General features: G+C 49.2%; 108 protein-coding genes and 1 pseudogene (1 of these 109 only partly in view). 60 read left to right on the top strand and 49 right to left on the bottom strand.

Annotation, left to right across the window (positions count from 1 at the left end; translation table 11 throughout):
- The 4 genes and pseudogenes from LVQ76_RS13295 to gorA all read right to left on the bottom strand — a co-directional run.
- Positions 1-112: the start of a hypothetical protein gene (locus LVQ76_RS13295; protein ID WP_064514702.1), read on the bottom strand. The gene continues 221 nt to the left of window position 1, outside the view; only the first 112 of its 333 coding nucleotides appear in the window; the start codon lies at positions 110-112; its stop codon lies off the left edge, out of view.
- A gap of 79 nt (positions 113-191) precedes the next feature.
- Entirely contained in the window at positions 192-455 is a 264-nt protein-coding gene (locus tag LVQ76_RS13290) for a hypothetical protein (RefSeq protein WP_232904952.1), read from the bottom strand.
- Positions 456-773: 318 nt separating this feature from the next.
- A pseudogene (locus tag LVQ76_RS13285) lies at positions 774-1,070 on the bottom strand (DUF4440 domain-containing protein); the annotation flags it as partial.
- Between the two features lie 117 nt (positions 1,071-1,187).
- Positions 1,188-2,540, bottom strand: a complete 1,353-nt coding sequence (gorA, locus tag LVQ76_RS13280; RefSeq protein ID WP_232921832.1) for a glutathione-disulfide reductase — start codon at positions 2,538-2,540, stop codon at positions 1,188-1,190.
- A 241-nt stretch (positions 2,541-2,781) separates the two neighbouring features.
- Between gorA and LVQ76_RS13275 the strand changes: the two genes are divergently transcribed.
- A complete protein-coding gene (locus tag LVQ76_RS13275) occupies positions 2,782-3,486 on the top strand; it encodes a bactofilin family protein (RefSeq protein ID WP_232921831.1) in 705 nt (234 codons plus the stop codon).
- Between the two features lie 8 nt (positions 3,487-3,494).
- Here the strand turns inward: LVQ76_RS13275 and LVQ76_RS13270 are convergent, their stop codons facing one another.
- On the bottom strand, positions 3,495-4,337 hold the full coding sequence (locus tag LVQ76_RS13270; protein ID WP_232863933.1) for a 23S rRNA (adenine(2030)-N(6))-methyltransferase RlmJ: 843 nt from the start codon (positions 4,335-4,337) through the stop codon (positions 3,495-3,497).
- 303 nt (positions 4,338-4,640) lie between these two features.
- Here LVQ76_RS13270 and prlC point away from each other — a divergent pair, with 303 nt between their 5' ends.
- Both prlC and rsmJ read left to right on the top strand, forming a co-directional pair.
- Positions 4,641-6,683 carry an oligopeptidase A gene (gene prlC / locus LVQ76_RS13265; protein ID WP_232921830.1) on the top strand — a complete coding sequence of 681 codons (2,043 nt, stop codon included), beginning with the start codon at positions 4,641-4,643 and terminating at the stop codon, positions 6,681-6,683.
- Between the two features lie 8 nt (positions 6,684-6,691).
- Entirely contained in the window at positions 6,692-7,450 is a 759-nt protein-coding gene (gene rsmJ / locus LVQ76_RS13260; RefSeq protein WP_232921829.1) for a 16S rRNA (guanine(1516)-N(2))-methyltransferase RsmJ, read from the top strand.
- Between the two features lie 97 nt (positions 7,451-7,547).
- On the opposite strand, the gene uspA is transcribed toward rsmJ, so the two are convergent.
- Positions 7,548-7,985 carry a universal stress protein UspA gene (uspA, locus tag LVQ76_RS13255; RefSeq protein ID WP_034460563.1) on the bottom strand — a complete coding sequence of 146 codons (438 nt, stop codon included), beginning with the start codon at positions 7,983-7,985 and terminating at the stop codon, positions 7,548-7,550.
- A 490-nt stretch (positions 7,986-8,475) separates the two neighbouring features.
- On the opposite strand from uspA, the gene uspB reads away from it, so the two are divergent.
- Positions 8,476-8,811: a universal stress protein UspB gene (gene uspB, locus LVQ76_RS13250; protein WP_064561398.1), complete on the top strand. Its 336-nt coding sequence runs from the start codon at positions 8,476-8,478 to the stop codon at positions 8,809-8,811.
- Between the two features lie 74 nt (positions 8,812-8,885).
- Here the strand turns inward: uspB and pitA are convergent, their stop codons facing one another.
- A complete protein-coding gene (pitA, locus tag LVQ76_RS13245) occupies positions 8,886-10,388 on the bottom strand; it encodes an inorganic phosphate transporter PitA (RefSeq protein WP_232863930.1) in 1,503 nt (500 codons plus the stop codon).
- A 229-nt stretch (positions 10,389-10,617) separates the two neighbouring features.
- On the opposite strand from pitA, the gene LVQ76_RS13240 reads away from it, so the two are divergent.
- Positions 10,618-11,814, top strand: a complete 1,197-nt coding sequence (locus tag LVQ76_RS13240) for a BaiN/RdsA family NAD(P)/FAD-dependent oxidoreductase (protein WP_232921828.1) — start codon at positions 10,618-10,620, stop codon at positions 11,812-11,814.
- 104 nt (positions 11,815-11,918) lie between these two features.
- Here the strand turns inward: LVQ76_RS13240 and LVQ76_RS13235 are convergent, their stop codons facing one another.
- The 5 genes from LVQ76_RS13235 to LVQ76_RS13215 all read right to left on the bottom strand — a co-directional run bounded on the left by LVQ76_RS13235 (position 11,919) and on the right by LVQ76_RS13215 (position 18,880).
- Positions 11,919-13,253 carry a hypothetical protein gene (locus tag LVQ76_RS13235; RefSeq protein WP_232921827.1) on the bottom strand — a complete coding sequence of 445 codons (1,335 nt, stop codon included), beginning with the start codon at positions 13,251-13,253 and terminating at the stop codon, positions 11,919-11,921.
- Between the two features lie 25 nt (positions 13,254-13,278).
- Complete coding sequence (locus tag LVQ76_RS13230; RefSeq protein WP_232921826.1) at positions 13,279-14,514, bottom strand: hypothetical protein; 1,236 nt, start codon at positions 14,512-14,514, stop codon at positions 13,279-13,281.
- 368 nt (positions 14,515-14,882) lie between these two features.
- The gene (locus tag LVQ76_RS13225) at positions 14,883-17,453 is read right to left on the bottom strand and encodes a fimbria/pilus outer membrane usher protein (RefSeq protein WP_232921825.1); all 2,571 of its coding nucleotides are present in this window, start codon (positions 17,451-17,453) and stop codon (positions 14,883-14,885) included.
- A gap of 62 nt (positions 17,454-17,515) precedes the next feature.
- A complete protein-coding gene (locus LVQ76_RS13220) occupies positions 17,516-18,250 on the bottom strand; it encodes a fimbrial biogenesis chaperone (protein WP_232921824.1) in 735 nt (244 codons plus the stop codon).
- Positions 18,251-18,304: 54 nt separating this feature from the next.
- A complete protein-coding gene (locus LVQ76_RS13215) occupies positions 18,305-18,880 on the bottom strand; it encodes a fimbrial protein (protein WP_232863924.1) in 576 nt (191 codons plus the stop codon).
- A 445-nt stretch (positions 18,881-19,325) separates the two neighbouring features.
- On the opposite strand from LVQ76_RS13215, the gene LVQ76_RS13210 reads away from it, so the two are divergent.
- Positions 19,326-20,237 carry a LysR family transcriptional regulator gene (locus LVQ76_RS13210; RefSeq protein WP_232863923.1) on the top strand — a complete coding sequence of 304 codons (912 nt, stop codon included), beginning with the start codon at positions 19,326-19,328 and terminating at the stop codon, positions 20,235-20,237.
- Positions 20,238-20,444: 207 nt separating this feature from the next.
- Here LVQ76_RS13210 and LVQ76_RS13205 read toward each other — a convergent pair whose 3' ends face one another.
- A complete protein-coding gene (locus LVQ76_RS13205; RefSeq protein ID WP_232921823.1) occupies positions 20,445-20,954 on the bottom strand; it encodes a hypothetical protein in 510 nt (169 codons plus the stop codon).
- Between the two features lie 8 nt (positions 20,955-20,962).
- Positions 20,963-21,637, bottom strand: a complete 675-nt coding sequence (locus LVQ76_RS13200) for a helix-turn-helix transcriptional regulator (protein ID WP_232921822.1) — start codon at positions 21,635-21,637, stop codon at positions 20,963-20,965.
- A gap of 657 nt (positions 21,638-22,294) precedes the next feature.
- Here LVQ76_RS13200 and LVQ76_RS13195 point away from each other — a divergent pair.
- Together LVQ76_RS13195 and LVQ76_RS13190 are read left to right on the top strand one after the other, a co-directional pair.
- Positions 22,295-22,798 (top strand): hypothetical protein, encoded by a 504-nt coding sequence (locus tag LVQ76_RS13195; RefSeq protein ID WP_232863920.1) that lies wholly within the window; start codon positions 22,295-22,297, stop codon positions 22,796-22,798.
- A gap of 471 nt (positions 22,799-23,269) precedes the next feature.
- Positions 23,270-24,514, top strand: a complete 1,245-nt coding sequence (locus LVQ76_RS13190) for an MFS transporter (RefSeq protein ID WP_232863919.1) — start codon at positions 23,270-23,272, stop codon at positions 24,512-24,514.
- Between the two features lie 3 nt (positions 24,515-24,517).
- On the opposite strand, the gene LVQ76_RS13185 is transcribed toward LVQ76_RS13190, so the two are convergent.
- Both LVQ76_RS13185 and LVQ76_RS13180 read right to left on the bottom strand, forming a co-directional pair.
- Positions 24,518-25,366: a helix-turn-helix domain-containing protein gene (locus tag LVQ76_RS13185; protein ID WP_232921821.1), complete on the bottom strand. Its 849-nt coding sequence runs from the start codon at positions 25,364-25,366 to the stop codon at positions 24,518-24,520.
- Between the two features lie 105 nt (positions 25,367-25,471).
- Positions 25,472-26,107 (bottom strand): LuxR C-terminal-related transcriptional regulator, encoded by a 636-nt coding sequence (locus LVQ76_RS13180; protein WP_232921820.1) that lies wholly within the window; start codon positions 26,105-26,107, stop codon positions 25,472-25,474.
- Positions 26,108-26,501: 394 nt separating this feature from the next.
- Here LVQ76_RS13180 and LVQ76_RS13175 point away from each other — a divergent pair, with 394 nt between their 5' ends.
- From LVQ76_RS13175 to LVQ76_RS13155, 5 genes are all read left to right on the top strand, one after another.
- Positions 26,502-27,077, top strand: coding sequence for a fimbrial protein (locus LVQ76_RS13175; RefSeq protein WP_232921819.1), 576 nt, complete (start codon positions 26,502-26,504; stop codon positions 27,075-27,077).
- 54 nt (positions 27,078-27,131) lie between these two features.
- Positions 27,132-27,839, top strand: a complete 708-nt coding sequence (locus tag LVQ76_RS13170; protein WP_151993818.1) for a fimbrial biogenesis chaperone — start codon at positions 27,132-27,134, stop codon at positions 27,837-27,839.
- 15 nt (positions 27,840-27,854) lie between these two features.
- A complete protein-coding gene (locus LVQ76_RS13165; RefSeq protein WP_232921818.1) occupies positions 27,855-30,308 on the top strand; it encodes a fimbria/pilus outer membrane usher protein in 2,454 nt (817 codons plus the stop codon).
- A complete protein-coding gene (locus tag LVQ76_RS13160) occupies positions 30,299-31,252 on the top strand; it encodes a fimbrial protein (protein ID WP_232921817.1) in 954 nt (317 codons plus the stop codon). The genes LVQ76_RS13165 and LVQ76_RS13160 overlap by 10 nt, the downstream gene beginning before the upstream one ends.
- A 103-nt stretch (positions 31,253-31,355) precedes the next feature.
- On the top strand, positions 31,356-31,619 hold the full coding sequence (locus LVQ76_RS13155; protein ID WP_232904938.1) for a hypothetical protein: 264 nt from the start codon (positions 31,356-31,358) through the stop codon (positions 31,617-31,619).
- A 44-nt stretch (positions 31,620-31,663) separates the two neighbouring features.
- Here the strand turns inward: LVQ76_RS13155 and LVQ76_RS13150 are convergent, their stop codons facing one another.
- Together LVQ76_RS13150 and LVQ76_RS13145 are read right to left on the bottom strand one after the other, a co-directional pair.
- A complete protein-coding gene (locus tag LVQ76_RS13150) occupies positions 31,664-33,055 on the bottom strand; it encodes a M24 family metallopeptidase (protein WP_232921816.1) in 1,392 nt (463 codons plus the stop codon).
- A 63-nt stretch (positions 33,056-33,118) separates the two neighbouring features.
- Positions 33,119-34,168, bottom strand: a complete 1,050-nt coding sequence (locus LVQ76_RS13145) for an AI-2E family transporter (protein ID WP_151993814.1) — start codon at positions 34,166-34,168, stop codon at positions 33,119-33,121.
- A gap of 142 nt (positions 34,169-34,310) precedes the next feature.
- Here LVQ76_RS13145 and LVQ76_RS13140 point away from each other — a divergent pair, with 142 nt between their 5' ends.
- On the top strand, positions 34,311-35,537 hold the full coding sequence (locus LVQ76_RS13140; protein ID WP_232921815.1) for an MFS transporter: 1,227 nt from the start codon (positions 34,311-34,313) through the stop codon (positions 35,535-35,537).
- Here the strand turns inward: LVQ76_RS13140 and LVQ76_RS13135 are convergent, their stop codons facing one another.
- Positions 35,538-36,095 carry a DcrB family lipoprotein gene (locus LVQ76_RS13135; protein WP_134185860.1) on the bottom strand — a complete coding sequence of 186 codons (558 nt, stop codon included), beginning with the start codon at positions 36,093-36,095 and terminating at the stop codon, positions 35,538-35,540.
- Between the two features lie 72 nt (positions 36,096-36,167).
- The gene (locus LVQ76_RS13130; RefSeq protein WP_151993812.1) at positions 36,168-36,833 is read right to left on the bottom strand and encodes a 7-cyano-7-deazaguanine/7-aminomethyl-7-deazaguanine transporter; all 666 of its coding nucleotides are present in this window, start codon (positions 36,831-36,833) and stop codon (positions 36,168-36,170) included.
- Positions 36,834-37,008: 175 nt separating this feature from the next.
- Here LVQ76_RS13130 and tusA point away from each other — a divergent pair, with 175 nt between their 5' ends.
- From tusA to LVQ76_RS13110, 4 genes are all read left to right on the top strand, one after another.
- Positions 37,009-37,254, top strand: coding sequence for a sulfurtransferase TusA (gene tusA / locus LVQ76_RS13125; protein WP_064514924.1), 246 nt, complete (start codon positions 37,009-37,011; stop codon positions 37,252-37,254).
- Positions 37,255-37,452: 198 nt separating this feature from the next.
- Positions 37,453-38,436, top strand: coding sequence for a TRAP transporter substrate-binding protein (locus tag LVQ76_RS13120; RefSeq protein WP_232863908.1), 984 nt, complete (start codon positions 37,453-37,455; stop codon positions 38,434-38,436).
- 34 nt (positions 38,437-38,470) lie between these two features.
- Positions 38,471-38,980: a TRAP transporter small permease gene (locus tag LVQ76_RS13115; RefSeq protein WP_151993810.1), complete on the top strand. Its 510-nt coding sequence runs from the start codon at positions 38,471-38,473 to the stop codon at positions 38,978-38,980.
- 14 nt (positions 38,981-38,994) lie between these two features.
- Positions 38,995-40,284 carry a TRAP transporter large permease gene (locus LVQ76_RS13110; protein ID WP_154151010.1) on the top strand — a complete coding sequence of 430 codons (1,290 nt, stop codon included), beginning with the start codon at positions 38,995-38,997 and terminating at the stop codon, positions 40,282-40,284.
- Positions 40,285-40,321: 37 nt separating this feature from the next.
- Here LVQ76_RS13110 and LVQ76_RS13105 read toward each other — a convergent pair whose 3' ends face one another.
- The 4 genes from LVQ76_RS13105 to LVQ76_RS13090 form a co-directional block, all read right to left on the bottom strand.
- Positions 40,322-40,732, bottom strand: a complete 411-nt coding sequence (locus LVQ76_RS13105; RefSeq protein ID WP_232863907.1) for a helix-turn-helix domain-containing protein — start codon at positions 40,730-40,732, stop codon at positions 40,322-40,324.
- Positions 40,729-41,040 carry a type II toxin-antitoxin system HigB family toxin gene (locus LVQ76_RS13100; RefSeq protein WP_232904935.1) on the bottom strand — a complete coding sequence of 104 codons (312 nt, stop codon included), beginning with the start codon at positions 41,038-41,040 and terminating at the stop codon, positions 40,729-40,731. The genes LVQ76_RS13105 and LVQ76_RS13100 overlap by 4 nt, the downstream gene beginning before the upstream one ends.
- Before the next feature lie 143 nt (positions 41,041-41,183).
- Positions 41,184-43,391, bottom strand: coding sequence for a Zn(II)/Cd(II)/Pb(II) translocating P-type ATPase ZntA (gene zntA, locus LVQ76_RS13095; protein ID WP_232921814.1), 2,208 nt, complete (start codon positions 43,389-43,391; stop codon positions 41,184-41,186).
- A gap of 106 nt (positions 43,392-43,497) precedes the next feature.
- Positions 43,498-44,124, bottom strand: a complete 627-nt coding sequence (locus LVQ76_RS13090) for a lysoplasmalogenase (protein ID WP_064514650.1) — start codon at positions 44,122-44,124, stop codon at positions 43,498-43,500.
- A 136-nt stretch (positions 44,125-44,260) separates the two neighbouring features.
- Here LVQ76_RS13090 and LVQ76_RS13085 point away from each other — a divergent pair, with 136 nt between their 5' ends.
- A complete protein-coding gene (locus tag LVQ76_RS13085) occupies positions 44,261-44,617 on the top strand; it encodes a DUF2500 domain-containing protein (protein ID WP_232921813.1) in 357 nt (118 codons plus the stop codon).
- Positions 44,618-44,755: 138 nt separating this feature from the next.
- On the opposite strand, the gene LVQ76_RS13080 is transcribed toward LVQ76_RS13085, so the two are convergent.
- Both LVQ76_RS13080 and rsmD read right to left on the bottom strand, forming a co-directional pair.
- The gene (locus LVQ76_RS13080) at positions 44,756-45,025 is read right to left on the bottom strand and encodes a DUF1145 family protein (protein WP_064561314.1); all 270 of its coding nucleotides are present in this window, start codon (positions 45,023-45,025) and stop codon (positions 44,756-44,758) included.
- Entirely contained in the window at positions 45,019-45,612 is a 594-nt protein-coding gene (gene rsmD, locus LVQ76_RS13075; RefSeq protein ID WP_232921812.1) for a 16S rRNA (guanine(966)-N(2))-methyltransferase, read from the bottom strand. Before rsmD ends, LVQ76_RS13080 begins: the two co-directional genes overlap by 7 nt.
- 160 nt (positions 45,613-45,772) lie before the next feature.
- Between rsmD and ftsY the strand changes: the two genes are divergently transcribed.
- From ftsY to LVQ76_RS13050, 5 genes are all read left to right on the top strand, one after another.
- Positions 45,773-47,422: a signal recognition particle-docking protein FtsY gene (gene ftsY / locus LVQ76_RS13070; protein ID WP_232921811.1), complete on the top strand. Its 1,650-nt coding sequence runs from the start codon at positions 45,773-45,775 to the stop codon at positions 47,420-47,422.
- A 2-nt stretch (positions 47,423-47,424) separates the two neighbouring features.
- Positions 47,425-48,093, top strand: coding sequence for a cell division ATP-binding protein FtsE (gene ftsE, locus LVQ76_RS13065; RefSeq protein WP_154151018.1), 669 nt, complete (start codon positions 47,425-47,427; stop codon positions 48,091-48,093).
- A complete protein-coding gene (gene ftsX / locus LVQ76_RS13060) occupies positions 48,086-49,141 on the top strand; it encodes a permease-like cell division protein FtsX (protein ID WP_120066129.1) in 1,056 nt (351 codons plus the stop codon). Before ftsE ends, ftsX begins: the two co-directional genes overlap by 8 nt.
- Positions 49,142-49,397: 256 nt before the next feature.
- The gene (rpoH, locus tag LVQ76_RS13055) at positions 49,398-50,252 is read left to right on the top strand and encodes an RNA polymerase sigma factor RpoH (protein ID WP_034460519.1); all 855 of its coding nucleotides are present in this window, start codon (positions 49,398-49,400) and stop codon (positions 50,250-50,252) included.
- Between the two features lie 345 nt (positions 50,253-50,597).
- Positions 50,598-51,701, top strand: a complete 1,104-nt coding sequence (locus LVQ76_RS13050; RefSeq protein WP_232921810.1) for a branched-chain amino acid ABC transporter substrate-binding protein — start codon at positions 50,598-50,600, stop codon at positions 51,699-51,701.
- A gap of 152 nt (positions 51,702-51,853) precedes the next feature.
- Here LVQ76_RS13050 and panM read toward each other — a convergent pair whose 3' ends face one another.
- Positions 51,854-52,234, bottom strand: a complete 381-nt coding sequence (gene panM / locus LVQ76_RS13045) for an aspartate 1-decarboxylase autocleavage activator PanM (protein ID WP_232921809.1) — start codon at positions 52,232-52,234, stop codon at positions 51,854-51,856.
- Positions 52,235-52,650: 416 nt separating this feature from the next.
- Between panM and livK the strand changes: the two genes are divergently transcribed.
- From livK to ugpQ, 11 genes are all read left to right on the top strand, one after another.
- Complete coding sequence (gene livK, locus LVQ76_RS13040) at positions 52,651-53,760, top strand: high-affinity branched-chain amino acid ABC transporter substrate-binding protein LivK (RefSeq protein WP_232863900.1); 1,110 nt, start codon at positions 52,651-52,653, stop codon at positions 53,758-53,760.
- 69 nt (positions 53,761-53,829) lie between these two features.
- Positions 53,830-54,756 carry a high-affinity branched-chain amino acid ABC transporter permease LivH gene (gene livH / locus LVQ76_RS13035; RefSeq protein ID WP_064514637.1) on the top strand — a complete coding sequence of 309 codons (927 nt, stop codon included), beginning with the start codon at positions 53,830-53,832 and terminating at the stop codon, positions 54,754-54,756.
- Entirely contained in the window at positions 54,753-56,039 is a 1,287-nt protein-coding gene (locus LVQ76_RS13030) for a high-affinity branched-chain amino acid ABC transporter permease LivM (protein ID WP_034499526.1), read from the top strand. Before livH ends, LVQ76_RS13030 begins: the two co-directional genes overlap by 4 nt.
- Positions 56,036-56,803 (top strand): high-affinity branched-chain amino acid ABC transporter ATP-binding protein LivG, encoded by a 768-nt coding sequence (livG, locus tag LVQ76_RS13025; protein ID WP_034460506.1) that lies wholly within the window; start codon positions 56,036-56,038, stop codon positions 56,801-56,803. Before LVQ76_RS13030 ends, livG begins: the two co-directional genes overlap by 4 nt.
- 1 nt (position 56,804) lies before the next feature.
- Positions 56,805-57,518 carry a high-affinity branched-chain amino acid ABC transporter ATP-binding protein LivF gene (gene livF / locus LVQ76_RS13020; RefSeq protein WP_034460504.1) on the top strand — a complete coding sequence of 238 codons (714 nt, stop codon included), beginning with the start codon at positions 56,805-56,807 and terminating at the stop codon, positions 57,516-57,518.
- A 122-nt stretch (positions 57,519-57,640) separates the two neighbouring features.
- Entirely contained in the window at positions 57,641-57,916 is a 276-nt protein-coding gene (locus tag LVQ76_RS13015; protein ID WP_232904929.1) for a hypothetical protein, read from the top strand.
- A 164-nt stretch (positions 57,917-58,080) separates the two neighbouring features.
- On the top strand, positions 58,081-59,400 hold the full coding sequence (ugpB, locus tag LVQ76_RS13010) for a sn-glycerol-3-phosphate ABC transporter substrate-binding protein UgpB (protein WP_232921808.1): 1,320 nt from the start codon (positions 58,081-58,083) through the stop codon (positions 59,398-59,400).
- A 106-nt stretch (positions 59,401-59,506) separates the two neighbouring features.
- The gene (ugpA, locus tag LVQ76_RS13005) at positions 59,507-60,394 is read left to right on the top strand and encodes a sn-glycerol-3-phosphate ABC transporter permease UgpA (protein ID WP_232921807.1); all 888 of its coding nucleotides are present in this window, start codon (positions 59,507-59,509) and stop codon (positions 60,392-60,394) included.
- On the top strand, positions 60,391-61,236 hold the full coding sequence (ugpE, locus tag LVQ76_RS13000; RefSeq protein WP_232921806.1) for a sn-glycerol-3-phosphate ABC transporter permease UgpE: 846 nt from the start codon (positions 60,391-60,393) through the stop codon (positions 61,234-61,236). The genes ugpA and ugpE overlap by 4 nt, the downstream gene beginning before the upstream one ends.
- Before the next feature lie 3 nt (positions 61,237-61,239).
- Positions 61,240-62,310 (top strand): sn-glycerol-3-phosphate import ATP-binding protein UgpC, encoded by a 1,071-nt coding sequence (locus LVQ76_RS12995; RefSeq protein ID WP_232904923.1) that lies wholly within the window; start codon positions 61,240-61,242, stop codon positions 62,308-62,310.
- Positions 62,307-63,047, top strand: a complete 741-nt coding sequence (gene ugpQ / locus LVQ76_RS12990; protein WP_232921805.1) for a glycerophosphodiester phosphodiesterase — start codon at positions 62,307-62,309, stop codon at positions 63,045-63,047. The genes LVQ76_RS12995 and ugpQ overlap by 4 nt, the downstream gene beginning before the upstream one ends.
- A gap of 91 nt (positions 63,048-63,138) precedes the next feature.
- Here the strand turns inward: ugpQ and LVQ76_RS12985 are convergent, their stop codons facing one another.
- Positions 63,139-63,588: a DUF2756 family protein gene (locus tag LVQ76_RS12985; protein WP_151993792.1), complete on the bottom strand. Its 450-nt coding sequence runs from the start codon at positions 63,586-63,588 to the stop codon at positions 63,139-63,141.
- Positions 63,589-63,712: 124 nt separating this feature from the next.
- Here LVQ76_RS12985 and ggt point away from each other — a divergent pair, with 124 nt between their 5' ends.
- Complete coding sequence (gene ggt, locus LVQ76_RS12980) at positions 63,713-65,467, top strand: gamma-glutamyltransferase (RefSeq protein WP_232863895.1); 1,755 nt, start codon at positions 63,713-63,715, stop codon at positions 65,465-65,467.
- Between the two features lie 42 nt (positions 65,468-65,509).
- On the opposite strand, the gene yhhY is transcribed toward ggt, so the two are convergent.
- Positions 65,510-66,007: an N-acetyltransferase gene (yhhY, locus tag LVQ76_RS12975; RefSeq protein ID WP_232863894.1), complete on the bottom strand. Its 498-nt coding sequence runs from the start codon at positions 66,005-66,007 to the stop codon at positions 65,510-65,512.
- Positions 66,008-66,441: 434 nt separating this feature from the next.
- On the opposite strand from yhhY, the gene LVQ76_RS12970 reads away from it, so the two are divergent.
- The 5 genes from LVQ76_RS12970 (at position 66,442) to gntU (ending at position 71,574) form a co-directional block, all read left to right on the top strand.
- Complete coding sequence (locus tag LVQ76_RS12970; RefSeq protein ID WP_232921804.1) at positions 66,442-67,479, top strand: oxidoreductase; 1,038 nt, start codon at positions 66,442-66,444, stop codon at positions 67,477-67,479.
- Between the two features lie 123 nt (positions 67,480-67,602).
- Complete coding sequence (locus LVQ76_RS12965; protein WP_232863892.1) at positions 67,603-68,298, top strand: pirin family protein; 696 nt, start codon at positions 67,603-67,605, stop codon at positions 68,296-68,298.
- A 227-nt stretch (positions 68,299-68,525) separates the two neighbouring features.
- A complete protein-coding gene (gene gntR / locus LVQ76_RS12960) occupies positions 68,526-69,521 on the top strand; it encodes a gluconate operon transcriptional repressor GntR (RefSeq protein WP_232863891.1) in 996 nt (331 codons plus the stop codon).
- A gap of 182 nt (positions 69,522-69,703) precedes the next feature.
- Complete coding sequence (gene gntK, locus LVQ76_RS12955; RefSeq protein WP_232921803.1) at positions 69,704-70,237, top strand: gluconokinase; 534 nt, start codon at positions 69,704-69,706, stop codon at positions 70,235-70,237.
- Positions 70,234-71,574, top strand: coding sequence for a gluconate transporter (gntU, locus tag LVQ76_RS12950; RefSeq protein WP_232921802.1), 1,341 nt, complete (start codon positions 70,234-70,236; stop codon positions 71,572-71,574). The genes gntK and gntU overlap by 4 nt, the downstream gene beginning before the upstream one ends.
- 77 nt (positions 71,575-71,651) lie before the next feature.
- Here gntU and xylB read toward each other — a convergent pair whose 3' ends face one another.
- Together xylB and xylA are read right to left on the bottom strand one after the other, a co-directional pair.
- A complete protein-coding gene (xylB, locus tag LVQ76_RS12945; RefSeq protein WP_232921801.1) occupies positions 71,652-73,106 on the bottom strand; it encodes a xylulokinase in 1,455 nt (484 codons plus the stop codon).
- Positions 73,107-73,284: 178 nt separating this feature from the next.
- A complete protein-coding gene (gene xylA, locus LVQ76_RS12940) occupies positions 73,285-74,607 on the bottom strand; it encodes a xylose isomerase (RefSeq protein ID WP_151993784.1) in 1,323 nt (440 codons plus the stop codon).
- A gap of 367 nt (positions 74,608-74,974) precedes the next feature.
- Between xylA and xylF the strand changes: the two genes are divergently transcribed.
- From xylF to xylR, 4 genes are all read left to right on the top strand, one after another.
- Positions 74,975-75,967 (top strand): D-xylose ABC transporter substrate-binding protein, encoded by a 993-nt coding sequence (gene xylF / locus LVQ76_RS12935; protein WP_232863889.1) that lies wholly within the window; start codon positions 74,975-74,977, stop codon positions 75,965-75,967.
- A gap of 58 nt (positions 75,968-76,025) precedes the next feature.
- The gene (locus LVQ76_RS12930; RefSeq protein ID WP_232863888.1) at positions 76,026-77,558 is read left to right on the top strand and encodes a xylose ABC transporter ATP-binding protein; all 1,533 of its coding nucleotides are present in this window, start codon (positions 76,026-76,028) and stop codon (positions 77,556-77,558) included.
- Positions 77,545-78,726 carry a xylose ABC transporter permease XylH gene (xylH, locus tag LVQ76_RS12925; protein ID WP_232921800.1) on the top strand — a complete coding sequence of 394 codons (1,182 nt, stop codon included), beginning with the start codon at positions 77,545-77,547 and terminating at the stop codon, positions 78,724-78,726. Before LVQ76_RS12930 ends, xylH begins: the two co-directional genes overlap by 14 nt.
- A gap of 172 nt (positions 78,727-78,898) precedes the next feature.
- A complete protein-coding gene (gene xylR, locus LVQ76_RS12920; protein ID WP_064514595.1) occupies positions 78,899-80,077 on the top strand; it encodes a D-xylose utilization transcriptional activator XylR in 1,179 nt (392 codons plus the stop codon).
- A 77-nt stretch (positions 80,078-80,154) separates the two neighbouring features.
- Here the strand turns inward: xylR and LVQ76_RS12915 are convergent, their stop codons facing one another.
- Complete coding sequence (locus tag LVQ76_RS12915; RefSeq protein WP_034460478.1) at positions 80,155-80,988, bottom strand: protein bax; 834 nt, start codon at positions 80,986-80,988, stop codon at positions 80,155-80,157.
- A gap of 314 nt (positions 80,989-81,302) precedes the next feature.
- Between LVQ76_RS12915 and LVQ76_RS12910 the strand changes: the two genes are divergently transcribed.
- Together LVQ76_RS12910 and avtA are read left to right on the top strand one after the other, a co-directional pair.
- On the top strand, positions 81,303-83,321 hold the full coding sequence (locus tag LVQ76_RS12910) for an alpha-amylase (RefSeq protein WP_232921799.1): 2,019 nt from the start codon (positions 81,303-81,305) through the stop codon (positions 83,319-83,321).
- A 190-nt stretch (positions 83,322-83,511) separates the two neighbouring features.
- A complete protein-coding gene (gene avtA / locus LVQ76_RS12905; protein WP_232921798.1) occupies positions 83,512-84,768 on the top strand; it encodes a valine--pyruvate transaminase in 1,257 nt (418 codons plus the stop codon).
- 99 nt (positions 84,769-84,867) lie between these two features.
- Here the strand turns inward: avtA and LVQ76_RS12900 are convergent, their stop codons facing one another.
- From LVQ76_RS12900 to hydN, 4 genes are all read right to left on the bottom strand, one after another.
- Positions 84,868-85,890, bottom strand: coding sequence for a HoxN/HupN/NixA family nickel/cobalt transporter (locus LVQ76_RS12900; protein ID WP_151993777.1), 1,023 nt, complete (start codon positions 85,888-85,890; stop codon positions 84,868-84,870).
- A gap of 4 nt (positions 85,891-85,894) precedes the next feature.
- Positions 85,895-88,114, bottom strand: coding sequence for a carbamoyltransferase HypF (hypF, locus tag LVQ76_RS12895; RefSeq protein WP_232921840.1), 2,220 nt, complete (start codon positions 88,112-88,114; stop codon positions 85,895-85,897).
- A 116-nt stretch (positions 88,115-88,230) separates the two neighbouring features.
- A complete protein-coding gene (gene fdhF / locus LVQ76_RS12890; protein ID WP_232921797.1) occupies positions 88,231-90,381 on the bottom strand; it encodes a formate dehydrogenase subunit alpha in 2,151 nt (716 codons plus the stop codon).
- Positions 90,382-90,416: 35 nt separating this feature from the next.
- The gene (gene hydN, locus LVQ76_RS12885; protein WP_064514584.1) at positions 90,417-90,962 is read right to left on the bottom strand and encodes an electron transport protein HydN; all 546 of its coding nucleotides are present in this window, start codon (positions 90,960-90,962) and stop codon (positions 90,417-90,419) included.
- A gap of 331 nt (positions 90,963-91,293) precedes the next feature.
- Between hydN and LVQ76_RS12880 the strand changes: the two genes are divergently transcribed.
- Complete coding sequence (locus LVQ76_RS12880; RefSeq protein WP_502258293.1) at positions 91,294-91,536, top strand: type II toxin-antitoxin system RelE/ParE family toxin; 243 nt, start codon at positions 91,294-91,296, stop codon at positions 91,534-91,536.
- Entirely contained in the window at positions 91,533-91,817 is a 285-nt protein-coding gene (locus LVQ76_RS12875) for a helix-turn-helix domain-containing protein (protein WP_232904898.1), read from the top strand. Before LVQ76_RS12880 ends, LVQ76_RS12875 begins: the two co-directional genes overlap by 4 nt.
- A gap of 80 nt (positions 91,818-91,897) precedes the next feature.
- Here the strand turns inward: LVQ76_RS12875 and hycI are convergent, their stop codons facing one another.
- The 9 genes from hycI to hycA form a co-directional block, all read right to left on the bottom strand.
- Positions 91,898-92,371: a hydrogenase maturation peptidase HycI gene (gene hycI / locus LVQ76_RS12870; RefSeq protein WP_151993772.1), complete on the bottom strand. Its 474-nt coding sequence runs from the start codon at positions 92,369-92,371 to the stop codon at positions 91,898-91,900.
- On the bottom strand, positions 92,364-92,774 hold the full coding sequence (locus tag LVQ76_RS12865) for a formate hydrogenlyase maturation HycH family protein (protein WP_120065022.1): 411 nt from the start codon (positions 92,772-92,774) through the stop codon (positions 92,364-92,366). The genes hycI and LVQ76_RS12865 overlap by 8 nt, the downstream gene beginning before the upstream one ends.
- Entirely contained in the window at positions 92,774-93,538 is a 765-nt protein-coding gene (locus tag LVQ76_RS12860; RefSeq protein ID WP_232863882.1) for an NADH-quinone oxidoreductase subunit B family protein, read from the bottom strand. The genes LVQ76_RS12865 and LVQ76_RS12860 overlap by 1 nt, the downstream gene beginning before the upstream one ends.
- Positions 93,535-94,080 (bottom strand): formate hydrogenlyase complex iron-sulfur subunit, encoded by a 546-nt coding sequence (locus LVQ76_RS12855; RefSeq protein WP_232863881.1) that lies wholly within the window; start codon positions 94,078-94,080, stop codon positions 93,535-93,537. The genes LVQ76_RS12860 and LVQ76_RS12855 overlap by 4 nt, the downstream gene beginning before the upstream one ends.
- Before the next feature lie 11 nt (positions 94,081-94,091).
- Positions 94,092-95,801, bottom strand: a complete 1,710-nt coding sequence (locus LVQ76_RS12850; RefSeq protein ID WP_034460465.1) for a hydrogenase large subunit — start codon at positions 95,799-95,801, stop codon at positions 94,092-94,094.
- Between the two features lie 17 nt (positions 95,802-95,818).
- Positions 95,819-96,745 carry a respiratory chain complex I subunit 1 family protein gene (locus LVQ76_RS12845; protein WP_232863880.1) on the bottom strand — a complete coding sequence of 309 codons (927 nt, stop codon included), beginning with the start codon at positions 96,743-96,745 and terminating at the stop codon, positions 95,819-95,821.
- A 10-nt stretch (positions 96,746-96,755) separates the two neighbouring features.
- Positions 96,756-98,564 (bottom strand): formate hydrogenlyase subunit 3, encoded by a 1,809-nt coding sequence (gene hycC / locus LVQ76_RS12840; RefSeq protein ID WP_232921796.1) that lies wholly within the window; start codon positions 98,562-98,564, stop codon positions 96,756-96,758.
- A complete protein-coding gene (locus tag LVQ76_RS12835; protein ID WP_232863878.1) occupies positions 98,561-99,166 on the bottom strand; it encodes a 4Fe-4S dicluster domain-containing protein in 606 nt (201 codons plus the stop codon). Before LVQ76_RS12835 ends, hycC begins: the two co-directional genes overlap by 4 nt.
- A gap of 87 nt (positions 99,167-99,253) precedes the next feature.
- On the bottom strand, positions 99,254-99,709 hold the full coding sequence (gene hycA / locus LVQ76_RS12830) for a formate hydrogenlyase regulator HycA (protein ID WP_232863877.1): 456 nt from the start codon (positions 99,707-99,709) through the stop codon (positions 99,254-99,256).
- 801 nt (positions 99,710-100,510) lie between these two features.
- On the opposite strand from hycA, the gene hypA reads away from it, so the two are divergent.
- The 7 genes from hypA (at position 100,511) to yajD (ending at position 106,698) form a co-directional block, all read left to right on the top strand.
- Complete coding sequence (gene hypA, locus LVQ76_RS12825) at positions 100,511-100,870, top strand: hydrogenase maturation nickel metallochaperone HypA (RefSeq protein ID WP_034460458.1); 360 nt, start codon at positions 100,511-100,513, stop codon at positions 100,868-100,870.
- The gene (hypB, locus tag LVQ76_RS12820; RefSeq protein WP_232863876.1) at positions 100,863-101,726 is read left to right on the top strand and encodes a hydrogenase nickel incorporation protein HypB; all 864 of its coding nucleotides are present in this window, start codon (positions 100,863-100,865) and stop codon (positions 101,724-101,726) included. Before hypA ends, hypB begins: the two co-directional genes overlap by 8 nt.
- Positions 101,717-101,977, top strand: a complete 261-nt coding sequence (locus LVQ76_RS12815; RefSeq protein ID WP_034460456.1) for a HypC/HybG/HupF family hydrogenase formation chaperone — start codon at positions 101,717-101,719, stop codon at positions 101,975-101,977. Before hypB ends, LVQ76_RS12815 begins: the two co-directional genes overlap by 10 nt.
- Positions 101,977-103,098: a hydrogenase formation protein HypD gene (gene hypD / locus LVQ76_RS12810; RefSeq protein ID WP_232864025.1), complete on the top strand. Its 1,122-nt coding sequence runs from the start codon at positions 101,977-101,979 to the stop codon at positions 103,096-103,098. Before LVQ76_RS12815 ends, hypD begins: the two co-directional genes overlap by 1 nt.
- Positions 103,095-104,105: a hydrogenase expression/formation protein HypE gene (gene hypE / locus LVQ76_RS12805; protein ID WP_232863875.1), complete on the top strand. Its 1,011-nt coding sequence runs from the start codon at positions 103,095-103,097 to the stop codon at positions 104,103-104,105. Before hypD ends, hypE begins: the two co-directional genes overlap by 4 nt.
- Positions 104,106-104,221: 116 nt before the next feature.
- Complete coding sequence (gene flhA, locus LVQ76_RS12800) at positions 104,222-106,306, top strand: formate hydrogenlyase transcriptional activator FlhA (protein ID WP_232863874.1); 2,085 nt, start codon at positions 104,222-104,224, stop codon at positions 106,304-106,306.
- A 44-nt stretch (positions 106,307-106,350) separates the two neighbouring features.
- On the top strand, positions 106,351-106,698 hold the full coding sequence (yajD, locus tag LVQ76_RS12795) for an HNH nuclease YajD (protein WP_034460453.1): 348 nt from the start codon (positions 106,351-106,353) through the stop codon (positions 106,696-106,698).
- Positions 106,699-106,741: 43 nt separating this feature from the next.
- Here the strand turns inward: yajD and LVQ76_RS12790 are convergent, their stop codons facing one another.
- The gene (locus LVQ76_RS12790) at positions 106,742-107,206 is read right to left on the bottom strand and encodes an NUDIX hydrolase (RefSeq protein WP_232904967.1); all 465 of its coding nucleotides are present in this window, start codon (positions 107,204-107,206) and stop codon (positions 106,742-106,744) included.
- 455 nt (positions 107,207-107,661) lie between these two features.
- Here LVQ76_RS12790 and wecA point away from each other — a divergent pair, with 455 nt between their 5' ends.
- Positions 107,662-108,762, top strand: a complete 1,101-nt coding sequence (gene wecA / locus LVQ76_RS12785; protein ID WP_232921795.1) for a UDP-N-acetylglucosamine--undecaprenyl-phosphate N-acetylglucosaminephosphotransferase — start codon at positions 107,662-107,664, stop codon at positions 108,760-108,762.
- 133 nt (positions 108,763-108,895) lie between these two features.
- Here wecA and LVQ76_RS12780 read toward each other — a convergent pair whose 3' ends face one another.
- Both LVQ76_RS12780 and LVQ76_RS12775 read right to left on the bottom strand, forming a co-directional pair.
- Positions 108,896-110,035 carry an HlyD family secretion protein gene (locus tag LVQ76_RS12780; RefSeq protein WP_232921794.1) on the bottom strand — a complete coding sequence of 380 codons (1,140 nt, stop codon included), beginning with the start codon at positions 110,033-110,035 and terminating at the stop codon, positions 108,896-108,898.
- A 20-nt stretch (positions 110,036-110,055) separates the two neighbouring features.
- Positions 110,056-110,400 carry a DUF3302 domain-containing protein gene (locus LVQ76_RS12775; protein ID WP_232904888.1) on the bottom strand — a complete coding sequence of 115 codons (345 nt, stop codon included), beginning with the start codon at positions 110,398-110,400 and terminating at the stop codon, positions 110,056-110,058.
- Between the two features lie 258 nt (positions 110,401-110,658).
- Between LVQ76_RS12775 and LVQ76_RS12770 the strand changes: the two genes are divergently transcribed.
- Together LVQ76_RS12770 and ompA are read left to right on the top strand one after the other, a co-directional pair.
- Entirely contained in the window at positions 110,659-111,288 is a 630-nt protein-coding gene (locus LVQ76_RS12770) for a helix-turn-helix domain-containing protein (RefSeq protein WP_151993757.1), read from the top strand.
- Positions 111,289-111,512: 224 nt separating this feature from the next.
- Entirely contained in the window at positions 111,513-112,559 is a 1,047-nt protein-coding gene (gene ompA, locus LVQ76_RS12765) for a porin OmpA (RefSeq protein ID WP_232863870.1), read from the top strand.
- 179 nt (positions 112,560-112,738) lie between these two features.
- Here ompA and LVQ76_RS12760 read toward each other — a convergent pair whose 3' ends face one another.
- Complete coding sequence (locus tag LVQ76_RS12760; protein ID WP_064514544.1) at positions 112,739-113,608, bottom strand: ROK family protein; 870 nt, start codon at positions 113,606-113,608, stop codon at positions 112,739-112,741.
- Positions 113,609-113,796: 188 nt separating this feature from the next.
- Here LVQ76_RS12760 and exaC point away from each other — a divergent pair, with 188 nt between their 5' ends.
- Positions 113,797-115,335, top strand: coding sequence for an acetaldehyde dehydrogenase ExaC (exaC, locus tag LVQ76_RS12755; protein WP_034460449.1), 1,539 nt, complete (start codon positions 113,797-113,799; stop codon positions 115,333-115,335).
- Positions 115,336-115,343 lie beyond the last annotated feature (8 nt).

The raw sequence follows: 115,343 nt of genomic DNA, 5'->3' as shown, positions 1-115,343 counted from the left end.
CTGCACCTATTGCAGCGCCTGCTAATGCACCGCCAGATGTTTTATCAATAGCAAACACATTGCCTGAAAATGCGAAGGTTAAAAGTAATAAACCTGGGATATATTTTTTCAAAAGCGAGTCCTCCTGGACATAAAAATACGCAATGTTTTGCGCCTGGTAATTATTCTATTCTGAATGGTTAATGGTCTGCTTAATATTTAATATCGCGAGCTTCTTCACGACCATCCTGTTTATTCTGACGTTTGTCCTGGCGGCAATCGTGATTGCTTTTATCATTACTGGTAACGCATTCACGCTTCTCGTGGCGAGAGCCCTCACGAGTATCCTGGCGAGTGTCGCGCGCTTCGCGGCGTTGCTGGCCTTGTTGAGTGGCATTGGCATTGCTGATAGAAAAAGTCGACAGCAGAATTACACCTGCCAGAACACCTGATAGCGTCGATGATTTATTATTCATGAGATAAATCCTAGAAATAAACAATGTGCGAGATGAATATCTCAATTCAAACGGTCATAAGATTTATAGTATAGATGTGCCAGTTACGTCTAAATGTAAGCAAATAAATTAAATTATATTTTTCTTTGCACTTCCTTTAATTTCAACTCACATATATATGAAAATTAATGAGTTAGTATTTTTGATTATTAGAGCTTTATTTCTTTTCTTTGTTGCAAATTCTTTTCATCTTTCATTATTTTAGAATGTTCACGCAAAGAAAAAGCCCCCGCATGGCGGAGGCTTCAACTGAAATACTGGCGGACTATCTACCCGTTTTTATGCTTCTGGCATCGCAGAAGAGTGGTGGGTAGAGATTTTCCACTCTTTACCATCCCACGCGTAAGTGAAGGTATAACGCGCTGAGACTTTGGATTTATCAGCGAAGGTGAAGGTGTAAGTCCCGACATCTACCGCTTTATTACAACCCAGGCGCACGGTGCGTGAGTCAATTTTGCCAAACGGCTTCTTCTCTAAGAAGTGTTCGAAATAATCAACTCGCTCGGCGTCAGTCAGGCGGACTTTATTGGAAACAGTCGGCAGCAATACTGCATCGCTCAGATAATTATTTGCTACTTATGACCTGAAACCGCAATAGATAAATTTTTAAGTTAATAGCGTTGTCGGAAAAAGCACATAAAAAAACTGACCTGTGACAGTCAGTTTTTTAAGATTCGATGACTTCGAGATTAGCTATCTCATAGTAACGAATTCTTCAGATCCGGTTGGGTGAATCGCTACGGTGTTATCAAAGTCTTTCTTGGTTGCGCCCATCTTCAGTGCCACCGCAAAGCCTTGCAGCATTTCGTCCATGCCGTAACCGATGCCGTGAATACCGACAATCTTCTCATCCGGGCCTGCGCACACCAGTTTCATACGGCATGGCTGGCGGTGCGAAGTCACAGCGGTATACATCGCGGTGAAGGAAGATTTATACACTTTCACGTTATCGTCGCCGTACTGCTCACGCGCTTGTGGCTCGGTTAAGCCGACCGTGCCGATTGGCGGGTGGCTAAACACTACGGTTGGCACGTTGCTGTAATCCAGATGCTCGTCTGGCTTGTTGTTAAACAGGCGCTCAGACAGGCGACGACCCGCTGCAACCGCGACAGGTGTCAGTTCTACAGCACCGGTGTTATCGCCCACGGCATAAATGCCTGGCACACTGGTGTTCTGGAATTTATCGACTTCAATGTAGCCTTTGGCGTTGGTTTTCACGCCGGTTGCCACCAGGTTGAAGTTGTCGGTTTCAGGCTGGCGACCAATCGCCCAAATCAGGCAATCTACCGTTTCAGAACGACCATCTTCCAGTTGCAGCGTCAGGCTGCCATCGGCGTTTTTCACCACGGCTTTTGGCACTGCCTGGGTGTGCAGAGTTGGGCCTTCGGTGTTAATCACTTCCAGCAGCGTTTCCACAATCAGTGGGTCGAAAGTACGCAGCGGCGCGTGCTGGCGCACGAACAGATGCGTTTCAGAACCCAGTGCGTTAACTACGCCTGCGATTTCGACCGCGATATAACCTGCGCCCACAACTGCAATGCGTTTTGGCAAAGCAGGCAGTGCGAAGAAGCCATCTGAATCAATACCGTACTCAGCGCCTGGAATTGACGGGCGGCTTGGGCGGCCACCGGTGGCAATCAGGATGTGGTCTGCGGTGATGGTTTCGCCATTCACTTCAACCGTGTGCGCGTCGACAAACTTGGCAAAGCCACGAATAACGTCAACGTTGTTTTTACCCAGCACATTGTCATAAGAGGTGTGGATACGGTCGATATACGCGGTACGACTGGCAATCAGTTTGTCCCAGTCGAATTTATTCAGCGTGGTGTCAAAACCGTAATCCGGGCCGTAGTTGTGGATAGCTTCTGCGATTTGTGCCGCATGCCACATTACTTTTTTCGGTACGCAACCCACGTTAACGCAGGTGCCGCCTAACTCTTTCGCTTCAATCAGCGCGCACTTCTTCCCATACATCGCCGCACGGTTAATGGAGGCGATACCGCCGCTGCCGCCGCCAATGGCGAGGTAGTCATAATGTTTGGTCATATACAGGATTCCATGAGTGAGTAAATGATTTGCAGGATTGTAACCCTTTGCTTATCAAACCCGCAAAGGCTGCTTCTATGATTGCGATAGGGCAGGACTATACCGCGAACCAGGAAGAATCAGAATATTGCTGCTTCCCGTTGGATGCATAAATATGTATAAAACTTGCTCAGAATAGTTGCTGGTACGTCAAGGATGACGATGTTTTATTTCTGCTCTTCACTAATTCCCCCCTTCGATCATGACATCTGATCGAACCAAACAAAATACGCCTCTCTGGTTTGTCTGGCTTGCCTGGATAAGCGGTCTGGCCTGCTATGCCTTTGGCTGGAAACATGAGTTTCCTTTTATTGCATCTGGGCTTCTTTTGGCTTTTGTCATCTATTTGGTAATCAATAAAAAAGGATTTGTTATGTTCAGGAAAAAAACGCAAAAAATGGCTGATGAGATTGAAGTTTCCGCACTAAATCCAGCGGTAGATTCTCCAGTTGATGAAAATGAGAGCTCTGTAGGGAGACAAACTTCACGTCGCTGCACTGTGATTGCACAGAACACTTTGTTTACCGGAAATATTGATATCGAAGGTGATATTCATGTTTACGGCAAAGTGCAGGGAAATATTACTCTTAAAGACGGCGTCCTCTACGTGATGCGTGAGGGGTTTATTGAGGGAGAATTTACGTCACCGGCCATTGTTATTAACGGCCATGTATCAGGAACCTGTGTCGGCGAGTCTATAGAAATTCATGAACACGGTGAAATGGAAGGGATAGTTCGCGGCGTGGCGTTTTCGATTCGTCCGGGCGGGTGTTTTGTTGGGAAGTCTGAACGCCTGGCGGCGAAGAAAGAGCCTGAGTCGGAACGTGTGGTTGAGATTAAAAAGATCCAATCAGACCAAACAGAAGAGAAAACCACAGAAGAAGCTGCAGTTCTCTCTATCGTTTAATCAGCAATTTACTCAGGCACAACCCAGCTCAGCGTGGTCGAACCGTTGCCCGATGGAACCAGCGTTTTATGCAGCCACGGCAGTACATTAGCCATTTGCTGTTCCAGCTTCCACGGTGGGTTGATAACAATCATACCAGAAGCAGTCATACCACGGCGGTCACTGTCAGGAAGTACCGCCAGCTCAATTTGCAAAATACGGCGAATGCCGGTTTCTTCTAGCTCGCGCAACATACGTTTGATCTGCTGACGCATGACGACTGGATACCACAGTGCATAAGTGCCCGTTGCAAAACGTTTGTAGCCATCGTTAATACCAGTAACAACAGCCTGGTAGTCGGTTTTAATTTCATACGGCGGGTCGATAAGAATCAAACCACGGCGTGAAACCGGTGGCAGTTTTGATTTCAACTGGGTGTAACCGTCAGCACGTTCAACGCGCGCGCGGTTGTCTTTCTGGAATTCAGAGCGCAGCAGCGGGAAATCAGACGGATGCAGTTCGGTCAGTTGCAGGCTGTCTTGCTCGCGCAAAAGGTGGCGTGCAATCAGCGGAGAACCCGGGTAGTAACGCAGTTGGCCGCTATGGTTATAAGCTTTCACCGCGTTGATATACGGCTCAAGTTCCGCTGGCAAATCATCGTGTTGCCAGATCCGAGCGATCCCTTCGAGATATTCACCCGTGCGCTCAGCATGCTCGCTGCTCAGTTTGTATCGGCCTGCGCCTGCATGAGTATCCAGATACAGAAAAGGTTTCTCCTTCTCTTTTAAGGATTCAATAATCAGACTTTGAACGGTGTGTTTCAGTACGTCGGCGTGGTTGCCGGCGTGAAAGCTGTGGCGATAACTGAGCATGGCTTGAGGGGTTTCCAAAGACAAAAGAAGAACAACTATTCTGCACAGTATACAGCCTTATGCTCACCGCCTGGCATTGAAATTAGCTAAACTAAGCCTCATGTTAAGAAGATTGCTTTATACCCGTCATACTTCAGGCTGTGGGGGTGTTGGCTGCGCAAGCTCACCCCAGTCACTTACTCAAGTAAGCTTCTGGGGATTCTCTTCCTTGCCGCCTACCCACAGCTTGAATTATTTAGGGTATAAAAATTTCCTATGGTGCGCGAGCCGCGCTCCACTTCTCAGATATCAGGAACCGCGCTTATGACCAATCCATTGTTGACGCCTTTCGACCTGCCGCCGTTTTCCTCTCTCAAACCTGAACATATCGTCCCTGCCGTGCAGCAAGCGCTGGATGAATGCCGTGCGAAAGTGGAAAGCGTGGTGGCACAGGGCGGGCCTTATAACTGGGATAATCTTTGCCAGCCGCTGGCTGAAGTGGACGACCGTCTGGGCCGCATTTTCTCACCTGTCAGCCATCTGAATTCGGTACAAAACAGCCCGGAGCTGCGTGAAGCCTATGAGCAGACGCTGCCGCTGCTGTCTGAATACAGCACTTGGGTTGGGCAGAACGAAGGGCTGTATCAGGCGTATCGCGATCTGCGCGATGGCGCGTTTTATGCCGATCTCAGCGTTGCTGAGAAAAAGGCCGTGGATAACGCGCTGCGTGATTTCGAGCTCTCTGGCATCGGCTTGCCGGAAGAAAAACAGAAGCGTTATGGCGAAATCGCTGCACGCTTGTCTGAACTGGGTTCGACCTACAGCAACAACGTGCTGGATGCGACTCAGGGTTGGACAAAACTGATTACAGACGAATCACAGCTTTCTGGTATGCCGGAAAGCGCATTGGCAGCAGCACGTGCTCAGGCTGAAGCTAAAGAGCAAGATGGCTGGCTGCTGACGCTGGATATTCCGAGCTATTTGCCAGTACTCACTTACTGTGACAACCGCGAACTGCGTGAAGAGATGTATCGCGCTTATGCCACTCGCGCGTCTGACCAAGGCCCGAACGCAGGCAAGTGGGATAACACCCCGGTGATGGAAGAGATTCTGGCACTGCGCCACGAACTGGCGGAACTGCTGGGTTTTGGCAACTATGCGGAAAAATCTCTCGCCACCAAAATGGCTGAAAACCCGCAGCAGGTTCTGGAGTTCTTAACCGATCTGGCTAAACGTGCGCGCCCACAGGGCGAAGCTGAACTGGCGCAACTGCGTGCATTCACCCAAAAAGAATTTAACGTCACCGAGCTGGAACCGTGGGACATCACCTATTACAGCGAAAAACAGAAACAGCATCTGTACAGCATCAGCGATGAGCAACTGCGCCCGTACTTCCCGGAAGACCGCGCGGTAAACGGCCTGTTTGAAGTGGTGAAACGCATTTACGGTATAACCGCGAAAGAGCGCAAAGATATCGACGTCTGGCATTCGGATGTGCGTTTCTTCGAGCTGTATGACGAGAAAGGCGAGTTGCGCGGTAGCTTCTATCTCGACCTGTACGCCCGTGAAAACAAGCGTGGTGGGGCATGGATGGACGACTGCGTAGGCCAGATGCGTAAAGCCGACGGTTCGCTGCAAAAACCAGTCGCCTACCTGACATGTAACTTTAACCGCCCGGTAAATGGCAAACCTGCACTGTTTACTCATGACGAAGTGATCACCCTGTTCCATGAGTTCGGCCACGGTTTGCACCACATGCTGACTAAAGTCGAAACCGCGGGCGTTTCTGGCATCAACGGCGTGCCGTGGGATGCGGTCGAACTGCCAAGCCAGTTTATGGAAAACTGGTGCTGGGAGCCGGACGCGCTGGCGTTTATCTCCGGCCATTTCGAAACGGGCGAACCGCTGCCAAAAGAGCTGCTGGATAAAATGCTGGCGGCAAAAAACTACCAGGCAGCGCTGTTTATTCTGCGTCAGCTCGAGTTCGGCCTGTTCGACTTCCGTTTACATGCTGAATTCAACCCAGAGCAAGGCGCGAAAGTGCTGGAAACTCTGTTTGAAATCAAGAAGCTGGTCGCGGTTGTGCCGTCGCCGAAATGGGGCCGTTTCCCACACGCCTTCAGCCATATCTTTGCAGGTGGTTATGCGGCGGGTTACTACAGCTATTTGTGGGCCGATGTGCTGGCAGCCGATGCGTTCTCGCGCTTTGAAGAAGAAGGTATTTTCAACCGCGAAACTGGCCAGTCGTTCCTCGATAACATCCTGACCCGTGGCGGTTCTGAAGAGCCAATGGAGCTGTTCAAACGCTTCCGTGGCCGTGAGCCTCAGCTCGATGCGATGCTGGCTCATTACGGTATCAAGGGCTAATTCATTCTGTGAAAATCTGTTTATTAACTGAATCAGGCGCCGACTCCGGCGCCTTATCACTTTTGAGCGAACGCTGGGGTCTTGAGCACGACGAAGATTCCCTGATGGCGCTGGTATTAACGCCTGACCATCTGGAGTTGCGTAAGCGTGATGAGCCAAAACTCGGCGGTATTTTTGTTGATTTTGTTTCGGGCGCGATGGCGCATCGCCGTAAGTTTGGCGGCGGGCGTGGCGAAGCTGTGGCAAAAGCGGTTGGCATCAAAAGCGGCTATTTGCCGAGTGTCGTCGATGCCACGGCCGGGCTTGGGCGCGATGCGTTCGTGCTGGCGTCTGTAGGATGCCGGGTGCGAATGTTAGAGCGTAACCCGGTGGTTGCGGCATTGCTCGATGACGGCTTGCGCCGTGGTTACCAGGATGCGGAAATTGGCGGCTGGTTGCAGGAACGTTTGCAGCTGATTCACGCGTCTAGCCTGACGGCGTTAAGCGATATTACGCCGCGCCCGGAAGTGGTCTATCTCGACCCGATGTTCCCACATAAGCAGAAAAGCGCGCTGGTGAAGAAGGAAATGCGTGTGTTTCAGTCGCTGGTGGGGCCGGACGAAGATGCCGATGGTTTGCTGTTGCCTGCGCAAAAACTGGCAATAAAACGCGTGGTAGTTAAGCGCCCGGACTACGCGCCACCGCTCGGCGGCGTGGAAACGCATAACGCCGTGGTCACCAAAGGCCACCGTTTTGATATTTATTCGGGTACGGCAATCGTGGTGTAAAACGTAGGGCGGATAAGCTTACGCCATCCGCCGCTATGCCAGAACTGGCGGATGACGCTTTCGCTTATCCGCCCTACGGTTTAGTAACCGCTACCTTCTAGTCTTCGTCTTCGTCGCGCAATGGAACAATCAACATATCAACGTGAACGGTGTTGATAAGCTGACGTGCGGAAGACATCAGTTTGCTCCAGAAATCCTGGTGATGACCGCAAACAACCAAATCCATGTCGTATTTCTTAATGGCATCAACCAGAACCTGGCCCAGGTCGCCGCTGCCGCTCAGGGTTTCCGTAATCGGATAACCTGCGCCAGTAGACAGTTCGCTTAATGCGTGGTGCGTCTCTTCTGAAATGCGTTTCTGCATATCACCCAGATTTACATCAATCAGTCCGGTGTAGAGATCGGAGTAATTTACATCAACATGAATCAGGGAAACCTTCGCGTTGTATGGGCGAGCCATAGAAACTGCTTTTTCCACCAATACTTTGCTCTCCGGGGAGAGGTCTACCGCGATCAGAATGTGTTTGTAAGCCATAATTTTACTCCTTCCATAAGTTGTCGATGACCAGCCTGGCCGGATAGCACAATGTGCTGCTGTGGTGCTACCCGCGTGTAAAGACCTAAATTGTAGATGATATTTCTACCCTATAGCGAATGATAGAAATCGTCAATGTGCCACCGTTGCATACATTGAAGCCCCAAATAGCCGTTATCGTTTTGATAAAGATTAATGATGTGGCAAAAAAATTAGCGGATCTCCTACACTATTAAATAAGCCGTTCCGGAATATACCTGTCGTCTTTCAAGTTGCATGTGCGTTGGCTGCGTTCAATTGCCCGAAACACTTACCAGTGTAAGCTCATCGGGGCTCATTCTCTTGCCGCCTGCCTGCAAATCGAAATCCATTGGGTATAGTAATGTGAGCCGGATCGGCTTTTTGGGCTCGCTAAACGGTCTTTCTGGTTTTCGGGGTGAGCGGTTGCCCTGGAGTGATGTTCTGGGGCTTCACCGGGAGGGGAATTATGATGATCAGCACCGTTGCGCTTTTTTGGGCGCTTTGTGTAGTTTGTGTTGTGAATATGGCGCGCTATTACTCATCTTTGCGTGCGCTGCTGGTGGTATTACGCGGGTGCGATCCGCTGTTGTATCAATACGTCGATGGAGGCGGTTTTTTTACCTCTCACGGCCAGCCCAGCAAACAGATTCGCTTAGTGAGTTATATCTACGCCCAGCGATATCTCGATCATCATGATGACGAGTTTATCCGCCGCTGTGAACGTCTGCGCCGCCAGTTTATTTTGACCAGTGCTTTGTGTGGATTAGTCGTAATAAGTTTGATTGGTTTAATGCTTTGGCACTAGTGATTTAAGCAGCGTATAAAAAAAGCGGGCCAGTAAACTGACCCGCTTTTTGCTTTTTGGTGACTACACCGCTCTTAAATAAAGTGCAGTGAAATCCAGTAAAGAGAACCAGAAAGCAGAATCGACACCGGCAAAGTAAACACCCAGGCCATCAGGATGTTGGTTACCGTTTTACGCTGCAAACCACCACCATCAACAACCATCGTCCCCGCTACGGAAGAAGAAAGCACGTGAGTGGTAGAAACCGGCATACCGGTGTAGCTCGCAATACCAATGGAGACGGCGGCTGTCATCTGCGCGGACATACCCTGCGCATACGTCATGCCTTTCTTGCCAATCTTCTCACCGATAGTTGTCGCCACACGACGCCAGCCAATCATAGTACCGAGGCCGAGTGCCAGAGCAACCGCCATGATAATCCAGATTGGTGCGTACTCGATGGTATGCAGCAAGTCAGTTTTCAGCTCTTTCAGGAAGCGCTTATCGTCCGGTTTGGTTTCCGGCAGAGCAGCTACTTTCTCTGAAGTATCTGAAATGCAAAGCAGCAGACGGCGCATATGGCTACGCTGCTCAATGCTCAGCTTGTCGTAGCTATCGATGTTACCCAGTAGTGCTTTTGCACCCTGAACCGCAAGAATGGCGCGGCTGGCATCGCAATGGAACTCAGCAGGTTTATCCTGACCCTTCACTTCTTCAGGGGTTGGGATAGCTGGATTGAGATCAACAACATGCTTAATTACATCGCCGTGCTGCGCGTAGTACTGCTCCAGGTGAGTGATGGCATCACGGGTACGAGCAATGTCGTATCCAGAAGCATTCATGTTCACCACAAAGCCTGCAGGCGCTACACCAATCAGCACCAGCATGATCAGGCCGATACCTTTCTGACCATCATTCGCACCATGAGAGAAGCTCACGCCAATAGCTGAGATAATCAGAGCGATACGAGTCCAGAATGGAGGCTTTTTCTTGCCGTCTTGTTTTTCACGTTCGGCAGGTGTCAGGTGGATACGACGGCGCTTTTTGGTGCCGCTCCAGTAGCGACGTAGCAAAAAGATTAACCCGCCCGCAATCACCAGACCCACGATTGGGGAAAGGATTAACGACATGAAGATCCCAATGACTTTCGGGATATTCAGCGCATCGACTACCGAGGTTCCGGTCATCAGTGCGTTCGTCAAACCAATACCAATGATGGCACCGATAAGCGTATGGGAGCTGGATGCCGGCAGACCAAAATACCAGGTGCCGAGGTTCCAGATGATAGCGGCCAGTAACATAGAGAACACCATGGCAAGACCATGAGCGGACCCTACGTTCAACAGTAGATCGGTTGGCAACATATGCACAATCGCATACGCAACACTCAATCCACCGAGCAGAACGCCGAGGAAGTTAAATAACGCCGCCATTGCCACCGCGAGTTGCGATCGCATTGCACGTGTATAGATAACAGTTGCCACTGCGTTAGCAGTGTCATGAAAGCCATTGATCGCTTCGTAGAAGAGAACAAACGCCAGAGCAAGTAATAGCAAAAGCCCGGTATGAAGATCCAGGCCGTTAAACAGAAATTCCATAGACGTTACGCCATTTTGAGGACATGAACGCGGCGCATTATGTAAGACAACTCCGTAATGCGCCAACAGAAATATGGACTTTTCTTGATGTTTGTCCTTCTTCGGTCAAACAGTGAAAAGATTTACATATTTATTTTCAATCACCTGCAATTGTTAAGAAGCATTTAGCTGGTGCGACCAGGCCGCTATCTTTACAATTCCTTGCATTAAGCATAGTCGGGAGTAGGTCGTGGAAAAGTTTGATGCCGTAATTATTGGTGCGGGGGCCGCAGGAATGTTCTGTGCAGCGATGGCTGGGCAGGCGGGAAGCAAAGTGCTACTCATCGATAACGGTAAAAAACCGGGCCGTAAAATCCTGATGTCAGGTGGCGGACGTTGCAACTTTACTAATCTTTATATCGAACCTGCAGCGTATCTCAGCCAAAACCCTCATTTTTGCAAATCTGCTCTGGCGCGTTATACCCAATGGGATTTTATCGATATGGTCGGTAAACATGGTATCGCGTGGCATGAGAAAACCCTTGGCCAACTTTTCTGCGATGATTCAGCACAGCAAATCGTCGACATGCTGGTTGCGGAATGTGAAAAAGGGCAAGTCACCACACGCCTGCGCAGCGAAGTGTTATCTATAGAACATGATGAAAACGGCTATACCATCCAATTAAACGGTGACAGCGTACAAGCGGCAAAACTTGTCATCGCCACGGGCGGGCTTTCCATGCCGGGTCTTGGAGCAACGCCGTTTGGCTATAAAATTGCAGAGCAGTTTGGGCTGAAAGTGTTGCCTACTCGCGCAGGCCTTGTGCCGTTTACTTTGCATAAACCGTTACTCGAACAGCTCCAGGTGCTTTCTGGCGTATCCGTTCCGTCAGTAATTACTGCGGAAAATGGTGTCAGCTTTCGTGAAAGTTTGCTGTTTACCCATCGTGGTTTGTCCGGGCCTGCGGTATTGCAGCTTTCTAGTTATTGGCAGCCTGGTGAGTTTGTGAGCGTTAACTTACTTCCTGATATCGATCTGGATGCGCTTCTCAACGAGCAGCGTAATGCTCACCCAAATCAAAGCCTGAAAAACACTCTGGCGATGGTGCTGCCAAAACGCCTGGTGGAATGCCTGCAACAGCTTGGGCAAATTCCAGATGTGACGCTCAAACAGCTTAACGTGCGCCAACAAAGCGAACTGATTGAAACCCTGCAGGCCTGGCAAGTGCAACCAAACGGTACAGAAGGTTACCGCACTGCGGAAGTGACACTTGGTGGCGTGGACACCAATGAACTGAGCTCACGTACTATGGAAGCACGCAAAATGCCGGGTTTGTACTTTATCGGTGAAGTGATGGACGTAAGCGGCTGGTTAGGTGGATATAACTTCCAGTGGGCATGGAGTTCAGCCTGGGCGTGTGCGCAGGATTTAGTGAGTGTGAATTGATAAAAAAGTTGGGTCACTACTGCTGGTAGTTATGTTGTACTCAAAGAATAGATAACCAATTATTGTAAGTGCGCAAAATGTTAATTTTGCGCACTTACATCGTTCTAATTATAAGTTGCTAATACTTCGACACTGGCATTTGCAGCGCCCACTTTCACATCTTGTGAGTTACGAATATAACGTGCAGACATCTTGATCTTTCCGTCGGCCCCGGTGGGGACAGCACTCGCACCAATTGCATAGGCGGTATTACTGTAATTACTGTTAGCGGTGTTGGCATTCACCCATGAGCCAAGCTGCACTGGTTTTGCAGGAATATTTCCCTGACTCGCAGGATCTCCCCAGGCAAGCTGTAAGTCAAATCCCTCGGCACCTCCGCTATTCAGTTCGAAGATGCCCTGCATAGGGTTAACAATAGGGTTTATAGGGGTAACTTTAATTTTAATAGGTTGGTTTCCATTATTATTAACTTTAGACCCATTATTTGCGTCATAGAAATTTGTTGGGTTATTTGATGATCCGCCATAACCCCATGCTTGTGGGCACTTAAGTTGAAAACCTGCATCAACCCAAGGGGGGGCTGCATTGATCTTTGAATCATAATTATATGATCCCATCTCTACCGTCTGGTTTGGATTTAGGAGCTCGCAGGTTCCCATCTGGAATAACGCGGTAAAGGTTATTCTGCGACTAACGGATTGACACCAGGCATCATTATTGGGCATCTTGATGCCTCCCGGTGGGCAAATTCCAATCTGATTCCCTGGATCCTGAGGCCTTATAAATGCAATCGCAGTTACAGACGTGATTTGTGTAACACCGATAGGTGGGACAAAATCCGCTGTTCTCCATAGCTTTATATTAATTCGTAAGTTAGTTGCCATGTTATTGTATCTTAATACTGTATCTACATATGCAGGCCAAACTGGAACGGGTTTGTTACTTCCAGAAGTACTTTCATTAATTGATACCCCAAGCCCTTTAATATTGGTAGGGTAAACGGTATATCCATCAATTGTGTATATATCTCCTGGTGGAATATCGGTCAAAGTATGTGCGGTGTTGAACCAGAATGCACCTTGTCGGCAATCAGAGTAAACATTGATAGTTGTATTGTTTACTGAATATAATAATTTACTCCCTTCACCATTATTGGGTGCTGTAACATTTACAGGTGGTACGGCATAGTCCCCGCCGATACTAGTGGAACCGCCCCAACAGTCTATCGTCCATGCATATGAACTATTCATAAAAAGCATGGGCAGGGTTGCTATTACGATAACAATAATATAATAAGAGAGTGCATTAGCATTTCTTCTTAAATCATCTAAGTGTTTACAAAATATCTTCATAAATACCTCTTGTCCGATGAATTGAGAAAACATTTCGTATTCACCTTCAATAAAAATTAATAACCAATTGTTGGCAGTGCGCAACATTAAAATTTTCCGCACTGCCAACGTTCTAATTATAAGTTGCTATTACTTCAACGCTGGCATTGGCAACACCTGGTTCCACTTCTTCTGTGTTACGAATGTATCGTGCAGACATTTTAATCTTTCCATCAGCCCCTGTAGGGACAGGATTAGCACCAATTGCATAGGCAGTATTACTGTAATTACTGTTAAGGGCGCTGGCATTAATCCATGACCCAAGCTGTACTGGTTTTGCAGGTACGGTTCCCTGACTTGCAGGGTCTCCCCAAGCTAGCTGTAATGAATATCCCTTAGCCTTAGCGCCACCCTGGTCTAGCTCGAATGTGCCTTGTGAAGAATCAGTAATAGGGTTTATGGGCACTATTTTTATTCTAATTGGCTGGTTTCCAACAGTATTTGCACTTCTAACACCATTGTCTGCGTTATAATCATTCGAAGGGTTTTTTATCGACCCATTGTACCCCAAGGCTTGTGAACATTTAAGTTGAAACGTTGCGTCAACCCATGCGGAGTTATTGGCATTTATGGTGATATCATATGACCCCATATTTACCGTCTGGTTTGCACTAAGCAGTTCACATGTACTTGGTTGAAATAATACCGATAATGAAATTCTTCGTGTTATTAATGCGCAGAATTTATCATTGCCATCTAGTCTAGTAGCACCTGGTGGACATGTCTCCAGATAGTCGTTTACAGCATCCCAGGGTCTTATAAGCGTAACGACCGTAAATGAATTAACTTGTGTCATGCCAGTTGGTGGTACAAAACCCGGCATTATCCAGAGTTTTAAATTAAATTTCATCGGGGTTAAATAATTATCATATTTATTCTCGGCACTCACGTTTTCCGGCCAGACAGGAATTTCCAGTTTACGGCCAGTGAAACCTTCTGTAATTGATATACCCAACCCTTGAATATTGGTAGGATAAATTTTCTCTCCGTTGTAGCTAACTACCTGGCCGGGAGGAACGTCAATTATAGCTTGCACCGTTGTAACCCAGTTGCCCACCCTGCAATCGGCATATGATGCATTAATCGTAACATTATCTAATGTGTATAATAATTTATAAGTTTCATTGCTGCCGGGTGCTACCATGTTACTAGTAGTTGCGGTATAGTCGCCACCAATACTTGAGTAAGTCCCGCGGCAATATCTTGCTGCAGCAAACGAATAGTCAGCGAATAATAAACAGAGAACTGCTATTAATAGAATATATATCCATCTTTTTTTTTGACATTTAGTCATGAGTTGTATATCCATTCAATAATTACTGATTATTTTATACGTTTCTACAGTCTTGCTAGACTCTGTACTTGAATTGAGAGGATCTTGAGTAATCCACATTAATAAATTAATTTTCTTCTGCACTCGATTATGTCAGCCAAACGGTCATGACTGAAAATGTAACTCTCAAATAAATGTATTTTCCACTATTTTAAGGTTGGAAATTTTTTATTCTTTAAAGGATAAGATGGATCTTAGCATCGATATTGATTTGTTTTTTAGTAAAAGTAATAACAAAGTAATTTCTATTCTTTAGACTTTTATATGTATTACTGTCTGTTGGAAAAATAACAAAGCGCCAAAAATGGAGAGTGGTTTTGACACTTAATTAATTAAAAATTTACTCATAAGCAAGGCGTATTAAACCGCTGTGGCACTTTTCTCTGTGTTTTATCTGTCGATAACGGTGCCAAAATATAATTCACTTTACAGCTCGATTCTGCACCATTACCCCACGTAACCCTCAGCGTACCTTTCATATCGGCAACCTTGGCATAAATCACACCACCCTGCGTTACTGCTCCTACATAGTTGTTCAGCGCGTCGAAGACTTCTGCGCCAAATGGCAATGGGTTACCGTTAAATAAAGAGGTGATAAGTACTGGAATACCCGTACGCGTATTAAATTTAACTTTAACCACCGCACCGGAACGTGGCACCGCTTTCTGGGAAGTATTTTCAAATTCAACATCCTGTGAGGATCCTTCCGGGTCTATCGATACATCGTTCAACTGATAAGGCCGCATTGAAGGGAACACCGCATAGCCAAACGAATCGACTTTTGTCCCTGCATAGGTACCAATTTTGGCGCCTTCTGCCCCTTTAGCTTCTACCAGTGCAAAGGTATCGCCGGTATAAGGAGAAAGCGTCAAGCCCCCTGAGTGAGCAATCATCGAGCCCGACATACCAACGGTGCTGGTTTGGTAGTCAGGTCCTTTGCTGTAGGTACCGCTCATTTGGGCCACGCTGCCAAACCAAGTGCCACCCACGCTGCCAGACGTACCTGAGCGGCTATCGTGCGATCCGCTCAAGTTATAGGTGTATTTATTATCTTCACCCAACGCGCCACCAATTGATGCCTGTTCATTTTGCCCACCATTATTATCATGGTTGTAGCGCAGGCTTACCGTCGGAGCACGCACATCACGGTCTTCCCACAGTGGGAATGAGAAGTTCAGGTTAAAACTCGTTTGGTCCGCCCCATAGGCGTTTTGGCTACGGCTTACGTTAACGCTGTAGTTCACCCGTTTAAAATTATTCGAATAGCCGAACTGATACTGTTTGTTGTATTTGTCGTTATTCCAGTAGTTCTCTATTGATGCACTGGCGTAAAAATTTCCCCAACCTTCAGCTAATCCCTGGCTTGCGGAGAGCGCAAAACGGTTTTTGGAACGCATAATATTGGTTCCTGACTGGCCACTTTTTACGTTTTCTCGGGCCAGCATCGTGGTCATGTAGTCCATGTATCCGCTACTGGAAAAGCGGTATGCGGCCAGGGTAATGTTACTGTCTGTCTCGGTAATGAGCTTACTGTAACTTGCTCGATAACTTTGCCCTGAGAGAGAGGAAGGCTGGTCTTGATATTCACCAATTTTGCTAAAAGATTGCGTAACGTCGACACCAAATGCGCCCAGCAGCGTACTTAATGCTGTACCAATCTGCGCAGCCTGATAGTTTTCACTTGCCTGTACGCCTGCATAACCCGTAACTGAGTTAGTTAACCCACGCTGATAAGTTGCTTCATACAACATCGGCTTTTCAGAAACATTGGAATCCCGTAGCTTGCCCGCTGTAAAGCTAAAATGGTGTGAACCAGGGCGCAGCAGCTGTGCAACTGAAGCATAAGGCATCGAATAGTTTTGTACCGTGCCATCAGCTTCCTGAATAGTAATATCCAGATCGCCACCATAACCGGTTGGGTAGAGATCGTTAATCAGGAAGGCGCCAGGTGTGACAGTGGTTTCATAAATGATTTGACCCATCTGCTTCACAATGACTTTGGCGTTGGTTTTCGCAATACCGCGAATTTCAGGCGCATAGCCACGTTGTGAATCCGGCAGCATGCTGTCGTCACTTTCAATCCGCGCACCGGTAAATGGTAAAGAGTCGAAAAGCTGGCCGCTGGTGTTGGATTGACCAATAACGACACGACCCCGCAAAGCTTCAACATCGCGCTGCAAGTAGGTATTTATGGTGCTGTATTGACTGCCCTGATCTTGCTGCCAGTTATAAGAGCCATTATGACGTAAATACCAAGCACCAATATTCAGACCACCGTTGAGACCCGCATAAAAAGTACGGCTGCTGTTAGTACCAAATTTAGAATCATAGCCGTTAAGGTAATAGCTTAATAGGCCGGCAGGGATCCCGCTATCCCATAGCGCAGGGTCAACCGTGCCGCTAGATATGCGGTTGACATAAATTTGTGGGATAGAGATATTGAGCTGTTGCTCATTGCTATCAAACTGGACTTTAGCATCTGGAATTACGCTCTGCAGGTTCGCGCAAGCGACTTTTCCAGAAACCATTTCTACCGCTTCTGGCGAAAGCTGAGATTGGTTGAAATTGATCAACTGCAGAATTTTAGCCGTCAAGCATGGATAGACGGATTTATCTGCCCCTTCTTTTAGCTCAACGTTATCGACACCGACTTCGGTATTATTAACGATAATGCTTACACGGTAGATACCCGGCGTGCCGCTAGAGCCTTTTGAAAAACGCGTAAGATCGACCTTAGTATTACTATCCATACGCATTACGTCAGATTCAAATTCAACGCTGTCAGTAATAGGTTGGGTATCTTCCGTGACTGGTTCATTAGCGCAAACAGGAAATGTTGCCAAACAGAGAATAATAATTGGGGTTAAGCTATTATGGCGCGTTAACTCTTTATTTTTTATTTTTATTATTTTCATGTCAGCAACCTCCTCTCTCACTCGTAAATCAAGCTTTAATCCATTAAAGCTAATAAAAAAAATTAACGGTCATTCGCATTGTATTTAACAAAAGCGCCATAATCATTAATAGCGGTATAACTCAACTGAGAGAGATTGCTCACTCCAGGAATGTCTTTAAACTTGTATGTCTTTGTGCCGCCGGGGATGATCATATCCCCTTCCATTTCAAGATTCTTACCACTGTTTTTGTAATAAATCATCCCAAGGGTAACGTTATATGGCGTTGGGTTAATCACCAGCAAACCACCATCACGAATTTTCCAGACGAGATCTTTTGGCGCACTGTTTGCATTACCCGCTAATCCATCCGGACGATAGAAAATTTTTATTCGTGTACGGAATGCGATATTAAGCCGGCTTATTTCCTGAACGCTTTTTTGTTTGGCTGGAACCTCAAGCACATTTAACCAATATACAGATTCTTTATCTGTTGGCAGTGCAGGTGTACCAATATAAGTAATACGTAAGGTTTGTCCTTTCCCTGGGTCCATCCTATTAATAGGAGGTGTCAAAACAAACGGCACGGAAAGTTTTTCGGGAGAAATATGTTCGTCACCTTTATCAATCCAGCTCTGCACTAATACAGGTGACGGATTATTATTAGTCAGTTTAACCGTAACTTCATCTTTACTTTCACGGTAAATAACTCGGGTTGAGCCAATAACAACACCCGCAGCCGCATAATTGACCCACCCTAAAGTAGCCCCTATAAAACACATTACGGCGGCTTTTCTTGCGTAACGACGCATAAGCATATTGATTCCAAATAAGTGAAGCAGGGGCAATGGCTTACCCCTATGGATAACGATTTATTTATACATCAGGTCGTAAACTACTTTGCCTTCCACGGTACCAGCCGCAATGACTGCATCCGCTTTGACGTATTCCACGAAATAGTTCAGACGAGCAGTACCGTTCGGTGAACCCGAAACAGTCTGGAAGCCTGTACCACCAGTATCACTCTGAGAAGCGTAACCAACTTTAATCGGCTGCAGAGAAGTACCGTCCACCAACTGCAGCATTACACCTTCTGCACCGCCAGCCGTACCTTGGGAAAGGTTAGTCAGGTAGCCGGTCATGCTGTCTACGTTGGCTGTGCCATTGGAGCTGGCATTGAAGTAGGCAGCTACTTTGGTTTTGCCGGTTGACAACGTACACTCAGTAACATCAATTACGAACTGTGTACGACCTGCCGTTGCACCTACTGCACCTGGTAGAGAGGTAGTAGAAACCGTTGGCAGTGTCACGTCATTCCCGCCAGCCACTGAGGAATTACAGGTACTTTCTGTGATTTCACCGTGGAACAGGATTTCATTGCCAGCTTGTGCAACATTGATTAAAGACAGAGCAGAGATAATACTTGTAACGATAGCGAGCTTTTTCATGTTAATTCCCCGTTCTTGGGTTTGAATAAATACAAATTTCCGTTTGTTTAACGATTATTAATTTCAGATAACTCTGACATTAATTACAGCATTGATGCATAACATTTTGTAGCGCCACACAAGCAAACCGAGATATAAATAGTTCGCGCGTGACTTTGGGTAAGGTATTGATTAATTAATTTATTGTCTTTGAAGATGCCTCCTCCATTATGACACAACCAATATAAACATTTTTATAAGCAAAAATAATACTCTATAGATACATGCGTGTATTTAAGAATTTAATTCTTTTAGTGGGGCAAAGTCTTAAGATATTACTGCTTTGTTTTGATAAGCTATATTCGCATTTAGGATTACTACTAACAATAACAATGAATAAAAAAGTCAGTTCGATAAAATAGAAAATGGACTATAATTTGTAATAATAAACCAACAAAAAGTTAACATGATGAATAGAAAATTAGATTTAAATTTATTAAGAGTGCTATGCGCCCTGGTTGAAAACAAAAATGTCACGGAGACAGGTGTCCGTCTGGGGATGGGGGTGTCATCAGTCAGCTATGCATTAAATAAACTTCGTGACCATTATTCAGATCCTATCATGATCCGCACTAAAAATGGGATGCAACCCACAAGTTTGGCATTAGAACTTTATAAGCACTTTTCGCCAGCACTAAATTTGATAGAGCCCGCTTCAACTGATAGAAAATTACCTTCTCCCGAAAAAAGTTTTTTCCGTATCAGAACGAATTCGGTTATTGAGAATTGGTTGGCATGGAAATTTATGAACGATGAAGGGGCTGAAATTCAAAATGCTGTTTTTGAATTTAATAATTTCAGTAATGACAGTGAGGTACGGATCGAGGCGTTACGCAGAAAACAAATTGATATTGATATTGGGACTCCATTAGCCGTTGATAGTTCTATTATTGAATACCAAATAATTCTAAAAAATGTACATGCAGTGTGCCAGGTCAATCATCCTCGTTTGCAAGGCAAGGTCACACTGGAAATGCTTAAGAAGGAAAAACTGGTTACGTATGTCCTTCCCAAGGATTCGTCTGAGATCGATTTAGAAAAATATATCTTTTATTTTGATGGGATTAGTAGCCTAACCAGGAGGATTCGTGTCTCGTCTTACGATACGTTGCTTATGTTAGTATCACACTCGGATGCAGTATGTTTTATGCCTACACCGCTGATTGATTACTATTCAAAAATGTATGATATAAAAGCGTTAGAGACAGATGTTGTAAATGGACATGCCATTACTATTTATGCAAATATACTGAAGTCAGCAAAAGATAACCCCATACTAAAAAGCATCATCAGTCATCTTATGACATTAGCTGATTGATCCGCCTGGTAGTGCAATAATGTTATTGCTTTAACTTTAAAGTAATAACATCTTTCTGTCTAAAATCTGAAATGGCTTTTTTGATCACAAAAATAACAAATATCAAAAGGGCTAAAGAGGTAATCAAAAAAATGGCAAGGTTAATGTTCATCACCACCTCATTAAATATGATGTTTGATTCAGGGAAATATACTTTCCAGTTTACTATTAGAACCAATAAATCAATGCATCTCTGATTTTTAAACAAGCCTGGATAGTGACTTTTTGTGAAACATTGACAAAAGTCTCTTCCGCTTGCAAATCTCTTTGCGCATAGGGAGTTAAGAACTGAATTTCATATTGCTCAGTAGTAAAGGGAATCGCAATGACCGCCTTAACACTTTTTTTAGCGCTCCGTTTTTGTGCATAGTGCAATGCTTCATTTTTTGGCGTTAGTTTACGATACTGGATATCAGGCAGTGAATTAAATTTTCTACTGCCAGCAGGTTTAACTGTTTCACAATTTACAGGTTCAACGACATCTGCAAGTTTTGGATAAGCAGTCTCAGTATAATTGTCGGAATAAAATAATTTGTTCTTTTCAATCTCACTAATTTTGTCGGATTTTGTCAGTAACCAGTCTGTTGCACCTCTTGATGCAATGCCTTGCGTGCTGACAAGCAAAGAAATAAAAAAAATTAAAAAGAACTTTATGACTTTCCCATTTTTATTCTCCAATAATAATGCTACAAGTTTTTGATATGTGTACTGTTCCTGATGAAAAAGTACAGTTCACTTAAAGAGTGCACGCTAAATTTTGAATAGATTCTTGATCTATGTGCAAGTACGGTTTTCTCACTAATATACAAGTTATTAGCTATTTCCCTGGTGTTCTTTCCCTTAAAGATATTTTTCAACACGTTAGCTTCACGAGTTGTTAATCTTAAAAAAGGCGTACAAATTTCAGGCAAGACATCTTGTCGGAGCTCAAAATCCCTGGTGCCAACCATCTTAATAATCACGCCCTCAATATCCATTTTTGTATGCCGCAATGGAATGGATTTATTTAACACAGTTTTGAAAAGTAAATTATAAAAATGGCTCATTTTATTATATTCAGCGCCATCACATAGAAATACGGATTCAAACTGCAAGTTTGTGTCATTGATTTTATTAACCATTTCCAAACGGTCATGGAAAAAGAAACCGTCTGAATCAAAGAACACGATGGATTTCCCACCTGCCCGTAACATCTTTATCGTGAGATCATTAAGATTACTGATTTCATATACATTATATGAAACGTTACCTTTATCACATTTTGAAAAGGCTTCTTCAATGACTGACTCTAATCCAAGTTTTAGGAATTTATTTTGAGTGAGTATGAAAATACTCACGACTCCATTGCTATTTTTTAACATTTTGCATCCTGCATAGTTAAAGAGTAAGGAATTCACCTGACCACGTTGTAAGTTATCTCATTGGCTAAGAATCCGTCTTTAGGATTTCAACTCTTTTATAGGATATTTATTAGGAGATTTCCTAGGTGCCTATAGTCCTATTGGAGAGGGATAGGTGCAAACATAAAGAAAGAGAAACCATTTTCTAAAAATCAGAATTTTATCTCGATCTCTTTGGGAATCGATAAATATTAGCTTCTGATAATAATGGACTTTAATTTCCGCGCAGGCCTGGTATATACTCGCCAAAATTACAGACCTAAAAAAAATGTAGCTTATCTCTCAGCGGCGTTTTGCTTGTGTTGATTTCCGGGTAAAAACTCCTACGCTTAGAGCTAGCTGTAATGAAAAAGTTGATGTTAGTGGATGATGTAAAGCACGTTTCTATGCTTTTCAAATCTTAACTCCAACTGGATTACCCTCCACCTTTTTGGTTTCGGTAATAAAGTTCATATGCTTTTTCATTGACATGGAAACGAAGCATTTTCTATGCCGAGTGAGCCCTTACTTTTTTGGTGTTAGTCGTTGCTGTAATAAAAATGGCAAACCAGCATTTTTTAGAAAATACAGGTCACCAGGTGACGTTATTCGTGGTTAAACGTGAGTTAGGCTAAGAAAATGAATCTAAAAAAAACCAGTGTACTACCCGTTTTTCTTCTTATGGCTTCCTTTTCGGTTTTTGCGAAAGAAGTGAAATTGGGCAATGACCTTGCCACTTACACTTTGACCTGCGGGAAATCCATTACGGTCAACTTCACCGATCTGACAGATTCCAATTCTGGGCATACGCTAATCGGTCTGAAAAACAAGCAAACTGGTGCAGTGGATCTCTTTTTGTCACGCACCCCCACCTCAGATCGCCGACAGTACGAACAATACAACAGAGTAATCTACGATAACCTGTCGAAAACCTACATAGGCATGGCTGATAGCCCAAGTATTGTATGGGGTGCGGCACGCGACAACGGCCAGACAGAGGAGACTTATCGTCTGGCTCTCGGTTCACACGTCTATATTTGCGGAAAATTAGAAAAACTGCCGGATGAAACCGCGAACACTCTTTATGGAGAAACGGACGACGAAAACCCGAGTGATGGGACCAATGCCACATACGGCCAATAGCATTTTGCCGTAGTATTTTTTTCTTCAGATACCGTCCTTATGTTTCATTGTTAACTGCTGGCTTGACGATGTCATGCCAGCAGTTACATATCTTCGTCATTCCCAACAGCTTAGTACCAGGCACTGATTTTACTTATTTCAGCCTTCCTGGTGAGATCTGTATTTCATTGATATCACTTAGCTCTTAAGAACCTCTTTATGTTTGGGGTTGAGCTGGAATTAATGATATTTAACCCTACTGGCAATGGCTTCAATTATGACTTGTTGGTACATAACAACGAACTTGCAGGCGATGTTAGCAAGAGGAAACTTAAGCATTACATAGATTCTATTACCAAAAATAGGATGTTAAATACATAAAATATATAGAATTAAATAATTAGTGGTATAACTAATAGTCCATTTTTGATAAGCGGCGTAACTCACACTACAGCGAAGCATTAAGCCGCAAAACAGTTTCGAGGAATATTAGTGAGCACAGATACGGCAGCAATATCTTCTAAGCGGGCATTTTACTACGCGCCGTTCCGCAATTTGTTCTTTGCTCGTCTGCTGACGGTACTGGGTAATGGAATCGCACCGATTGCTCTGGCTTTTGCCGTGCTCGACATGGGGGGATCGGCCGCTGACTTGGGCATTGTTATTGCTGCTCGCTCGATTTTTAACGTGGCTTTCTTGTTGATTGGCGGGGTACTTGCCGATCGCTATTCACGAAGTCGTGTTCTGCTTTACTCATCGGTTATCGCTGCAATCTCACAGGGGGTTGTTGCTGGCTTAGTTCTGGATGGCTCGGCAACCATTATGCTGTTGGTGATACTTGGCGCTATAAACGGTGCAGCAGCGGGGGCTTCGTTGCCTGCTTCGCAAGCCATGGTCCCACAAACTGTTCCGGTGCATTCCTTACGGGAAGCAAATGCCTTTATCCAGTTAGGTATTTATGGCGGGACTGTTATTGGTGCATCACTGGGCGGTGTTCTCATAAGCGTGATGGGGCCAGGCTGGGGATTGGCCATTGATGCTTTAGGGTTTGCGGCATCAGCACCACTGTATTTAATGATTCGAACTAATTCGGCACAACCTCAGAGCGCTCAATCCAATATCTTGCAGGATTTAAAGGACGGTTGGGTGGAGTTTATTTCACGCTCATGGGTCTGGGCAATTGTGGTGCAATTTACCATCGTCAATGCGGCCTTTAGCGGCGTGATGATGGTGCTGGGTCCCGTAGTCGCAGATGCAACATTTGGCCGAACAGGTTGGGGCATGGCGATTGCCGCCCAAAGCATGGGCTTGATAGTCGGCTCTGTTATTGCACTTCGTTGGCGGCCACGTCGGGATTTGTTAATTGGCACAATTTTAACGGCATTTTGCGCAGGCCCAATTGTCATCCTGGCTCTGATTCCTTCGACCTCAGTTTTGATGGCGGCATTTTTTATAGCTGGAGTTGGTTTTGGGTTGTTCGGTGTGGCCTGGGCGCAGTCGCTACAAACTCATATCCCGCCTGAAAAGCTTGCACGTGTTTATGCTTATGATGCATTGGGTTCATTTGTGGCGATTCCGATTGGCGAAATTGCAGCAGGCCCTCTTGCGATGCACTACGGCAACACAAATGTTTTATTGTGTTGCGCAGCTGCAGTTCTGGTTGCAACCTTCGCAGCCAGTTTCACGCCAGCGATCAGAAGACTCGATAATACTGCGCAAGTCAGACAACAGAGCTAGTTGTTATTCAGCTACTGTTTCTACAGGGATGTAGTATTCACAATCCAGAGCATTTTCAGGCCTGGCGTAGCCGTTATAAATGAAAACCTCAATGTCAGGGGCTGGTCTGCGTTTTAACCTGTGTTTAGGAAAAATGTTGAGATAAATATGTTTTGAATACTTAGAGTATTCTTCTTTATTGCACCTGAATGAAAATCGGGCATATATCCCCGAAGGGTAGGTGTGATCACCCGGTTTTTTGTTTAACTCTTTATTATGTACGCCAATAATCGAACTTAGCTTTATGCGCATTGAATGTTTCTTATGCGCTTTATATTCAGATATCGACCAAATATTTTGTTTCTGGTTATTCAAATGGTTGATGATGGTATTCCAGCGGACCTCTAAAATATTCTCATTGGCTGGGATGGCGATTTCTTGGTGAGACATTTGACCTGAAACATATCCTTCGGGCAAGGTGCATATCTGAAAGCTGCCTACGTCGATGCGGTTAAAGTTGAATTCTGCCTGTAATGGCGAGAAGTCCCAACAGCTACTTCTGCGGTACTGAAGTGGGGTTAAGCCTGCTGCTTTTTTAAATTCCCGGCAAAAGGACTGTTGCGAGTCGTAGCCAAATTTCGCAGATATATCAATCACATTCATATTAGTTAGACGCAGGAAGATAGATGCACGAGTTACCCTACGTTTACGAATGTAGAGACCGAGAGGTATTCTTACATGTTGTTTAAAAATAGTCTGGATGTGCCGGCGGCTGTAACCCGTAAATCTGGATATATCATCAATGTTAATATTCACATCGATATTATTTTCGATGTAATTTAATACTTCCTGTACGATATTCTTTTTAAGCATGTGGCAATACATCCTTGAGCGCGAAAGTCCCTTATTAGATATACATATTGGATTTATTTAGTCAATCAACCACGTTATTATTGCACTGTTGGTCAATTGATGTAATTAATTAATAAGTTGATGGTTAACCCAATTTACAGCCTGTATTCGATTATTTACCGATATTTTCTTAAAAATATTATAAAGATGAGTTCGTACTGTGTTTTCACTGATAAAGAAGGATTGAGCGATGCGAGCATTAGACTCACCTTTACATAACTCGTGCAGAATTTCGTATTCCCGTATGGTCAAATTGCCTGAGTTTTTATCACCATAGGTTTGTTCCGGTGCGGTTTGAAGGCAAGCGTTTGCATTATCTTCATATCTGTTTTGCATCATAATTTTTATGGCGTTAACCAGACTGCCAGGTGTGGTGTCATCGGGTAATACGGTATCGAAACGATGCCAAATTGATTTCTCATAAACAGACAATGCCCTTGAGCAGTTAAGCAGGCATATCCGCATGCTGGATTGGCTTTCCGCAAGCAACTTTGGCCAGACTTTGTTGGATTTACTGCTGGCTGCGTCTGTATCGTAAATAAAGATAGATTTCTCAGAAGCATAAAACATCATTGGTTTCTTTACATTCAGGACCACAACCGGGATCTTAATTTCCTGATTCAAGCGCTCCAGAAGAAGATGATTTTGCACTGAGGGTCGGGTAACTAAGAACAATTTTTGCTCTGCTGCGTAGTTAAGCATGGGTCTTCCCTCTATAAAGTTATTTTCTCCAGGACAGTGAATTTACTGTCATCCATTAATTGGGCTAACGATAAGATGTTAGACCTAATGAGATTTAGCTTATTGTGCATAATAATAAATCGGTTTTACCGAATTATTAAGCAGAAGTTATTTGTCTCTAATGTAAGTTCGTTGATATTTAATGGTTTAATTTATTTAATGATCTTTCATAAATTAAAATACATTCTATTAAATAATGTATTTTAATATTAATGTATTAGTGGCAAGTACTAAGCATTATGCAAATACGTTAATCCCCGTAGTTACTTATATATTTACTTATTTATAATAAGGCTGAGGTAAATACCTCTTGGTAGATACAGATTTACTGTACTCCTAACAAAAGGAAAATTTTATGAATAAAGTATCAATTATTGCTTTATTAACGTGTATTAGTTTTTCTCCTGTTGCAATGGCTGCGGGCGATAATGGATCAGGAATAAAAGAATGGTCAAATGTTGTTCATTTCAATGGCCTTGTATTTGAGAGTTCATGCAAGATATCTACCTCTGATAGAGGAAAACTAGTATCTTTACCACCAATAAGACTTTCAGAAATACCAACGACAGAAACAAGAACTAACGCTGTACCATTTAAGTTGACACTTGAAGATTGTGGGTTGGTTGCTAATAAACCTCCGAAGATTGCCATTCAGTTTAATGATGATAATGTCACAAAACAGGGATATTTGAAAAATTCAAATGGAGCATTGAATAATGTAGGGCTGTTGCTTATGACCAAAGATGGCGCAAAAATTGATGCTAGCAAAAGAACCTCTTATTATGCGGATGATGAAGGTGGTCATTCGTATAGTAATAAACGCAACTACTCATTCAGTGTTGGTTATATAAAAGTGAATGACTCAGGTGTTAAATCTGGTACATCAGGCCCAGTTACTGCTCAAGTTAATTATCACATAACATATTGGTAAGGTAAAAATACCATAGCCATAAATGGCTATGGTATTACTCACATGGAGGTCACTATGAGATTTTTAATTCTGCTATATTCCATACTATTAACGCCATTGTCCTATGCCGACAATATCATTGTTAATGGAACGCGTTTTATCTACCCGGCTAATGCTCCAGAAATCACTATCCAAATGACCAACACAGGCAGTGCGCCATCTCTGGCTCAAATCTGGTTAGATGAAGGCGATCCTGATGTACCGCCAGAAAAAATCTCTACGCCCTTTATAATATCTCCACCTATTGCTCGCGTAGATGCGAAAAATGGTCAATCGATAAGAATTAAAAAACAGGAATTGCAAACAATCTCCATAAATGACAGAGAGTCACTGTGGTGGCTAAATATTCTGGATGTCCCTGCTATCGATAAAAATGAGTATAAAAAAGATGCTGGCATGCTAAATATGGCGATCCGTTCCCGCTTTAAATTTATATGGCGACCTGAAGGGCTTGGTAATAGAGCAGATGCTGAAAATAAATTAGAGTTACGCTCTGCAAGAAATAAAATTACGGTTATTAACTCTTCGCCATTCTTTATTACGATTGTCGATATTAAAACTGCTTTAGGTTCCAGTCTTTTAGAGGAAAGTGAGATGGTGGCACCCAAGAGTCAAATGGAATTCAAAGTAAAAGAGAACATTTCTCACGGGCAAAATTTAATTGTTCAAAGTATTAACGACTACGGTGGAGTGGTTGAAACAAAAATCATTACTCATGGATAGTAAGGATATAACAAGATGGATCTCTATAAGAAAAAAGTCATCACTCCATTTTTAGTATTGGCAAATATTTCATTTCTGCCAATGAGTGTTAATGCAGAGGATGATATTCGTTATACGTTTAATAATGCTATTTTGATGGGAAATGCTAAGAGCAACGATCTTAGTGCTTTCGATATAAAATCATTGCCACCAGGGCGTTATAGCGTTGATGTTTATGTCAATGAACATTGGCGTGGTCGCCACGATGTGATTTTTAATAAAACCCAAGCTGGTGACTTAGCAACCTGTCATTCCGCTTACTTTCTCGAGTCTGTTGGAGTTAACACTCTACGGATGAATAAATCTCTGGCGGAGGAAAAAAATTACTGTGGCACGATTAATAAATGGGATGTTTACGGTAATGCGGTAGAAACCTTTAATGCCGGATTGTTGGAATTACGGATGAGTGTTCCACAAGCATATCTGGATAATACCGATAGCAACTATGTGCAGCCTGAGCAGTGGCAGAAGGGTATTCCGGCAATTAATCTCGGTTATATGGCTGATTACTACTCGATGCAGCAACGTGGCGATAGTCGCTCCAGTTCGGATAGTGCCTGGCTCGGGCTTGATGTAAGAGCTTCTGCATCGGGTTGGCTGCTTGAACATTTTGGTAGCCTCGACTGGAACAACGACAGTGGAAAGCATTATTCCAGCAACCGGACTACCTTAAAAAAGCCATTGATTGGCTGGAAGTCCATGTTCAGTGCCGGGCAATTTTATACTGATAGCCAGCTGTTTGATGGTTTAAGCATTTTGGGCGCATCGCTTGAATCACAGGATCAAATGCACCCGGATAACACCTTGAGCTGGGCGCCAAATATCAGGGGGATAGCGGAAACGAACGCACGTGTCACCGTGACACAGGATGGAAGAGTTATTCATCAAACATCCGTACCGGCAGGACCTTTCTCAATCGAATCTATTTTACCGGCAAATACGGGCGGAGATTTGCTGGTCACTATTCAGGAATCTGACGGGCGTATTCGGCGTTTCTCCGTTCCTTATTCATCAGTGCCACAATTATTAAAACCGGGCGTGAGCCGCTATAACATTTCGCTTGGGAAAGTTGATGAGCAAGATAGCAATGAATCTCCCTTTGCTGCACAGGCTACGTGGCAGTACGGCCTAAACAATTATGTGTCACTCTATTCTGGTGCTACCGGATTTGACCATTACCAGTCGGCGTTAGTGGGCGCTGGGTTGAATACCTTTTTTGGCGCTTTCGCTCTCGACATTACACAGTCACGCTTTAATTTCGATAATCAGGAAAACCACGGGCAAGGATACCGCCTGACCTACAACCGAACCCTACCATTGTCGCAAACCTCATTTTGGCTGGAGGGAAAATTCAATGCGAAAAACTTCTTTGGGCAGCGTGATGCTTTTGAACAGCAAGACAGTGGTTCGGAATACGCAGTATTACGCGAAAAACAGTCCTGGTCATTAAGCCTGAGTCAGCCTTTTCAGGATGGATGGGGGTCATTAAATATCTCTGGTTCGATCAATAAATACTGGGAACAGCAGGATAGTTATCGACAATATTCTGTGGGCTATAGCAATAACTGGGGCAATTTAAACTGGACGCTTTCAGTACAGCGTTTATGGAATGAAGATGAATATGGTGGCGTAACGAAAGATGATCAGGTTGCGCTGAACTTTAGTTATTCACTCCCGCGTTCAGACTCTGGATACACACAAATATATTCAGACAGCTACAGCAGTAATGGTAAAGCCAGCAATACGCGTATGGGCTTCTCAACCTCAGTTGATGAAGAAAATAATATGATGCTAGGCCTTAATGCAGCCTATGGCCGTGGCGGAGATATGGACTGGGGAATGAATGGAACTTACCGTTCACCTTACAGCACTCTGAGCACGACATTAAGCCAGGGTAATGACTGGCATCAGGCTAGTGCGGGGATGAGTGGTTCAATGATTGCTCACCATAAAGGGGTGACCTTCTCCCCAGAACGAAGCGATACGGTAGCACTGGTTTACGCCGCAGATGCAAAAGGTGCGCGTTTAGATGGAGCGCCAGGAACCCGTTTTGACTCAAATGGTTATGCAGTTATGCCGTGGTTGCGCGCCTGGCGTGTTAACGATGTGGTGATTAACCCAAAAGGCGCGGATGACTCCGTCACTTTCCAGCAAACACAAAGAAAAGTTGTGCCCTTTGAGGGCAGTGTTGTTCACGTTGCTTTTGACACAAAGATAAATAAACAGACCATTATTCATCCCAAACTGCGCAACCAACAGACTTTACCTTTTGGCGCGGTTATCAAAGACCAGGAAAATAACCATATTGGTTATGTCGGTCAGGGTGGGCTTCTCTATATTGACCAAACCCAATCACCTACGGTGAGTGTTTCGTCAGAAAATGGAGTCTGCACAATTGATATTAAAAGCCAGGAGGCAATATGTCGTTAGTTCGTGCAGGGTTACCACTGCTGATACTCCTGGCGGTAAGTTTTAATTCCCAGGCTACTTGTATTGTTAAATCACAAAAAATTACTTTATCGCCGGAAACGGTAACCAACAGAAATAATCATGCTTTAGGCTCAGTGCTAAAAAAGAGTTCATTTGCTGTGCAGCTTCCACCTTCTCCTGAGTGTGATGAGCTTATTAAATTTAGCGCGGATGTACCTGGTGGAGCGTCGAAGATGAAAACTCCCGGAGTTTTTCAAACCAATGCAAAAGGTGTTGGTATGAAAATGACTTTGGTCACTTCAAGTGGGCGCGAAATAGCCTGGCCTTCTAAATTTTCTGCAAGCATGTCTGAATTGTCTGGGGCCAGGATCAATATGGAGTTGATTAAGGCTGATGATGGAATATCGGCCAGAGGGGGCTCAGAAGGTATGAGTTTTGAAATAAATAACCTACTTCAGAGTTCACCGCTGATAGATATTTATATCCCGGCCAGTTTTGTCACTATTCTGAATAGCTCATGCAAAATTTATGGTGAGAAAACACGCAATATTACGCTGCCAGGCGTTGTTCTGGACCAGTTCAAATCTCCTGGTTCGGTGGCAGGTAAAACCCCTTTTGATATTCATTTATCTTGTGCAACCGATGATAAAACGCCCTCTGCAGTTTTCTTGAAATGGAATGGGCAATTCGGCAAAAACTCGGGTTCTGACGGAGTGTTAAGCAATTCAGTGGCAGGACGTTCTTCTGCTAAGGGGATAGGAGTGCAAGTGCTCGGTGACGATCATCAGCCGCTTAATTTTCATGAAATGAAAAAGGTGGAATTGAGAAGCTCCAAATCCGACAAATATTCCGTTCGATTTTATTCACAGTATTACCAGATAGATGAACAGGTACAACCGGGGAAAATCCACGCCAGCCTGTATTTCAATATTGATTACCAATAAATAAGTGAGACGAAATATGCATGCAACTCTTGTTAAGACCAGAGATCAGATATGGGTATCACACAATAATCAATTTGGTCATCAATATCTCACGGCATATGCTGTGTTCGAGCGAGATATTGCCGGGCAAATGACCATAGAACTGGTCATTAATACACAGCGAGGTTCTCAGCGCACCCGGCAGAAAATGTTTGTTTCCTATCAGGCTGGCTGCCCATACCCCCTGACGCAACTTTTCTTTACCCTGCAATCAGGTGAATTTGCCCAATTACATATTGCTGTCAGAAGCCCGGAAGGGCATGTCGTTGAGTATCACTGGACACCTGAACTTGTTCACCAGGTTCAATGCCCGAGTAAACAAGACTAGATAACTCCTGCGCGCGGAAGATATCCGGCGCAGGAAGATAAATATTATTGGCAAATTAGCGCCAAATCTTTATTCAGCAAATAGGGCCGCAAATATCCCACGGTGTTAGAGAGCGGCAGCACATCTTCATGTAAGTGAATATTCAGTACGTCGCGGATGTAATTTCTGCGTGCGCTGATGCGCTGCCATAATTCCGGGTAAAGCGTGGCGAGTTTCTGGCGTAAAGGTTCATCGGCCAGCGCCACGGTGTCTTCAATACTCGCTCCCGCGTAACCTTTACGTGATGGAATGATGTCGATTTGTAGCAGCATCCCACTGGATAAAGGGATATCTGACGCAGGGTAAATCGGCGAGCAAAGCCACTCTTCGTCAGCAACTAAGTGGCCGGGGTTGAGGTGCCAGTGGTATTCGGTTTTAGGCAAAACTCGCTCAATCAAGTCGTAGACTTCATGGCCCTTCACACCGACGCGCATATTCTCAAGCCAGGCGACGACCGCGCGATAATACGGGATGGCGACCACATCGAGATAATCACTGACCTCATCATGAAGTTCATCGGCCTGGCTGACGACGTATGCCGCACGGCTGGTTAAACCGCCCTTATAACTGACAGTCAATGAAAACTTGTCGCCTTTTTGGATCTGCTTATCCGATGGGTACAGGTTGGCATTTTCAAAACGATCGCCCGTAGCAGCAATGGTTACGACGTTATTGGCTTGCCCATCGGCGGCAAGCAGGGCTGCAATCGACTTTTCCGTTTTACCTAATTCAATTGCATTCAGTGCGCTAAGCGCCGCGCTTGAAGCCAGGTTTGCACCGTATTCATAGTGCGCAATTTCATTGGCGTTATTGGTTGTCCTTGCTCCCTGGCGCGGCGAAATAAACAGATCTGTGGCGTTGAGTAATTCACACGCTGGAGTCAGCGCACTTTGAAGCGCCAGGAAAATAAAGGTCGGTATATCAAACAGAGACTTATTGTTGCCGTTGATGCCAGTGAAAAGCTTCCAGCCCGCAATACCAACACGCTTTTGCCCACGAAGCCCGGCTTGTTGCAACACTTCGCTTAGCGAAAGTGTGGTGTCCATCGGCTGGTTTGGCAGCGAAAACCACGGCGCATGTACCACACTTGCAGGAATTCTGGAGTGCTGTGCGAGTTTGAGGTTTTCATTACCAAGAACCAGCACTGCCTCACCGCTTTTATGTAGAACCAGCAAGCCTTCTTCAAAGCGTGGGATGAAACCAGTCAAATATTCAAAATTCCCGCCATGCTCTTTATCGGCATAAACGACGAGCGAATCCAGATTTTGTTGCGCCATTCCCTGCAAAACTTTGCGCAAACGCTCCTCAATAGTCTGGTTGTTTAGCACCACGCTTGGGGTGTTCAGGTAAATTGCTGGCTGCTCAATGGCGGCAAGTGTGATTGTTGGCTGCGGCATGGGTGAGTCACTCCTTTTCTTTTCCCGGGTGAACATTAACTTATCACCCGGGAAATTAAGAACCTATCCCGGCAACCGACTTTTTGGGCGTCCTTGCCCAAGCAACACTGCAAGTTTGGCGCCGCCCTGAGTGGTTTCCATCAGTATTTTACATACGCTGGTAAGCGGCACTGACAGGAGCATACCCACTGGGCCGAGCAGCCAGCCCCAGAACAACAATGACAGAAACACCACGAAGGTCGACATTCCAAGGCCGCGTCCCATCATGCGTGGTTCAAGGATATTCCCAAGCAGCATATGCACCGCAAGGAACAGCACGCCAACCAAAATCATTTCGTAAGTGCCGTTAAACAAGAACGCCTGAATCATTGGTGGAATAGCGGAAATGACCGAACCGATATTGGGGATGTAATTGAGCAAGAATCCCAACACGCCCCACATCAACGCAAATTGCACGCCCAGCAGTTCGAGGCCAAGCCAGATAATCAACCCGGTCCACAGGCTGATGAGCGTTTTAAGCGCCAGATAATGCGTCACGCCTTTGAGTGCGCGGTGCAGGCTGGCGATATGAATTTTCGGGTTGGAAAGGGCGAAGCGCAGTTTGTACGGAACGTGGCGCACCTCGAAGAGCATAAATACCACGGTCATCACCAACAGCAGAATACTGGCCATTGCACCGGAAAGTCCGGTCATTAACGTGGTGGCGTAAGACATCACTTTCTCAGAGTCCATACGCTGCAACATGCGCTCCGGCGATAATCGCAGGTGCATAAACGGCAGCATTTTTTCGAGCTCAAACACTTTCTGTGTCAGCATCTTATTGTATTTGGGCAGCATATCGACGAATTCAGACATGGATGCCGCCAGCACACCCACCAGTATCGTCAGCACAACCAACATCGCAAATACGACTATCGAGATAGCCAGCGGACGGTTCACTCCCCGGCGGATAAACCAAGTCACTAACGGGTTAAGCACAATGGCAAAAAAGAGTGCCAATAATAGCTGGACGATAATGTCTGCCGCAGCATGGATCCCGGCAAGAATAATCACCAGCGCTGAAAGCTTTATTAGAATATGTAGCCCGGTTTTATCGGGTTCTGGAGAGAGCATGAAAAAATCCTGAAAAGGAGGGATTCTCTAAGTGTAGCGCTTCGTTTATTTCGCACCCGCAGGGCGAGTCTGAAAGTCTGTTGCTGAAATGTGAATCTCGACGTGTATATACTGGGGAACGCTGTTTTAAAAGTGAATGCCCATGCCTGACCTCACTCCCGCCCCCGCATTAAGCAGTTTCCGACTCAATCTACAGATTGTCTCTGTAGTGATGTTCAACTTTGCCAGCTACATGACTATCGGCCTGCCACTGGCTGTTTTGCCGGGGTACGTTCATGACGTGATGGGCTACAGCGCGTTTTGGGCCGGGCTTGTGATAAGCCTGCAATATTTCGCCACGTTACTCAGCCGCCCACATGCCGGGCGTTACGCAGATATTCTTGGCCCTAAAAAAATTGTCATCTTTGGTTTATGCGGCTGCTTCCTGAGCGGAGCGAGCTATATGATGGCGGCGTTTGGTAGCGCCTGGCCGTTGGTGAGTCTGGTGTTGCTGTGTATGGGGCGCGTCATTTTAGGGATTGGGCAAAGTTTTGCAGGAACCGGTTCAACGCTTTGGGGCGTGGGTGTCGTCGGGTCGCTGCATATCGGGCGGGTGATCTCCTGGAATGGCATTGTGACCTATGGCGCGATGGCGATGGGCGCACCGTTGGGCGTGCTGTTTTATCATCTAGGCGGGCTAAAACTGTTAGCCGGAATTATTATGGCAGTGGCACTGGTGGCAGTGTTGTTGGCACTTCCACGCCCGGCGGTGAAAGCCAGTAAAGGCAAGCCGCTGCCGTTTCGCGCGGTGCTGGGGCGCGTCTGGCCGTATGGTATGGCGCTCGCACTCGCGTCTGCCGGTTTTGGCGTGATCGCAACGTTCATCACACTGTTTTACGACGCTAAAGGCTGGGATGGTGCTGCATTCGCATTAACACTCTTTAGCTGTGCGTTTGTTGGCACTCGCTTACTTTTCCCGAATGGTATTAACCGGCTTGGCGGCTTGAATGTGGCGATGATTTGCTTCTCAGTCGAGATTATCGGTTTGCTGCTGGTAGGCTTTGCGGGCGAACCCTGGATGGCAAAAGTGGGGACTTTCCTGACGGGCGCGGGCTTCTCTTTGGTGTTCCCGGCGCTGGGCGTGGTGGCGGTGAAAATGGTGCCGCAACAAAACCAGGGAAGTGCGCTTGCGACCTACACAGTGTTTATGGATTTATCGCTGGGGATTACCGGGCCATTAGCTGGGTTTGTGATGGCTTATGCGGGGGTTTCGGTGATTTATCTGGCGGCGGCGGTGCTGGTTTGCATTGCGCTGCTGATGGCCTGGCAGTTAAAAAAACGGCCCCCGGTTGAGCAACCGGAGGCCGTGCCATCATCACAGCAACAATAGTTATTTGATGGTGATGGTATTAATAATGTTCTCAGCGGCAGTTTGCGCCAGTTGCTGGTTATCCGCAGGCAGCGTTATCTGCATAGTTAACAGTTGGTTATCTACTTTACCCAGGATGACAGATGAGTAAGCTGTCTGGCCTTTTGCAGAGATAATACTGTCAAGCTGTTGCAGCGTGTGGCCTTTAATCTCAATGGATTTATTGGTCACGACTTGCAGCTGTGGGTCACGAGCACGTTGTTGTTCTTCAAGGCGTTTTGTCAAAGCTGCCAAATCGTCAGGCGTATTGTCACCGACAATCACAATGACCGCTTTCTGTCCTGTAGCATCAGAATATACGTGCATGTTGTTTGCCTGAGTGCCCAATTTACCGCTCTGGTCGGTCATATCGGCGGGGAGTGCAAAGCTAATTTTCCCGTCCAGCAGGCTAACCGGCTGGCCAGCAGCGCTGCTTTCCGCCGCTGCATCCGTTTTGGCCGTTTTGCTATCACTGTTATCGCAAGCGGCCAGGCCTAATACCAGCAGGCCAATACCGACATATTTTACCAGGTTACCCATGACTTCTTCCTTTACGTTAGCAAGCCTTTGCGGCCGATCTCATCATCTTATCACAAGATAATTCAACCACCGTCAACCCGGCTGTAACGCCGAACTTTCAGACTTATCTGCCAGACGTTTCAACAACATATTCAGCAAAACGCCGTACATCGGCAGGAAGAATACAATGCTGATTAACACTTTAAAGCAGTAATCTACGATGGCGATTTCGACCCAATGCTGCGCCATAAAGGCATCCGGGCTGCGCCAGAAAGCAATAAAGAAGAAGGAAAGCGTGTCGCTGATATTACCGAAGAGCGTGGATGCCGTTGGCGCAAGCCACCAGTACTGGCTTTGGCGCAGGCGGTTAAATACATGCACATCCAGAATTTGCCCCAACGCGTACGCCATAAAGCTTGCAACAGCGATACGGGCGACGAACAGGTTGAAGTGCAGCAATGCTTCGAACCCTTGCCAGGTTCCCATGTAAAACAGTGCAGAAATGGCGTACGAAATAATCAGTGCGGGCAGCATCACGGCAAAAATAATGCGGCGTGCCAGAGGTGCACCAAAAATGCGTACCGTCAGGTCGGTTGCGAGGAAGATAAACGGAAAGCTAAACGCACCCCAGGTGGTATGGAAACCAAAAACCGAGACCGGTAATTGCACCAGATAGTTACTGGAAGTGATCACCAGCAAATGGAATAGCGATAGCCAAAACAGCGCTTTAGTGCGCTGAGTAGAATTGAACTGCGTCATTTTGTAGCCTTTTTAGTGGTGGGGTGAGGGAACCCAATACGCTTTTTAAAGCGGGGGCGATGATACTGCTTTAACCCCGCTTTGCAATGGTTAATTTTAACGCAATCGTTCACGTGACTTGCACGAGAATCTTCCCGGCGTAAACTATCGCGGTTTGTTAATTGCGAGCTTTCTCATGACCGATCTTTTTTCTAATCCTGACCACACTCTTGATGCCCTGGGCCTGCGCTGCCCGGAACCCGTCATGATGGTACGCAAAACAGTGCGTAATATGCAGGCTGGCGAAACCCTGCTGGTGATTGCTGATGACCCAGCAACCACGCGTGATATTCCAGGATTTTGCATTTTCATGGAACACGAACTGCTTGCCAAACAAGTGGAATCATTGCCTTACCAATACCTGTTGCGTAAAGGCCAGTAACGCCGCGCAAGCCCTTTGCTCTCCGCTTTGGGCTTCTGAACCCTCTTTGCATCTACTCTGAACCCCAATTTCATTTTTTGTCGCTTTTTGTGAAGTGCTTCACCCATGCTTTTCTCCACGTAGTCTAATTTTTAAACGACAAATTAAAACATTGTTTTACTTCCTACCTCATATTTCTACCTCTGCTGGAGCGACACAATGAAGAAGACCTTTCTGCCTGCTTTTGCTGGTTTATGTCTGTCTACCGCGTCAGTTCTGTTTGCTCAAACTGCACTCGCACAAGTGATTAAAGCCGCTGACGTTCACCCGGAAGGCTATCCGAACGTGGTCGCGGTCCAGCACATGGGCGAAAAACTTAAGCAAGAAACCAACGGTGATTTAGAGATTAAAGTGTTCCCAAGTGGCGTTCTTGGGGATGAAAAACAGATGATCGAACAGGCGCAAATGGGTGCGATCGATATGATCCGTGTTTCGATGGCGCCGGTTGCTGCGATCCTGCCAGATGTTGAAGTCTTTACCCTGCCGTACGTATTCCGCGACGAAGACCATATGCACAAAGTGATCGACGGTGATTTAGGTAAAGAGATTGGCGACAAGCTGACGAATAACCCGAAATCTCGTCTGGTATTCCTCGGCTGGATGGACTCCGGCACACGTAACCTGATTACCAAAAACCCGGTTGTGAAACCTGAAGATCTTAAGGGGATGAAAATCCGCGTTCAGGGTAGCCCGGTCGCACTGGCAACGCTTAAAGACATGGGCGCAAACTCGGTCGCGATGGGGGTGAGCGAAGTGTATAGCGGCATGCAAACCGGCGTTATCGACGGCGCTGAAAACAACCCGCCAACTTTTATCGCCCATAACTACATGCCGGTCGCTAAGAACTACACGCTGAGCGGCCACTTCATCACGCCAGAAATGCTGCTTTATTCCAAAGTGAAGTGGGACAAACTGACGCCTGACCAGCAGCAAAAAGTCCTGAAACTGGCACGTGATGCGCAAATGGAACAGCGCGAATTGTGGAATGCTTACAACAAACAAGCGCTGGAAAAAATGAAAGCCGGTGGTGTTCAGTTCCACGAAATCGACAAAGCCTGGTTTGTGAAAGCGACTGAGCCGGTGCGTAAAGAGTACGGCGATAAACATCAGGATCTGATGAAAGCTATCGCAGACGTTCAGTAACTATTGTCGCTAACGCATTCGTGGAGGGCATCTTATGTCCCAACGCTACTCAGACTTGATGGATAAAGTTTATTTGCTGGCGATGGTTATTGCCGGGCTGTCTCTTTTGGTGATGACCATCATTATTCCGATTGGGATTTTCTCACGTTATGTCCTCAATCGTGGGGAATCCTGGCCGGAACCCGTGGCGATAATCTGCATGGTGACCTTCACGTTCATCGGCGCGGCGGTGAGTTACCGCGCCGGTTCGCACATAGCGGTGAATATGCTGACAGATCGCCTGCCGTCTGCATTGCAGACGTTCTGTACCCGTGTCGTCGACTTGTTGATGCTGGTCATTTCACTGGTGATTTTCTATTACAGCTTCTACCTGTGCGCCGATTTATGGGAACAACCTGTTGCCGAATTCCCGCTACTCACTTCCGGTCAAACCTATCTTCCGCTGCCCGTAGGCGCGATTTTAATGATTCTGTTTGTTGTCGAGCGACTGCTGTACGGCTCTCAAGAGAACCGCCCAATAGTGCTGCTGGGTAATCACGGTTAAGACCAGGGGATAACATGGACGCATTTATTTTATTAGCAACACTCGCGGTGCTGCTTGCAGTGGGAATGCCCGTGGCCTTTGCCGTTGGGCTAAGCGCCATTGTGGGAGCGTTATGGATAGATTTGCCGCTGGAAGCGATCATGATTCAAATCACCAGCGGGGTGAATAAATTTACCCTGCTGGCAATCCCGTTCTTCATTCTGGCCGGGGCGATTATGGCGGAAGGGGGAATCGCTCGTCGTCTGGTCAATTTTGCCTATATTTTCGTTGGGTTTATTCGCGGCGGCTTGTCGCTGGTGAATATCGTGGCGTCCACTTTCTTTGGGGCGATTTCCGGATCGTCCGTGGCGGATACGGCATCCATCGGCAGCGTGATGATCCCGGAAATGGAGAAAAAGGGTTATCCACGGGAATATGCAGCGGCGGTAACGGCGAGTGGATCGGTGCAGGCGATTTTGATCCCGCCAAGCCATAACTCGGTGATTTACTCCCTGGCGGCGGGCGGTACGGTTTCCATTGCCACGCTGTTTATTGCCGGGATTTTGCCAGGTTTATTGCTGGGTTTCTGCCTGATGGTGATGTGTCTCGGGTTTGCTCATAAGCGCGGTTACCCGAAAGGTGAACGCATTCCCTTCAAGCAGGCGTTGAAAATTTTCTTCGATGCGCTGTGGGGTTTGATGACGGTGGTCATTATTCTCGGCGGGATTTTGACCGGGGTCTTTACCGCAACTGAATCGGCGGCAGTCGCCTGTGTGTGGGCGTTCTTCGTGACCATGTTTATCTACCGTGACTACAAGTGGAACGAGCTGCCAAAGCTGATGTTCCGTACTGTAAAAACAGTCTCTATCGTCATGATTTTGATTGGTTTTGCGTCAGCGTTCGGCGCAGTCATGACTTACATGCAACTGCCATCACGCATCACTGAGTTCTTCACTTCGCTGTCTGACAATAAGTACGTCATTCTGATGTACCTCAACGTCATGCTGCTGTTGATTGGCACGCTGATGGACATGGCGCCGATTATCCTGATCCTCACGCCGGTACTGTTGCCGGTGACGAATTCGCTGGGTATCGACCCGGTGCATTTCGGCATGATCATGATGGTGAACCTCGGGATTGGCTTAATTACGCCGCCGGTTGGTTCGGTGCTTTTTGTCGCCAGTGCGGTGAGCAAACAGAAAATCGAAGTGGTGGTTCGTGCCATGTTGCCGTTCTACGGCGTATTGCTGGTGGTGCTGGCGATGGTGACCTACATTCCGGCAGTTTCATTGTGGCTGCCGCATGTATTGGGCATGACGAGTTGAGAGGACTATCTAACCCTCATTTCTGATGGGGTGAGGGTTAGATAAACAGTGCCGGAGAAATACCAAAGCGCAGGGACAGCTTTCTGATGTGCTCAATTGTAAGCTGGCGCTCGCCACTCAGTACGCGTGATACCATTGATTTGCTGCCAATTTCTTGTTGGAAATCGCTTTGATTCAACTCATATTGATCCATCAACGTTCTCAGTACCGCAACGCCGGGCGGCAGCGCATTCATCTGTTCACGAAAGGCGATAGTTTCCGGAAGGGTATTTTCATACTCAGAAATCTTCAGGCTCACTAAATCCAGCAGCGGGTTGGTCGGCTCATTGACCAACAAGTATTCCACCAGTTCCAGTGCTTCCAGATACTCTTTCTCACCCGTGTTACCCGCAAGAAACGGCACGGCAGTTTTCAGCGCTTCGGCGGCTTTCAGTGCATCTGCAATCATCTCTTCTTTCCCCGATGGGTTTCGGTAAATCTCATGTAATCCGCATGCGTCATGATGTCGCGAACATAGAATTTCTGGCTTTCAAAAAATATCAGCGCGAGTAGCCGCAACTCGTTGCGAGCAATATTGATGACATAGTGCTTATCGAGATACTTAAAATTATCAAGTGTTGGATAGACTTTCCTGAGTGATTCGGGTGTTGGGAAATGTCCTTTTTCGATAACCCGGGCCAGAATGAGAAGTTCTTGAGCGTGTTGGGGATATTTTTCGCTGGCTTCACTCAATGCTCTTAGAGAGATTAAATGCATACTTCGTCCTGAAGTTGACTATCTGGCAACCAATATAACCAGGGAGTTGCCAATACGTCAACTCCCTGGAGCCGAATACCAGTGTTTCAGATTTCTCAGTTTTCTACAGCTGCAAAGCCAATACCGTCGAGGATGCTCGCAATTTATTTTTTCCGCAGCAGTCGCAGAGCATTCGCGGTAACCAATGCAGTGGCACCCGAATCAGCCAACACCGCAAGCCACAGGCCGGTGATACCCAACAGCGTTGTCACCAGGAAAATCCCCTTCAACCCCAACGCGATAGTAATGTTCTGGCGAATATTATTATGTGTTGCTCGCGCCAGTCCTATCATGTTGGCAAGCTCCGTCAGGCGGTTGTGCGTCAGTGCAGCATCGGCGGTTTCGAGTGCTACATCGGTGCCGCTGCCCATGGCGATGCCGATAGTTGCAGCCTTCATTGCCGGAGCGTCGTTGATGCCGTCGCCAACCATCGCCAGCGGCGCACGGGCGTTGAGTTCATTCACCGCACTGACTTTGTCGGCAGGCAGCAGGCTTGCGCGATAATCCATTCCTAATTCCTGCGCGATGGCTGCTGCTGCGCATGGGTTATCACCCGTTAACATCACGCTCTGAACACCGAGGTTGTGCAGTGCCGCAACCGCCATTTTTGCATCGCTGCGCAAGGTATCGCGTAATGCCAGAACGCCAAGTAACTTGCCTTCTTGTAACAGTGCAACCACCGTCTGGCCTTCGGCTTCAAGCTGAGTGATTCGCTGCTGCCAGGCCGCATCCAGCACAGTATTCGCGAGCTTACCCGGTGCGCTTAATAACAACGTTTCGCCATTAATTGTGGCTTCCACACCAATACCTGCCAGCGCCCGGTGTGCACTGGTGTCGGGCAATTCCAGATTGCGGTTTTGCGCTTCACGCACAATCGCCTGGGCAAGCGGGTGCGACGAGCCAAACTCCACGGCAGCAGCCAGTGCCAGCAGGTCGTTTTCGCTAAGTTCACCATTGACTTCAATGGTGGTGACTTGCGGTTTACCTGCGGTCAACGTGCCGGTCTTATCAAACGCGATATGTTGGATTTTTCCGAGGCGTTCGAGAGCTGCACCGCCTTTAATTAACGCGCCACGGCGAGCTGCCGCAGCAAGTCCGGAGGTAATTGCTGCGGGGGTAGAAATCACCAGCGCGCACGGGCAACCAATCAGCAACAGCGCCAGCCCTTTGTAAATCCACTCGCCCCAGCTTTGCCCGAACAACAATGGTGGAATAACCGCTGCGAGCAGGGCGATTGCCATAATAATCGGCGTGTAAATGCGGCTGAAACGGTCAATAAAGCGCTCAATCGGCGCGCGGCGTTCATCGGCTTCTTCAATTAAACGCAGAATGCGGTCAATTGCGCTGTCGCCCGGTTCGGAAATGACTTCGAGCTGCACCAGTCTGTCGACGCTGGTGCTTCCTGCCGGGACTTTCTCATCTTGCTGGCGTTCAACCGGAATGGACTCGCCGGTTAATGCGCTTTCATCGAAACTGGCAAAAGGTGTTAGCAAGCGGCCATCAGCAGGCAAACGCCCGCCCGCCGCTACTTCTATGACATCGCCCGGACGTAAATCAGAGAGCGCGATGCTTTCGCGTTCACCGTTACGAATACGAGTCGCGACTTCTGGTTTCAGCGCCATCAGTGCGCTCACACCACGGCGCGCGCGGCTGGCGGCGTAGGACTCCAGGCGTTCACCAATTAAGAACAGCAGTAATACCATCGCGGCTTCTGCGGTCGCGCCGATAAACAGTGCGCCAATCGCGGCAACACTCATCAACGTTTCGATGGCAAACCAGTTGCCGCTGCGCATCAGGCGCACGGCCTGGCGTGCGATCGGCCACAGGCCAACCAACGTGGTGGCGATGAATGCTATGTTGCCGAACGGATGGTTAAACTGCTCAAGCCTCCAGCTCAGCGCCATCATGGCTATCAGTAAGATGAGCGGTAAATTCTCGCGCCATGAAGAGGTTTTGGGGGCTGGAGCAGTGCTGTTACGCAAAGTATATCCCGCAGCTTTGACCGCTTTTTCAACATCAAGTCGGACATCTCTTTCGGCGCTGACCAGCAGCTTTTCTGTGGAAAACAGCACCTTTACATGTTGCACATCGGCAACCTGTTTTACGGCATTTTCAACTTTGCGGGCGCAGGCAGCACAGTCCATGCCGTTGACAACCCAGCTATAACGCTCGCCGGTTTCAGGCCGCATTTGCGTTTCAGGCGCGACATTGGCGTCACTACAGCAATCATTACCATGGCATGCGTCTGTTTTTATCGGCAATGGGCTGAGCTTTGCCTTCGCAAATTGTGGTGTTTTTGGGGAGTTGAGCATGCGCCCTCCTGGGTAATGATAATGTTCTCATTACGCATGTTACTCTCTGGAGTTGACTCCAGAGTCAAGAGGGAAATTTGAGGGGCGGTAAAAACCGCCCGCGAGGTCAAATATACAGAGCGCGGACAATCATAAAGTGCCCGGCAAAATAGCAGGCTGCGGCGATGGCGCTATCGCCTGTGAAGCGGCGGCGGTAATGGCTACCCAGCCAGACTATATTGCCCAACAGCAGCAGCGTTGCGCCAATAAAGCCTGAGAAACTCGGGCGTGTTGGCAAGAAGAAATAGAGCTCACCGGCCAGCCACACCATCACCAGCGTCATGCCGATAAACGTCAGAATCGGCCAACGGAATGTTTCAAGGCGCGTCCAGATGACGGCGGTCAGTAGTGCACCAATAACCAGCAGAACCAGAGGTAAAGGCCAGAAGAAACTGAACGTCATTTGGCTGGCGAAATAGAGGGTATACAGCAGGTGCGACAGGAAAAATGCCCCGATGGCGTACAACATGCGCTGGGTTGGAAGCAGGGTGAGAGCGTCACCGAGCAGCGTTGCCGCAAGCCCCGCGAGGATCAAATAGCCTGTTGCGTTGAACATCGGCGCTTGCCAGGCCAGCAGTAATAACAGCAGAAGGGTGACGGGTTTGAACACCCAGCGTTGCCAGGTTGGCCCACGATAGGAGGCATCAACGTACAGCCAACCGGAGAAGAATACGGCGATGAATGACCAAAGCATGGCATGTCCTTAGGGCATTAAATTAAAATTGAAAGCACGACGTTACTTATCTCAGTCTAGTGGTCAATGTCGGTGGGTGACAATGCCACGACGTGCAGGGTATTCTTAAAAGTGCCTGACAAATCGAGATAAATCCATGAGTAAAATGCCCCTTTTCTTCATTGCTGTTGTTGCGATTATCGTCGTGGCAGCATCGTTCCGCTTTGTGCAACAGCGCCGTCAGAATGCGGAAAATGATGCCGCGCCCGTGATGGAAAGAAGTGTGCGGGTGGCGACGAAACGTGAAATGCCCACCACCGATCGTCGATCACGACAACGCCAGGTTACACCTGTCGAAGATACAATGCGTTATCAGGTTTGGTTTCGCCCACAAAGTGGCGGAATGGAGCTAAAAATGCGCGTGACGGCAGAGCAGTATCACTCGATGAGCGTTGGTGATGCAGGAACTTTGCAGTACAAGGGGACGCGCTTTGTGGGCTTCATCCCCGACTAATAACAGGCTATTTTATTTGCCATTTTTGACCAGGGCAGTGCTCGGAATCCTCACGTACTGCGTGTACGCTCCGGTTCCTCCGCGCTGTCCGTGTCCAAACTGGCTGCAACAATTACGCCTGGTGGCACCGCATTATGATTATTTACCCTGACGGAGCTTCTTCTGCCAGACCAGCAGTTCAAATACCCCAAAGATAAAAATCTTAATCTGCTGAGCGCGACTGAGCGGTGGGCTGCCTTTTGGCTGAGTCGATTTCAGCAACGCTAACTGCATACCGTGCATCAGCACGGTGAAGATCAGCGCGACGTTAATGAAAATATTCAGCGGGCGTGGGAACGGATGGACAATATTTAGTAACAAAAATGCCCAGACGCCGAGCATCAGCAATCGGCCTATGTTAATCAGCATGACTCTGCTCCTTGAATTTCACGGCTATACAAACGATACGCGACCTGTCCCGCGACTTTTTCACGATGCAAAGACCAGCTTACGGGCACCGTTGGCGTTCCGTTTTCCACTTCGCTTTCAACGTAGATCAGCGCTTCATCTGCCAGCCAACCGTTGCTTTCCAGCAGCGCGAGTGTGTCGTCCAGCAACCCCTTACGGAACGGTGGATCAACAAACACAATGCTATGTGGCTCGCCGGGCTGTGCCAGGAAATTAAGCGTGTTGGTGTTCACGACTTTTCCGTTGGTCGCTTTCAGCGTGGCGAGATTTTTTTGCAACTGCTGTGAAACATTGCGATCCATCTCCAGCAATGTGGCACGGCTCGCGTATCGTGACAAGGCTTCAAGCCCCAATGCACCGCTTCCTGCAAAGCAATCCAGCACGGTGGCATCGACCATGGTGGGTGCCAGCCAGTTAAACAGGGTTTCACGAACCCGATCTGTGGTAGGACGCAGGCCAGGGCTGTCTGGTACGGGCAGTTTGCGGCCGCGCCATTGGCCTCCAATAATACGGATCTGGCCGGTGCCAGTAGATTGCGGTTTTTTCATGAGACTCACTGCGATGCAATTTCTTGCCGTCTAGTGTAACGGTGTGTGTAAGGCGGGGAAAGTGATAGACTAAGGCATTCATTAGATAATTATTTTCAGTGCCCGTGGCATGCTCAATCGGGCCTGTGCCATGAATTAACAGCGAGGAGTGTGTTCGCAAATGGCGAAAGAGAAAAAACGTGGCTTTTTTTCATGGCTGGGCTTTGGCCAGAAAGAGCAGGCTTCTGAACAAGAACCAGAACAAAAAGTAGCAGAAGAACAACCGGTTGCCGAAGAGGTTGTTGAGCAGATTGTTGAATCTGAACAACCGCAAGCCGCTGACGAAACTGCCCAGCCAGAAGAGACTAAGCCGGAAGCACAAACTGAGATTCAGCCAGAAGTTTTGCCTGAAGCTGAACCTGTTGTGCTTGAAAAGCATGAAGAACCTGAAGCCTTCGCTGAAGAGATCGTAGAAGTCACTGAAAAACTCGTCGAAAGCGAAGTGGCTGCGGTTGAACCGGAAATCATTCCGGAACCAGAGCCAGAACCAGAAGTTACCGCGCAAGCTGTGGTCGAACACGAAGAGCTACCGGTTCCTGAAGAGATAGTCGCGCCAGAAGCGGTACAGGTTGAATCATTAGAAGAGTGGCAGCCTGAGCAAGAACCTGTCGTTGCGGAAACTGCTGTTGAAACGGTTGTTGAGCCTGAAGAGCTTGTTGCGCCTGAAGAAATTGCAGTCGCTCCGGTTGAAGACGTAGTCATCGAAGAAGTTGTTGCTGAAGAAGCTCCGGTAGAAGAAGTCGTTGAAGACATTCCTGTTGCAGCCGTTATCGTCGAAGAAGCTGCGGCGGAACTGGAGCCTGAAGAGTCTCAAGCCGAAGAAGTTCAGCACGAACAAGAGCGACCAACCAAAGAAGGTTTCTTTGCTCGCCTTAAACGCAGCCTGATTAAAACCAAACAGAACCTCGGTTCCGGATTTATCAGTCTGTTCCGCGGCAAGAAAATCGACGATGATCTGTTTGAAGAGCTCGAAGAGCAATTGCTTATCGCCGATGTGGGCGTTGAAACAACGCGCAAAATCATCACCAATCTGACAGAAGGCGCGAGCCGTAAAGACCTGCGTGACGCCGAAGCGTTGTACGGTCTGCTGAAAGAAGAGATGGGTGAAATTCTGGCGAAAGTCGATGAGCCGCTCAAAGTTGAAGGCAAAACGCCGTTCGTTATCCTGATGGTTGGCGTCAATGGTGTGGGTAAAACCACCACCATCGGCAAACTGGCTCGTCAGTTCCAGCAGGAAGGCAAATCTGTGATGCTGGCGGCGGGTGATACCTTCCGAGCCGCTGCGGTAGAGCAACTGCAGGTGTGGGGCGATCGTAACAATATTCCTGTTATTGCTCAGCACACAGGTGCTGATTCCGCCTCAGTGATTTTCGATGCCATTCAGGCCGCGAAAGCACGAAATGTCGACGTACTTCTGGCGGACACCGCCGGGCGTTTGCAGAACAAAGCGCACCTGATGGAAGAGCTGAAGAAAATCGTCCGCGTAATGAAAAAGCTGGACGAAGACGCACCGCATGAGGTTATGCTCACCCTCGATGCCAGCACCGGGCAGAATGCGATTAGCCAGGCTAAATTGTTCCATGAAGCCGTTGGATTGACAGGCATTACGCTAACCAAACTCGATGGTACAGCCAAAGGCGGCGTGATTTTCTCCGTTGCCGATCAGTTTGGTATTCCGATTCGCTATATTGGCGTCGGCGAGCGTATTGAGGACTTGCGTCCGTTTAATGCGGGCGATTTTATTGAGGCACTTTTTGCCCGAGAGGATTAACCATGATTCGCTTTGAACACGTTAGTAAGGCCTATCTCGGTGGGAGACAAGCGTTGCAGGGAGTGACTTTCCATATGCAACCTGGCGAGATGGCTTTCCTGACCGGCCACTCAGGCGCGGGGAAAAGTACCCTGCTCAAGCTTATCTGCGGTATCGAGCGGCCAAGTGCCGGGAAGATTGCTTTTGGCGGCCATGATATTAGCCGCCTCAAGAGCCGCGAAGTGCCGTTCCTGCGTCGCCAGATTGGGATGATCTTCCAGGATCACCATCTGTTGATGGACAGAACCGTATATGACAACGTGGCAATCCCGCTGATCATCGCGGGTGCCAGTGGCGAAGATATTCGCCGTCGCGTTAGTGCGGCACTGGATAAAGTCGGCCTGCTCGATAAAGCGAAAAACCTTCCGATCCAACTCTCTGGTGGTGAACAACAGCGCGTGGGTATTGCCCGCGCGGTAGTGAATAAGCCCGCCGTTTTGCTGGCGGATGAACCAACCGGTAACCTCGACGATGCGCTCTCGGAAGGGATTTTGCGTCTGTTCGAAGAGTTTAACCGTGTGGGCGTAACGGTTCTGATGGCAACGCACGACATGAGCCTGATATCCCGCCGTAATTATCGCATGTTGACGTTAAGTGACGGCCATTTGCATGGAGGCCTGGCAGGTGAATAAACGCAGCGCGCTCAATCACATAAAGCGTTTCAGCAACAAGCTGGATAAAATCAACTCGCTGAATAAGTTAGGAGATTTAGGCCGCTCGGTGAAAAAACGCGGTAAAGGGCCTCAATCGAAAAGCAAATCCCTCAAAGGTGGCGTGAACGAACAGTTCCGCTACGCCTGGCAGGGGGCGCTACAAGACTTACGCAGCAAGCCTATAGCCACGTTTTTGACGGTGATGGTTATCGCCATCTCCCTGACGCTGCCGAGCGTGTGCTACATGGTTTACAAGAACGTGAACCAGGCCGCTACGCAGTATTATCCTTCGCCGCAAATCACCGTTTACCTCGATAAAGCGCTGGATGACAACGCTGCGCAGCAAGTGGTTGGCGCTATTCAGGCGGAAGAGGGCGTCGATAAAGTTAACTATCTTTCGCGTGACGAAGCGCTGGGCGAGTTCCGCAACTGGTCGGGTTTTGGCGGCGCACTGGATATGCTGGAAGAAAACCCGCTGCCTGCCGTTGCCGTGGTGAACCCGAAACTCGATTTCCAGACCACCGACCACCTGAATACTTTGCGTGACCGCGTAGCGCGCATTAACGGTGTCGATGAAGTGCGCATGGATGATAGCTGGTTTGCACGCCTGGCTTCGCTGACTGGCCTTGTAGGCCGGGTCGCTGCGATGATTGGTGTGCTAATGGTAGCGGCGGTGTTCCTGGTGATTGGTAACAGCGTGCGCCTGAGCATTTTTGCCCGTCGCGACACCATCAACGTGCAAAAACTGATTGGTGCAACGGATGGATTTATTCTGCGCCCATTCTTGTATGGCGGCGCGTTGTTAGGCTTTAGCGGTGCGTTTTTGTCACTGATTTTGACCGAAATTCTGGTGTGGCGTTTGTCGTCGGCGGTCACTCAAGTGGCGCAAGTCTTCGGCACAAAGTTCGATTTGACGGGCTTAGGTTTCGATGAATGTCTGCTGTTGCTGCTGGTTGCTTCCATGAGTGGATGGTTGGCGGCATGGATCGCAACGGTACAACATTTACGTCGTTTTACCCCAGAGTAAAAATTTTTTGATATACTTGTTCCCTGCTACGAAGTACCCGTCAGCAGGGGACACGCTCCCACCTCGGTATGTGTTTCTCCTGCCCAGTTTCATAGCTCTGTCACATTTTGTGTGTAATATATGCACAGCTTTACAGTGAACTTGTGGATAACGTCACTGTCTGAGTTTACTGTGGATGGTACGGTTTGGCGCTTGACGTGTGGTCAGGTGCAGCATGGTGTAGCAACCTGTACGTTAGTCTTAAGAGAGGGTTTGAATGACCAAAGAAATGCAAAATTTAGCTTTAGCCCCTGTTGGTAACCTGGAATCTTATATCCGGGCCGCTAATTCCTGGCCGATGTTAACGGCTGAGGAAGAGAAGGAGCTGGCTGAAAAGCTGCATTACCAGGGCGATCTGGAAGCAGCGAAAAGGCTGATCCTGTCTCACCTGCGCTTTGTTGTTCATATCGCTCGTAATTACTCGGGCTATGGTTTGCCGCAGGCTGACTTGATCCAGGAAGGCAACATCGGCCTGATGAAGGCTGTGCGCCGTTTTAACCCTGAAGTGGGTGTCCGTCTGGTGTCGTTCGCCGTGCACTGGATCAAAGCTGAAATTCACGAATACGTTCTGCGTAACTGGCGTATTGTGAAAGTGGCAACCACTAAAGCACAACGTAAGTTGTTCTTTAACCTGCGTAAAACTAAACAACGTCTGGGTTGGTTCAACCAGGACGAAGTGGAAATGGTCGCCAATGAGCTGGGTGTTTCCAGCAAAGATGTCCGTGAGATGGAATCTCGCATGGCGGCGCAGGACATGACGTTCGATATGGGCAACGACGACGATTCAGACAGCGCGCCAATGGCTCCTGTGCTGTTCTTGCAGGATAAGTCTTCTAACTTTGCTGATGGCATTGAAGACGACAACTGGGAATCGCACGCGGCTGATAAACTCAGCGACGCCATGTTAGGCCTGGACGAACGTAGTCAGGATATTATCCGTGCCCGTTGGCTCGACGAAGAAAACAAGAGCACATTGCAAGAACTGGCCGATCGCTACGGCGTTTCCGCTGAGCGTGTGCGCCAGCTTGAAAAGAACGCAATGAAAAAACTGCGCATGGCCATCGAAGCGTAAGTTATTCCGTCAGATAAAAAACCGCCTTCCGGGGCGGTTTTTTTATGCCCGTCACTTTCCTTCCCTATTGTGAAAAAATTGTTATTCCAAAAACCATAAATTCGGGTATGTTTTTAACTCTGAATGCGGTGAAGGCACGCGCGGTATTCGTAAATCAAAAATAAAATCGTGCCAAAACAACACAACAATTACCCATTAGCATTCGAGTTGCAGGTAGGCGGCCAGGGAGCTTATCCCGATGAGCTTACTAAGGTAAGTGATTCGGGTAAGTGAGTGCAGCCAACACCCCTGCAGCTTGAAGGATGATGGGTAAATACCAATCACAACAAAAATGGGGATCTCAGGATGAAAATGAAGGGCAAAGCGTTATTGGCTGGTTGTATTGCACTTGCGATGAGCAACGCAGCATTTGCTAAGGACATCAAAGTGGCGGTCGTTGGGGCGATGTCTGGCCCGGTTGCACAGTATGGCGACCAGGAATTTACCGGCGCAGAACAAGCGGTTGCTGACATTAATGCCAAAGGCGGCATCAAAGGCGACAAGCTGGTTATCACCAAATATGACGATGCTTGTGACCCGAAACAAGCCGTGGCTGTCGCCAACAAAGTGGTTAACGATGGCATCAAATATGTAATCGGCCACTTGTGTTCTTCTTCCACTCAGCCAGCGTCTGATATCTACGAAGACGAAGGTGTTCTGATGATCACCCCAGCGGCAACGGCTCCTGAGCTGACTTCCCGTGGGTACAAATTAACTATGCGTACCACAGGCCTGGACTCCGATCAGGGCCCAACGGCTGCGAAATACATCCTTGATCATGTGAAACCGAAAAATATCGCGGTCATTCATGACAAACAACAGTATGGCGAAGGCCTGGCGCGATCCGTTCAGGACAACCTGAAAAAAGGCGGCGCTAACGTGGTGTTCTTTGACGGTATCACCGCAGGCGAGAAAGACTTCTCCACGCTGGTGGCACGCCTGAAGAAAGAGAACATCGACTTCGTTTACTACGGTGGTTACCACCCGGAAATGGGACAGATCCTGCGTCAGTCTCGTGCAGCAGGCCTGAAAACTCAGTTCATGGGTCCAGAAGGTGTAGCGAACGTTTCATTGTCTAACATTGCTGGTGAGTCTGCTGAAGGCCTGTTAGTGACTAAGCCGAAGAACTACGACCAGGTTCCTGCGAACAAACCGGTTGTGGATGCCATCAAAGCGAAGAAACAAGATCCAAGTGGCGCATTCGTATGGACCACATACGCAGCACTGCAATCGCTGGCGGCTGGCCTGAACAAGTCAGAAGATCCAGCTGAAATCGCTACCTATCTGAAAGGTGCAACTGTGGAAACCGTAATGGGGCCATTGAGCTGGGATCAGAAAGGCGACCTGAAAGGCTTTGAGTTCGGCGTGTTTAGGTGGCATGCCAACGGTACTGCTACCGACGCCAAATAATTTATCGGGCACCTTTCGCGCCGCAGATGCGTTGGCTGCGTTGTTCAACCCCGGTCACTTACTGGAGTAAGCTCCCGGGGATTTCACAACTTGCCGCCTTCCTGCAACGCGAAATGCTTCGATAAATATGTGAAGTGATAACCAAACAGTTATCACTTCTTCCAGCCACCACTTTGCTCCGCAAAACCTACCGCCTGCATAAACGCCGTCATCACATCACGGTCTTCTACGCCTGCATCGCTCATCCACCATCCGCTGATTTCCGGGTTATCACGAATCACTTCTTCGACCAGATACTGCCCAACGCCACGGCGACGGGTGATTTCGCGTACTCGTAGCGAATCCAGCGCGGCTTCATTGCCCACGAGCGTAACGCGAACCGCACCGAGCAGCCGATCATTAAATTTTGCAGCATAAATTCTGTGAGTATCAGTCAAAGCAAGCGAAGCGCTGGAGTATTCCGGCCAGATCTTAGCAAGATCGATCTCATCCTGAGCACTACACTCAAACAGACGAATGATGGTGAGTTTCATAAGCGAGCTAACCAAAAAGCGGGAAAACCCCGAGTGTAACCAATTTATTTGCGCCAGACGCTTTATCTTTTATCTGTCATATACCAGACGATTAATTTTTGCGGCAAACGTATGCCAGTTCGATAAGCGGTAGATTGAAATATGGTCAGTATAAAACCCTAAAACCTAGTGATTTATTCCGCTCTTTGTATCGCTATTTTATGCTGAAAAAGCTGCTTTTTTTTGTTTAACTATGAGTAAATACAGAATAATATCTTTGCTTAATAGCCTGAAAAATAGAGAGTTTAGCTTTAAAAATTGTAAATTTTAGCGCTAACCCCTTAAAGGCACTCATAAAAATGGTTAAAGCCTAAAAAACACGCAGTACGTTTTTTGGTCACTATAAAACCACATAATCACGAACAGGAATTGGATCTATGAAAATGAACGCGAAGACATTACTCGCTGGGGTTATTGCGCTGGCGGTGTCTCACGCGGCAACCGCAGCAGACATCAAAGTTGCGGTTGTTGGTGCAATGTCTGGCCCGGTTGCGCAGTGGGGCGACATGGAATTTAACGGCGCGCGCCAGGCAATTAAAGACATCAACGCTAAAGGCGGCATCAAAGGCGACAAACTTGTCGCGGTTGAATATGACGATGCTTGTGACCCGAAACAAGCAGTAGCGGTTGCCAACAAAATCGTTAACGACGGTGTGCGTTATGTTATTGGCCACCTTTGCTCCTCTTCCACTCAGCCTGCGTCTGATATCTACGAAGACGAAGGCATCCTGATGATAACCCCTGGTGCAACTAACCCAGAACTGACTGCTCGTGGTTACAAAATGATTATGCGTACCGCGGGCCTGGATTCTTCCCAGGGCCCAACGGCGTCTAAATACATTCTCGACACTGTAAAACCGAAGCGCATCGCGGTCATTCATGACAAACAGCAATATGGCGAAGGCCTGGCGCGTTCTGTACAGGATGGCTTGAAGAAAGGCGGCGCGAACATCGTCTTCTTCGACGGTATCACCGCGGGCGATAAAGACTTCTCCACGCTGGTTGCGCGTCTGCAAAAAGAGAACATCGACTTCGTATACTACGGTGGTTACTACCCGGAAATGGGTCAGATTCTGCGTCAGGCACGTGCTGTTGGCCTGAAAACTCAGTTTATGGGTCCAGAGGGTGTGGGTAACGCATCACTGTCTAACATCGCAGGTGCGGCGGGCGAAGGCATGTTAGTGACTATGCCAAAACGCTATGACCAGGACCCAGCGAACAAAGCTATCGTTGATGAGCTGAAAGCTGAGAAGAAAGATCCAAGTGGTCCGTATGTATGGATTACTTACGCAGCAGTGCAATCTCTGGCTACAGCACTTGAGCGTACCGGCAGTGAAGAACCTGCTGATTTAATCAAAGATTTGAAAGCAAACGGTGCGAAAACCGTGATTGGGCCGCTGAACTGGGATGAGAAAGGCGATCTGAAGGGATTTGATTTTGGTGTCTTCCAGTGGCATGCCGACGGTTCGTCTTCCGTAGCTAAATAGATCGGCAAATCTGGGTCATCCCACCTCCCCGGCGGCTATGCGTTGGGGAGGAATAAATAAGGTTATTGTATGTCCGAGCAGTTCCTCTACTTCCTGCAACAGATGTTTAACGGCGTCACGCTGGGCAGTACTTACGCGTTGATAGCCATCGGTTACACCATGGTTTACGGCATTATCGGCATGATCAACTTCGCCCATGGCGAGGTATATATGATCGGCAGCTACGTCTCGTTTATGATCATCGCAGCGCTGATGATGATGGGCATTGACGTGGGCTGGATGCTGGTTGGTGCAGGTTTTATTGGTGCCATTGTCATCGCCAGTGCCTACGGTTGGAGCATCGAGCGCGTTGCCTACAAACCGGTGCGTAACTCTAAGCGTCTGATTGCACTGATCTCTGCTATCGGGATGTCTATCTTCCTGCAAAACTACGTCAGCCTGACCGAAGGTTCACGTGATATTGCGCTGCCAAGCCTGTTTAACGGCCAGTGGGTCGTCGGTGCCAGCGACAACTTCACCGCAACCATTACCACCATGCAGTTGGTGATTTGGGTGGTGACGTTCCTTGCGATGCTCGCGCTGACGCTGTTTATTCGCTACTCCCGCATGGGCCGTGCGTGCCGCGCGTGTGCAGAAGATTTGAAAATGGCGAGCCTGCTCGGAATTAACACCGACCGCGTTATCTCCCTGACCTTCGTGATTGGTGCAGCCATGGCTGCGGTTGCAGGTGTACTGCTCGGCCAGTTCTACGGCGTTATCAACCCCTACATCGGCTTTATGGCCGGGATGAAAGCCTTCACCGCAGCGGTACTTGGCGGTATCGGCAGTATCCCTGGTGCGATGATTGGTGGCCTGATTTTAGGTGTTGCAGAAGCGCTGACCTCCGCGTATCTGAGCACTGAATATAAAGATGTTGTCTCCTTTGCGCTGCTCATCGTGGTACTGCTGGTTATGCCTACCGGTATCCTGGGTCGCCCGGAGGTAGAAAAAGTATGAAGCCGATGCATGTTGTTTTGGCGCTGCTTTCGGCAGCCATATTTTTCGTGCTGGCGGGCGTCTTTATGGGCGTTCAGCTGAGTCTCGATGGTACTAAGCTTGTAGTCCACAGCGCGGAAACAGTGCGCTGGGAATGGGTGTTGATTGGTACGGCGATTGTCTTCGTCTTCCAGTTGCTGCGCCCTGCATTCCAGAAAGGCATGAAAAAAGTCTCCGGGCCGAAGTTTGTGCTGCCTGCGTTAGATGGTTCTACACCGAAACAGAAACTGTTCCTGGCGGCACTGTTGGTGCTTGCGGTTGCGTGGCCGTTTGTGGTGTCACGCGGTACGGTGGATATCGCCACGCTCACCATGATTTATATCATTCTCGGCCTTGGCCTGAACGTGGTTGTCGGTTTGTCTGGCTTGCTGGTGCTGGGTTACGGCGGTTTTTATGCCATCGGCGCTTATACCTTTGCGCTGCTCAACCACTACTACGGTTTAGGCTTCTGGACATGCTTGCCAATTGCGGGCCTGGTGTCTGCGGCGGCAGGTTTCCTGCTTGGCTTCCCGGTGTTGCGTTTACGCGGCGACTACCTCGCGATTGTGACGCTCGGCTTTGGTGAAATCGTCCGTATTTTGCTGCTCAACAACACCGAAATTACCGGTGGTCCGAACGGCATCAGCCAGATCCCAAAACCAACGCTGTTCGGTCTGGAATTCAGCCGTAGCGCGCGTGAAGGCGGGTGGGACACGTTCAGCAACTTCTTTAACGTCGCATACAACCCCGGTGACAGGATTATCTTCCTGTATCTGGTTGCGCTGTTGCTGGTTGTATTGTCGCTGTTTGTGATTAACCGACTGCTGCGGATGCCGCTGGGCCGTGCGTGGGAAGCGTTGCGTGAAGATGAAATCGCATGCCGCTCACTGGGTCTGAACCCAACTCGTATCAAGCTGACCGCATTCACTATTAGCGCCGCGTTTGCAGGCTTTGCCGGTACGCTGTTCGCTGCCCGCCAGGGCTTTGTTAGCCCGGAGTCCTTCACTTTTGCCGAATCGGCATTCGTGCTGGCGATTGTCGTGCTGGGCGGTATGGGCTCGCAATTTGCCGTTATCCTCGCCGCCGTGCTGCTGGTGGTATCGCGTGAATTGATGCGTGATCTGAACGAATACAGCATGTTGGTGCTTGGTGGCTTGATGGTGCTGATGATGATCTGGCGTCCACAAGGCTTGCTGCCGATGTCACGTCCGCAATTGAAGCTTAAAAAAGAGCAAGTGGAACAAGTGAAAGGAGAGCAGGCATGAGTCAGCCATTGTTATCCGTAAACGGCTTGATGATGCGTTTTGGCGGCCTGCTCGCCGTAAACAATGTTTCTCTGGAACTGCATCCACAAGAAATTGTTTCGTTAATCGGCCCTAACGGTGCCGGTAAAACCACGGTGTTTAACTGCCTGACCGGCTTCTACAAGCCATCAGGCGGTACGATTCTGTTGCGTGATCAGCATCTTGAAGGGCTGCCGGGTCAGCAAATTGCACGTATGGGCGTGGTGCGTACTTTCCAGCACGTGCGTCTGTTCCGCGAAATGACCGTGATTGAAAACTTGCTGGTTGCTCAGCATATGCAACTGAAAACCGGTGTGTTCTCAGGTCTTTTGAAAACGCCAGCTTTTCGCCGTTCACAAAGCGAAGCGCTGGACCGCGCTGCAACCTGGCTTGATCGTATTGGTCTGCTTGAGCAGGCTAACCGCCAGGCGAGCAACCTGGCGTATGGCGATCAGCGCCGTCTTGAGATTGCACGCTGCATGGTGACTCAGCCAGAAATTCTGATGCTTGATGAACCCGCAGCTGGCCTTAACCCGAAAGAAACGCATGAGCTCGATGAGTTAATCATGGAGTTACGTAACCATCACAACACCACCGTGCTGTTAATCGAGCATGATATGAAACTGGTGATGGGCATTTCTGACAGGATTTACGTGGTAAACCAGGGGACGCCGCTTGCGAACGGCACGCCGGAGCAAATCCGTAACAACCCTGACGTAATCCGCGCATATTTGGGTGAGGCTTAATATGGAAAATATCATGTTGTCATTTGACCATGTGAGTGCCCACTACGGAAAAATCCAGGCGCTTCATGAGGTCAGTCTGCACATCAAGCAGGGCGAAATCGTCACTCTGATTGGCGCTAACGGTGCCGGTAAAACGACGCTATTGGGAACACTTTGTGGTGACCCGCGCGCTTCAAGCGGCAAGATTACCTTTGATGGTAAAGACATCACCGACTGGCATACCGCACGCATCATGCGTGAAGCAGTAGCGATTGTGCCGGAAGGTCGCCGCGTGTTTTCCCGTATGACGGTAGAAGAAAACCTGGCTATGGGTGGCTTCTTTGCGGAACGCGACCAGTATCATGAACGTATCCAACGCGTTTACGAACTGTTCCCGCGCCTGCTGGAGCGCCGTATTCAGCGTGCGGGTACGATGTCCGGCGGTGAGCAACAAATGCTGGCGATTGGCCGTGCATTAATGAGCCAACCGCGCCTGTTGCTGTTAGATGAACCGTCGCTCGGTCTTGCGCCAATCATCATCCAGCAGATTTTCGACACCATCGAAAAATTGCGCAGCGAAGGCATGACCATCTTCCTGGTCGAGCAGAACGCCAACCAGGCGTTGAAGCTTGCTGACCGTGGCTACGTGCTGGAAAACGGCCACGTGGTACTTGAAGATACAGGTGACGCATTACTGGCTAACGAAGCAGTGCGTAGCGCCTACCTCGGCGGCTAAAAAATGCTTATACGACGCTGAGCTGGTCACATTTCATACATATTAAAAACCGCTGTGGTATTTTACTTCAGCGGTTTTTTTATAGCCGTTTGCGCAAAATGGATAATGATAAGGAGATCATAATGAAATACCTGATGCTTATAGCACTGCTCTTTATAGGGCATGCCCAGTCAGCAGAAAAGGACCATACGTTTAATCCTGCTGACCCCACTATCTGGCAAGAAAAATCCCCTTCCGCCGCAGTACAAGCGCAAGAGCAGCACAAAGCGCTGTGTGCGACATTCCCTTCGGCTGAGTGCCCAAATGCCGCTGGCAACCAATCTGATATCGAGCGTGAGAAACAGCGCCGTGAAGATAAACGCCGCTTAAACGATCGGGAAAATCACTTTAAGCATTAACCACCTGGCGGTGCGATTGTGCCGCCTTGTCTTTATTTCGTCATCCCATCGTCACGATCCTGTCACCTCCCGGTTATTTTTCTGTCATTCGCGCATGTCATGTTTTGATGCGAACAAAAACGCGTATTTTCGCGCTGTTAGCCACATAACAAGAGAGATAAGACATGACTGCATCGTTACGATACACAGCAATTTGCCTGGCGCTAGGATGCGTATTTAGCAGCAGCGCTATCGCCGCCACCTCCATTCCATTCTGGCATTCAATGGAAGGTGAGTTGGGCAAAGAGGTTGACTCACTGGCTCAACGTTTTAACCAGACGCATCCTGACTACAAAATTGTTCCGGTTTATAAAGGTAACTACGAACAAAACCTGGCGGCAGGGATTGCGGCTTTCCGTTCGGGCAATGCGCCAGCCATTTTGCAGGTTTACGAAGTCGGCACCGCGACCATGATGGCCTCGAAAGCTATCAAGCCGGTGTATGAAGTGTTTAACGATGCGGGCATTAAGTTCGACGAATCCCAATTTGTGCCGACGGTTTCTGGTTACTACACCGATGCGAAAACCGGGCATCTGCTTTCCCAGCCTTTCAACAGCTCCACCCCAGTGCTGTATTACAACAAAGATGCTTTTAAGAAAGCCGGCCTGAACCCGGACCAGCCGCCAAAAACCTGGCAGGACCTGGCTGAATACACCGCGAAGCTGAAAGCGGCGGGTATGAAGTGTGGTTACGCCAGCGGCTGGCAGGGCTGGATTCAAATTGAAAACTTCAGCGCGTGGAACGGCTTGCCGGTTGCGACCAAAAACAACGGTTTTGACGGTACTGACGCAGTTCTGGAATTCAATAAACCAGAGCAAGTGAAACACATCGCTCTGCTGGAAGAGCTGAATAAGAAAGGTGATTTCAGCTACTTTGGCCGCAAAGACGAATCCACCGAAAAGTTCTACAACGGTGATTGCGCCATCACAACCGCCTCTTCCGGTTCGCTTGCTGATATCCGCCATTACGCCAAATTCAACTACGGCGTGGGCATGATGCCTTACGATTCAACCATTCCGAACGCACCGCAAAACGCCATTATCGGTGGGGCAAGTCTGTGGGTTATGCAGGGTAAAGACGCTGCGACTTACAAAGGCGTTGCCGAGTTTATGCAGTTCCTTGCTCAGCCAGAAATCGCCGCTGAGTGGCACCAGAAAACAGGTTATCTGCCAATTACCAAAGCGGCTTATGACCTGACGCGCGAACAAGGCTTCTACGAGAAAAATCCAGGCGCTGATATTGCTACGCGCCAGATGATGAACAAGCCACCATTGCCATTCACCAAAGGTCTGCGTCTGGGCAACATGCCACAGATTCGTACCATCGTGGATGAAGAACTGGAATCGGTGTGGACCGGTAAGAAAACCCCTCAACAAGCGTTAGATAGCGCGGTTGAGCGTGGAAATCAGCTGCTGCGCCGTTTCGAGCAGTCGACGAAGTCTTAAGTTTTGTTGATGTCGGATGGTGCTTCGCTTATCCGACCTACGAAAGCCGTTGTAGGGTGGATTAGCGCATGCGACATCCACCATTAATCTCTATAAGAGCAACACTATGTCATCTTCTCGTCCGGTGTTCCGTTCAGGCTGGCTGCCGTATGCCCTTGTCCTGCCGCAACTGGTTATCACCATTATCTTTTTCATTTGGCCTGCGGGCGAAGCGTTGTGGTACTCCCTCCTGAATGTCGATCCGTTTGGGCTTTCGAGCACGTTTGTCGGGCTGGATAACTTCAAACAGCTTTTCCACGACAATTACTATCTCGACTCTTTCTACACCACATTGATTTTCAGTGGCTTAGTTGCTGGCAGTGGCCTGCTGGTGTCGCTCTTTTTCGCGGCACTCACGGATTATGTCATTCGCGGCAGCCGGATCTACCAAACGCTAATGCTGCTACCGTATGCGGTAGCGCCAGCGATTGCTGCCGTACTGTGGATCTTCCTGTTTAACCCAGGGCGCGGCCTGTTAACGCATGTGCTGGAAGGGTTTGGCTACCACTGGAACCACGCGCAAAACAGCGGCCAGGCGATGTTCCTCGTGGTGTTTGCCTCGGTGTGGAAGCAAATCAGCTACAACTTCCTGTTCTTCTTTGCGGCATTGCAATCTATCCCTCGCTCGCTAGTAGAGGCTGCATCGATTGATGGCGCAGGGCCGGTACGACGTTTCTTTAAGCTGTCGCTGCCGCTGATTGCCCCGGTCAGTTTCTTCCTGCTGGTCGTGAACCTGGTATATGCCTTTTTCGATACCTTCCCGGTTATCGACGCTGCAACAGGCGGTGGCCCAGTGCAGGCAACCACCACGCTAATCTACAAAATTTACCGTGAAGGTTTTGCCGGACTCGATCTTTCCGCTTCGGCGGCACAATCGGTCGTGCTGATGTTCCTGGTGATCATACTGACCGTCATTCAGTTCCGCTTCGTGGAACGTAAGGTGCGTTACCAATGATTGAGAATCGTCGTGGGCTGACTATTTTCAGCCATACCATGCTGATACTTGGCATCATCGTCATTCTGTTCCCGATGTATGTGGCGTTTGTCGCGGCAACACTGGATAACCAGGCCGTATTTCAGACGCCGATGACGCTGATTCCGGGCACGCATCTGCTGGAAAATATGTCCTATATCTGGACGCATGGTGTTGGTGCTAACAGTGCGCCGTTCGGTCTGATGCTGCTAAACAGCCTTGTGATGGCGATGGTGATTACCATCGGCAAAATCACGGTGTCGATGCTCTCCGCTTTTGCCATTGTCTGGTTCCGCTTTCCGCTGCGTAACCTGTTCTTCTGGATGATCTTTATCACCCTGATGCTGCCAGTTGAAGTGCGTATTTTTCCAACCGTTGAAGTCATCGCAAATCTTAAAATGCTCGATAGCTACACCGGCCTGACGCTGCCACTAATGGCTTCAGCGACCGCCACGTTTCTGTTCCGCCAGTTCTTTATGACGCTGCCCGACGAGTTAATGGAAGCGGCACGCATCGATGGTGCAACGCCGATGCGTTTCTTCCGCGACATCGTCTTGCCGCTCTCAAAAACCAATCTGGCGGCGCTGTTCGTCATCACCTTTATCTACGGCTGGAATCAGTATCTGTGGCCGCTGTTGATTATCAGCGACGTTAACCTCGGTACGGCTGTCGCGGGTATCAAAGGGATGATGTCGTCTGGCGAAGGCTCTACGCAGTGGAACCAGGTAATGGCGGCGATGCTGCTGACCCTTATTCCCCCGGTAATCATCGTTTTAGTAATGCAACGCGCGTTTGTGCGTGGCTTAGTGGATAGTGAGAAATAACCCATGGCAGGACTGAAATTACAGGCAGTATCCAAAAGTTGGGACAACAAAACCCAGGTGATTCAGCCACTGACGCTGGATGTCGCAGACGGTGAATTTATCGTGATGGTGGGGCCGTCGGGCTGCGGAAAATCGACGTTGTTACGTATGGTTGCCGGGCTTGAGCGCGTCACCAGTGGTGATATCTGGATTGATCGCCAGCGCGTCACCGAAATGGAGCCGAAAGAACGCGGCATCGCGATGGTGTTCCAGAACTACGCGCTTTATCCACATATGAGTGTGGAAGAAAACATGGCCTGGGGCCTGAAAATTCGCGGTATGGGTAAAGCGCATATCCAGCAGAAAGTGGTGGAAGCGGCGCGAATTCTCGAACTCGATGGTTTGCTCAAACGCCGTCCGCGTGAGCTTTCTGGCGGGCAGCGCCAGCGCGTGGCGATGGGCCGTGCAATCGTGCGTGACCCGGCGGTTTTTCTGTTTGATGAACCGCTCTCAAACCTTGATGCCAAGCTGCGTGTGCAGATGCGCCTGGAACTACAACAGTTACACCGCCGCCTGCAGACCACCAGTTTGTACGTCACGCACGACCAGGTTGAAGCGATGACCCTTGCGCAGCGCGTGATGGTGATGAACAAAGGTGTTGCAGAGCAAATCGGCACGCCAGTCGAAGTCTACGAGCGCCCGGCAAGCCGTTTTGTGGCGAGCTTTATTGGTTCGCCTGCTATGAACCTGCTGGAAGGAAATATCAGCGCCGACGGCACGCGTTTTGAACTGGCAGGCGGCATGGCGTTGCCACTGGGAAACGCGGCAAATCTGCAACGAGGCCGCGCTGTTACCCTGGGTATCCGCCCGGAACATATTGCGCTAAGCTCACAAACCGCAGGCGGCGTGCCATTTGTGGTGGACACGCTGGAGATGCTGGGGGCAGATAATTTAGTGCACGGGCGTTGGGGCGAGCAAAAAATGGTGGTGCGCCTGTCGCATCAGGAACGCCCGCAACCCGGCAGTACTCTATGGCTGTATCTGCCTGAAAATAATCTACATTTCTTTGATAAAGAAAATGGACAACGTTTATGAGTAACTGGCCATACCCAAAAGTCGCGGCCCATCGTGGTGGCGGAAAATTGGCACCGGAAAATACGCTGGCGGCTATTGATATCGGTGCGCGCTACGGCCACACCATGATTGAGTTTGACGCCAAACTATCAAAAGACGGGCAAATCTTCTTGCTGCATGACGACACGCTTGAGCGCACCAGCAATGGTTGGGGAGTCGCGGGCGATTTGCCGTGGGATAAGTTGCTGAGTGTTGATGTGGGAAGTTGGTTTAGCGGCGAATTCAAAGGCGAGCCATTACCTCTTCTTTCGCAGGTTGCTGCGCGTTGTAAACAACACGGCATGATGGCAAATATCGAAATTAAACCGACCACGGGTACCGATAGAGAAACCGGGAAAGTCATCGCACTGGCGGCACGGGAGTTATGGTTTGGGCAAACCGATCCATTGCTCTCTTCGTTTTCTATCGAAGCGCTGGAGGCGGCACAAAATGCCGTGCCTGAGCTTCCACGTGGGTTGTTACTTGATGAGTGGCGTAATGACTGGCGGGAGCTGACCACCCGACTTGACTGCGTTTCCATTCACCTGAACCATAAACTGCTTGATAAATCTCGCGTACAGCAACTGAAAGCGGCTGGATTACATATTCTGGTTTATACCGTGAATGTTCCCGAGCGCGCAGCAACGCTGCTGCGCTGGGGAGTCGATACCATTTGTACTGACCGTATCGACCAGATTGGTGCGGACTTTACGGACTAAATGGCTGACCAATGTCGGATGACGCAAGCTTATCCGACCTGTAGTTTCGGCATTGTAAGGTGGGTAGCGCGAGCGTCACCCACCATCTCCTTTACGGCCCAATTGTTTTCAGCGGGATATTCGGCTGTAGTGAAGTCGAGTTGCTGTTTTGATTGAGCATGCTGCCATTGGTTTTTGGTTGCAGCATATGATCCTGGCTGCTACTTCCGCTGCCACTTAGCATCCCGCCATTGGTATTTGGCAGTACCTGCTGCGTTCCTACTTCCATTTCATTGGGCAGCGTTTTTTTCACCTTAAAGACGTCCTGCTGCGAATTATTGTTTATCTGCCCTTCCAGATGCTGTTGCTGGATGCGTGTCTGCGTTTGTAACTGCTGATTCAACATCCCTTTTTGCTGTATCTGCTGCGTTTGCATCTGTTGCTGCATCCGTTGCTGACTTGGGATCTGGTAATCCGGTTGGTTTGGATTATTCAGGGTATTAATTGGCTGTGCCAAACAGGTCAATGGCAGCAAAGCCGCCAGTATGAGTATTTTTTTCATCGTCACTTCCTCCATTTGGGGGATCTACTAAGTTTAATCGTTTTCCACCAACCCGATGGTTATTTAGGATTTTTAGACCAGGCTTAACGGGGGATTGCCCCTGATAAGCATGGAGAAAATAACGATGAAGCAGTGGAAAACTTTTCGTTCTGAAATGCTGCGCTGGGTAACCATTCCCGCGCTAATGATTGGACTCTGCCTGACTGCCAGCGCCGCGCCGCCTCCGGTATCCTATGGGGTTGAAGCCGATGTGCATCATGCTGTGCGTGCTGAAAATGGCATGGTTGCCTCGCAAGATTCCCTCGCCACCCAAGTGGGCGTCGATATTCTTAAACAAGGTGGGAACGCGGTTGATGCCGCCGTTGCCGTGGGCTTTGCGCTGGCGGTAACACACCCGCAAGCGGGTAATATCGGTGGCGGTGGCTTTATGATGCTGCGCACCAAAGACGGTAAAACCACCGCCATTGATTTCCGTGAAATGGCTCCGGAAAAAGCCACGCGCGATATGTTCCTCGATGCGCAGGGCAATGCTGACAGCAAAAAATCCCTTACTTCTCATCTGGCTTCAGGCACGCCAGGCACTGTGGCAGGCTTCTCCATGGCTCTGGAAAAGTACGGTACTTTGCCGCTAAACAAAGTTATCCAGCCCGCTATCAAACTGGCGCAAGACGGTTTCACAGTGAATGATGCGCTGGCGGAAGACCTGAAAGTCTATGGCGCGGAAGTGCTCCCGAATCACCCAAACAGCAAGGCTATTTTCTGGAAAGCTGATGGCGAACCGCTGCAAAAGGGCGACAAACTGGTACAGACCAATCTCGCTAAAAGCCTTGAGATGATTGCTGAGAATGGGCCGGACGCATTCTATAAAGGCGTTATCGCCGACCAGATTGCTGACGAAATGGCAAAAAATGGTGGGTTAATTAGCAAGGCTGATCTTGCGAATTACAAAGCTGTCGAACGTGCGCCGATAAGCGGTACCTATCGCGGCTACGAGATTTTCTCTATGCCTCCACCGTCGTCTGGTGGCATTCACATCGTTGAAATCCTCAATATTCTGGAAAACTTCGACCTCTCTAAATACGGTTTTGGCAGCGCCGATGCGATGCAACTTACCGCAGAAGCTGAAAAATATGCTTATGCGGATCGCTCGGAATACCTCGGTGATCCGGATTTTGTGAAAGTGCCGTGGCAAGCGCTGACTAACAAAACCTACGCCAAATCACTGGCGGAGCAGATAGACATCAACAAAGCGCGCCCGTCGAGCGAAATCAAACCCGGTAAACTCGCACCGTATGAAAGTAACCAGACCACCCATTTCTCTGTGGTGGATAAAGATGGCAACGCCGTGGCAGTGACCTATACGCTCAATACTGTATTTGGTACCGGCATTGTGGCGGGTAATACCGGCATCCTGATGAATAACCAAATGGATGATTTCTCAGCTAAACCAGGCGTGCCAAACGTTTATGGGCTGGTCGGTGGTGATGCCAATGCCGTAGGCCCGCATAAACGCCCTTTGTCTTCAATGTCGCCAACTATTGTGGTGAAAGATGGCAAAACCTGGCTGGTAACCGGTAGCCCTGGCGGTAGCCGAATCATCACCACTGTGCTTCAGATGGTGATGAATACCATCGATTATGGGATGAACGTCGCCGAAGCGACCAACGCGCCGCGGTTCCATCATCAGTGGCTGCCAGATGAGTTACGCGTCGAAAAAGGCTTTAGCCCGGACACCATCAAACTGCTGAAAGAGAAAGGGCAGAATGTTCAGGTGAAAGAGGCGATGGGAAGCACGCAAAGTATTATGGTTGGGCCAGATGGCTCGCTATATGGCGCTTCTGACCCGCGTTCGGTTGATGATTTGACTGCGGGTTATTAATCCGTTCTCGCCCTTTCCAGAAACGGAAAGGGCGAGGGCGTTTCAATTTGGCTTACATCGCGCCATAAAATACGCATCCACATACTGCCCGTCACGCAGCGCGTAGTTCTTCCCTGTGCCTTCAATTTCAAAGCCAAATTTACGGTAAACCGCCAATGCAGGTGCGTTATCAACAAACACCGTCAGCTCAATACGATCGATGCGCAGCCAGTTATCACACAGGTCGGTCATCGCTGACATAAGTGCGCTGGCGACACCTCGGCCATGAAAATTGCTGTCCACGCCTATGCCGAAGGTTGCGACGTGGCTGCGGCGTGGTGAGGGTTCTACCGCAAGCGTCAGTTGACCAATCACTTTTCCATCAATACAGGCGACCAGATTACGGCTGCCTGGTTTTGGTTCCTTCAACCGTTCTAGCCACTGCGCTTGCGGAGAATGAGGAAGATGTAGCGTGTCGCGTTGCGGCGTCGGTTGAGAGTAAAGTTGATGCAGAGCTTCCGCATCACCGATTTCAGCATGACGTATCTCGATTTCGCTCATTCCTTTTCTCCTCAATTGGTTAGGTAACCCCTTCAACATTATTGACTTTTTAATTTTCGTCAACTGCCAATTATTTCTAAAAAAAAGTAGACAAGTGCGAATGATAATGATTATTATTGCCATGCGTTCAGGGGAGACCCCTACGGAGACATCCTGAAAGCACGACATTGCTCACATTGCTTCCAGTATTACTTTAGCCAGCTCTGCTGGCTTTTTTTTGCCCTGCTTATTTGAAGCTGTAGCTGTGTTGGCTGCACTCACTCACCCGAATCACTTACATAAGTAAGCTCATCGGGATTCGTTCCCTTGCCGCCTTGCTACAACTCCAACTAATTTGGGCAAACAACTATCGATCCGTGGACGGCTTAGCGCCGCGACATCCGCCTTCGTCTCAAGTATGGTAATTGCAATTCAAAGTCAAAAAGGACGAAGCAATGACCCTACACTGCGCTTTTATAGGTTTTGGCAAAAGCACCACGCGTTACCACCTCCCTTACGTACTGGTTCGCAAGGATAAATTCCACGTTGCGCATATCTTCCGCCGCAATGAAAAGCCGGATATCGAGCAGCAACAGGAATATAGCCACATTCATTTCACCAGCGATTTAGACGAAGTGCTGAATGACCCGCAGGTCAAACTGGTGGTGGTTTGCACCCACGCTGACAGCCACTTTGATTACGCGAAACGCGCACTTGAAGCAGGCAAAAATGTGCTGGTGGAAAAGCCGTTCACCCCAACGCTTGCCGAAGCCAAAGAGTTATTTGAACTGGCGAAAGCCAAAGGGCTGACCGTCACGCCATACCAGAACCGCCGTTTTGACTCCTGCTTCCTGACGATGAAAAAAGCCATCGAAAGCGGAAAACTGGGCGAAATTGTCGAGATTGAAAGCCACTTTGATATGTATCGCCCGGTTGCGGAAACCAAACCTGGGCTGCCGGCAGATGGCGCGTTTTATGGCCTCGGCGTGCATACCATGGACCAAATCATCTCGCTGTTTGGCCGCCCGGACCACGTCGCCTACGATATTCGTAGCGTGCGTAATAAAGCCAACCCGGACGATACCTTTGAAGCGCAGCTGTTCTATGGCGATATGAAAGCCATCGTCAAAACCAGCCATCTGGTGAAAATCGATTACCCGAAATTCCTGGTTCACGGCACCAAAGGCTCATTCATTAAGTACGGCATCGACCAGCAAGAAACCAGCCTTAAAGCGTACATTATGCCGGGCGAGCAGGGTTTTGCGGCAGACAGCAGCGTCGGTGTGCTTGAGTACGTAAACGACGCGGGTGAAACCGTGCGCGAAGAGCTGAAGCCGGAAGCGGGTGACTATGGGCGCGTATACGACGCGCTGTACGAAACCATTCTTAACGGCAAGCCAAATTACGTCAGAGAAATTGAAGCACTGACCAACCTTGAGATCCTCGAACGCGGTTTCGAACAGGCTTCCCCCTCTACAGTGACCCTCGCCTAACCTGAAATCTGGCGTCTCTGACTCGTTCACATTTTTTGAACAGAGGCGTCAATTTTCACCCTCTATGATCATTTCCGATTCGAGTCCACACTTAGTCCATCAAACGAATTGCGGAGAAACAAAATGATCTTTTTAAGAAAAGCTGAAGAACGTGGTCATGCGAATCATGGTTGGTTGGATAGCTGGCACACCTTCTCATTCGCTAACTATTACGATGCCAATTTCATGGGTTTCTCGGCATTACGTGTGATTAACGAAGACGTAGTGGAAGCGGGCGAAGGGTTCGGTACCCATCCGCACAAAGACATGGAAATCCTGACTTACGTGCTTGAAGGGGCCGTAGCGCACCGCGACAGCATGGGTAACGAAGAAAAGGTTCCAGCGGGTGAATTCCAGATTATGAGCGCCGGTACCGGTATTACTCACTCCGAGTACAACCCAAGCAAAACCGAGCGCCTGCGTCTGTATCAAATCTGGATCATTCCAGAAAAAACAGGCATCACGCCGCGTTACGATCAGCGCCGTTTTGATGCACCGCAGGGCCGCCAACTGGTACTGTCGCCGGATGCGCGTGACGGTTCTCTGAAAGTGAACCAGGATATGGAACTCTCGCGTTGGGCTTTGGCGAAAGACGAACAATCTGTCTACCAGATCCCGGCAGATCGCCGCATTTGGGTGCAGGTAGTGAAAGGTGATGTCTCTATTAACGGCACTCAGGCAAAAACCAGCGATGCGGTTGCTGTGTGGGATGAACAAGCGATTTCGATTCATGCCAACGAAGCGAGTGAGATCCTGCTGTTCGATCTTCCACCAGTATAATACCCGTCATCCTTCAGGTTGCAGCGGTGTTGGCTACGTAAATTCGCCCCGGTCACTTACTTTAGTAAGCTCCCGGGGACTTATTTCCTTGCCGCCTTGCTGCACCCCGAATGATTTTGGGTATTTAAATGCATAGTTACCGGTCACAACCTTCCTCGGAAACTGGGAAGGTTGTGCTTTGTCCGTGCTAAACTTCGCTGTCGATTGATAACCCGCACAGCAAGATAATGAAAAAGAAAAGACCGGTATTACAGGACGTTGCAGACCGCGTTGGCATAACCAAAATGACGGTCAGTCGCTTTTTGCGTAATCCAGACCAGGTTTCCGCTGCGTTACAGGTAAAAATTGCCGCAGCCCTTGATGAACTTGGCTATATTCCGAACCGCGCACCAGACATCCTCTCCAATTCTACCAGCCGCGCAATCGGTGTGTTGCTACCTTCACTGACCAACCAGGTTTTTGCAGAAGTGCTGCGTGGGATTGAAAGTGTCGTGGATGCTTACGGCTATCAGACCATGCTCGCCCACTACGGCTACAAGCCGGAACTGGAAGAAGAGCGCCTGGAATCAATGCTTTCCTGGAATATCGACGGTCTCATCCTCACCGAACGTAGTCATACCCCACGCACGTTAAAGATGATTGAAGTGGCGGGCATTCCGGTTGTGGAACTGATGGACAGCATTTCACCATGCCTGGATATTGCGGTAGGGTTTGATAACTTCGAAGCAGCACGCCAGATGACTGCCGCCATTATTGCGCGTGGCCACCGCCATGTAGCGTATCTCGGCGCCCGTCTTGATGAACGTACTGTGATTAAGAAAAAAGGCTATGAGCAGGCGATGAACGATGCCGGGCTTGTGCCATATAGTGTAATGGTCGAAAATTCCTCCTCATATTCCACCGGTATTGAATTGTTCCGTCAGGCCAGGCGTGAATACCCGCAGCTCGACAGCATCTTCTGTACTAACGATGATTTAGCCATCGGTGCGGCATTTGAATGTCAGCGTCAGGGCTTGAGTATTCCAAAAGATATGGCGATTGCCGGTTTCCACGGCCACGATATTGGGCAGGTGATGGAACCGCGTCTTGCCAGCGTACTAACGCCGCGTGAACGTATGGGGCGTATTGGTGCGGAGCGTTTGCTGGCGCGGATACGTGGCGAAACGGTCACACCGCAGATGCTCGATTTAGGTTTTACGCTGTCGCCGGGCGGCTCCATATAACAGAATGATTTCAGGTTGCAGCTCCATGGCTGCAACTCGGAATACTTACGCGCTGTTTTTTTGATTTAGTTCACACTTATACACTTTGCAAGCTAATGGTTATTGCTTATTGCTGAAGCTCTCTGGACAATGTTACCGATAACAGTTACCCGTAACAGCACCTCGTCCGTCGGAGCTACGCTATGAGCACTACCAACCACGAAAACCACATCTACGTCCTGATGGGCGTCTCTGGCAGCGGTAAATCTGCTGTCGCGAGTGAAGTTGCTCATCAACTCAAAGCCGCGTTCCTCGACGGCGACTTCCTTCATCCGCGCTGCAATATCATGAAGATGGCTTCCGGTGAGCCGTTAAATGACGAAGATCGTAAACCATGGCTGCAAGCGTTAAATGACGCGGCATTCGCCATGCAACGCACCAACAAAGTTTCTTTGATCGTGTGTTCCGCGCTGAAAAAGGTTTATCGCGACCAATTGCGCGACGGTAACCCAAATCTCTCTTTCATCTACATGAAAGGCGATTTCGAAGTCATTGAAAACCGTCTGAAAGCACGTAAAGGTCACTTCTTCAAAACTCAAATGTTGGTCACTCAGTTTGAAACACTGGAAGAACCAAAGTCTGACGAACCAGATGTTCTGGTGGTGGATATCGACCAATCCCTTGAAGGCGTGGTCGCCAGCACGATTGATGTGATTAATAAAGGCAGTGCGCAGTGAGTACATTAACCCTTGTTTTAACAGCAGTAGGTTCGGTTTTACTGCTGTTGTTTTTAGTGATGAAGGCGCGTATGCATGCCTTCGTTGCTTTGATGGTGGTTTCAATTGGTGCAGGGATATTTTCCGGGATGCCGCTCGATAAAATCGCGGCAACCATGGAAAAAGGCATGGGCGGTACACTTGGATTTCTTGCCATCGTCGTCGCCCTTGGGGCGATGTTTGGCAAGATTCTTCATGAAACAGGTGCCGTAGACCAGATAGCCGTCAAAATGCTCAAGGCTTTCGGCAAGAGTCGCGCACATTACGCGATTGGCCTGGCAGGCTTGATTTGCGCACTACCGTTGTTCTTCGAAGTTGCCATTGTTCTGCTGATTAGCGTGGCGTTTTCTATGGCCCGCCACACCGGAACAAACCTGGTTAAATTGGTTATTCCTCTGTTCGCTGGCGTCGCCGCAGCCGCCGCGTTTCTGCTGCCAGGGCCTGCACCCATGCTACTGGCTTCCCAGATGCACGCCGACTTTGGCTGGATGATTCTGCTCGGCCTGTGCGCCGCCATTCCGAGTATGATTATCGCCGGGCCGTTGTTCGGTAACTTCATCAGTAAATACGTCGAGCTGCATATTCCTGACGACATCACCGAACCGCATCTGGGCGAAGGCAAACTGCCATCGTTCGGTTTCAGCTTGTCGCTTATTCTGCTGCCGCTGGTGTTGGTCGGGATGAAAACCATCGCGGCGCGTTTCGTCGAACAGGGTTCCACGCTGTACAAATGGCTTGAGTTTATTGGCCATCCGTTCACCGCGATTCTGGTGGCGTGTCTGGTTGCTATTTATGGCCTGGCATATCGTCAGGGAATGGCGAAAGAAAAGGTCATGGAAATCTGCGGCCACGCGCTGCAACCGGCTGGCATTATCTTGCTGGTTATCGGTGCGGGCGGGGTATTTAAACAAGTACTTGTGGACTCAGGCGTAGGCCCTGCACTGGGCGAAGCACTGACGGGTTTAGGTTTGCCCATTGCTTTAACCTGCTTTGTGCTGGCTGCTGCGGTTCGCATTATTCAGGGCTCCGCAACCGTTGCTTGCCTGACCGCCGTTGGTCTTGTGATGCCGGTTATTGAACAACTGAACTATAACGGCGCGCAAATGGCTGCTTTGTCGATTTGTATCGCGGGTGGTTCTATTGTTGTGAGCCACGTTAACGACGCTGGTTTCTGGTTGTTTGGTAAGTTCACTGGTGCAACCGAAGGGCAAACCCTGAAGACCTGGACCATGATGGAAACCATCCTCGGCACCACGGGTGCGGTTGTTGGTATGATTGCTTTTACGCTGCTCTCGTAGGTCGGAAAAGCGTAGCGTCACCCGACATAAATTTGACGCTCTGGCAAACCCAGAGCGTCATGCTTTTCAAAACACCTTCACGACATCAACGGCAATAACTGCTGATAAATCTGGTTAAAGACTTTACGCCGCGCTTTGTAATGCTCATGGCGAGCCATATCCGGCTTGTGCTGTTGCTCAAGCGCTAACTGCGGAAGCAGTGACTGCAAAGGTTTCTCCGGTGATACCGCGATTTGTGCCAGACGCGCCGCACCCAGCGCTGGCCCAACATCACCCCCCGTACGGTAATCCAGCGTTTGCCCGCTGATATCCGCCAGTATTTGCCGCCAGTAAGGGCTACGCGCACCGCCTCCGATTAGCGTCACGCTTTGTGGTGTCACTCCACAGGAATGAACGACGTCCATACCATCTGCCAGCGCATAACCCACGCCTTCAAGCACGGCGCGGGCAAGTTCTGCCGGGCCATGCTGATGTGTCAGGCCAAAGAAAACACCTTTTGCCTGCGGATTGTTGTGTGGTGTGCGCTCACCTGAAAGATATGGCAGGAACCAAATATCTCCCGCTTCTTCATCGGCTTTTTCAGCGGCGGCCAGTAATGCCGGAACGGTGCCAAGGCCAGTCAGTTTTGCAGCCCAATCCAGACAAGATGCGGCGCTTAACATCACAGACATTAAATGCCAGCGATTGGGTAATGCATGGCAGAAGCTGTGAACGGCACTTTCAGGCTTACTGCGGAAACCATCGCTAACGGCGAAGTAAACGCCTGATGTGCCTAGCGACAACATTGCCTGGCCGACATCCATCATGCCCACGCCAACGGCTCCTGCTGCGTTATCTCCACCGCCTGCAACAACTGGCACAGCGGACATATTCCAAGCCTTAGCCACGTCTTCTTTCAACGTACCGGTTATTTCACTGCCTTCATATAGGCCAGGCATTTGCTGGCGATTGAGTTGGCAGGCGTCGAGCATTTTGTCGCTCCAGTCTCTCTTTGCGACATCCAGCCACATGGTGCCTGCGGCATCTGACATGTCACTGGCAAACACACCGGTCATACGCAAACGCAGATAATCTTTCGGTAACAGGACCTTATCGATTTGCGCGAAAATCTCAGGCTCATGGCGCTGAACCCACAACAGCTTTGGTGCAGTAAAACCCGGCATCATCAGGTTGCCGGTAATCTCACGTGATTCAGGTACGGCAGCTTCCAGCAGCGCACATTCTTCACTACAGCGGCCGTCATTCCATAAAATTGCGGGGCGCAGCACCTTCTGCTGCTTATCAAGCAGGGTGGCCCCATGCATTTGCCCGGCAATCCCCAGTGCTTTCACGCCCTGTAGAGAATGCTGCTCGCCAAGTGCTTTCATTGCGCGGTCTGTGGCTTGCCACCAGTGCTCTGGATCTTGTTCCGACCACAATGGATGTGGGCGTGACACTTTCAGCGTTTCGGTCTGTGATGCCAGTACGTCACCTTGCTCATTGAGCAAAATGGCTTTAACACCCGATGTTCCGAGATCGATTCCGATATACATACCGACTCCTACTTATACGCCCGTCATACTTCAAGTTGCAGGGGTGTTGGCGGCAGGATCTCACCCCCAGTCACTTACTTATGTAAGCTCCTGGGGATTCGAGCCTTTGCCGTCTATCTGCAACTCGAATTATTTAGGGCATCCGCTACAGGTTGCACTTCATGACTACGACTTATATTTATTTATCAAACAGATAATGATTCACCAGGTTTTCCAGCAGTTCCTGATGACCACTCTGGTGCTGCGGCGCCAGGTTATGCTGCTCAGCGTACTGTGCAATCTGCGCAAGAGACATTTGTCCTTTCAGAATTTGCTGGCCCAGTTCACCATTCCAACCGGCATAACGCTTCGCAACACGCTTATCCAGTTCACCATCTTCAATCATGCGCGCAGCAATTTTCAGCGACAGCGCCATCACGTCCATCGCACCAATATGACCATAGAACAGGTCGTACTTATCGGTGCTTTGACGACGCACTTTGGCATCAAAGTTCAGGCCGCCCGTGGTGAAACCACCTGCTTTAAGGATTTCGTACATCACTAATGAATTTTCTTCCACGCTATTTGGGAACTGGTCGGTATCCCAGCCCAGTTGTGGGTCGCCACGGTTGGCATCAACCGAACCAAAGATGCCCAGGGCAATAGCACTGGCGATTTCGTGATGGAATGAGTGACCAGCAAGTGTTGCGTGGTTTGCTTCAATATTTACTTTGATCTCTTTTTCCAGACCAAATTGTTTCAGGAAACCATAAACCGTGGCGACATCGTAATCGTACTGATGCTTCGTTGGTTCTTGCGGTTTTGGTTCGATAAGCAACGTGCCACGGAAACCAATTTTGTGTTTGTGCTCAACAACCATTTGCAAGAAGCGGCCAATTTGCTCGCGCTCTTGACGCAAATCGGTATTGAGCAGGGATTCGTAACCTTCACGGCCACCCCAAAGTACATAGTTTTCACCGCCCAGTTTGTGAGTGGCATTCATTGCCGTTACTACTTGTGTGGCAGCCCAGGAAAACACTTCTGGATCCGGGTTGGTTGCCGCACCGGCACCAAAACGTGGGTTGGTAAAGCAGTTGGCAGTACCCCACAGCAATTTCACACCACTTTCTTGCTGCTTTTGCGCCAGCACTTCGGTCATTTGCGCGAAGTTGTTCAGATACTCTTTCAGAGACGCACCTTCTGGTGAAACGTCTACATCGTGGAAGCAGTAATACGGCACATTCAACTTGTGGAAGAATTCAAACGCCACGTCAGCTTTCTGTTTTGCCAGACCTAACGCATCGCCTGCTTGCAGCCAGGGACGCTCAAAGGAACCGGAACCAAACATATCCGTGCCATTCCAGCAGAAGTTATGCCAGTAACAGGCAGCAAAGCGCAGGTGTTCTTCCATGCGTTTACCCAGAACGATTTCGTCCGGATTGTAGTGGCGGAATGCCAGAGGATTAGTGGATTTGGTACCTTCAAAACGTACGCGTTCAAGTTGGTCGAAATAGGCTTGCATAAGTGACTCCGTAATCAAGGGGGGCGGCAAGTAAGCGATTCTGTCACCATCCTGTATTTTCCTCGGGCGTTGCTCAATTACGTTATTTCACACTGCGTTTAAGAGAATGCTCAAATGTGCGCTGCTTCGCAAAAATACTGAAAATAATGAATGAAATATCTCGATAGTTATTCCAGTAAATAAAGCAACGAATGAATTTTTTAAATTAAAAGAAGATCGCCGTCATAAATTAGAAATTAAACCAAAAAACGTAATGGGAAGATAAAAATCTGTAATTGCTGGATTTGCATTCACAGACAACAATCCTCTCCGGTCGACAGATAATAATTTTAATCCGAGTTATTCATCCCTACAAAGGTATAACAATATGAAGATTAAGAACCTCTTACTAACGCTGTGTGCCTCACTCGTTCTGACCAGTATCAGTGGTATTGCTAAAGAAGTGAAAATTGGCATGGCAATAGACGATTTACGTCTTGAGCGCTGGCAGAAAGACCGCGATATTTTTGTTAAAAAAGCCGAATCGTTGGGCGCGAAAGTCTTTGTACAATCCGCGAATGGCAACGAAGAAACGCAAATGTCGCAAATAGAAAACATGATTAACCGTGGCGTTGATGTACTGGTCATTATTCCTTACAACGGCCAGGTGTTAAGCAATGTGATTGCTGAAGCAAAAAGAGAAGGAATAAAAGTATTAGCTTATGATCGCATGATTAATAATGCCGACATTGATTATTACATCTCATTTGATAATGAAAAGGTAGGTGAGTTACAGGCGCAAAGTCTTGTTAATAAAGTGCCTTCTGGCAATTATTTCTTAATGGGTGGCTCACCTGTTGATAATAATGCCAAAATGTTCCGTGCCGGGCAGATGAAAGTATTAAATCCTTATATTGATAGTGGGAAAATAAAAGTTGTCGGCGATCAATGGGCTGATGGTTGGCTGCCTGAAAACGCATTGAAAATTATGGAGAATGCTCTGACGGCTAATAACAATAAAATCGATGCGGTGGTGGCGTCAAACGATGCGACTGCAGGCGGCGCAATTCAGGCATTAAGTGCGCAAGGGTTAGCTGGGAAAGTCGCCATTTCCGGGCAGGATGCGGATTTGGCTGGGGTGAAACGCATTATTGCCGGTACACAAACCATGACGGTTTATAAGCCAATCACCAAGCTTGCGAATACGGCAGCTGAAATTGCTGTGGAATTAGGTGAAGGCAAGCAACCCGCTTCTGACGCTGTATTGAACAATGGCATTAAAGATGTTCCCTCGCGTCTACTGACACCTGTCGAAGTCGATAAAACCAATATCGACAGCACCGTTGTGGCAGACGGTTTCCACAAGAAGAACGAGCTATAACCCACTTCGCCCGTGCTGTGCCACGGGCGACATCCTGAAAACAGGTAAAGGAGGGGCTATGCCTTGTTTACTGGAAATGAAAAATATCACCAAAGCTTTTGGTGTTGTGAAGGCCGTGGATAACGTCAGTCTGTCAGTTGATGCTGGTGAAGTGATGTCCCTTTGTGGCGAAAACGGCTCTGGTAAATCCACGCTGATGAAAGTGCTGTGCGGTATCTACCCCTACGGCAGTTACGAAGGCGACATATGGTTCGCCGGTGAAAAACTTCAGGCGAGCCATATCCGCGATACCGAACGCAAAGGTATTGCGATTATTCACCAGGAACTGGCGCTGGTTAAACATCTGACAGTGCTTGAGAATATTTTCCTCGGTGCTGAGTTGTCGCAGTATGGTGTACTGGACTACGACAGCATGACGCTCCGATGCCAAAAACTGCTCTCACAGGTGAGCCTAAATATTTCCCCCGATACGCGCGTCGGTTCGCTGGGGCTTGGGCAGCAACAGTTGGTCGAAATTGCCAAAGCGCTTAATAAACAAGTGCGCTTACTCATTCTGGATGAGCCCACGGCCTCGCTCACTGAGCAAGAAACTGCAGTGCTGCTAGCAATTATTCGTGATCTACAAGCTCATGGTATTGCCTGTATTTATATCTCCCACAAACTCAATGAAGTGAAAGCCATTTCCGACACCATTTGCGTTATCCGCGATGGGCAACCTATTGGTACACGGGATGCGGCATTGATGCGTGAAGAAGACATCATCACCATGATGGTGGGGCGTGAGCTTACGGCGCTTTATCCTAATGAACCGCATCAGATTGGTGAAGAAGTGCTGCGCGTTGAGCATCTCACTGCCTGGCACCCGGTCAATCGGCATATCAAACGAGTCAATGACATTTCGTTTTCACTGCATAAAGGTGAAATTCTTGGGATAGCAGGATTGGTCGGCGCGGGGCGTACCGAAGCTGTGCAGTGTTTGTTTGGCGTCTGGCCGGGCAAGTCTGAAGGCCGTATTTTCATTGATAATCAACCAGTCACTATCGGCAATTGCCAGCAGGCGATAGCCCACGGCATTGCGATGGTGCCAGAAGATCGCAAAAAAGATGGCATCGTACCGGTCATGGCTGTTGGGCAAAACATCACACTTGCCGCATTAAGCCAGTTTTCTGGCGCGTTAACTCACCTGGATGACGCTGCCGAACAAAACTGCATTCTGCAATCGATTGGGCGACTGAAAGTTAAAACTTCATCACCAGAGTTGGCAATCGGTCGCTTGAGCGGCGGCAACCAGCAAAAAGCCATTCTGGCGCGTTGCCTGCTTCTCAATCCACGCATTTTGATTCTCGATGAACCCACACGTGGCATTGATATCGGCGCGAAATACGAAATCTACAAACTTATTAATCAGCTGGTTCAGCAAGGTATTGCGGTCATTGTTATCTCATCGGAATTGCCGGAAGTGCTCGGTCTGAGTGACAGAGTGCTGGTGATGCATGAGGGGCGAATCAAAGCCAATCTGATTAATAATAACCTGACCCAGGAGCAGGTTATGGAAGCTGCACTGAGGAGCGAAAAGCATGTCGAAAAGTAATCCGTCTGAAATGAAACTCACGGCACCCGCGGCATCACCTTTTGCCGGGCTACGGGCACTTAATCTCCAGGTTTTTGTCATGATCGCAGCGATTGTGGTGATTATGCTGTTCTTTACCTGGACCACCGAAGGCGCTTATCTGAGTGCCAGAAATATCTCCAATTTGTTACGCCAAACCGCGATCACCGGGATTCTTGCGGTAGGCATGGTGTTCGTCATCATTTCGGCAGAAATCGATCTTTCTGTCGGCTCGATGATGGGTTTACTCGGTGGTGTGGCGGCAATTTTTGATGTTTGGCTTGGGTGGCCACTGCCACTCACGATTGCCGTAACTCTGGTACTTGGTCTCGTTTTGGGTGCGTGGAACGGGTGGTGGGTGGCGTATCGTAAAGTGCCGTCATTTATCGTCACGCTTGCTGGAATGCTGGCGTTTCGTGGCGTGCTGATCGGCATTACTAACGGTACAACCGTATCGCCAACCAGTGCCTCAATGTCGCAAATCGGGCAAAGCTACCTGCCAGATGGTATTGGCTTTGGTATTGGCACTTTAGGGCTGGTGGTTTTTGTTGCCTGGCAATGGCAGATGCGTACTCGACGCCAGGCTCTGGGGCTGGAAACACCCGCTTCTACAGGTGTCGTAGGGCGACAAGCTATCACAGCCGTTATCGTGTTGGGGGCTATCTGGTTACTCAATGATTACCGTGGCGTACCTACACCGGTGCTTATCCTCACGTTATTACTGCTAGCGGGAATGTTTATGGCGACTCGCACAGCGTTTGGCAGACGTATTTACGCGATTGGCGGCAATATCGAGGCGGCGCGGCTATCGGGTATTAATGTGGAGCGCACCAAGCTTGCGGTATTTGCCATAAACGGCTTGATGGTGGCGATTGCCGGGTTAATTCTCAGCTCGCGGCTGGGGGCTGGCTCTCCGTCTGCCGGGAACATTGCTGAGCTGGATGCCATTGCAGCATGTGTCATTGGCGGTACGAGTCTTGCTGGCGGTGTGGGAAGCGTTGCCGGGGCGGTGATGGGGGCATTTATCATGGCTTCGCTGGATAACGGCATGAGCATGATGGATGTGCCCACGTTCTGGCAGTACATCGTAAAAGGCGCCATTTTATTGCTGGCTGTGTGGATGGATTCGGCGACCAAGCGTAAAGCGTAAGTGTGCAAAATGCCCATCGCCCTTCAAACTGGAGGGTTGTTGGCTGCTCTCGTTCACCCGAGTCACTTACTTGAGTAAGATCCTCGAGGTTGTCTCGATTGCCGCCTACCTGCATCTTGAAGTAGCTTGGGCATTGTTATTTTCACATACAGTTTTTTATCAGGGAAAAGGCATGTTTGAGAAACGTCATCGCATTACGTTGTTATTCAATGCCAACAAAGCCTACGACCGCCAGGTAGTGGAGGGAGTTGGTGAATACTTGCAGGCGTCTCAATCTGAGTGGGACATCTTTATTGAAGAAGATTTCCGTGCCCGCATCGACAATATCAAAGAGTGGCTAGGCGACGGTGTGATTGCCGATTTTGATGATACTGAAATCCAGCGATTATTAGATGGGGCGGATGTTCCGATTGTTGGTGTAGGAGGCTCCTACCATTTGCCAGAACACTATCCACCAGTGCATTACATTGCTACCGACAACCATGCGCTAGTGGAAAGTGCATTTTTGCATCTAAAAGAGAAGGGCGTTCAACGTTTCGCCTTCTATGGTTTGCCGAACTCCAGCGGCAAGCGTTGGGCGATGGAGCGTGAATACGCTTTTAACCAACTTGTGGCAAAAGAAAAATACCGGGGTGTGGTTTATCAGGGTATAGAAACGGCCCCCGAGAATTGGCAGCATGCCCAAAACCGCCTGGCGGACTGGGTGCAAACACTCCCTCCACAAACCGGGATTATTGCCGTGACAGATGCACGTGCACGCCATCTGCTGCAAGTTTGCGAACATCTGCATATTCCTGTGCCGGAGAAGCTCTGTGTCATTGGGATAGATAACGAAGAACTAACGCGTTACCTATCGCGAGTGGCGCTCTCATCGGTGGCACAGGGGACAAGGCAGATGGGCTATCAGGCCGCAAAGTTGTTGCATCGTTTGATGGACAATGAGCCGCTTGCTTTACAACGCATTCTGGTGCCGCCGGTGCGTGTGGTTGAACGTCGTTCAACGGATTACCGTTCTTTGCATGATCCTGCAGTGATTCAGGCAATGCATTACATCCGAAACCATGCCTGTAAAGGTATCAAAGTTGAGCAGGTTTTGGACGCGGTAGGGATCTCGCGTTCGAATCTCGAGAAGCGGTTTAAAGAAGAGGTCGGTGAGACGATTCATACAATAATTCACACCGAAAAGTTAGAAAAAGCGCGCAGTTTGCTGGTGTCTACGTCTTTGTCTATCAATGAAATATCGCAAATGTGCGGTTACCCATCACTACAATATTTCTATTCGGTATTTAAAAAAGAGTATGACTCAACGCCGAAAGATCATCGTGAAAGGCATAGTGAAATATTGGTTTAGTGAATGAATTAAACAAAAAAACGCCTTCGAATTGAAGGCGTGAATTATTACTTATTTTTAACATTCTATTTTTTTAATTAGTTCGGTGCCATAAAGCGCTGATTGGTTTGATACATCGCAAATAGGTAATTGTTATAGCTACTACCTTTTGTAGAATATCCTTTCAGCTTATGAATCATATTGCTGGCAGTCACTTCCTGATCCGCTTTACGCAATTGCGCACGTGATTTACGGAAGGAATTATAGGCCGGATGCGTATTCAGATTTGTTACGTAAGCGTTAACGCCTTCTTTAACTGAATCGTAATGCAAATAGCCTTTAACTTTACCTGGTTCGCTGTTGCAATGGCGCTTGCTGCACTTCATACCAAACAAGTTGTTATTGCTGCGGGCAAGTTTAGACGTTCCCCAACCGCTTTCAGCTGCAGCCATCGTTGCCACCATGTTGGTAGGAATGATGTCGACTTTTTCCATCAGCGTATTCCACGGCACACGCTTAGTATTACCATTCCACGCAATTTTGTAGCGCTGGGTAATGCCTTTCAGGCGTGTACGCTCTGATGGTGACCAGCGTTTTTCATACTGCTTAGAAACCAACCAGTTACGGTCCGCAGTAATCGCTGCATTTTGACTAGTAATATATGGCATGACCGTCCGGAGAAACGCTTTTTTTCTAGGTGTTCCGGAAGGGTATTTTCGCAAGTCAGGGAGCGATGCAATTTCACTATTGCGAGAATACTCTTTTTTACTACTTACCAATTTCTTACTGTGTGTCGTCGTGCTTTTGGTCTTAACTATGTGGGCTTTATGCGATTTTGGCTCATGTTTACTTGCTAATACCCCAGTTGAAAAACTGAAGGTGAGTAACATAAGTATCGCAGCCCCAAATCGTCGGAAATGGGTTGATATCATTAGATCTCCTGGTCGGATCGTTACGTTTCCAGTGCCTTATTTATTAAAGGTTTCGAATAAAGTAAACGCGGATACTAACAAAATTAGACCTTCTGAGCACCAAAATAAATAATCCGATTCCGAATTGTTGTCACGTACGATCTTCTTATGACGGTAAAAAGTATCGTAATATGCGATGGTTATCCCATATTTGAGCAAACTGATAACCCCGTCACTCACCCTATTATCTCATCCCCAACTATCCATTTTGAGGATGAATTCAGTTAATTAAAACAGTGCCAAACTGAATAAAAGATAAACACGGGCTTAACCCTATGAAAAAATTACCTCTGCTATTTCTCCTGTTCCCTGGACTGGTACAAGCCGCCTGGACAGCTCCCGGTTTACCTGCGTTTAAAGAGCAAAATCCAGGGCTATTTGTGAGCGAAGGTAAGCTTGCGAAAGGCATATTACCGCTCAGTCTTAAATCAGATCAGTCATGCTGGCAACCCGCGGAATCAATCAAACTTAACCAGGCGCTGTCGCTTAAACCTTGTGAAGGGGAAGCTCCCATCTGGCGTTTATTTCGCGAAGGAGAGTATCGGGTTCAAATTGATACGCGCAGCGGTACTCCTACGCTCATCCTGAGCGTCAATAGCGAGGCACAAGCCGCTCCTGTTGATGTCACCCGTCAGTGCCCGAAATGGGATGGTAAACCGCTCACAGTGGATGTCAGCAAAACCTTTGCTGAAGGAAGCGAGGTCCGCGATTTCTACAGCGGTGCCACAACAACGGTCACACAAGGCAAGATTACCCTAATGCCTGCGGCGAATAGCAACGGCCTGCTGCTTCTGGAATCAGCCGCCATCAAACAGGCCGCTCCGTTTAGCTGGCACAACGCCACGGTCTATTTTGTGCTGACTGACCGTTTTGAAAACGGTAATCCGAAAAACGATAACAGCTATGGCCGTCATAAAGATGGAATGCAAGAGATCGGCACGTTCCACGGTGGTGACCTGGCTGGACTAACCAAAAAACTCGATTATCTACAGCAACTGGGTGTGAACGCGTTGTGGATAAGCTCTCCTCTCGAGCAAATTCACGGTTGGGTTGGTGGTGGCACAAAAGGGGATTTCCCACACTATGCCTACCACGGTTACTACACCATGGACTGGACCAAACTCGATGCCAATATGGGGACTGAGGACGAACTACGCACACTGGTGGACGAAGCCCATAAACGCGGCATTCGAATTTTGTTCGACATCGTGATGAACCATACAGGCTATGCAACGCTTGCCGATATGCAGGAGTACGATTTTGGCGCGCTGTATCTTAAAGGTGACGAGCCGACTAAAACTCTCGGCAAGCACTGGACAGACTGGAAACCTGGCCCCGGTCAGAGTTGGCACTCTTTTAATGATTACATCAACTTTGGTGATAAAACTGCGTGGCAAAACTGGTGGGGGAAAAACTGGATTCGCACCGATATTGGCAATTACGACTCTCCTGGATTTGACGACCTCACCATGTCGTTGGCCTTCCTGCCAGATTTAAAAACGGAATCCACACAACCAGCGGGCTTGCCGATCTTTTATCGCAACAAACCCGACACCCACGCGAAAGAAATTGCCAATTACACCGTGCGAGATTACCTGACCCATTGGTTAAGCCAATGGGTGCGCGATTACGGTATTGACGGTTTCCGGGTGGATACGGCAAAGCATGTCGAAAAAGCGGGATGGCAGCAGCTTAAAGAGCAATCTGTAGCTGCACTGGCCGAATGGAAAAAAGCTAATCCAGATAAAAAGCTGGATGATGCGCCGTTCTGGATGACCGGAGAATCCTGGGGCCACGGCGTGATGAAGAGCGATTACTACAACAGCGGCTTTGACGCGATGATCAATTTTGATTATCAGGAACAAGCCGCAAAAGCGGTGGATTGCCTGGCAAACATCGATCTCACCTGGCAGCAGATGGCGACTAAGTTGCAGGATTTCAATGTGCTTAGCTACCTTTCCTCGCATGATACCCGCCTGTTCCGCGAAGGTGGCCAGCGTGCGGCCGAATTGCTGTTGCTGGCACCTGGTGCGGTGCAGATTTTCTATGGTGATGAGACTGAGCGGCCATTTGGCCCGACAGGTTCTGACCCGCTTCAGGGAACTCGTTCTGATATGAACTGGGGGCAAAATGTTGCCACGCTTTCGCACTGGCAGAAAATCAGCCAGTTCCGAGCTCGTCACCCGGCAATTGGCGCGGGCAAGCAGAACACACTGAGCATGAAGCAAGGGTATGGCTTTAGCCGTGAATCCGCAGATGACAAAGTGATGGTGGTCTGGGCGGGGAATCAATAACGAATGGCGCTTCGCTTACCCGGTCTACAAACACACTTTTAGGCCGCAAAGCGAAGCGCAGTACTTAATGCTTTTTATCTTAGCTAAAGCAGCATATTCCATGACTGCGACTATCCTTAATGCGTTTGCACCATGTCTTCTCCGGCGCTATGGTTAGCCTCTTTTTGATAGTCAAAGACAGATCTACGCTATGACGTTTTCACTTTTCGGCGACAAATTTACCCGCCATGCAGGCATTACGCGCCTGATGGAGGATCTCAACGATGGTCTACGCACACCAGGAGCGATCATGCTCGGTGGCGGTAATCCTGCGCAAATTCCTGCTATGAATGACTACTTCCAGGATCTGTTGGCAGACATGCTGGCAAACGGGAAAATGGCTGATGCGCTATGCAATTACGACGGTCCGCAGGGGAAAAGTGAGTTACTGGACGCACTTGCAGATATGCTGCGTACAGAATTAGGTTGGGATATTAATCCTCAGAACATTGCACTGACTAATGGCAGTCAGAGCGCATTTTTCTACTTGTTTAATCTGTTCGCGGGTCGTTACGCGGATGGCAGTACTAAAAAAGTGTTGTTCCCGCTGGCACCTGAATATATCGGTTATGCGGATTCGGGGCTTGAAGAAGACCTATTTGTCTCGACGCGCCCGAATATCGAACTGCTGCCGGAAGGCCAGTTTAAATATCACGTCGATTTTGAACACCTGCAAATCGGTCCGGATACCGGGATGATTTGTGTGTCGCGCCCGACCAACCCGACGGGCAACGTCATTACCGATGAAGAGCTGATTAAACTCGACGCGTTGGCGCACCAGCACGGCATTCCGTTGGTGATTGATAACGCGTATGGCGTACCGTTCCCGGGCATTATTTTCACCGAAGCACGCCCGCTGTGGAATCCGAACATTATCCTTTGTATGAGCCTCTCGAAGCTCGGCTTGCCGGGTAGTCGTTGTGGCATCATCATCGCCAATGAAAAAATCATCTCCGCTATCACCAACATGAACGGCATTATCAGCCTGGCTCCTGGCGGGGTTGGCCCGGCAATGGCCACTGAAATGATTAAGCGTAACGATTTGCTGCGCTTGTCTGAAACGGTGATTAAGCCGTTCTACTACCAGCGTGTTCAGGACACAATCGCGACGATTCGCCGCTATTTGTCGCCAGATCGCTGCCTGATCCACAAACCGGAAGGGGCTATTTTCCTTTGGTTGTGGTTTAAAGATTTGCCGATTTCCACCGAGTTACTCTATCAGCGCCTGAAAAAACGCGGCGTATTGATGGTTCCAGGGGATTACTTCTTCCCGGGCCTTGATAAACCGTGGCCGCACACACATCAGTGCATGCGCATGAACTACGTGCCGGAGCCTGAGAAAATCGAAGCGGGTGTGAAGATTCTTGCCGAAGAGATCGAGCGGGCGTGGGCTGAAAGCGGTAATTGATTGAATCGTAACGGTGGATGTCGCTTGCGCTAATCCACCCTACAATGGTTTTCGTAGGTCGGATTAGCGCAGCGACATCCGACATTATTCTGCAATTCTCTAGCGAACCACCAACGAATCGTATCCCTTCCAACGGTAGTTCAGCATCGACACAATCCAGCAGCCAATAAACAGCCCAACCACGATAAAGCCCGCATTGCCGAGATTTTCATTCAACGCATCAACCCATTTCCACAGGCCTGTGTGCAGGTTGAATTTATCCGCCAGCAAGCCTAACGCTTCCATGCCACCAATAAACAGCGCTACGACAACGGATGTGCCGGTGATGGTCATGTTGTAATAGAGCTTGCGCTGCGGTTTGTTAAACGCCCAGCCATAAGCACCAACCATAATCATATTGTCGAGCGTATCAATCAGTGCCATACCGCTGGCAAACAGCGCCGGGAACACCAAAATCGACCACATCGACATACCGCTTGAAGCGCTGGCAGCAGAAATGCCTAATACGCCAATCTCTGTTGCAGTATCAAAACCTAAACCGAACAAAAAGCCGACCAGATACATATGCCAGCTCTTGTTGATAAGCTTGAAAGTGGAGCGGAACAGCCAGCTCATCATGCCGCCGCCGTTAAAATCGGTCGCCTCTGCAGACAATGATTCACCGCGTTTAAGCTGGCGGAAATTACGCCATACGCCACGTAAAATCACCAGGTTGACCAGCGCCATTGCCAGCAAGAAACACGCCGATACGGCAGTGCCAATCACACCGCCAACATCATGAAACCAATCCATATCGCTCTGAAATGCCGCCGCGGTTGCGGCAATCGCAACAGATGCCAGCACGACAATGCTCGAGTGCCCCAGTGAGAACCATGCACCGATACCAAACGGGCGTTTCCCCTGCTGCATCATTTTGCGCGTCACGTTATCAATCGCTGCAATGTGGTCGGCATCAACCGCATGGCGCAAACCGTAGCACCAGGCAAGCAGGCTTGCGGCCATCAGCGCGGTGCTGTGATGGAATGAAACCAAAGCCCAGGCCCAGGCGGCTAGATTGGCTGCAACTAAAGCCACGAGCAATACAGCAGCGCGTGGGTTGTCACGAAGAATACGCAATAACATCATTTTATCCTTGCGAGGGAATGGTGATACGGGCGGCAGCAACAAGGGCCTGGCCCAATGAAAGGGCACCGTCACCGGCAGGCAACTGTGTCGGGAAGAGCAGGTTGAAATCTGTGAGGTGATACGAAAATCTTTCGCGCATCAGCTGGTTATGCAGCACGCCACCGCTGAATACGACGGTGTTAATCGCCAACTTGTGCGCATGGCTACGGGCTAAATCAGCAAAACCTTTTGCCAGCGCATCATGAAATGCCCAGGCGCGTGCGGGTGCACCGTCGTGCCAGCTGAGCCACTGTTGCCAGAAGGTCGTTAAATCCAGTTTTCCATTGGTGACCGGCAGTGTGATGGGGTGGCGGCACTCGCCACTTTGCGTTGCCAGTGCTTCAAAGCAACAGGCGGCTTCACCCTCATAGCTTTGCTGTAGCGGTGCGCAATTTAGTGCCGCCGCGGCGGCATCAAATAAACGCCCTGCGGAGGAGGCGAATGGCGCGTTAATGCCACGCTCTATGGCTGTGGCCAGCAATGGCCAGTTTTGCGTACGCACTACTGCCGTTTCAGGATGGTGTTGCCAGTCAGGAACAAATGTCTGGCAATGAGCAAACAGGTTGCGCCACGGCTGGCGCGCCGCAAGGTCACCACCCGGCAGCGCCACCGCAGGCAATCCACCAAGATGTTCGCATCCGCGATAGTTAACCCGCAGGCACTCGCCGCCCCACAGTTGGTCATTCTCGCCATAACCGATGCCATCAAGGGTTATGGCAATCACATCACCGCCATCCAGCGGCCAGCTGTGTTCAGCCATACACGCCACCGCGTGAGCGTGATGATGTAAAACGGTGCTCACTGGCAGCCCCATCTCTTTCCCGAGACGGGAACTGTGGTAGCCAGGGTGTGCGTCTATCGCGACGTATTGCGCTTTAAAATCATAAGCCTCACACATAAGTGCACGAGCTTTTTGCCACTGCTGTTCAACGCCATCTTCAGCCAGATCGCCCAGATGTTGGCTGAGCACCGCCTGGTTGCCGCGCAGCAGGCAGAAGGTGTTTTTCAGGTCAGAACCTAACGCCAGAATCGGCGGTAGCGCCTCAAAACCCTGGGGCAATGGGAGAGCATCTGGCACAAACCCTCTGGCACGGCGTAGCATCTCACCGCTTGCGCGCACCACGGAATCATCCATGCGCTGGACGATATCGCGGTTATGCAACAACCAGCCGTCTGCTATATCTGCTAATTCTTCAAGGGCTTGCTGATTGGTGATGGCGGGTGGTTTGCCGTTTAAATTGCCGGAGGTCATCACCAGTGGGCCGCCAAAATCCTGCATCAAAAGGTGTTGTAGCGGGTTGGCGGGTAGCATCACGCCGACTTCGCTCAAATGCGGGGCGATAAATTCGCTTAGCCCGCTTAATGCGGACTTCGCCATTAACACAATGGGTGCGGCTGGCGTATTGAGCGCTGAGATGACATCTGCGGGTAAATTGCGTGAATCTGGCAGCATCACCGCCAGCGGTTTGGACGGACGATGTTTGCGTTCACGTAAGCGAGCAACGGCTTCATCATTGCGGGCATCAACGGCCAGATGGAAACCGCCCAACCCTTTTATTGCCACCACTCTTCCGTCTTTTAACGCTGCGACGGCTGCTTGTAATGCGTCTTCACGCTCAAGGTTTTGCTCACCACATTGCCAGCTAATCTGCGGTCCACACTCCGGACAGGCGACAGGTTGGGCATGGAAGCGGCGATCCATTGGATCGCGGTACTCTTTTTCGCACGCCGGGCATAACGGGAACGCAGCCATCACCGTTTTGGGCCGGTCATACGGCATAGCATTAATGATGGTGAAGCGCGGGCCACAGTGGGTGCAGTTGATAAACGGATAACGATAACGACGATCGTTCGGGTCATTTAGCTCACGCAGGCAGTCCGGGCAGGTTGCGGCATCCGGGACGATTTGCGTGTCCATCGAACTGCTGGCACTGTGGCGAATGGTGAAATCCTGAGGGATTGTTTCCCACTGCATTGTCGATTGTTCAACACTATCGATACGAGCAAGTGGTGGGCATTTGGCGTGAAGCTCGGTGATAAACGCATCGGCATTGGAGGACAGGCGCACCAACACACCGGCACCGTCATTGCAGACATCGCCCGTGAGTTTGAGAAGTTGTGCAAGTTGCCAGACGAATGGTCTGAAACCTACGCCCTGTACTTTGCCGCGAATGCGTAGCATCACGCCGTTAAAATTCACTATTGGTACTCGTCTGGGAAAATTTTGTCGGATGTCGCTTACGCTAATCCGACCTACAAAACCCGTAGGAGGGATTAGCGCAGCGTCATCCACCGTTTTTAAGCTTCTACTGCCTGGCGCAAACGCGCTTTCATATCGCTATATGTCGTCTGAGCATAGTTTTCTGCCCATTGCTGGTCAGCAATCTGGCTGACGTTGACCGCGCAATACTTGGTTTCCGGTGTTTTGGAAATCGGGTCAAGGTTGTCCTGAGTCAGCTCATTACAAGCCCCAATCCACCACTGGTAAGTCATGTACACCGAGCCCACGTTAATGCGCTCGTTCACTTCGGCACGGCTGATAACTTTGCCGCGACGTGAACTGACCCACACCAGCTGTTTGTCTTTAATGCCGAGCAGGTTGGCATCTGTCGGGTTCATCTGCACAAAACCAGGTTCGTCGGCGAGTGTTTGCAATGCAGCACAGTTCCCGGTCATTGAACGGCAGGAGTAGTGGCCGACTTCGCGCACGGTACACAGCACCAGTGGATATTCGGCATCTGGCACTTCGGCTGGCGCACGCCACTGCGCCGCAAACAGCTGGCCTTTACCGGTTGGGGTGTCGAACTTGCTGTCTTTATAGAGATACGGCGTACCCGGGTGATCCAGTGTCGGACACGGCCACTGCACATGGCCCATATCGCCCATTTTTTCCCAGGTTACGCCGTAGAACAGCGGGCAGAGTTCACGCAGTTCGTCCCAGATTTGCTGGTTGTTGTCGTAGTGCATTGGGTAGCCCATCTCGGTTGCGAGCAGGCTGATAATTTCCCAGTCACGTTTGACGTTATATTTGGCATCAATGGCTTTTTCAAAACGTTGGAAGCCACGGTCGGCGCAGGTAAACACGCCGCCGTGCTCGCCCCATGACGTGGCTGGCAAAATCACATCCGCCACTTCAGCGGTTTTGGTCATAAAGATGTCCTGCACCACCACAAAATCGAGCGCTGCAAAACCTTTGCGTACCAGGCCAAGGTCGGCTTCGGTCTGCAACGGGTCTTCGCCCATGATGTAGTAGGCTTTCATCTCGCCATGGATAGCCATATGCGGTACTTCAGTGATACGCACGCCAACCTGGTCGTCCATATCTTCAACGTTGATGCCCCAGGCTTTGGCGAATTTGGCACGCACTTTTGGATCAACTACATCCTGGTAACCCGGGAACTGGTTTGGCAGCACGCCCATGTCACACGCGCCCTGCACGTTGTTTTGACCACGAACCGGGCCAACGCCGACGTTTTCACGACCCAGGTTGCCGGTCAGTAGCGCAAGGCTTGAAAGCCCTTTAACGACGTCGACCGCCTGGCCAAACTGCGTCACGCCCATGCCCCACATAATGGTGGCTGAAGGTGCGGCGGCAAAAGTCCGCATTGCCTGGCGGACCTGATGTGCCGGAACACCGGTCAGGTGCTCAACATCTTCTGGCGCGTAGCCTTTAACCACTTCGCGGTACGCATCCAGACCCTCGGTAAATTTCGCAACGTACTCGGTATCGTAGAGATGCTCTTCAAGCAGCACGTAACCAAAAGCATTCACCAGCGCCATATTGCAGCCGTTTTTCAACTGCAAATGTTGGTCTGCAATACGCGCGGTTTCGATACGTCGTGGATCGCATACAATGATTTTCGCACCATTTTCTTTCGCTTTAATCACACGACGCGCCACGATCGGGTGTGAATCGGCGCAGTTATACCCAAACACCAACAGGCATTTTGAGTTTTCGATATCGCCGATGGAGTTACTCATCGCACCATTTCCCAGCGTCACTTGCAAACCTGCAACAGACGGCCCGTGGCAAACACGCGCACAACAGTCGACGTTGTTGGTATGCAAGACACCACGTGCAAACTTCTGCATCACATAGTTGGTTTCGTTACCTGTCCCACGTGACGAACCGGTTGTCATAATCGAACGCGGACCATACTGCTCTTTGATGGTTTTCAGGCGTTTAGCGGTGTAGCTAATCGCTTCTTCCCAGCTCACCGGCTGAAGCTTGCCGCCTTTTTCGTAGCGGATCATCGGCTGCGTCAGACGCGGTGTGAGCAGCTTGGTATCGTTGAGAAAATCCCAGCCGTAATAGCCTTTCAGGCAGAGTTCATTTTGGTTAGTCACGCCATCAGCCGCTTCGGCACGGATAATTTTGTTCTTCTCAACAACCAGTTTGAGTTTGCAGCCTGCGCCACAATAAGGGCAGACGCTGGTAATTTTTTTCATCAGTAACAGACCTGTTAACGTAGAAGTAAATGGATTTAGAAAATCAGGGATGAAGTCGCATCGAACGCAGCACGACGGCGTTTTTCGGCACTCATTTGTTCAAGTTTATTGCGATCAACACAGATAATTGCGTTGGTTGGGCAGGCTTCCATACAGGCCGGGCCTTCTGAACGGGTGTGGCAAAGGTCGCATTTATTCGCTTCGGCTTTTTCTGCCATCACGTTAAGACCTGCACCGCTGTTACGTACAACAGGGCGAACAACCACTTCCATCGCGCCATACGGGCAGGCAACCACACAGGTTTTGCAGCCGATGCAACGTTCTTGCATCACATTCACAAAACCATGCTCACGGCTGATTGCGCCATTAGGGCAGACGTTGGCACACGGTGCGTCTTCGCACTGGCGGCACATTGTCGCGGTGGAAACATTCACGCCTTTAATCACATGAATACGTGGAAGGAAGGTTTGCGGTGTTAATACTGCGCAATCTTGTGCTTCCTGATGTGCTACGACACAGGCCACTTCGCAAGTGCGACAGCCAATACATTTGCTTGAATCAGCAATGATGAAACGGTTCATCATAGACTCCTGGATAGAGTGTTTTTTTATAAGACTGCTCTAGGCATACATAAAGTGTGCCAACTTTGAAACTACCGTGATTCAAGGGATTGCGCATTGATCGGGGAAGGGATGACAGTGACATCGACACATATGACGATGTCATTTGGGCAAATGACAGAGAGTTCTGGAAAGCCGCTCGCAGTTCGTGCCAGTGAGTAGAGAAATTGATTAGGGAAAGCTTCCCCTCTTGATATGTTTCAGGGAACGGAGGGGTTAGAATGTATACAATATTGACGCATGGAGCTGCGGTTGAAGAACTGGTGCCTTGCCTGCACAACTGCGAGGCCGCATGTTTCGCTTAATTGAACGCCTGGCATCTGAAGGTAATCAGCTAAAAATGCCTCATAGCCGAGTCCTGGGAAATGGCCTTTTCGAACTACGAGTCGGTGACAAAGATATTGCTCGAGCGGTCTATGCTTTTAGTTATGGGCAAACCATTTATATTTTGCATGCCTTTACGAAAAAGACAGCTAAAACGCCGGCTAACGCAATCGACATTGCCCGGTTAAGGCTGAAGGAGTTTATGAAGTGAAACCACTCTCTCTTGATGAATTGAAAACAAAAATGCTTTCTGATGCTGAGTCCGTTCAGGCATATAACGAAGCCGATCAGGAGCTGATGCTGATTCAGGCACTTTATGAAATGCGTGAAAGAGCAGGGCTTTCGAAAATAGAGTTGGCTAACAAGCTCGGGACAAATTCATCAGGTATTAGCCGTCTTGAGAAGAACCCACTTAGCGCCAGTATGAAGATGCTTGAGCGTTATGCCACAGCCTGTGGTGCAAGGATCTCACTCAATATCCGATACGTGTGATATCGAATGGTCGGATGCCACAGCGCGAATCCGACCTACAAGACCCGTAGGGGATTTAGCGCCGCGACATCTTCCAGAATTTACTCGAACTCAGGCGCTTCCAAATCCGCAAAACCGCCTTTACCTTCCCAACCCGCCAGGCTTTGATACACCGTCTCAACCGCTGCTTTTATTGCGTCAGTCATTGGGTAGTAAAAGCCGACGATATCAGGCTGAATGCCAAGGAAAATCACCTCACCAACATCTTCTTTAATCTGATCAATTAAATAGTTAAGCGGCATGTTGTGGGTGGTCATCATAAACATTTCAGCGATGTCGTCCGGGTCGATGATACGGATTTCGCCTGGGTTCAGGCCCATATCCGTCGCATCTACCAACAGCAATCTGTCCGGGCGTAATTCGCGAATCGCCACCACATCATTTTCAGGAGCGGTGCCGCCGTCGATAACAATCCAGTCGCCTTGTGGGGCGGCCTGGCATTTCTCGGCAAGTAATGGGCCTGCGCCATCGTCACCCATCATGCTGTTGCCGACACAAAGTAAAACGTTAGTCATAGCGTCTCCGTACCATCAAATAGATGGCGGGTTCTTGTTGAATAGCTTGCAGCATATCGAGCAATTCCTGGCTCCACTCTTGCTGCTGTTCAGTTTGTGTTGGTTTTGCGGCATCGAACGCTTTCGCCAGTAAAACGACATGGCTTTGGTCGATAACGATTTCGCCGTAACGCGGCACACCTTCCATTTTACGCCGCGCCTCACTGCCCTCTTCAAGCGTGGCAATCCACGCTTTGTAAGGCTCAAACGAACACACTAAATTTTCTTTCAGGCAGTCGATAACGCCGAGATGGTGGCCAATTGCCAGGCTGTAATAAACCACCTGTTGCGCATCACTCGGTGTGTTGTCGTTTTCATCGACAAACTTACGGCTAAGCTGGCAAAACACCACCGACTCGCTCATTACACGCGCTCCTGCTTCACCAGTGCTTCGAGATTACCGACGATTTCCGTCAGGCGTGGGTCGTTCTCGTGCGCCAGCCATTGCTCAACACTGCCGTTTCCGGCGGTGAGGTTTTCCATGTAGCTGTCAGCAATCTGGCGGCCATAGCGATAACCCGCCAGGCGGCGTGCTTCACGGTCGATACGCACACGCAATGGCTGAACCATATCCGGGTGCAGAATCTGCGCCGGTTGCGCATCCATTTCGCTGGCTTCGCGGGCGTGGATTTTTTGCTCCAGCAGACCCAGCGCCATGGCAAAACCATACAGCGTTGCCGCAGGCGTTGGAGGGCAACCCGGAATATAGACATCCACCGGCACGATTTTGTCGGTACCGCCCCAGACGCAATACAGGTCGTGGAAGATACCGCCGCTGTTACCGCATGCACCGTATGAGATGCAAATTTTTGGGTCCGGTGCTGATTCCCAGGCACGGAGCGCGGGGGAACGCATGGCGCGAGTCACAGCACCGGTAAACAGTAAAATATCTGCATGGCGCGGAGATGGAACAACTTTAATCCCGAAGCGTTCTGCATCGAAAAGTGGCGAAAGGGTGGCGAAAATTTCAATTTCGCAGCCGTTACAACCACCGCAGTCAACGCGATAAACATACGCGGAACGTTTGATTTTTTTCAGCAGCGACGCTTTCATGCTGGCGATGGACTCATCCACCGTCATTGGCACTGGCATGCCTTTATCGTCACGTGGACCGAGTAACATACTCATGAGCGCACCTCTCTAATCTGGCGGCTAAGATCGATTTGGTCGGAAGATACCAGGCTTTGCTGGCGTTTACATTCCGGGCAAGTTTCAAACGCAGTGCGGTGCGCCTCGGCAAATTTGTCACCGTTGTGCTCAAGCAGCGCAATCGCGTAATCAATCTCTTTTTGCACCGCAAATGGCTTGCTGCACTGGCGGCAATTGCACAGATCAAAACGTGCCTGTTGCAGGAAATCGGCTTTGTTCCAGACAGCTAACTCGTACTCCTGAGAAAGCTTGATAGCAGCCGTTGGGCAGACTTCTTCACAGCGAGCACAGAAAATGCAGCGCCCCAGATTGAAGGTCCATGCCAGTTGACCGGCTACCAGATCGGTTTCCACTGTTAATGCGTTGGATGGGCATGCGTTAACGCAGGCCGCACAACCAATGCATTGCTGCGGATTGTGTTCCGGTTTGCCACGGAAGTTTGGGTCCACGGCTATGGGTTGTAGCGGGTAAGACTCAGTGGCCACGCCGCCTTTAATGGCTTTTTTGATGAAGTTAAACATTGTGACTCCGTTTATTTCAGCGGCGAATTAGTGCGTTCAATGCTGTAACGCTCAAGCTCTTTGTACGGCACCACTTTGGTCTTGCGCTTGCGCACATCGACAATCGTCATGCGGTCAGTACATGAGTAGCAAGGATCCAGGCTACCGATGATCAGTGGCGCATCAGAAACGGTGTTGCCACGCAGCATGTAACGCAGAGTCGGCCAGTTGGCATACGTTGCCGCACGGCAACGCCAGCGGTACAGCTTCTGGTTGTCGCCGGTCATCGACCAGTGAATGTCATCGCCGCGTGGAGCTTCAGAGAAGCCAAGTGCGAAACGGTTTGGAATGTAGGTGAAACCGTCTACAGCCAGCGGGCCGCCAGGCAGGTTATCAAGGCCAAAATCAATCATGTTCAGCGCGGTATAAACTTCATTGATACGCACTTTCAAACGGGACAGCACATCGCAGCCTGTTTCGCTGTGAACTTCCATTGGCAGCAAACCGTAACCAACGAACGGGTGATCGGCACGGGTGTCACGGGCGTGACCGCTGGCGCGGACCATTGGACCGACGTTACTGAAATCGCGGGCGATTTGTGGGTCCAGGCGGCCAATGCCGACGGTACGCTGTTCAATGTTTGGCGTGCTCATCAGAATATCGACCAGGTCTTTCACTTCGCGGCGCATCTGCTGTGCGAGCTGGCGAGTCTGGATCATGTCGTCTTTGAGCAGATCGCGACGAATCCCGCCGATCAGGTTCAGGCCGTAAGTCTTACGTGCGCCGGTGAGGATTTCTGCCATTTTCATGGACATCTCACGTACGCGGAAGAACTGCATAAAGCCTGAGTCGAAGCCGACAAAGTGGCAAGCCAGGCCGAGGTTCAGCAGGTGGCTGTGCAGGCGTTCAACTTCCAGCAAAATCGCACGGATCATCTGGGCGCGCTCTGGCACCACGATGCCCATCGCATTCTCAACTGACGTGGTGTACGCGGTGCTGTGGGCGAAACCACAGATGCCACATACGCGGTCAGACAAGAAGGTGACTTCGTTGTAACCCATGCGGGTTTCAGCCAATTTTTCCATACCACGGTGGACGTAGAACAGGCGGTAATCGGCATCAATGATGTTTTCGCCATCAACGAACAGGCGGAAGTGGCCTGGCTCATCGCTGGTTACGTGCAGTGGGCCAATCGGCACCACGTTGTTTTTCTTGCTGCCCAGCTCATTGATGAACTGGTAAGTTTCCTGATCGCTGGTTGGGGCAGGGCGCTGGCGATAATCCATGCTGTCTTTACGCAACGGATACAGGTCATCTGGCCAATCATCTGGCAGCACTAAGCGACGTTCATCCGGCAGGCCAACAGGTTGCAGGCCATACATATCACGCACTTCACGCTCACCCCATACAGCAGCAGGCACACGCGGTGTAACGGATGGGAATTCTGGTTTGTCGGCGTCGACTTCTACGCGCACGGTAATCCAGCATTTAACGCCGCTTTCCATGGAAAGCACGTAATAAACTGCATAGTTGCCGCACAGTTGGCGCTCATCGTTACCGAACAATACGGATAACCAGCCACCTTGTTGGTAGTAAAGCCACTCCACCACTTCTGGCAGCATGTTGAGCTTCACGGTGACAGTGATTTGGTCTTTGGTTTGCCACGCTTCGTCGATCACCGCATGAGGAAACTGCTTATGCAAAGCGGCGAGATAATGTTGGCCAATCTTTTCTTCAGACATTGATAAATTCTCTTAAATCACGCCGCCAGCAAGGAGACGAAGGCTAAAAAGGCAAAGCCAAAACCGGCCCAGGTAACTGTTGAAGCTTCCAGCATCCGCAAACGCGCCATACTGTTTTCAAACAGCGCGATAATCAGCACGCCAAGTACCAGTTTTACTGCCGCCAGAACCAGCGCAATGACGAGGCCGCCCCAGCTAAATTCGCTCATCTGGCCCCATGGCAGGAACACGCCAACGAACATTTGCAGTACGACCAATTGCTTGAGGGAAATCCCCCATTTCAGCACGGCAAAACCCGCACCGCTGTACTCGGTCAGCGGGCCTTCCTGCAACTCTTGCTCGGCTTCTGCGAGGTCGAATGGCAGTTTGCCCATTTCGATAAAGGTGGCGAAGGCACAGGCGGCGAGCGCCAGAATTAGCGTTAAGCTGTGCGCGACAGGCCAGTGGTAAATCGTGGATGCGATATTGCTGATGTGCGTGCTGCCTGCGACTTGTGCGGCAACCCACAGTCCCAGAATCAGGATCGGTTCAACCAGCACGCCAAGCATCGCTTCACGGCTGGCACCGATGCCGGTAAACGGGCTACCGGTATCCAGGCCTGCAATGGCAAAGAAGAAACGCGCGATGGCGAACAGGTAGATAAGGGTTATCAAATCACCCAGTGAAGGCAGTGGTGACCAGAGCGTGACGACTGGCAGCGCAGTAGCAATGGTCAGCATCACACCAACCATCACAAACGGCATCAGACGGAACACCCAGCCGGAGGCGGCTGGTGCCACACTCTGGCGGCTGAACAATTTGAACAGGTCACGATATTCCTGCATCACGCCAGGCCCACGGCGGTTGTGCATACGGGCGCGAGTGACACGGGTAATACCGGACAACAGTGGCGCGACGGCAAATAACACCAGCGCCTGAATCAACGAAAAGAAAATGGTATTCATATCAGGCTCCTTAAGCGCAAACCGCAACCAGCAACACGGCCAGTTCGATCATTGCCAGGCGACGGAACGTACCGGCAAGGCAATCACACTGCCAGCCAGGCACCCATTTCACTGGGTTCAGGGTTTTGCGTAGTTTCAGCAGTGGCGCGAACGCCGCTTTTACTGGCTGAGCAAAACCACCCGCAGTAATGACCATTGCTTGTTCATGGTCGTAACCGCAGACCCAGGCCGTGCCGCGTGTGCGGTTTGGCAGACGGTCGCCACGGAAAATCACCATCAAAATGAATGGCAGCAGTGGGCTGGCAATCAGCAGCAGGGTGATCATCGGTTGTGAAACGGTGGTGTTAGCCGTTTGCAGCGGCAATGGAATCGCGTTCTGCAACAGAGGAATCAGCCAAGGAGCAGCAACACCGGCAATCACACAACATGCGGCAAGGGCCGCCACACTCAGGTTCATCAGGAACGGCGCAGAGGTAGCATTTTCAGCTTCTGGTGTGCGCGGTGCACCCAGGAAGGTGACGCCATAAACCTTCGCCATACACATCACAGCCAGTGCGCCAGTAATCGCCAGACCTACAGCCAACAATGGGCCTAAGAAGCGAGCGACAAACAGCGGCAAAGTGCCAAGGTGGAAGAAGGACTGGTAAATGACCCATTCGCCAGCAAAACCGTTGAGCGGAGGCAGTGCTGCCATTGCCATTAAACCCACCAGCATAGCAATGGAAATCAGCGGCATACGCTTGCCAATACCACCGAGTTTTTCGATGTCGCGATGACCAGTACGGAACCAAACCGCGCCTGCGCCAAGGAACAACGTAGTTTTGAATACGCTATGGTTGAACAGGTGATACAGGCCACCAATCATGCCGAGTGCAACCAGCGTGGATTCATTCAGCGCAAGGCCCATCATGCCGCAGCCCAGACCGAGCAGAATAATGCCGATATTCTCAAGAGAGTGGTAAGCCAGCAGGCGGTTGATATTGTGTTCCATCAGCGCATACAGACCGCCAATAAACGCAGTAATCATCCCCAGAATGACCACCAGAATGCCCCACCACAGCGGCATAACATTGCTGATCAGTGAGAAACTCATAATGCCGTACAGGCCAATTTTCAGCACGACAGCTGAAAACAGCGCCGCTGCTGGAGCAGAAGCGTTGGCATGTGCCTGAGGTACCCAACCGTGCAGCGGAATAATCCCCGCCATCAAACCAAAACCAACCAGACCCAGCAGCCAGACAACAGAGCTAATCGGCGCGCCGTTGGTCATCAGGTGCAATTCGGCATAACTCAGCGTGCCGTACTGTTTCCACAGTAACCAGCACGCAACCGCCAGCAGCACGGTGCCAAGACGGCCCAGCGCAAACCACAACTGCCCGGATTTCTGGCAGCCAGTCAGGAAGTAGCCGCTCAGTGCGACGATTTCTGCCAGCACAACTAACATGCCGATATTATCGGCCACCAGTGCTGCTACGGCTGCGGCCATCACCAGGTTCACCAGCAAGCCATTGGCTTTTACGGCGTGATGACGATGCCAGTCGATATTGAACAGTGAGATAAACAGACCGGGCAGACCCAGCGTTACCAGCCAGATGCCGTTAAAGGCGTTGAGCTGTAGATGCAACTGCCAAACTTGCGCCATACCGGTAAACCCGGTTAACGCATCGAAACCGGCAATCAGTACCAATACGGAACTAATTGCACCACCCAGGCCAGCAATAACGCCGCTCAGCGGTTTATTAAATGCCGTGATACCGGCCAGAATCGCACTTAGCAGAAAGCCCATCAGCGCCCAATGAATCAGGACAAAAGCACTCATTTTTTCACCTCAGGCTGGGTAAACAGGGTGAGATCGCCAAGGGTCGCACCCAAAGTCAGTTCACGTTTGAGCTTGCTGGATTTGGCAATGTCATTGTTATCCACCACGCGCAGCGCTTTTGTTGGGCAGGTGCGTACGCACGCTGGACCATCTTCATCGAAACTGCACATATCGCATTTCACAGCGATGGCACGAACACCTGGCACCCAGTCGATAAGCGAACTGACGCGAGCAGGAGCCGGAGGCGCAGGTGGCGCTTTCGGGCTGTTAGCGTTTGCCGGGATATGGATGGGACGGCTGCCCGAGAATTCAATAGAGCCGAATGGGCAGGCGATAGCGCATAGTTTGCAGCTTACGCACAGGCTTTCATTGAGCTGTACCGCACCATCGACGCGGGTGATGGCATTAGCTGGGCAGACGCCAGCGCAAGGCGCGTCTTCGCAGTGATGGCACATTTGCGGCGCGGAATCATTCGCGTCACGCATCACTTTCAGGCGAGGCATGGATTGCAGGCCATGCAGACGGTGCGTTTCAGAGCAAGCCGCCTCACAGGTGTGGCAACCCATGCAAAGTTTGGAGTCGGCGATAATAAAGCGATTCACCTAAGTATCCTTAGAGCACATCATCATTTTTGACGAAACTGTGCCGACGGCTGTCGTTTCGACAGTTTTCGACACCCAACATGGCTATCAGGCCTGAGCGCTTTGTTGCAGCTGCCCCATCGATACCGGAGTATCGGTGTGAACGGCGCTGTACAAGCTTTCGTATACCGGATGAATTTTTTCGAGGTAATGCTCGAGAACACTTTCACGGTTACGGTTACTGATGCTGTTGTCTACGCGGCCTTCGTCATCAAGGATTGCTTTAGCAATCAACACTCTATCTTCACCGTTACGCTTCTCAACGTAGTACTCGATGGTGTGGCTATTGAAGCCTTCGGCGAGGCGCACGTGAATGACGAAATGGTCAAATAAGAAGAAGCGCAGGGAATCATCAGGATTGCACCCTACGGCGTGATGTAGTTTCGCTTTAGAAAGGGTGATGCCCTGAATCAAGCTATTGCAGTAATGTTGCCATTGCGTGAGCAAGCGCTGGTGCTTGTCGGCAATGTATTCGGCTTTTTCGCTCAGTTCCCAAATGTTCATTATTAAATCACTCTGTTTTTGCTGTTGCGTCTACAGAGCACGTTTCGTGCCAATGTTGTATTTTGCTGAAATTATTGGGTTTTGTATTAATAGGATACAAATAGGCACAGGGATGACATGTCATTTCGTCATGTTTGACGGGGGAATGTCAGCATTGTTTATGCTGAGTAAGGTGGTGTTCCGTTCACCCGACAGTTCTCCGATCTTACATATATCTGCGAACGGTGAACGTGCCAGGTGGCTCACGCCAGCCCCCTGGCAACCCCGGCGCCCGGTGATTAAATTGCCGCTGCGCGGTAAACCCCAGCTTATCCCCAACGTTCAGGGTCGTTCGCGACTCGCTCCCGGCGATCGCTCTCTTTCACGGCGGACGGCAGCTCAACCCTGACTTATGGGTAACGCTGGGGCAATTTATACCGGGAACAAGGTCAAAACCGGCTCCGTGCTATCTTTAGCTTTTGACGTTGACCTTTGAGTCCGGCTTAAATCGCCTTCGTATTGACTAAAAGGAGCGGGTCTCGCCGTCGGGAACGGCGAGAGGTTGTGATCGCCGGGAGCGCATCACAACCGACCCAGAGACTGAAAGGAAAAACGAAGGTTTACCGCGAAGCGGCGATTTAGATGCCGGGAGCCGGGATTATCAAGGGTGCTGCGGTAGCACCCTTGATTCGTTCACCGTTTCGGTAAGTTCAGGGATCGGTAAACTTTCAGTGAACGGAATAAATTCGGTCTGTCAGAGAAATGGATATAAACCCTGGCATCATCCTTGCATTACCTCCAGCAGACATCCCCGGAGGCAATATGCACGAAATCACCCTCTGCCAACGCGCACTGGAACTCATCGAAGCTCAAGCCCGCCAACACGGCGCCACCCGCGTTACTGGTGTTTGGCTTGAAGTAGGCGCTTTCTCATGCGTTGAGCAAAGCGCGCTGGAGTTCTGTTTCGAATTAGTGTGCCGCGACACATTAGCCGAAGGCTGCCAGCTTCATATTCATCAACAAGAAGCGGAATGCTGGTGTTACGACTGCCAGCAACACATCACCTTGTTAACCCAGCTGGTACGGCGCTGCCCGTTGTGCGAAGGCAGTAATTTACGCGTAGTGGCAGACGATGGCGTGCAGATTAAGCGTCTGGAAGTGGAGGAGACGAATCATGTGTAGTACTTGTGGTTGCGCTGAAGGCAACTTGTATATAGAAGGCGACGAGCGCAATCCGCACTCTGGTTTCCGTAGTGCACCTTTCGCGCCAGCATCACGCGCTTTAACGCCAATCACCGGCGTTAAATTTGCCCCAACGGCAGATGAGCAGGGCGATCTGCATTATGGCCACGGTGCCGCAGGCACCCATGCGCCGGGCATGACTCAGCGCCGTATGCTGGAAATCGAACTCAACGTGCTGGATAAAAACAACCAGCTCGCTGTTTATAACCGTGAGCAGTTTGCGAAACAGCAACAGCTGGTGCTTAACCTGGTTTCAAGCCCGGGTTCCGGTAAAACCACATTGCTTACTGAAAGCTTAAAACGCCTGCACGGTAATGTGCCTTGTGCCGTAATTGAAGGCGATCAGCAAACCGTGAACGATGCCGAACGCATTCGTGCTACTGGTACGCCAGCCATTCAGGTGAATACCGGTAAAGGCTGCCATCTCGATGCGCAGATGATTCGTGATGCCATGCAGCGTTTGCCGCTTGAGCGTAACGGGATTCTATTTATCGAAAACGTTGGCAACCTGGTGTGCCCGGCGAGTTTTGATCTTGGCGAACGCCACAAAGTAGCGGTGCTTTCGGTGACCGAAGGCGAAGACAAACCGCTTAAGTATCCGCATATGTTTGCCGCTTCTTCCTTAATGCTGCTCAACAAAATCGACCTGCTGCCTTATTTGCAGTTCGATGTTGATAAGTGTCTCGACTACGCCCGCCAGGTGAATCCGAATATTGAAATCTTGTTGGTTTCTGCGACCAGTGGCGAAGGTATGGATGAGTGGCTCAACTGGCTGGAGACGCAACGATGTGCATAGGCATTCCGGGTCAGATTGTTGAAAAACTGCCAGACGGCAGCGCTAAAGTAGATGTGTGTGGTATCAAACGCGATGTAAACCTGATGCTGGTGGGCGATGCGCAAATTGGCCAATGGGTGCTGGTTCATGTTGGTTTTGCAATGGCGATTATTGATGAAGCAGAAGCTCGCGACACCTTAGATGCCCTGCAAAACATGTTTGAAGTGGAACCCGATGTTGGTGGTCTGCTGTTTGGGGAAGAACGCGGATGATGCACTTCGTTGACGAATACCGTGCGCCGGAAAAAGTCATGCAGCTTATTGATGTACTCCGTGAACGCGCCCCAAAACTGACTTACACGGCAGAACGTCCTCTGCGCATTATGGAAGTCTGTGGCGGCCATACTCACGCTATCTTTAAGTTTGGCCTCGACCAGTTGCTGCCGGAAAACATCGAATTTATCCACGGACCGGGTTGCCCGGTGTGCGTGTTACCGATGGGGCGCATTGATGCGTGCATTGAAATCGCCAGCCATCCGGAAGTGATTTTTTGTACCTTTGGCGACGCCATGCGTGTGCCGGGTAAAAACGGTTCGCTGATGCAGGCGAAAGCACGTGGCGCAGATGTGCGCGTGGTTTACTCGCCAATGGACGCTCTGGCTATTGCGAGCCAGAACCCGGATCGCAAAGTGGTATTTTTCGGCCTCGGTTTTGAAACAACGATGCCGACCACTGCTATTACGCTCAAACAAGCGAAAGCGCAGGGCATCAATAATTTCTACTTTTTCTGCCAGCACATTACGCTTATTCCCACGCTGCGTAGTTTGTTGGAGCAGCCGGATAACGGCATTGATGCTTTCCTGGCGCCCGGCCACGTCAGCATGGTGATTGGCACTGAAGCCTATGACTTTATTGCCACCGAGCATCAGCGCCCGCTAGTGGTTGCTGGATTTGAACCACTGGATTTGCTGCAAGGCGTGGTGATGCTGGTTGAGCAAAAAATCCATCAAAACAGCAAGGTGGAGAACCAATACAAACGTGTGGTGCCGGATGCCGGTAATAGCCTTGCGCAGGAAGCTATCGCAGACGTCTTTACCGTACGTGGTGATGCCGAATGGCGTGGGCTTGGCACTATAAGCGATTCCGGCGTTCAACTGACTGACGAGTATCGTCAGTTTGATGCGGAAGATCATTTCAAACCCGCACCGCAGCAAGTTTACGACGACCCGCTTGCCCGTTGTGGCGATGTGCTCACCGGGCGCTGTAAACCGCATCAATGTCCGATGTTTGGTAAAACCTGTAATCCACAAAATGCCTTTGGCGCACTGATGGTGTCATCTGAAGGGGCATGTGCTGCCTGGTATCAATATCGCAGCCAGGAGAGTGAAGCATGAAAACTATTGAATTGGCCCACGGCAGTGGCGGCCAGGCAATGCAAAAATTGGTAGCTGACTTGTTTATGCAGGCGTTTGATAATCCCTGGCTTGCAGAGCAAGAAGATCAGGCGCGTTTACCGCTGGCTGAACTCACTGCGAGTGGAGATCGCCTGGCATTTTCAACCGACAGCTATGTTATCGACCCGCTGTTTTTCCCCGGTGGTGATATCGGCAAGTTAGCCATTTGCGGGACGGCGAACGACGTAGCAGTGAGCGGTGCAACCCCACGCTGGTTATCCTGCGGGTTTATCCTTGAAGAAGGCTTGCCGCTTGAAACGCTCGAACGTGTGGTCACCAGCATGGCTGCAACCGCAAAAGCGGCCGGTATCGCGGTGGTTACTGGTGATACCAAAGTTGTACAGCGTGGAGCGGCAGATAAGCTGTTTATCAATACGGCTGGGATTGGCGCAATTCCCGTAGGTTTGAACTGGGGCACGCAACAGATCGGCGTGGGTGATGTGCTGATCGTCAGTGGAACTCTGGGTGACCACGGAGCGACTATCCTAAATCTGCGAGAATCGCTGGGTCTGGAAGGTGCGCTGATCAGTGACTGTGCGGTGCTGGCACCTCTAATCGCGCCACTGTTGAATATTCCCGGCGTTAAAGCGTTGCGTGACGCGACGCGCGGTGGCGTGAATGCTGTATTGCATGAGTTTGCAGCGTCGTGTGGTTGTGGAATGGAAGTGGCTGAAAGTCAGCTGCCATTGAACCCGGCGGTGCGTGGTGTTTGTGAGTTGCTTGGCCTCGATGCGCTTAATTTTGCCAACGAAGGTAAACTGGTTATCGCAGTAGAGCGTGAAGCTGCTGACGCGGTACTGACGGCACTGCGTGCTCATCCTTTAGGTCAGGATGCGGCAATTATTGGTGATGTTGTTGAACGTAAAGGTGTACGTGTTGCCGGGCTATATGGTGTAAAACGGACATTAGACTTGCCGCATTCAGAGCCGCTGCCACGCATTTGTTGACCTAAGCCAAGTGCGCTGTGTGCCGCCCTGGCTACACTAAAGCGTCGAGCGCTATTTGTATGATCAATATATTCCCTACCCGGTAACTCACCGGGTCTCTTTTTTGGATAAGCAAAATGCCATACACACCGATGAGCGATCTCGGGCAGCAGGGCCTATTTGATATTACGCGTACCCTGTTGCAGCAACCTGATCTCCCGGCACTTGCCAATTGCCTGACCCAACTGGCAAAGCAAGGTGCGCTGGCGAACAGAGTGAATATTCTGCTTTATCATCCGCTACATCAGCGTGTGGCCTTCTATGGCATGGACAAACACGGCAAAGAACTGCATTACGAAGATGAAATGGTGCTGGCCAATGGGCCGGTGCGGCGTGTGCTTTCGCGCCCGGAGGCGTTGATTTGTACTCAGGAAGAGTTCAATGACACCTGGCCACAGGTGATGAACCTTGAACTGTACGCCCCCTTTGGTCGTTACTGTCTGTTGCCGCTGGCCGCAGAAGGGAAAATCTTTGGCGGCTGCGAATTTATTCGCGACAACGATATTGCCTGGACAGATAAAGAACTCAACCGCATGCATACCCTGGCCCATGTTGTGGCTCTGGCTGCGGAACAAATCCAAAACCGTATCGACTCAAACCTTGGTTACCAACAACTGTGCCGCGAACGTGACGATTTCCGTATCCTGGTGGCAGTGACAAACGCGGTACTTTCTAAGCTCGATCTTGATGAACTGATAAGCGAGATCGCCAACGAGATTCACCACTATTTCTCGATAGACTCGATAAGTATTGTGCTGCGCGGAAACCGCAAAGATCGGCTTACTGTCTATTCCACCCATTTCGTGAAAGAGCAGTCGCCGATCCACGATCAGAGTGATGTCGCTTTAGGGGGGACACTTTCTGAACGGGTATTCAAAAGCGGTGAAATGCTGCTATTGAATTTGCATCACGGTGACCAGCTCGCGCCATATGAGCGCATGTTGTTTGAAATGTGGGGCAATCAAATTCAGACGCTTTGCCTGCTGCCTCTCACCTTTGGCAATAACATTGTGGGTGTGCTGAAGCTGGCGCAATGTGAAGCGGGCATCTTTACTCCGCAAAACCTCAAGCTGATGCGCCAGATTGCCGAACGTATTGCTATTGCAGTAGATAACGCGCTGGCATATCAGGAAATCAATCGCCTGAAAGAAAACCTGGTCGACGAGAACCTCTATCTCACCGAGCAAATCAATAATGTCGCCAGTGATTTTGGTGAGATTATTGGCCGCAGCGACGTGATGTCGAATGTGCTTAAACAAGTCGAGATGGTAGCGAAAAGCGACAGTACCGTGTTGATTCTAGGAGAAACAGGTACGGGTAAAGAGCTGATTGCTCGAGCAATTCACAATCTAAGCGAACGCAACAGCCGTCGTATGGTGAAAATTAACTGCGCGGCGATGCCTGCCGGGTTGCTGGAAAGCGACTTGTTTGGTCATGAGCGCGGCGCATTTACCGGTGCAAACACTCAGCGTATCGGGCGTTTTGAACTGGCAGATAAAAGCTCGCTGTTCCTTGATGAAGTTGGCGATATGCCGCTGGAGTTACAGCCTAAGCTTCTGCGCGTGCTACAGGAACAGGAATTTGAACGCCTCGGCAGCAACAAAGTTCAGCAGGTCGATGTACGCCTGATTGCCGCCACCAATCGCAATCTGAAAGAGATGGTGAGTGAGCGTGAATTCCGAAGCGATCTCTATTATCGCCTGAATGTGTTCCCGATTATGTTGCCACCACTACGTGAGCGACCGGAAGATATTCCGCTGTTGGTGAAATCTTTCACCTTCAAAATCGCCCATCGCATGAACCGTAATATTGACAGTATTCCGGCCGAAACCTTACGCGCGCTCAGCCGTATGGACTGGCCGGGGAATGTACGTGAACTGGAAAATGTGATTGAACGTGCGGTGCTATTAACTCGTGGCAATGTGCTGCATCTTTCTTTGCCTGAGATGGAATATCGTCAACCTGAAGAAAAACCGACGCAGATGGTGGCAAGTGAAGAGTTTCGTGAAGGTGAAGATGAAGCGCAGCGAATTTTGCGTGTGCTGAAAGAAACCAACGGTGTAGTTGCTGGCCCACGTGGTGCGGCACAGCGATTGGGATTAAAACGCACGACGTTGCTTTCACGTATGAAACGTTTGGGGATTGATAAAGAGGGGGTTTAAACTCTTTCTATAGCCCTACACTTTTAAGCAGGTAATTAACGTCCATGGCACTGATCCCAAAAAACTATACGCGGCTGGAAAGCGGCTATCGTGAGAAAGCGTTAAAAATTTATCCGTGGGTATGCGGGCGTTGTTCGCGTGAGTTTGTGTATTCAAACTTGCGCGAGCTGACGGTTCACCATATCGATCATGATCACACCAATAACCCGGAAGATGGCAGTAACTGGGAACTTCTGTGCCTGTATTGCCACGATCATGAGCACTCAAAGTACACCGAAGCTGACCAATACGGCACAACCGTAGTCGCGGGCGAAGATGCACAGAAAGACGTGGGTGAAGCGACCTACAATCCGTTTGCAGATTTAAAGTCGATGCTCAATAAGAAGAAGTAGTTATCAGGTGGGCAAACTTTACTGTGGCCCACCTTTTATATTTTTAACTCTCTGATTCTTCATCATCTACTATTTCTGCCAAAATCGTTGTCAGTCCCTCAGGGAATATCACTTCGCCAGTCTCTAGCAACTCTGATTGCGTCCACCATTTCTGCTGACTTATCACCCGTTTTTCGTTTTCACTCCAACCCGCCTGCGAAAGTTCACTTTCAGAAGCATTGATGACATAAAAGCGCTCGTCAGCCTGTACGGTTTCACCACTCGGTAGTTGCATCATGAATGTGCGTTGTGCGACAGATGGCCCGCACTCAAGCCTTACGAGTCCAGTTTCTTCGTGTAGCTCGCGAATGGCTGCTTGTTCAAATGATTCACCGGGTTCAAGGCCGCCTCCGGGCGTTGCCCAATAAACCTTTCCTTCCAGTGCATCATCACGATGAGAAAAGCGAAATAACAGCACCGCGCCGCTATTGTTGATGATGAGCAAGCGAGAAGAAGGGCGAGTACGAATCTTCATTTTTTTGTCCCGGAACTCCAGATCACGGCTAGAGATTTAAAGTTTTCCATTATAATTAAGATATATTGACGAGCATGAAGAAAAAAACACAAGAAAAAGCTGCGTTAATTATTTGATGGTTTTAAAAAATTAATATATGGGTAGTTTTGGAAAACAATGAGCAATAAAGAGATTGTTTTTAACGTGTTGTTTTATTTGAAAAATATAAAATAACAAGAAAAATAGTAACGTAGCTAAACATATTTCAGGCTAATGCCTTTCAGGAATTATGATTTTGACCTGAAAATTTAGACGTAATATAATGGCGCTACTTTCGTATTTATCCTATGTTAATAAAATGTGTGGCTATCGTACCAGTCCTACACATCTAATGAATTTCTCTAATACTTTGTGGAAATTTCTACATTCTCCATAGGGGCAACTTTGCTAAAAAGAAATAAGGTCTTGCCATGAGTATCGAAGTTATCATTATGTTCTTAACAGCGATGACCGCCCTCCTTATCGCTCGTAAGCTCGCCTTGAAGTGTGGTCTGGTTGACAAGCCCGGTGGGCGTAAGCAACACAAAGGAGAAATTCCATTAGTCGGTGGGATATCTTTCTACTGTGCCATAGTGATTTTTTTCCTCTTTTGGCCTGAAGTTCTACCACACACAGAAACACATTTTATTCCCTACTTAGTGAGCATCTCGCTACTGCTGCTTGTCGGTATTGCCGATGATCGTTTTGACTTGCCGGTGATACCACGCGTGTTTATCCAGGCATTGTCCGCAGTTGTGATTATGGTTGATGGTCTATACCTTCAGACATTTGGCCATGTGTTGGGTGGGTACGAACTCGTACTCGGTCCAGTCGGTTATCTGGTGACGCTTTTTGCAACCTGGGCTGCAATCAATGCTTTTAATATGGTTGATGGCGTAGATGGCCTACTCGGCTCCGTTGCGAGTGCAACCTTTGCAGCTTTGATGGTGGTCTTCCTACTGGCGGGTGCTCATTTGCGCGCCATGTGGTGTTTCTTGATGATTGTTGCCTTAATCCCTTATTTAATGCTCAACATGGGGTTAATCGGGAATAAACGCTTCAAAGTATTTATGGGTGATGCTGGAAGTATGGTGATTGGTTTTACGATGCTCTGGCTGGTGATACTAGGAAGCCAGGGTGGCGAAGCTGTGATGGCTCCCGTTACGGCTCTGTGGGTAATAGCTCTGCCACTGATGGATATGGTGACTATCATGGTACGTCGCATTCGCCGTGGACATAGCCCTTTCCATCCTGACCGCGATCATTTACATCATATTTTAATGCGTAGTGGCTTAACGGCTCGCCAGACTGTGCTAGTCATGACTCTACTCACGGCAATATTTGCTGGTTTCGGGATTGTGCTTTCCAAAATTGGTGTTGCGGAGTGGTTCTCTCTGGTTGTGTTCCTCGGCTTATTTACCGGTTATTTGGTGGTAAATAATAAGCTCCAAAAACGTAATCCAGATTTGAGAGCAAAAATTGGCCGGCAGTATAACGCCGCTGCTAGTGCCGATGTACCAACAGGTAACTGATAATCCCCATTGAGTCCAGGAACAAAACCCAGTCATTCTGGGTTTTGTTCTTTTAGACTGGAGGATGATATCCATCAGCATTGGTGTAATGCCTGGAAAGGTGGATAACACAGCCGAGAGCTATGTCATAAAGTTAGTGATCGATATAGAGATAATGCGTCCAGCTCGTCATGCGCAGCAGGATTTTGCGCAGAATCGACAAGTGCTCAACGTGGTCGGTGTACACCGCCGCCTGGGCGGTTGTGCCTTTCGGTAGCGCTTTAATCTCAGGGTTAGGGTCTAAGGAAATGTCAGCGTAAATACCATCCAGACCCGGATTTTGACTCAATCCCTGCAAGAATCCCTGAGCCTGGAAGCTACTGTTGGCAACCACCGGCAAAATCTGCTTCACCGTGCCTGGAAAAACTTTGCCAGGAATTCCGTTAAACACCACTTCGGCTTTGTCGCCTGCGTGTAAACGCAGTGCTGAATTCTGGCGGAATGCCGCATAAATATCGGTTTTTTGCAGTGGCACAAATACCATTGCCGGGCGCAGCGGCAGCGGGCGCAAGAACATGCCCGGTTTGAGTAAAACCTGCGTGACGTAACCCGCGTCTGGAGCGCGAACGGTGGTTCTGTCGAGGTTATATTGCGCCTCTTTCAGGCTGGATTTGAGCTTATATACCGTAGCGTTTTCGCCCCCGATCAGAGCGGCCAACTGTGCTTTGGTTTGGTCGCGTTTCGATTGTGCTGAACGCCATTGCGCCTGAGTCGCAAGATAGTTTTCTTGCGCCGTCACCACTTCCTGATCGGTAAACGGGCTTTTCATGCGGTCGCGGCTGCCTTCGCGGTAGCGGTTGGCATCTTTTAACGCCAGGTCACGATTAGCTTTGTACTGTTCGATATCGGCGTTTTGCGCGGCAAGTCGGGCCTTGAGCACTTCAACATTTTGCTGTGCGGTTTCAATTTCGCCTTTAATCACATCGACTTTTGACTGGTAAGGCGTGGGGTCGATTCTGAAAAGAAAATCACCTTTTTTCAGCATCTTATTGGTATTAGGGGTGACTGCAATGACCGTACCCTGGACTTCAGGAATAATCGGCACCGTCACGGTTAGCATCTGCGCGCGTTCAGTGTACGGATGGTTGTAATTCATCGTCAGGACTAAACCACTCAGCAGAATAACCCCACCTAATATTGCGGTTGGCACTGACCATTTATTCAGGGGTATTTTGAATAGTTTGAATATACAAATACAAATGGCTGCGTAAATAAGGATCAGTAATAATTCCACGATATTTCCTGGTCATTTAATTAGTCTGAATGGGGCAAGTCTTTCGGGCTATTGGCACTCTGAGCGGCGAGTTTTTTTTCAAGCAAAGCGAGGCGGGTTTGCAGTTGTACCATGGTGTCATTTTCTTTGGCGCGAAAGCCCCAGCCACGGTCTTCACGGTACAACATTGCCCAAATCCAGATAAAAGGCCATAACACATGCAGCGTTAAGAGGCTGACCCATCCGGCAGCGTGAATAGCGTCTTGATGAGGATGGTTGCGCTCAACGGCGATTTCGTAGGGGATATCGTGAATGACAATTATTCCGTAAAATACGACTAGAGCGGCAAAGCATAATAAGCCCAGTGCGAAATAATCTAAGAACATAAGAGTAATTTCCGGTGAGATGGGAACCGGAAAAGGTAGAGGGGAGACGTTAATTTGGCGAGTGGATATTTAATTAAATTTAAATTTAAATGATGTATGTTATTATTTCAACTAAGTATAAATTGTTTCTGGATATTCAATTGTTACATTTGCGATGATGCCCTGGTAAAGCATCTTGCTCAATACAGCTTTTATTTAATTTTAAACTTCTGGCATGATGCCTATAATCATAACGAACTCATTCACCGAGGAAAAATTATGCCGTTATCTGCACCCGTCAGACCGGATGAATCCATTGGGCGTTTGCTTGAAGCATTGAAGCCTTTCAGCACAGAAATGAAAGTCGTGCCTCGTAAAAGATTGCATTGGGAATATAAAGGCGAAGCGCAGCTCTATCTGTTTATCCAGGGTGAGTTGTCGGTGTTGCGCGCCACCGATGGGCTGGTGATTGCCGGTGCATACGATCCGCATTTGTTTGGTCTGGCTGAATCACTGCAAACCCTGCGCTGCCATATTCTGCGCGTCGATACTGATTCAACGATATTGCGCGTCAGTGCTAAAAAAGCTATGGAAATATTCGACCAACAAAATCTGTGGCGTGACGTATCTATTACATTAGCTTACTTTAATAGTTATCTCTTTTATCGAGATGATTTGGTGGTTCAGCAGCGTACCTATTCAGTTATTTGCAACCATCTTCAGGAAATCATCCAGTTGCCATTGGAGACGAGAATGCGTGTTTCAGTTCTTGAATATATACAAGAAAGAACACATTTATCACGCAGCAGTGTTCTTAATGTCCTGTTTGCTTTAAAGGCAACGAATCATCTCGAGCTTAAAAGAGGCGGTTATTTATTACAGATGAATGAATTACCAGATAAAATTTGACGCAAGCAAGAATACTTAAAATGTGATTCTAGCATTTTATGTCAATTACCAGACGCCATTGTGTGATGGTGCCTGGTAATTGATCTTATTGATAAGAAAAAATTTAAAAATAAACTTATTATAATTTCAAATCTGTGAACTCTCCCTCTATTATCCGTGTCGACAAACTTATGGCTTTTTAATTCTGGGTCGTTTGCTCAGAAACGGGATATGTTAGGGAATATATGAAAAAGACTCTTGTAGCTTTAATCGTGCTGAACGCTTGCGCAGTTTCTAACGTATTTGCTGCGGCAGACGCGAATACCTGGTACGGCGGCGCTAAAATGGGCTGGTCGCACTATTTTGATGCCAGCGGCAACAAAGATTTCAACGATAACGTGAGCAACGCAACTGACTTCGATTTCGATAAAGACAACGTCAGCGGCGGCGTATTTGCAGGTTATCAAGTTCTTCCATGGTTAGCGGTTGAAGGTGGATACGACTACCTGGGCAACATGGGTATCAACGGTAATAACGGTGTTGCTGGCGGAAAAATGGAAAGCCAGGGCCTGCAACTTTCTCTGAAAGCGAGCTACGGCTTGACTGATAACTGGGATATTTATGGCCGTGCTGGTGCGATGGGTTACCGCGCAGAAGTTAACAACGCAGGTCATAGCAATTTTGAAACTGGCGTGCGCCCGTTGGCCGCAGTCGGTACCGAATATGCCTTCACCAAAAACTGGGCTGGTCGTCTGGAATACCAATGGGTGAGCAACGTCGGAAACTCCAACCAGATTGGTCTCAGCAGCGATGTAAGCTCTGTATCAGCCGGTGTTGTTTATCGCTTCGGCCAGCATGATGACGCAGTAATTGCACCGGTTGTGGAACCTGCGCCAGCGGCTCCTGAGGTGAAAAAATTCAATCTGAAATCTGACGTGCTGTTCGGCTTTAACTCCGCTGAGCTGACTTCAGAAGGCCATGCGGCAATCCAGCAGCTGTATAACAGCCCGGATATGCAAGCTGCGAAAAACAGCTCAACAACAGTTGTTGGCTACAGCGATCGCCTGGGTTCAGAGCAATACAATCAGCAGCTTTCTGCTCAGCGTGCACAAGCGGTTGTTGATGCATTAATAGCGCAAGGTTTGCCTGCTCAAAATGTGCGTGCCGAAGGCCGTGGTGAAAGTGATTCCGTGACCGGCAACACCTGTGCAGACGGTATGCCTAAGTCACAACTGATTGATTGCCTGGCTCCAGACCGCCGTGTTGTGGTTGAGATTGCAGGTGAACAGTAAGCATTCACCCCTGAGAACGTGAATTCATCCCGAAAGTGCAGAAAGAAGTTACCTTGATTATTCCGTGCCACACCCTGGAAGCATGTAAGCGCATTTTTCCTGTGTGGCACGAAGTATGAGAGGTATATAAGAAATATTTCATTAATCGTCCGTTGCCCGACAAATTCGTCGGGCTTTTTTTATTTCTGTTTTGCCAGCCAAACCGCGCCGAGCATACCCGCCTTATTCCCCAGCTTGCAGGGGCGAATCGGCACTTGTAGCACATCCCAGAACTTAAACCCTTCCAGGTGACGTTCCAGCATCGGGTAGAGCATAGGCTGAGTACTGACGCCGCCGCCCAGCAAAATCGCTTGAGGATCAAATAGTGACACAACGCTATAAATCCCACGCGCCAGGTATTTCACCCAGTTGTCGATAACACCCTGAATATGCAGATCTGTTTCAGCACGGGCAAAAATATCCTGACCGCGAATTTTCTCATCTGCCGGGATATTCATCTCGCGACGGCATGCATCCATCAACCCTTTGGCTGACGCTAACTGATGCATATCCTCACCATATTTTCCTACCGGCAATACGCCAAACTCACCGGCCCTGAAGTGCGAACCGCGCATAAGTTCTCGGTTTACGATAATGCCACCGCCAATGCCGGTACCAATCGTCACGCAGACCAGCGAATCATATTCATTGCCCGCACCCAACCACATCTCACCGAGGGCTGCACAGTTAGCATCATTTTCAACGGTAATGGGCAGGTCTGTCAGTTCGCCAAAAATCTCCAGCAAATTGCAGCCGTCAAGAAACTCAAGCGCCCCCGCTTTGGGGACATTGCCGGTATGAGGGTTGATATAACCGGGAAAACTGATGGCAATCCCGGCAATTTCATTATGCTGCCGATAGCCCGCCACCACACTTTGCCAGGCATCCAGAAACTGCTGGCGGTCATAGTGAGTGTCATACTCTTCAGCGATCAGCACCTCCCCCTCTTCAGTGAATAAACCATGCTTAACGTGGGTGCCGCCCACATCGAAACTAATAAACAGGCGCATGAGCAATCCTTGTAGCGAAACGGGAAAAGGTAAACTTTAAGTATGTATCAAAACCAATAACCTGCAGGCTGATTACTCTTAATCAACGAAAAACCAATCCGTGACCTGTGTCGTAAAGCGCTCAAACATTGGCGAAGAATTCACCGCTGGCGACTACGCTTGAGAGTGCAAACGACAAGGAGATTCACATGACAAATAATCCTCCCGATACCCGAATTATCCCGGGCGAGTATGGTTTCCCGCTCAAGCTTAAACCTCGTTACGACAACTTCATTGGCGGCCAGTGGGTAGCTCCTGTCGAGGGAAAATACTACGAAAACCTTACCCCAGTTACTGGGCAACCACTATGCGAGATAGCCAGCTCCAGCAAAGGCGATATTGATTTAGCGTTAGATGCAGCGCATGAGGCAAAAGCAGGCTGGGGCGGTATGTCAGTTCAGGAACGTGCCAATATTCTGCTAAAAATTGCCGATCGCATGGAGCAGAATATTGAGCTGCTGGCGGCGGCTGAGACCTGGGATAACGGCAAACCAATCCGTGAAACCAGCGGTGCCGACGTGCCTTTGGCTATCGACCATTTCCGCTATTTTGCGTCCTGTATTCGCGCTCAGGAAGGCGGGATCAGTGAAGTGGACGGCGATACGGTGGCGTATCACTTCCATGAACCGCTCGGTGTAGTAGCACAAATTATTCCGTGGAACTTCCCACTGCTGATGGCGAGCTGGAAAATGGCTCCGGCACTGGCTGCGGGCAACTGCATCGTGCTCAAACCTGCACGTTTAACGCCGCTGTCGGTTCTGCTGCTGATGGAGTTGGTGGGCGATTTGCTACCGCCGGGTGTCATCAACGTAGTGAACGGTGCTGGCGGTGAAATCGGTGAATATCTGGCGACCTCCAAACGTATCGCCAAAGTTGCTTTTACCGGCTCGACTGAAGTGGGCCAACAGATAATGCAGTATGCGACGCAAAACATAATTCCGGTAACGCTGGAGTTGGGCGGTAAATCCCCAAATATCTTCTTTGCTGATGTGATGGACGAAGAGGACGCATTTTTCGACAAGGCACTGGAAGGTTTTGCGCTGTTCGCCTTCAACCAGGGCGAAGTGTGTACCTGCCCGAGCCGCGCGTTGGTGCAGGAATCCATCTATGAACGCTTTATGGAGCGTGCGATTCGCCGTGTGGAATCTATCCGTAGTGGCAACCCTCTGGACTCACGTACCCAAATGGGGGCGCAGGTGTCACAAGGGCAGATGGAAACCATTCTGAACTACATCGATATCGGCAAAAAAGAAGGGGCTGATGTCCTGACTGGTGGGCGCCGCAAAGCACTGGAGGGTGACCTGAAAGCGGGTTATTACCTCGAGCCAACCATTCTGTTCGGCAAAAATAATATGCGCGTTTTCCAGGAAGAGATCTTCGGGCCGGTGCTCGCTGTGACGACCTTCAAAACTGTAGAAGAAGCATTGGAGCTGGCGAACGATACCGAATATGGCCTCGGCGCTGGTGTCTGGAGTCGTAACGGTAATCTGGCGTACAAAATGGGCCGTGGCATTCAGGCGGGGCGCGTGTGGACTAACTGTTATCACGCTTATCCAGCGCATGCGGCGTTTGGGGGCTACAAACAATCCGGTATCGGGCGTGAAACCCATAAAATGATGCTGGATCATTATCAGCAGACCAAGTGTCTGCTGGTGAGTTACTCCGATAAGCCGTTAGGGTTGTTCTGATATGAGTT

The organism is Buttiauxella cochleicola (genome assembly GCF_021283185.1).
Classification (GTDB): domain Bacteria; phylum Pseudomonadota; class Gammaproteobacteria; order Enterobacterales; family Enterobacteriaceae; genus Buttiauxella; species Buttiauxella massiliensis.
The sequence above is the reverse complement of the archived record's forward strand: the minus strand, read 5'-3'. Positions and strand labels throughout refer to the sequence as shown.

Bases quoted from the DNA above. Each gene is read 5' to 3' on its own strand.
- LVQ76_RS13290 (WP_232904952.1), bottom strand. From the start codon at position 455: ATGAATAATAAATCATCGACGCTATCAGGTGTTCTGGCAGGTGTAATT.
- gorA (WP_232921832.1), bottom strand. From the start codon at position 2,540: ATGACCAAACATTATGACTACCTCGCCATTGGCGGCGGCAGCGGCGGT.
- LVQ76_RS13275 (WP_232921831.1), top strand. From the start codon at position 2,782: ATGACATCTGATCGAACCAAACAAAATACGCCTCTCTGGTTTGTCTGG.
- LVQ76_RS13270 (WP_232863933.1), bottom strand. From the start codon at position 4,337: ATGCTCAGTTATCGCCACAGCTTTCACGCCGGCAACCACGCCGACGTA.
- prlC (WP_232921830.1), top strand. From the start codon at position 4,641: ATGACCAATCCATTGTTGACGCCTTTCGACCTGCCGCCGTTTTCCTCT.
- uspA (WP_034460563.1), bottom strand. From the start codon at position 7,985: ATGGCTTACAAACACATTCTGATCGCGGTAGACCTCTCCCCGGAGAGC.
- uspB (WP_064561398.1), top strand. From the start codon at position 8,476: ATGATCAGCACCGTTGCGCTTTTTTGGGCGCTTTGTGTAGTTTGTGTT.
- pitA (WP_232863930.1), bottom strand. From the start codon at position 10,388: ATGGAATTTCTGTTTAACGGCCTGGATCTTCATACCGGGCTTTTGCTA.
- LVQ76_RS13235 (WP_232921827.1), bottom strand. From the start codon at position 13,253: ATGTTGCGCACTGCCAACAATTGGTTATTAATTTTTATTGAAGGTGAA.
- LVQ76_RS13230 (WP_232921826.1), bottom strand. From the start codon at position 14,514: ATGGATATACAACTCATGACTAAATGTCAAAAAAAAAGATGGATATAT.
- LVQ76_RS13225 (WP_232921825.1), bottom strand. From the start codon at position 17,453: ATGAAAATAATAAAAATAAAAAATAAAGAGTTAACGCGCCATAATAGC.
- LVQ76_RS13220 (WP_232921824.1), bottom strand. From the start codon at position 18,250: ATGCTTATGCGTCGTTACGCAAGAAAAGCCGCCGTAATGTGTTTTATA.
- LVQ76_RS13215 (WP_232863924.1), bottom strand. From the start codon at position 18,880: ATGAAAAAGCTCGCTATCGTTACAAGTATTATCTCTGCTCTGTCTTTA.
- LVQ76_RS13210 (WP_232863923.1), top strand. From the start codon at position 19,326: ATGATGAATAGAAAATTAGATTTAAATTTATTAAGAGTGCTATGCGCC.
- LVQ76_RS13200 (WP_232921822.1), bottom strand. From the start codon at position 21,637: ATGTTAAAAAATAGCAATGGAGTCGTGAGTATTTTCATACTCACTCAA.
- LVQ76_RS13195 (WP_232863920.1), top strand. From the start codon at position 22,295: ATGAATCTAAAAAAAACCAGTGTACTACCCGTTTTTCTTCTTATGGCT.
- LVQ76_RS13185 (WP_232921821.1), bottom strand. From the start codon at position 25,366: ATGCTTAAAAAGAATATCGTACAGGAAGTATTAAATTACATCGAAAAT.
- LVQ76_RS13180 (WP_232921820.1), bottom strand. From the start codon at position 26,107: ATGCTTAACTACGCAGCAGAGCAAAAATTGTTCTTAGTTACCCGACCC.
- LVQ76_RS13175 (WP_232921819.1), top strand. From the start codon at position 26,502: ATGAATAAAGTATCAATTATTGCTTTATTAACGTGTATTAGTTTTTCT.
- LVQ76_RS13170 (WP_151993818.1), top strand. From the start codon at position 27,132: ATGAGATTTTTAATTCTGCTATATTCCATACTATTAACGCCATTGTCC.
- LVQ76_RS13165 (WP_232921818.1), top strand. From the start codon at position 27,855: ATGGATCTCTATAAGAAAAAAGTCATCACTCCATTTTTAGTATTGGCA.
- LVQ76_RS13160 (WP_232921817.1), top strand. From the start codon at position 30,299: ATGTCGTTAGTTCGTGCAGGGTTACCACTGCTGATACTCCTGGCGGTA.
- LVQ76_RS13150 (WP_232921816.1), bottom strand. From the start codon at position 33,055: ATGCCGCAGCCAACAATCACACTTGCCGCCATTGAGCAGCCAGCAATT.
- LVQ76_RS13145 (WP_151993814.1), bottom strand. From the start codon at position 34,168: ATGCTCTCTCCAGAACCCGATAAAACCGGGCTACATATTCTAATAAAG.
- LVQ76_RS13140 (WP_232921815.1), top strand. From the start codon at position 34,311: ATGCCTGACCTCACTCCCGCCCCCGCATTAAGCAGTTTCCGACTCAAT.
- LVQ76_RS13135 (WP_134185860.1), bottom strand. From the start codon at position 36,095: ATGGGTAACCTGGTAAAATATGTCGGTATTGGCCTGCTGGTATTAGGC.
- LVQ76_RS13130 (WP_151993812.1), bottom strand. From the start codon at position 36,833: ATGACGCAGTTCAATTCTACTCAGCGCACTAAAGCGCTGTTTTGGCTA.
- tusA (WP_064514924.1), top strand. From the start codon at position 37,009: ATGACCGATCTTTTTTCTAATCCTGACCACACTCTTGATGCCCTGGGC.
- LVQ76_RS13120 (WP_232863908.1), top strand. From the start codon at position 37,453: ATGAAGAAGACCTTTCTGCCTGCTTTTGCTGGTTTATGTCTGTCTACC.
- LVQ76_RS13115 (WP_151993810.1), top strand. From the start codon at position 38,471: ATGTCCCAACGCTACTCAGACTTGATGGATAAAGTTTATTTGCTGGCG.
- LVQ76_RS13110 (WP_154151010.1), top strand. From the start codon at position 38,995: ATGGACGCATTTATTTTATTAGCAACACTCGCGGTGCTGCTTGCAGTG.
- LVQ76_RS13105 (WP_232863907.1), bottom strand. From the start codon at position 40,732: ATGATTGCAGATGCACTGAAAGCCGCCGAAGCGCTGAAAACTGCCGTG.
- LVQ76_RS13100 (WP_232904935.1), bottom strand. From the start codon at position 41,040: ATGCATTTAATCTCTCTAAGAGCATTGAGTGAAGCCAGCGAAAAATAT.
- zntA (WP_232921814.1), bottom strand. From the start codon at position 43,391: ATGCTCAACTCCCCAAAAACACCACAATTTGCGAAGGCAAAGCTCAGC.
- LVQ76_RS13090 (WP_064514650.1), bottom strand. From the start codon at position 44,124: ATGCTTTGGTCATTCATCGCCGTATTCTTCTCCGGTTGGCTGTACGTT.
- LVQ76_RS13085 (WP_232921813.1), top strand. From the start codon at position 44,261: ATGAGTAAAATGCCCCTTTTCTTCATTGCTGTTGTTGCGATTATCGTC.
- LVQ76_RS13080 (WP_064561314.1), bottom strand. From the start codon at position 45,025: ATGCTGATTAACATAGGCCGATTGCTGATGCTCGGCGTCTGGGCATTT.
- rsmD (WP_232921812.1), bottom strand. From the start codon at position 45,612: ATGAAAAAACCGCAATCTACTGGCACCGGCCAGATCCGTATTATTGGA.
- ftsY (WP_232921811.1), top strand. From the start codon at position 45,773: ATGGCGAAAGAGAAAAAACGTGGCTTTTTTTCATGGCTGGGCTTTGGC.
- ftsE (WP_154151018.1), top strand. From the start codon at position 47,425: ATGATTCGCTTTGAACACGTTAGTAAGGCCTATCTCGGTGGGAGACAA.
- rpoH (WP_034460519.1), top strand. From the start codon at position 49,398: ATGACCAAAGAAATGCAAAATTTAGCTTTAGCCCCTGTTGGTAACCTG.
- LVQ76_RS13050 (WP_232921810.1), top strand. From the start codon at position 50,598: ATGAAAATGAAGGGCAAAGCGTTATTGGCTGGTTGTATTGCACTTGCG.
- panM (WP_232921809.1), bottom strand. From the start codon at position 52,234: ATGAAACTCACCATCATTCGTCTGTTTGAGTGTAGTGCTCAGGATGAG.
- livK (WP_232863900.1), top strand. From the start codon at position 52,651: ATGAAAATGAACGCGAAGACATTACTCGCTGGGGTTATTGCGCTGGCG.
- livH (WP_064514637.1), top strand. From the start codon at position 53,830: ATGTCCGAGCAGTTCCTCTACTTCCTGCAACAGATGTTTAACGGCGTC.
- LVQ76_RS13030 (WP_034499526.1), top strand. From the start codon at position 54,753: ATGAAGCCGATGCATGTTGTTTTGGCGCTGCTTTCGGCAGCCATATTT.
- livG (WP_034460506.1), top strand. From the start codon at position 56,036: ATGAGTCAGCCATTGTTATCCGTAAACGGCTTGATGATGCGTTTTGGC.
- livF (WP_034460504.1), top strand. From the start codon at position 56,805: ATGGAAAATATCATGTTGTCATTTGACCATGTGAGTGCCCACTACGGA.
- LVQ76_RS13015 (WP_232904929.1), top strand. From the start codon at position 57,641: ATGAAATACCTGATGCTTATAGCACTGCTCTTTATAGGGCATGCCCAG.
- ugpB (WP_232921808.1), top strand. From the start codon at position 58,081: ATGACTGCATCGTTACGATACACAGCAATTTGCCTGGCGCTAGGATGC.
- ugpA (WP_232921807.1), top strand. From the start codon at position 59,507: ATGTCATCTTCTCGTCCGGTGTTCCGTTCAGGCTGGCTGCCGTATGCC.
- ugpE (WP_232921806.1), top strand. From the start codon at position 60,391: ATGATTGAGAATCGTCGTGGGCTGACTATTTTCAGCCATACCATGCTG.
- LVQ76_RS12995 (WP_232904923.1), top strand. From the start codon at position 61,240: ATGGCAGGACTGAAATTACAGGCAGTATCCAAAAGTTGGGACAACAAA.
- ugpQ (WP_232921805.1), top strand. From the start codon at position 62,307: ATGAGTAACTGGCCATACCCAAAAGTCGCGGCCCATCGTGGTGGCGGA.
- LVQ76_RS12985 (WP_151993792.1), bottom strand. From the start codon at position 63,588: ATGAAAAAAATACTCATACTGGCGGCTTTGCTGCCATTGACCTGTTTG.
- ggt (WP_232863895.1), top strand. From the start codon at position 63,713: ATGAAGCAGTGGAAAACTTTTCGTTCTGAAATGCTGCGCTGGGTAACC.
- yhhY (WP_232863894.1), bottom strand. From the start codon at position 66,007: ATGAGCGAAATCGAGATACGTCATGCTGAAATCGGTGATGCGGAAGCT.
- LVQ76_RS12970 (WP_232921804.1), top strand. From the start codon at position 66,442: ATGACCCTACACTGCGCTTTTATAGGTTTTGGCAAAAGCACCACGCGT.
- LVQ76_RS12965 (WP_232863892.1), top strand. From the start codon at position 67,603: ATGATCTTTTTAAGAAAAGCTGAAGAACGTGGTCATGCGAATCATGGT.
- gntR (WP_232863891.1), top strand. From the start codon at position 68,526: ATGAAAAAGAAAAGACCGGTATTACAGGACGTTGCAGACCGCGTTGGC.
- gntK (WP_232921803.1), top strand. From the start codon at position 69,704: ATGAGCACTACCAACCACGAAAACCACATCTACGTCCTGATGGGCGTC.
- xylB (WP_232921801.1), bottom strand. From the start codon at position 73,106: ATGTATATCGGAATCGATCTCGGAACATCGGGTGTTAAAGCCATTTTG.
- xylA (WP_151993784.1), bottom strand. From the start codon at position 74,607: ATGCAAGCCTATTTCGACCAACTTGAACGCGTACGTTTTGAAGGTACC.
- xylF (WP_232863889.1), top strand. From the start codon at position 74,975: ATGAAGATTAAGAACCTCTTACTAACGCTGTGTGCCTCACTCGTTCTG.
- LVQ76_RS12930 (WP_232863888.1), top strand. From the start codon at position 76,026: ATGCCTTGTTTACTGGAAATGAAAAATATCACCAAAGCTTTTGGTGTT.
- xylH (WP_232921800.1), top strand. From the start codon at position 77,545: ATGTCGAAAAGTAATCCGTCTGAAATGAAACTCACGGCACCCGCGGCA.
- xylR (WP_064514595.1), top strand. From the start codon at position 78,899: ATGTTTGAGAAACGTCATCGCATTACGTTGTTATTCAATGCCAACAAA.
- LVQ76_RS12915 (WP_034460478.1), bottom strand. From the start codon at position 80,988: ATGATATCAACCCATTTCCGACGATTTGGGGCTGCGATACTTATGTTA.
- LVQ76_RS12910 (WP_232921799.1), top strand. From the start codon at position 81,303: ATGAAAAAATTACCTCTGCTATTTCTCCTGTTCCCTGGACTGGTACAA.
- avtA (WP_232921798.1), top strand. From the start codon at position 83,512: ATGACGTTTTCACTTTTCGGCGACAAATTTACCCGCCATGCAGGCATT.
- LVQ76_RS12900 (WP_151993777.1), bottom strand. From the start codon at position 85,890: ATGTTATTGCGTATTCTTCGTGACAACCCACGCGCTGCTGTATTGCTC.
- hypF (WP_232921840.1), bottom strand. From the start codon at position 88,114: ATGCTACGCATTCGCGGCAAAGTACAGGGCGTAGGTTTCAGACCATTC.
- fdhF (WP_232921797.1), bottom strand. From the start codon at position 90,381: ATGAAAAAAATTACCAGCGTCTGCCCTTATTGTGGCGCAGGCTGCAAA.
- hydN (WP_064514584.1), bottom strand. From the start codon at position 90,962: ATGAACCGTTTCATCATTGCTGATTCAAGCAAATGTATTGGCTGTCGC.
- LVQ76_RS12880 (WP_502258293.1), top strand. From the start codon at position 91,294: ATGTTTCGCTTAATTGAACGCCTGGCATCTGAAGGTAATCAGCTAAAA.
- hycI (WP_151993772.1), bottom strand. From the start codon at position 92,371: ATGACTAACGTTTTACTTTGTGTCGGCAACAGCATGATGGGTGACGAT.
- LVQ76_RS12865 (WP_120065022.1), bottom strand. From the start codon at position 92,774: ATGAGCGAGTCGGTGGTGTTTTGCCAGCTTAGCCGTAAGTTTGTCGAT.
- LVQ76_RS12860 (WP_232863882.1), bottom strand. From the start codon at position 93,538: ATGAGTATGTTACTCGGTCCACGTGACGATAAAGGCATGCCAGTGCCA.
- LVQ76_RS12855 (WP_232863881.1), bottom strand. From the start codon at position 94,080: ATGTTTAACTTCATCAAAAAAGCCATTAAAGGCGGCGTGGCCACTGAG.
- LVQ76_RS12850 (WP_034460465.1), bottom strand. From the start codon at position 95,801: ATGTCTGAAGAAAAGATTGGCCAACATTATCTCGCCGCTTTGCATAAG.
- LVQ76_RS12845 (WP_232863880.1), bottom strand. From the start codon at position 96,745: ATGAATACCATTTTCTTTTCGTTGATTCAGGCGCTGGTGTTATTTGCC.
- hycC (WP_232921796.1), bottom strand. From the start codon at position 98,564: ATGAGTGCTTTTGTCCTGATTCATTGGGCGCTGATGGGCTTTCTGCTA.
- hycA (WP_232863877.1), bottom strand. From the start codon at position 99,709: ATGAACATTTGGGAACTGAGCGAAAAAGCCGAATACATTGCCGACAAG.
- hypA (WP_034460458.1), top strand. From the start codon at position 100,511: ATGCACGAAATCACCCTCTGCCAACGCGCACTGGAACTCATCGAAGCT.
- hypB (WP_232863876.1), top strand. From the start codon at position 100,863: ATGTGTAGTACTTGTGGTTGCGCTGAAGGCAACTTGTATATAGAAGGC.
- LVQ76_RS12815 (WP_034460456.1), top strand. From the start codon at position 101,717: ATGTGCATAGGCATTCCGGGTCAGATTGTTGAAAAACTGCCAGACGGC.
- hypD (WP_232864025.1), top strand. From the start codon at position 101,977: ATGCACTTCGTTGACGAATACCGTGCGCCGGAAAAAGTCATGCAGCTT.
- hypE (WP_232863875.1), top strand. From the start codon at position 103,095: ATGAAAACTATTGAATTGGCCCACGGCAGTGGCGGCCAGGCAATGCAA.
- flhA (WP_232863874.1), top strand. From the start codon at position 104,222: ATGCCATACACACCGATGAGCGATCTCGGGCAGCAGGGCCTATTTGAT.
- yajD (WP_034460453.1), top strand. From the start codon at position 106,351: ATGGCACTGATCCCAAAAAACTATACGCGGCTGGAAAGCGGCTATCGT.
- wecA (WP_232921795.1), top strand. From the start codon at position 107,662: ATGAGTATCGAAGTTATCATTATGTTCTTAACAGCGATGACCGCCCTC.
- LVQ76_RS12775 (WP_232904888.1), bottom strand. From the start codon at position 110,400: ATGTTCTTAGATTATTTCGCACTGGGCTTATTATGCTTTGCCGCTCTA.
- LVQ76_RS12770 (WP_151993757.1), top strand. From the start codon at position 110,659: ATGCCGTTATCTGCACCCGTCAGACCGGATGAATCCATTGGGCGTTTG.
- ompA (WP_232863870.1), top strand. From the start codon at position 111,513: ATGAAAAAGACTCTTGTAGCTTTAATCGTGCTGAACGCTTGCGCAGTT.
- LVQ76_RS12760 (WP_064514544.1), bottom strand. From the start codon at position 113,608: ATGCGCCTGTTTATTAGTTTCGATGTGGGCGGCACCCACGTTAAGCAT.
- exaC (WP_034460449.1), top strand. From the start codon at position 113,797: ATGACAAATAATCCTCCCGATACCCGAATTATCCCGGGCGAGTATGGT.